The 114,863-nt window shown below is 72.9% G+C and carries 103 protein-coding genes, 1 tRNA gene and 1 pseudogene (1 of these 105 running past the window's edge); 64 read left to right on the top strand and 41 right to left on the bottom strand.

Features of this window, described 5'->3' with window-relative positions:
- Positions 1–979: the 5' portion of a glycosyltransferase family 39 protein gene (locus GA0070215_RS00520; RefSeq protein ID WP_091040867.1), read on the bottom strand. It extends 848 nt beyond the left edge of the window; the window shows 979 of its 1,827 coding nt (coding positions 1–979); its start codon is at positions 977–979; its stop codon lies beyond the left edge, outside the window.
- A gap of 454 nt (positions 980–1,433) precedes the next feature.
- Between GA0070215_RS00520 and GA0070215_RS00515 the strand changes: the two genes are divergently transcribed.
- The 4 genes from GA0070215_RS00515 (at position 1,434) to GA0070215_RS00505 (ending at position 4,852) form a co-directional block, all read left to right on the top strand.
- Positions 1,434–3,143, top strand: a complete 1,710-nt coding sequence (locus GA0070215_RS00515) for a nitrite/sulfite reductase (RefSeq protein WP_091041320.1) — start codon at positions 1,434–1,436, stop codon at positions 3,141–3,143.
- 76 nt (positions 3,144–3,219) lie between these two features.
- Positions 3,220–3,375, top strand: a complete 156-nt coding sequence (locus tag GA0070215_RS28315; protein ID WP_018784782.1) for a hypothetical protein — start codon at positions 3,220–3,222, stop codon at positions 3,373–3,375.
- The gene (locus tag GA0070215_RS00510; protein WP_091040864.1) at positions 3,372–4,121 is read left to right on the top strand and encodes a phosphoadenylyl-sulfate reductase; all 750 of its coding nucleotides are present in this window, start codon (positions 3,372–3,374) and stop codon (positions 4,119–4,121) included. Before GA0070215_RS28315 ends, GA0070215_RS00510 begins: the two co-directional genes overlap by 4 nt.
- On the top strand, positions 4,103–4,852 hold the full coding sequence (locus tag GA0070215_RS00505) for a sirohydrochlorin chelatase (protein ID WP_026267733.1): 750 nt from the start codon (positions 4,103–4,105) through the stop codon (positions 4,850–4,852). Before GA0070215_RS00510 ends, GA0070215_RS00505 begins: the two co-directional genes overlap by 19 nt.
- Positions 4,853–4,915: 63 nt before the next feature.
- On the opposite strand, the gene GA0070215_RS00500 is transcribed toward GA0070215_RS00505, so the two are convergent.
- Entirely contained in the window at positions 4,916–5,173 is a 258-nt protein-coding gene (locus GA0070215_RS00500) for a WhiB family transcriptional regulator (RefSeq protein ID WP_013288358.1), read from the bottom strand.
- A gap of 447 nt (positions 5,174–5,620) precedes the next feature.
- Positions 5,621–6,571, bottom strand: a complete 951-nt coding sequence (locus GA0070215_RS00495) for a diacylglycerol/lipid kinase family protein (RefSeq protein ID WP_091040860.1) — start codon at positions 6,569–6,571, stop codon at positions 5,621–5,623.
- A gap of 43 nt (positions 6,572–6,614) precedes the next feature.
- Between GA0070215_RS00495 and GA0070215_RS00490 the strand changes: the two genes are divergently transcribed.
- Positions 6,615–7,022, top strand: a complete 408-nt coding sequence (locus tag GA0070215_RS00490) for a hypothetical protein (RefSeq protein WP_091041317.1) — start codon at positions 6,615–6,617, stop codon at positions 7,020–7,022.
- Between the two features lie 76 nt (positions 7,023–7,098).
- Here GA0070215_RS00490 and GA0070215_RS00485 read toward each other — a convergent pair whose 3' ends face one another.
- The 3 genes from GA0070215_RS00485 to sodN are packed head-to-tail and all read right to left on the bottom strand — an operon-like array spanning position 7,099 to position 8,464.
- Positions 7,099–7,506 carry an ATP-binding protein gene (locus GA0070215_RS00485; protein ID WP_018784787.1) on the bottom strand — a complete coding sequence of 136 codons (408 nt, stop codon included), beginning with the start codon at positions 7,504–7,506 and terminating at the stop codon, positions 7,099–7,101.
- 32 nt (positions 7,507–7,538) lie between these two features.
- Positions 7,539–8,063 carry a GNAT family N-acetyltransferase gene (locus GA0070215_RS00480; protein WP_091040858.1) on the bottom strand — a complete coding sequence of 175 codons (525 nt, stop codon included), beginning with the start codon at positions 8,061–8,063 and terminating at the stop codon, positions 7,539–7,541.
- Complete coding sequence (gene sodN / locus GA0070215_RS00475) at positions 8,060–8,464, bottom strand: superoxide dismutase, Ni (RefSeq protein WP_013288353.1); 405 nt, start codon at positions 8,462–8,464, stop codon at positions 8,060–8,062. Before sodN ends, GA0070215_RS00480 begins: the two co-directional genes overlap by 4 nt.
- 78 nt (positions 8,465–8,542) lie before the next feature.
- On the opposite strand from sodN, the gene GA0070215_RS00470 reads away from it, so the two are divergent.
- From GA0070215_RS00470 to GA0070215_RS00460, 3 genes are all read left to right on the top strand, one after another.
- Complete coding sequence (locus GA0070215_RS00470; protein WP_018784789.1) at positions 8,543–8,881, top strand: S24/S26 family peptidase; 339 nt, start codon at positions 8,543–8,545, stop codon at positions 8,879–8,881.
- Positions 8,882–9,038: 157 nt separating this feature from the next.
- Positions 9,039–10,214, top strand: a complete 1,176-nt coding sequence (locus tag GA0070215_RS00465; RefSeq protein WP_091040855.1) for an NAD(P)-dependent malic enzyme — start codon at positions 9,039–9,041, stop codon at positions 10,212–10,214.
- Between the two features lie 76 nt (positions 10,215–10,290).
- Complete coding sequence (locus GA0070215_RS00460; RefSeq protein WP_018784791.1) at positions 10,291–11,253, top strand: zinc-binding dehydrogenase; 963 nt, start codon at positions 10,291–10,293, stop codon at positions 11,251–11,253.
- A 177-nt stretch (positions 11,254–11,430) separates the two neighbouring features.
- On the opposite strand, the gene GA0070215_RS00450 is transcribed toward GA0070215_RS00460, so the two are convergent.
- The 4 genes from GA0070215_RS00450 to GA0070215_RS29765 all read right to left on the bottom strand — a co-directional run bounded on the left by GA0070215_RS00450 (position 11,431) and on the right by GA0070215_RS29765 (position 14,184).
- The gene (locus GA0070215_RS00450) at positions 11,431–12,396 is read right to left on the bottom strand and encodes an alpha/beta hydrolase family protein (protein WP_091040848.1); all 966 of its coding nucleotides are present in this window, start codon (positions 12,394–12,396) and stop codon (positions 11,431–11,433) included.
- A 40-nt stretch (positions 12,397–12,436) separates the two neighbouring features.
- On the bottom strand, positions 12,437–12,571 hold the full coding sequence (locus GA0070215_RS29450; protein WP_279616526.1) for a hypothetical protein: 135 nt from the start codon (positions 12,569–12,571) through the stop codon (positions 12,437–12,439).
- Positions 12,568–12,750: a hypothetical protein gene (locus GA0070215_RS28775; protein WP_244166820.1), complete on the bottom strand. Its 183-nt coding sequence runs from the start codon at positions 12,748–12,750 to the stop codon at positions 12,568–12,570. Before GA0070215_RS28775 ends, GA0070215_RS29450 begins: the two co-directional genes overlap by 4 nt.
- Before the next feature lie 183 nt (positions 12,751–12,933).
- Positions 12,934–14,184 carry an alpha/beta hydrolase family protein gene (locus GA0070215_RS29765; RefSeq protein WP_091040846.1) on the bottom strand — a complete coding sequence of 417 codons (1,251 nt, stop codon included), beginning with the start codon at positions 14,182–14,184 and terminating at the stop codon, positions 12,934–12,936.
- Positions 14,185–14,365: 181 nt separating this feature from the next.
- On the opposite strand from GA0070215_RS29765, the gene GA0070215_RS28310 reads away from it, so the two are divergent.
- Positions 14,366–14,539, top strand: coding sequence for a hypothetical protein (locus GA0070215_RS28310; protein WP_018784795.1), 174 nt, complete (start codon positions 14,366–14,368; stop codon positions 14,537–14,539).
- A 51-nt stretch (positions 14,540–14,590) separates the two neighbouring features.
- Here GA0070215_RS28310 and GA0070215_RS00435 read toward each other — a convergent pair whose 3' ends face one another.
- The 7 genes from GA0070215_RS00435 to GA0070215_RS00405 all read right to left on the bottom strand — a co-directional run bounded on the left by GA0070215_RS00435 (position 14,591) and on the right by GA0070215_RS00405 (position 24,695).
- On the bottom strand, positions 14,591–15,703 hold the full coding sequence (locus GA0070215_RS00435) for an acetate/propionate family kinase (protein ID WP_018784796.1): 1,113 nt from the start codon (positions 15,701–15,703) through the stop codon (positions 14,591–14,593).
- Positions 15,700–17,766 (bottom strand): phosphate acetyltransferase, encoded by a 2,067-nt coding sequence (gene pta, locus GA0070215_RS00430; RefSeq protein WP_091040844.1) that lies wholly within the window; start codon positions 17,764–17,766, stop codon positions 15,700–15,702. Before pta ends, GA0070215_RS00435 begins: the two co-directional genes overlap by 4 nt.
- 87 nt (positions 17,767–17,853) lie before the next feature.
- Positions 17,854–18,033, bottom strand: a complete 180-nt coding sequence (locus tag GA0070215_RS00425) for a DUF6104 family protein (RefSeq protein ID WP_013288341.1) — start codon at positions 18,031–18,033, stop codon at positions 17,854–17,856.
- Positions 18,034–18,102: 69 nt separating this feature from the next.
- Positions 18,103–21,879 (bottom strand): multifunctional oxoglutarate decarboxylase/oxoglutarate dehydrogenase thiamine pyrophosphate-binding subunit/dihydrolipoyllysine-residue succinyltransferase subunit, encoded by a 3,777-nt coding sequence (locus GA0070215_RS00420; RefSeq protein ID WP_091040842.1) that lies wholly within the window; start codon positions 21,877–21,879, stop codon positions 18,103–18,105.
- A 255-nt stretch (positions 21,880–22,134) separates the two neighbouring features.
- Positions 22,135–22,962, bottom strand: a complete 828-nt coding sequence (locus GA0070215_RS00415; RefSeq protein WP_018784799.1) for an ABC transporter permease — start codon at positions 22,960–22,962, stop codon at positions 22,135–22,137.
- Positions 22,959–23,900 carry an ABC transporter ATP-binding protein gene (locus GA0070215_RS00410; protein WP_018784800.1) on the bottom strand — a complete coding sequence of 314 codons (942 nt, stop codon included), beginning with the start codon at positions 23,898–23,900 and terminating at the stop codon, positions 22,959–22,961. Before GA0070215_RS00410 ends, GA0070215_RS00415 begins: the two co-directional genes overlap by 4 nt.
- A 138-nt stretch (positions 23,901–24,038) precedes the next feature.
- Complete coding sequence (locus tag GA0070215_RS00405) at positions 24,039–24,695, bottom strand: hotdog family protein (RefSeq protein WP_026267736.1); 657 nt, start codon at positions 24,693–24,695, stop codon at positions 24,039–24,041.
- 173 nt (positions 24,696–24,868) lie between these two features.
- On the opposite strand from GA0070215_RS00405, the gene GA0070215_RS00400 reads away from it, so the two are divergent.
- From GA0070215_RS00400 to GA0070215_RS00360, 9 genes are all read left to right on the top strand, one after another.
- Positions 24,869–25,645, top strand: coding sequence for a GNAT family N-acetyltransferase (locus GA0070215_RS00400; RefSeq protein WP_091040840.1), 777 nt, complete (start codon positions 24,869–24,871; stop codon positions 25,643–25,645).
- Complete coding sequence (locus GA0070215_RS00395) at positions 25,642–26,529, top strand: lysophospholipid acyltransferase family protein (protein WP_018784803.1); 888 nt, start codon at positions 25,642–25,644, stop codon at positions 26,527–26,529. The genes GA0070215_RS00400 and GA0070215_RS00395 overlap by 4 nt, the downstream gene beginning before the upstream one ends.
- Before the next feature lie 124 nt (positions 26,530–26,653).
- Positions 26,654–27,484, top strand: coding sequence for a DUF4097 family beta strand repeat-containing protein (locus GA0070215_RS00390; protein WP_091040838.1), 831 nt, complete (start codon positions 26,654–26,656; stop codon positions 27,482–27,484).
- Positions 27,481–28,101 (top strand): PadR family transcriptional regulator, encoded by a 621-nt coding sequence (locus GA0070215_RS00385; protein ID WP_091040835.1) that lies wholly within the window; start codon positions 27,481–27,483, stop codon positions 28,099–28,101. The genes GA0070215_RS00390 and GA0070215_RS00385 overlap by 4 nt, the downstream gene beginning before the upstream one ends.
- A 64-nt stretch (positions 28,102–28,165) precedes the next feature.
- Complete coding sequence (locus GA0070215_RS00380; protein ID WP_018784806.1) at positions 28,166–28,867, top strand: response regulator transcription factor; 702 nt, start codon at positions 28,166–28,168, stop codon at positions 28,865–28,867.
- Positions 28,864–30,420 carry a sensor histidine kinase gene (locus GA0070215_RS00375; protein ID WP_091040832.1) on the top strand — a complete coding sequence of 519 codons (1,557 nt, stop codon included), beginning with the start codon at positions 28,864–28,866 and terminating at the stop codon, positions 30,418–30,420. Before GA0070215_RS00380 ends, GA0070215_RS00375 begins: the two co-directional genes overlap by 4 nt.
- Before the next feature lie 62 nt (positions 30,421–30,482).
- A complete protein-coding gene (locus tag GA0070215_RS00370; RefSeq protein ID WP_091040829.1) occupies positions 30,483–32,000 on the top strand; it encodes a S1C family serine protease in 1,518 nt (505 codons plus the stop codon).
- Between the two features lie 136 nt (positions 32,001–32,136).
- Entirely contained in the window at positions 32,137–32,808 is a 672-nt protein-coding gene (locus GA0070215_RS00365; protein WP_018784809.1) for a BON domain-containing protein, read from the top strand.
- Between the two features lie 77 nt (positions 32,809–32,885).
- Complete coding sequence (locus tag GA0070215_RS00360) at positions 32,886–34,004, top strand: glycosyltransferase family 4 protein (RefSeq protein ID WP_018784810.1); 1,119 nt, start codon at positions 32,886–32,888, stop codon at positions 34,002–34,004.
- 4 nt (positions 34,005–34,008) lie between these two features.
- Here the strand turns inward: GA0070215_RS00360 and GA0070215_RS00355 are convergent, their stop codons facing one another.
- Complete coding sequence (locus GA0070215_RS00355; RefSeq protein ID WP_018784811.1) at positions 34,009–35,478, bottom strand: serine/threonine-protein kinase; 1,470 nt, start codon at positions 35,476–35,478, stop codon at positions 34,009–34,011.
- A gap of 180 nt (positions 35,479–35,658) precedes the next feature.
- Here GA0070215_RS00355 and GA0070215_RS00350 point away from each other — a divergent pair, with 180 nt between their 5' ends.
- From GA0070215_RS00350 to GA0070215_RS00335, 4 genes are read left to right on the top strand one after another with little or no spacing between them, the layout of a single operon-like run.
- Complete coding sequence (locus GA0070215_RS00350; protein WP_018784812.1) at positions 35,659–36,492, top strand: patatin-like phospholipase family protein; 834 nt, start codon at positions 35,659–35,661, stop codon at positions 36,490–36,492.
- Positions 36,493–37,518 carry a 1-acyl-sn-glycerol-3-phosphate acyltransferase gene (locus GA0070215_RS00345; RefSeq protein ID WP_091040826.1) on the top strand — a complete coding sequence of 342 codons (1,026 nt, stop codon included), beginning with the start codon at positions 36,493–36,495 and terminating at the stop codon, positions 37,516–37,518. It abuts the gene before it with no gap.
- A 55-nt stretch (positions 37,519–37,573) separates the two neighbouring features.
- Entirely contained in the window at positions 37,574–37,894 is a 321-nt protein-coding gene (cutA, locus tag GA0070215_RS00340) for a divalent-cation tolerance protein CutA (protein WP_013288324.1), read from the top strand.
- Positions 37,895–37,941: 47 nt separating this feature from the next.
- Positions 37,942–41,331, top strand: a complete 3,390-nt coding sequence (locus GA0070215_RS00335; RefSeq protein WP_091040823.1) for an SCO7613 C-terminal domain-containing membrane protein — start codon at positions 37,942–37,944, stop codon at positions 41,329–41,331.
- Positions 41,332–41,573: 242 nt separating this feature from the next.
- On the opposite strand, the gene GA0070215_RS00330 is transcribed toward GA0070215_RS00335, so the two are convergent.
- A complete protein-coding gene (locus GA0070215_RS00330; protein WP_279616525.1) occupies positions 41,574–42,389 on the bottom strand; it encodes an SDR family NAD(P)-dependent oxidoreductase in 816 nt (271 codons plus the stop codon).
- Between the two features lie 248 nt (positions 42,390–42,637).
- Here GA0070215_RS00330 and GA0070215_RS00325 point away from each other — a divergent pair, with 248 nt between their 5' ends.
- Complete coding sequence (locus tag GA0070215_RS00325; protein ID WP_091040820.1) at positions 42,638–43,690, top strand: fatty acid desaturase family protein; 1,053 nt, start codon at positions 42,638–42,640, stop codon at positions 43,688–43,690.
- Positions 43,691–43,739: 49 nt separating this feature from the next.
- Here the strand turns inward: GA0070215_RS00325 and GA0070215_RS00320 are convergent, their stop codons facing one another.
- Positions 43,740–44,504 carry a hypothetical protein gene (locus GA0070215_RS00320; RefSeq protein WP_091040818.1) on the bottom strand — a complete coding sequence of 255 codons (765 nt, stop codon included), beginning with the start codon at positions 44,502–44,504 and terminating at the stop codon, positions 43,740–43,742.
- A gap of 219 nt (positions 44,505–44,723) precedes the next feature.
- Here GA0070215_RS00320 and GA0070215_RS00315 point away from each other — a divergent pair, with 219 nt between their 5' ends.
- A complete protein-coding gene (locus GA0070215_RS00315) occupies positions 44,724–45,872 on the top strand; it encodes an FHA domain-containing protein (protein WP_091041315.1) in 1,149 nt (382 codons plus the stop codon).
- 79 nt (positions 45,873–45,951) lie between these two features.
- Here GA0070215_RS00315 and rocD read toward each other — a convergent pair whose 3' ends face one another.
- From rocD to GA0070215_RS00300, 3 genes are all read right to left on the bottom strand, one after another.
- Positions 45,952–47,166 (bottom strand): ornithine--oxo-acid transaminase, encoded by a 1,215-nt coding sequence (rocD, locus tag GA0070215_RS00310; RefSeq protein WP_208600265.1) that lies wholly within the window; start codon positions 47,164–47,166, stop codon positions 45,952–45,954.
- Positions 47,166–47,981 (bottom strand): dimethylargininase, encoded by an 816-nt coding sequence (gene ddaH, locus GA0070215_RS00305; RefSeq protein ID WP_026267741.1) that lies wholly within the window; start codon positions 47,979–47,981, stop codon positions 47,166–47,168. Before ddaH ends, rocD begins: the two co-directional genes overlap by 1 nt.
- A 284-nt stretch (positions 47,982–48,265) precedes the next feature.
- A complete protein-coding gene (locus tag GA0070215_RS00300) occupies positions 48,266–49,168 on the bottom strand; it encodes a DUF4190 domain-containing protein (RefSeq protein WP_091040817.1) in 903 nt (300 codons plus the stop codon).
- A 439-nt stretch (positions 49,169–49,607) separates the two neighbouring features.
- On the opposite strand from GA0070215_RS00300, the gene GA0070215_RS00290 reads away from it, so the two are divergent.
- Positions 49,608–50,417, top strand: a complete 810-nt coding sequence (locus GA0070215_RS00290) for an Fpg/Nei family DNA glycosylase (RefSeq protein ID WP_091041309.1) — start codon at positions 49,608–49,610, stop codon at positions 50,415–50,417.
- A 1-nt stretch (position 50,418) separates the two neighbouring features.
- On the opposite strand, the gene GA0070215_RS00285 is transcribed toward GA0070215_RS00290, so the two are convergent.
- The 4 genes from GA0070215_RS00285 to GA0070215_RS00270 form a co-directional block, all read right to left on the bottom strand.
- On the bottom strand, positions 50,419–51,291 hold the full coding sequence (locus GA0070215_RS00285) for an aminoglycoside phosphotransferase family protein (RefSeq protein WP_091040814.1): 873 nt from the start codon (positions 51,289–51,291) through the stop codon (positions 50,419–50,421).
- Positions 51,292–51,343: 52 nt separating this feature from the next.
- A complete protein-coding gene (locus GA0070215_RS00280; RefSeq protein WP_091040811.1) occupies positions 51,344–52,765 on the bottom strand; it encodes a WGR domain-containing protein in 1,422 nt (473 codons plus the stop codon).
- 78 nt (positions 52,766–52,843) lie between these two features.
- Positions 52,844–54,226, bottom strand: a complete 1,383-nt coding sequence (locus GA0070215_RS00275) for an FAD-dependent oxidoreductase (protein ID WP_091041306.1) — start codon at positions 54,224–54,226, stop codon at positions 52,844–52,846.
- A gap of 41 nt (positions 54,227–54,267) precedes the next feature.
- On the bottom strand, positions 54,268–55,416 hold the full coding sequence (locus GA0070215_RS00270; protein WP_091040808.1) for a carboxylate-amine ligase: 1,149 nt from the start codon (positions 55,414–55,416) through the stop codon (positions 54,268–54,270).
- Between the two features lie 226 nt (positions 55,417–55,642).
- Here GA0070215_RS00270 and GA0070215_RS00265 point away from each other — a divergent pair, with 226 nt between their 5' ends.
- The 3 genes from GA0070215_RS00265 (at position 55,643) to GA0070215_RS00255 (ending at position 58,271) form a co-directional block, all read left to right on the top strand.
- Positions 55,643–55,891 carry a DUF6412 domain-containing protein gene (locus tag GA0070215_RS00265; RefSeq protein WP_244166818.1) on the top strand — a complete coding sequence of 83 codons (249 nt, stop codon included), beginning with the start codon at positions 55,643–55,645 and terminating at the stop codon, positions 55,889–55,891.
- A gap of 132 nt (positions 55,892–56,023) precedes the next feature.
- On the top strand, positions 56,024–56,770 hold the full coding sequence (locus GA0070215_RS00260) for a YidC/Oxa1 family membrane protein insertase (RefSeq protein ID WP_091040806.1): 747 nt from the start codon (positions 56,024–56,026) through the stop codon (positions 56,768–56,770).
- Positions 56,771–56,846: 76 nt separating this feature from the next.
- Complete coding sequence (locus tag GA0070215_RS00255) at positions 56,847–58,271, top strand: carbohydrate-binding protein (protein WP_091040803.1); 1,425 nt, start codon at positions 56,847–56,849, stop codon at positions 58,269–58,271.
- A 54-nt stretch (positions 58,272–58,325) separates the two neighbouring features.
- Here GA0070215_RS00255 and GA0070215_RS00250 read toward each other — a convergent pair whose 3' ends face one another.
- Positions 58,326–58,988 (bottom strand): DedA family protein, encoded by a 663-nt coding sequence (locus GA0070215_RS00250; protein ID WP_018784829.1) that lies wholly within the window; start codon positions 58,986–58,988, stop codon positions 58,326–58,328.
- Between the two features lie 177 nt (positions 58,989–59,165).
- Between GA0070215_RS00250 and GA0070215_RS00245 the strand changes: the two genes are divergently transcribed.
- Both GA0070215_RS00245 and fabG read left to right on the top strand, forming a co-directional pair.
- Positions 59,166–60,818 carry an alpha-amylase family protein gene (locus GA0070215_RS00245; RefSeq protein ID WP_091040802.1) on the top strand — a complete coding sequence of 551 codons (1,653 nt, stop codon included), beginning with the start codon at positions 59,166–59,168 and terminating at the stop codon, positions 60,816–60,818.
- Positions 60,819–60,878: 60 nt separating this feature from the next.
- Positions 60,879–61,637, top strand: coding sequence for a 3-oxoacyl-ACP reductase FabG (gene fabG, locus GA0070215_RS00240; RefSeq protein ID WP_018784831.1), 759 nt, complete (start codon positions 60,879–60,881; stop codon positions 61,635–61,637).
- Here fabG and GA0070215_RS00235 read toward each other — a convergent pair.
- Both GA0070215_RS00235 and GA0070215_RS00230 read right to left on the bottom strand, forming a co-directional pair.
- A pseudogene (locus GA0070215_RS00235) lies at positions 61,610–62,085 on the bottom strand (hypothetical protein). The gene fabG and the pseudogene GA0070215_RS00235 overlap by 28 nt on opposite strands.
- Positions 62,078–62,488 (bottom strand): hypothetical protein, encoded by a 411-nt coding sequence (locus tag GA0070215_RS00230; RefSeq protein WP_091041303.1) that lies wholly within the window; start codon positions 62,486–62,488, stop codon positions 62,078–62,080. The pseudogene GA0070215_RS00235 and the gene GA0070215_RS00230 overlap by 8 nt, the downstream one beginning before the upstream one ends.
- A gap of 131 nt (positions 62,489–62,619) precedes the next feature.
- Between GA0070215_RS00230 and GA0070215_RS00225 the strand changes: the two genes are divergently transcribed.
- Positions 62,620–63,516, top strand: a complete 897-nt coding sequence (locus GA0070215_RS00225; protein ID WP_091040800.1) for a Gfo/Idh/MocA family protein — start codon at positions 62,620–62,622, stop codon at positions 63,514–63,516.
- Between the two features lie 58 nt (positions 63,517–63,574).
- Here the strand turns inward: GA0070215_RS00225 and GA0070215_RS00220 are convergent, their stop codons facing one another.
- Positions 63,575–63,772: a DUF2795 domain-containing protein gene (locus tag GA0070215_RS00220; protein WP_018784835.1), complete on the bottom strand. Its 198-nt coding sequence runs from the start codon at positions 63,770–63,772 to the stop codon at positions 63,575–63,577.
- A gap of 132 nt (positions 63,773–63,904) precedes the next feature.
- On the opposite strand from GA0070215_RS00220, the gene GA0070215_RS00215 reads away from it, so the two are divergent.
- Positions 63,905–65,161 (top strand): erythromycin esterase family protein, encoded by a 1,257-nt coding sequence (locus GA0070215_RS00215; RefSeq protein ID WP_091040798.1) that lies wholly within the window; start codon positions 63,905–63,907, stop codon positions 65,159–65,161.
- A 34-nt stretch (positions 65,162–65,195) separates the two neighbouring features.
- Here the strand turns inward: GA0070215_RS00215 and GA0070215_RS00210 are convergent, their stop codons facing one another.
- The 3 genes from GA0070215_RS00210 to GA0070215_RS00200 form a co-directional block, all read right to left on the bottom strand.
- Positions 65,196–67,376, bottom strand: a complete 2,181-nt coding sequence (locus tag GA0070215_RS00210; RefSeq protein ID WP_091040796.1) for an MMPL family transporter — start codon at positions 67,374–67,376, stop codon at positions 65,196–65,198.
- Positions 67,377–67,404: 28 nt separating this feature from the next.
- On the bottom strand, positions 67,405–67,950 hold the full coding sequence (locus GA0070215_RS00205; RefSeq protein WP_091041300.1) for a TetR/AcrR family transcriptional regulator: 546 nt from the start codon (positions 67,948–67,950) through the stop codon (positions 67,405–67,407).
- A 142-nt stretch (positions 67,951–68,092) separates the two neighbouring features.
- Entirely contained in the window at positions 68,093–68,326 is a 234-nt protein-coding gene (locus tag GA0070215_RS00200; protein ID WP_091040793.1) for a winged helix-turn-helix transcriptional regulator, read from the bottom strand.
- Between the two features lie 72 nt (positions 68,327–68,398).
- Between GA0070215_RS00200 and ligD the strand changes: the two genes are divergently transcribed.
- The 3 genes from ligD to GA0070215_RS00185 all read left to right on the top strand — a co-directional run bounded on the left by ligD (position 68,399) and on the right by GA0070215_RS00185 (position 71,618).
- Positions 68,399–69,358, top strand: a complete 960-nt coding sequence (gene ligD / locus GA0070215_RS00195) for a non-homologous end-joining DNA ligase (protein ID WP_091040790.1) — start codon at positions 68,399–68,401, stop codon at positions 69,356–69,358.
- Positions 69,359–69,495: 137 nt separating this feature from the next.
- On the top strand, positions 69,496–70,692 hold the full coding sequence (locus GA0070215_RS00190) for an NAD(P)/FAD-dependent oxidoreductase (RefSeq protein WP_091040788.1): 1,197 nt from the start codon (positions 69,496–69,498) through the stop codon (positions 70,690–70,692).
- A 26-nt stretch (positions 70,693–70,718) separates the two neighbouring features.
- Positions 70,719–71,618, top strand: coding sequence for an RNA polymerase sigma-70 factor (locus GA0070215_RS00185; protein ID WP_091040785.1), 900 nt, complete (start codon positions 70,719–70,721; stop codon positions 71,616–71,618).
- Between the two features lie 229 nt (positions 71,619–71,847).
- On the opposite strand, the gene GA0070215_RS00180 is transcribed toward GA0070215_RS00185, so the two are convergent.
- The 4 genes from GA0070215_RS00180 to GA0070215_RS00165 all read right to left on the bottom strand — a co-directional run bounded on the left by GA0070215_RS00180 (position 71,848) and on the right by GA0070215_RS00165 (position 74,571).
- Positions 71,848–71,919 (bottom strand) — tRNA-Arg (locus GA0070215_RS00180).
- 76 nt (positions 71,920–71,995) lie between these two features.
- The gene (locus GA0070215_RS00175; RefSeq protein ID WP_026267749.1) at positions 71,996–72,691 is read right to left on the bottom strand and encodes a winged helix-turn-helix domain-containing protein; all 696 of its coding nucleotides are present in this window, start codon (positions 72,689–72,691) and stop codon (positions 71,996–71,998) included.
- A gap of 358 nt (positions 72,692–73,049) precedes the next feature.
- Positions 73,050–73,724 (bottom strand): DUF305 domain-containing protein, encoded by a 675-nt coding sequence (locus GA0070215_RS00170; protein WP_018784842.1) that lies wholly within the window; start codon positions 73,722–73,724, stop codon positions 73,050–73,052.
- A 10-nt stretch (positions 73,725–73,734) separates the two neighbouring features.
- Positions 73,735–74,571, bottom strand: coding sequence for a DUF3105 domain-containing protein (locus GA0070215_RS00165; protein ID WP_091040782.1), 837 nt, complete (start codon positions 74,569–74,571; stop codon positions 73,735–73,737).
- Positions 74,572–74,671: 100 nt separating this feature from the next.
- On the opposite strand from GA0070215_RS00165, the gene argS reads away from it, so the two are divergent.
- The 11 genes from argS (at position 74,672) to prfA (ending at position 94,052) form a co-directional block, all read left to right on the top strand.
- Complete coding sequence (gene argS / locus GA0070215_RS00160) at positions 74,672–76,339, top strand: arginine--tRNA ligase (RefSeq protein WP_018784844.1); 1,668 nt, start codon at positions 74,672–74,674, stop codon at positions 76,337–76,339.
- 60 nt (positions 76,340–76,399) lie between these two features.
- Positions 76,400–77,809: a diaminopimelate decarboxylase gene (gene lysA, locus GA0070215_RS00155; RefSeq protein ID WP_018784845.1), complete on the top strand. Its 1,410-nt coding sequence runs from the start codon at positions 76,400–76,402 to the stop codon at positions 77,807–77,809.
- Complete coding sequence (locus GA0070215_RS00150; protein ID WP_026267750.1) at positions 77,806–79,110, top strand: homoserine dehydrogenase; 1,305 nt, start codon at positions 77,806–77,808, stop codon at positions 79,108–79,110. The genes lysA and GA0070215_RS00150 overlap by 4 nt, the downstream gene beginning before the upstream one ends.
- Before the next feature lie 111 nt (positions 79,111–79,221).
- Complete coding sequence (gene thrC / locus GA0070215_RS00145) at positions 79,222–80,271, top strand: threonine synthase (protein ID WP_026267751.1); 1,050 nt, start codon at positions 79,222–79,224, stop codon at positions 80,269–80,271.
- 225 nt (positions 80,272–80,496) lie between these two features.
- Positions 80,497–83,751 (top strand): efflux RND transporter permease subunit, encoded by a 3,255-nt coding sequence (locus GA0070215_RS00140; RefSeq protein WP_091040779.1) that lies wholly within the window; start codon positions 80,497–80,499, stop codon positions 83,749–83,751.
- A 152-nt stretch (positions 83,752–83,903) separates the two neighbouring features.
- A complete protein-coding gene (locus tag GA0070215_RS00135; protein ID WP_018784849.1) occupies positions 83,904–85,148 on the top strand; it encodes an MFS transporter in 1,245 nt (414 codons plus the stop codon).
- Between the two features lie 64 nt (positions 85,149–85,212).
- Complete coding sequence (thrB, locus tag GA0070215_RS00130; protein WP_018784850.1) at positions 85,213–86,115, top strand: homoserine kinase; 903 nt, start codon at positions 85,213–85,215, stop codon at positions 86,113–86,115.
- A gap of 336 nt (positions 86,116–86,451) precedes the next feature.
- Positions 86,452–88,533, top strand: coding sequence for a transcription termination factor Rho (gene rho, locus GA0070215_RS00125; protein ID WP_091040776.1), 2,082 nt, complete (start codon positions 86,452–86,454; stop codon positions 88,531–88,533).
- A 141-nt stretch (positions 88,534–88,674) separates the two neighbouring features.
- Positions 88,675–92,109: a phosphodiester glycosidase family protein gene (locus GA0070215_RS29445; RefSeq protein ID WP_091040774.1), complete on the top strand. Its 3,435-nt coding sequence runs from the start codon at positions 88,675–88,677 to the stop codon at positions 92,107–92,109.
- A gap of 541 nt (positions 92,110–92,650) precedes the next feature.
- A complete protein-coding gene (gene rpmE, locus GA0070215_RS00115; protein ID WP_018784854.1) occupies positions 92,651–92,875 on the top strand; it encodes a 50S ribosomal protein L31 in 225 nt (74 codons plus the stop codon).
- 88 nt (positions 92,876–92,963) lie between these two features.
- Entirely contained in the window at positions 92,964–94,052 is a 1,089-nt protein-coding gene (prfA, locus tag GA0070215_RS00110) for a peptide chain release factor 1 (RefSeq protein WP_091040771.1), read from the top strand.
- 67 nt (positions 94,053–94,119) lie between these two features.
- Here the strand turns inward: prfA and GA0070215_RS00105 are convergent, their stop codons facing one another.
- The gene (locus GA0070215_RS00105) at positions 94,120–95,673 is read right to left on the bottom strand and encodes a GGDEF domain-containing protein (RefSeq protein ID WP_091040769.1); all 1,554 of its coding nucleotides are present in this window, start codon (positions 95,671–95,673) and stop codon (positions 94,120–94,122) included.
- Positions 95,674–95,803: 130 nt separating this feature from the next.
- Here GA0070215_RS00105 and prmC point away from each other — a divergent pair, with 130 nt between their 5' ends.
- From prmC to GA0070215_RS00085, 4 genes are all read left to right on the top strand, one after another.
- Positions 95,804–96,694, top strand: a complete 891-nt coding sequence (gene prmC / locus GA0070215_RS00100) for a peptide chain release factor N(5)-glutamine methyltransferase (RefSeq protein ID WP_091040766.1) — start codon at positions 95,804–95,806, stop codon at positions 96,692–96,694.
- Complete coding sequence (locus GA0070215_RS00095) at positions 96,694–97,338, top strand: L-threonylcarbamoyladenylate synthase (protein WP_018789151.1); 645 nt, start codon at positions 96,694–96,696, stop codon at positions 97,336–97,338. The genes prmC and GA0070215_RS00095 overlap by 1 nt, the downstream gene beginning before the upstream one ends.
- On the top strand, positions 97,339–97,950 hold the full coding sequence (locus tag GA0070215_RS00090; protein ID WP_018789150.1) for an arsenate reductase/protein-tyrosine-phosphatase family protein: 612 nt from the start codon (positions 97,339–97,341) through the stop codon (positions 97,948–97,950).
- Positions 97,951–98,066: 116 nt separating this feature from the next.
- A complete protein-coding gene (locus GA0070215_RS00085) occupies positions 98,067–100,175 on the top strand; it encodes a transglycosylase domain-containing protein (RefSeq protein WP_018789149.1) in 2,109 nt (702 codons plus the stop codon).
- A gap of 3 nt (positions 100,176–100,178) precedes the next feature.
- On the opposite strand, the gene GA0070215_RS00080 is transcribed toward GA0070215_RS00085, so the two are convergent.
- Positions 100,179–100,805, bottom strand: a complete 627-nt coding sequence (locus GA0070215_RS00080; protein ID WP_026268777.1) for a TetR/AcrR family transcriptional regulator — start codon at positions 100,803–100,805, stop codon at positions 100,179–100,181.
- Between the two features lie 110 nt (positions 100,806–100,915).
- Here GA0070215_RS00080 and GA0070215_RS00075 point away from each other — a divergent pair, with 110 nt between their 5' ends.
- Entirely contained in the window at positions 100,916–101,698 is a 783-nt protein-coding gene (locus tag GA0070215_RS00075) for an SDR family NAD(P)-dependent oxidoreductase (RefSeq protein ID WP_091040764.1), read from the top strand.
- Here the strand turns inward: GA0070215_RS00075 and GA0070215_RS00070 are convergent.
- On the bottom strand, positions 101,695–103,161 hold the full coding sequence (locus tag GA0070215_RS00070) for an SDR family oxidoreductase (protein WP_018789146.1): 1,467 nt from the start codon (positions 103,159–103,161) through the stop codon (positions 101,695–101,697). The genes GA0070215_RS00075 and GA0070215_RS00070 overlap by 4 nt on opposite strands.
- 35 nt (positions 103,162–103,196) lie before the next feature.
- Here GA0070215_RS00070 and GA0070215_RS00065 point away from each other — a divergent pair, with 35 nt between their 5' ends.
- The 13 genes from GA0070215_RS00065 to GA0070215_RS00005 all read left to right on the top strand — a co-directional run bounded on the left by GA0070215_RS00065 (position 103,197) and on the right by GA0070215_RS00005 (position 114,134).
- A complete protein-coding gene (locus GA0070215_RS00065) occupies positions 103,197–104,483 on the top strand; it encodes a serine hydroxymethyltransferase (RefSeq protein ID WP_208600254.1) in 1,287 nt (428 codons plus the stop codon).
- Entirely contained in the window at positions 104,480–104,917 is a 438-nt protein-coding gene (locus GA0070215_RS00060; protein ID WP_091040760.1) for a Cg1360 family ATP-synthase-associated protein, read from the top strand. The genes GA0070215_RS00065 and GA0070215_RS00060 overlap by 4 nt, the downstream gene beginning before the upstream one ends.
- A 159-nt stretch (positions 104,918–105,076) precedes the next feature.
- Positions 105,077–105,298 carry a hypothetical protein gene (locus GA0070215_RS00055; protein WP_018789143.1) on the top strand — a complete coding sequence of 74 codons (222 nt, stop codon included), beginning with the start codon at positions 105,077–105,079 and terminating at the stop codon, positions 105,296–105,298.
- A 42-nt stretch (positions 105,299–105,340) separates the two neighbouring features.
- On the top strand, positions 105,341–106,120 hold the full coding sequence (gene atpB, locus GA0070215_RS00050; protein WP_091040757.1) for a F0F1 ATP synthase subunit A: 780 nt from the start codon (positions 105,341–105,343) through the stop codon (positions 106,118–106,120).
- 93 nt (positions 106,121–106,213) lie between these two features.
- Positions 106,214–106,438 (top strand): ATP synthase F0 subunit C, encoded by a 225-nt coding sequence (gene atpE / locus GA0070215_RS00045; protein ID WP_018789141.1) that lies wholly within the window; start codon positions 106,214–106,216, stop codon positions 106,436–106,438.
- Between the two features lie 29 nt (positions 106,439–106,467).
- A complete protein-coding gene (locus GA0070215_RS00040; protein ID WP_018789140.1) occupies positions 106,468–106,995 on the top strand; it encodes a F0F1 ATP synthase subunit B in 528 nt (175 codons plus the stop codon).
- Entirely contained in the window at positions 106,995–107,816 is an 822-nt protein-coding gene (locus GA0070215_RS00035; protein WP_091040755.1) for a F0F1 ATP synthase subunit delta, read from the top strand. Before GA0070215_RS00040 ends, GA0070215_RS00035 begins: the two co-directional genes overlap by 1 nt.
- A gap of 72 nt (positions 107,817–107,888) precedes the next feature.
- Entirely contained in the window at positions 107,889–109,538 is a 1,650-nt protein-coding gene (gene atpA / locus GA0070215_RS00030; protein WP_018789138.1) for a F0F1 ATP synthase subunit alpha, read from the top strand.
- A gap of 4 nt (positions 109,539–109,542) precedes the next feature.
- A complete protein-coding gene (locus GA0070215_RS00025; protein ID WP_018789137.1) occupies positions 109,543–110,472 on the top strand; it encodes a F0F1 ATP synthase subunit gamma in 930 nt (309 codons plus the stop codon).
- Positions 110,472–111,917 (top strand): F0F1 ATP synthase subunit beta, encoded by a 1,446-nt coding sequence (atpD, locus tag GA0070215_RS00020; protein WP_026268776.1) that lies wholly within the window; start codon positions 110,472–110,474, stop codon positions 111,915–111,917. Before GA0070215_RS00025 ends, atpD begins: the two co-directional genes overlap by 1 nt.
- 214 nt (positions 111,918–112,131) lie before the next feature.
- A complete protein-coding gene (locus GA0070215_RS00015) occupies positions 112,132–113,277 on the top strand; it encodes an LCP family protein (protein WP_091040753.1) in 1,146 nt (381 codons plus the stop codon).
- A gap of 110 nt (positions 113,278–113,387) precedes the next feature.
- Entirely contained in the window at positions 113,388–113,666 is a 279-nt protein-coding gene (locus tag GA0070215_RS00010) for a F0F1 ATP synthase subunit epsilon (protein WP_018789134.1), read from the top strand.
- A gap of 12 nt (positions 113,667–113,678) precedes the next feature.
- The gene (locus GA0070215_RS00005; RefSeq protein WP_018789133.1) at positions 113,679–114,134 is read left to right on the top strand and encodes a DUF2550 domain-containing protein; all 456 of its coding nucleotides are present in this window, start codon (positions 113,679–113,681) and stop codon (positions 114,132–114,134) included.
- Positions 114,135–114,863: the final 729 nt, after the last annotated feature.

The following is a 114,863-nucleotide window of genomic DNA, read 5'->3' as shown; positions in this document are numbered from 1 at the left end:
CGGGCAGGCGCGCCGGGTCCACCCAGTCGAGCTGTCGACCGCGCTGTCCCCGGGCGACGAGCGCCAGGGGGATGACGAGCACGACGGCCGGCACCAGCGCCAGCAGCCACCCGGTCAGCACCCGTCGGCCGGACGTCGACGCCTCGCGAGCCTCGCCGGTCAGATCCTGTGGTTCCGCTTCCGGCGCGTCCGCGCCGTGCTCCCTGCTCCCGGGGTGCGGTGACACCCGTGGCGTTCCACTCGCGCTCGATCTCGCGGCTGGGTGGAACGCCGTGGGTGTCTGCGGTGCGCCGTGCCACCCGTGGCGTTCCACTCGCGCTCGATCTCGCGGCTGGGTGGAACGCCGTGAGTGTCTGCGGCGTGACCGGCTCGCGTCGGACATCTCGGGTCGGTACCGGCCGGGCGGATCGACGGCCGCCGCGGGGCCACGAGCGGCGGTCAGCAGCACCACCACGGCGTGCGCGGCGAGCAGGGTGAGCGCGATCAGGTGGAGCAGGGCGAGCGCGGCGACGGCGAGGGCGTACCCGGCCCAGCGTCGCCAGGTCGGCCGGCGCAGCGCCTCGACCAGCAGCAGCGTGGCCAGCACGGCGAGCAGCGTCGCGAGGGCGTACGGGCGGGCCTCCTGGCCGTACCGCGAGGTGACCGGCAGCACCGCGAACAGCAGTCCGGCGAGCAGCCCGGCGCGGCGGCCGGCCAGCGCCGCGCCGAGGCGGGCGGTGAGTGCCGCAGCCACCGCCATGGCCAGTGCCGAGGGCAGCCGCAGTGCCGTCGGCGACGTGCCGGCCACCGCGGTCCAGCCGTGCACGAGCAGGTAGTACGGCCCGGTCGCGGCGTCGATCGTGCGCGTCATCCGGGTCAGGTCCGCGACCGGCCGGGTGGCGGCGCTCCAGGTGGCCAGCTCGTCCCGCCACGGCTGGGCGTGCCCGAGGCCGGCCAGCGTCACAGCGAGCGTGAGCAGTCCCGGCACCGCCCACACCATCGGGCCCGACCGGGCACTGACGGACGCGGACACGATCCTCCTCACCTCCGCAGCGTCACACGCCCGCGTGCCTCCACCCGCCCGCTCCACCGATTCCCACCCACCCGCCTCCGCCACTGTCGGGGAGGGGACGGGGCGGGGGTGGACGGGAGTCGATCTCGGTGGGGGCCCGTGATGTGGGATCACCGGGCGGAGCTGTGGTCGGGCGGGGCGGGGTGTGGCAGCATGAGGCACATGACCGCCGCTGTCGTCCGCCGCTTCGTGGCTCGTCGCCACGTCGACTACGGCCGCGTGCGCAGCGCGATCTGTCCGGCCCACTGACGACGCCCGACCCTTCCGTCTCGGGCGCGTACTCGCGCCGGCCGTCATCGACATCGCCGACCACGGCCCTCCCCAGGGCCGGCCGCCGCGTCCGCGCTCGCAGGCACCGCAGCAGACCATGGAGGACGCCGCGATGGCGGTCAGCAGCACCCCGACCCGTCCCGACACCCCGGCGCCTGCCGCCCGTGCGCCCCGCCGGCCACGCGGCGAGGGGCAGTGGGCGCTCGGACACCGTGAGCCGCTCAACCCCAACGAGCGGATCAAGAAGGACGACGACCCGCTGAACGTGCGGGACCGGATCGAGAACATCTACGCCCACCGCGGTTTCGCCTCGATCGACCCGCAGGACCTGCGTGGCCGGTTCCGCTGGTGGGGCCTCTACACCCAGCGCAAGGCCGGCATCGACGGCGGGCGTACGGCAGTGCTGGAGCCGCACGAGCTGGAGGACGAGTTCTTCATGCTCCGGGTCCGGGTGGACGGCGGCCAGCTCAACCTGGCCCAGCTCCGCGTGATCGCGGACATCTCCCGGGAGTTCGCGCGGGACACCGCCGACATCACCGACCGGCAGAACATCCAGTACCACTGGATCCGGGTCGAGGACATGCCGGAGATCTGGCGCCGGCTGGAGGCGGTCGGCCTGCAGACCACCGAGGCGTGCGGCGACTGCCCCCGGATCGTGCTGGGCAGCCCGGTCGCCGGGGTGGCCCGGGACGAGGTGCTCGACCCGACCCCGGCGATCGACGAGATCGTCCGCCGGTACGTCGGCGACAAGGCGTACTCGAACCTGCCCCGGAAGTTCAAGACCTCGATCTCCTGGCTGGTCGACACGCCGTACGAGGCGAACGACATCGCGTTCCTCGGCGTGGAGCACCCCGAGCACGGGCCCGGGTTCGACGTCTGGGTCGGCGGCGGGCTCTCCACCAACCCGATGCTAGCCAAGCGGCTCGGCGTCTGGGTGCCGCTGAGCGAGGTGCCGGACGTGTGGGCCGGTGTGGTGGGCATCTTCCGTGACTACGGCTACCGCCGGCTGCGCAACCGGGCCCGGCTGAAGTTCCTGGTCGCCGACTGGGGCGTGGAGCGCTTCCGCGAGGTGCTGGAGAAGGAATACCTCGGCCGGACGCTGCTCGACGGCCCGGCCGCGGACCTGCCGGCGAAGCCGGTCGACCACATCGGTGTGCACACCCAGCGCGACGGCGCGAACTACGTGGGCGCGGCCCCGGTGGTGGGCCGGGTGTCCGGCACCCAGCTGGCGCAGCTCGCCGACGTGGTCGAGGCGCACGGCAGCGACCGGGTGCGGCTCACCCCGTACCAGAAGCTGCTCGTGCTGGACGTGGCGCCGGAGCGGACCGAGGAGCTGGTCTCGGCGCTGCGCGGGATCGGCCTGGAGGCCCGGCCGTCGGCCTGGCGGCGCGGCACGATGGCCTGCACCGGCATCGAGTTCTGCAAGCTCGCGATCGTGGAGACCAAGCGGCGCGGCGAGGAACTGGTCGCGCGCCTGGAGGAGCGGCTGCGCGACTTCGACGCGGACATCTCCATCCACCTCAACGGCTGCCCGAACGCCTGCGCCCGCACCCAGGTCGCCGACATCGGGCTCAAGGGCCAGCTCGTGGTCGGCCCGGACGGCCGGCAGGTCGAGGGCTTCCAGGTGCACCTCGGCGGCGGCCTCGGCATGGCGCAGGGGCAGTCCGCCGGTTTCGGCCGCAAGCTGCGCGGTCTGAAGACCACCGCCGAGGAGCTTCCGGAGTACGTGGAACGGCTCGCCCGCCGCTACCTGGCCGGCCGGACCGAGGGCGAGACGTTCGCCAACTGGGTGATCAGAGTCGACGAGGAGGAGTTGCGATGAGCGAGCGGAGTGAGCGAATCATTCGGCTCAGTGTGGCGGTGCCTCATCGTGCTGGCGAGCGAAGCGAGGCGGCGCGATGAGCGAGCGGTCCGCGCCTCTCTACTGCCCGTACTGCGGGGAGGAGGACCTGCGACCGCACGAGGCCGGGCACGGTGCCTGGGAGTGCCACGCCTGCGCGCGGGTCTTCGCGGTGAAGTTCACCGGCCTGTTGAGCCGGGTGGTGAACCGGTGACCGGCCTCGTCTCCGCCGCCGGGCTCGGCCTGGTCGGCGCGGCCGAACCGGCCCGCCGCGACCCGGAGGAGCTGCGCGCGCTGGCCGAGGAGGCCGGCCGGGAGCTGGCGGACGCGCCCGCGCTGGAGATCGTGCGGTGGGCGGTGCGGACGTTCGGCGAGCGGTTCTGCGTGACCAGCTCGATGGCCGACGGCGTGCTGGCGCACCTGGTCTCGCGGGTCGCGCCCGGCGTCGACGTGGTGTTCCTGGACACCGGGCTGCACTTCCCGGAGACGTTGAAGGTCCGCGACGAGGTGGCCCGGCGCATGCCGGTGCGGGTGCGCTCGATCCGGCCCCGGATGACCGTGGGCCAGCAGGACGGCCAGTACGGTCCGCGCCTGTTCAACAGGTCCCCGGACGACTGCTGCCAGTTGCGGAAGGTGGAGCCGCTGGAGCGGGCGCTGTCCGGGTACGACGCCTGGGCGGCCGGGCTGCGCCGGGACGAGTCGCCGACCCGGGCGAACACGCCGGTGGTGGGTTTCGACGCGCGGCGGGGCAGGGTCAAGGTGAACCCGATCGCGGCGTGGACCCAGCGGGAGGTGGACGCCTACGTGGCCCGGTACGACATCCCGGTCAACGAGCTGTTCGCCCGCGGCTACGGGTCGATCGGCTGCTGGCCGTGCACGCGGCGGACCCGGGCGGGAGAGGACTCGCGCGCCGGGCGCTGGGCGATGTTCGAGAAGACCGAGTGCGGCCTGCACACCTGAGTGCCGGGCCACCGGTGGTGCTGGTGGCCCACGGCAGCCGTGATCCGCGTGCGGCGCAGGCGACCCGGGCGCTGGCCCGGGCCGTGGCGCACACCTGCCCCGGTCGTCAGGTGCTGCCGAGCTGGCTCGACCACACCGATCCCGGGCCGGCCGAGGTGCTGCGCGGGCTGGCCGGCGCCGGCCACTCCCGGGCGGTCCTGGTGCCGCTGCTGCTGACCGCCGCGTACCACCGGAAGGTGGACATCCCGGCGGCGGTCGCGGCGGCCGGCGCGGACATCGAGGTACGGGTGACGGACGTGCTGGGGCCGACCGGCGGCGGGGTGGACGGCGGGCTGCTGGACGGGCTGCGCCGCCGCCTGGCGGAGGCGACCGGTGACGGGCCGGGCGGGCTGGACGCGGTGGTGCTGGCGGCGGCCGGTACCCGGGATCCGGCGGCGCGCGCCTCGGTGGGGCGGGTCGCGGCGGCGTTCGGCGCGGGGCTGGGCGTGCCCTGCCGTGTCTCGTACGCCTCGGCGGCGCCTCCGGAGGTGGGCGGCGCGGTGACGCGACTGCGCGCCGCTGGTGCCCGCCGCGTCGCCGTGGCCGCCTATTTCCTGGCCCCGGGCCGGTTCCACGACGGGGTACGCACGTCGGCCCGGTCGGCCGGCGCGGTGGCGGTGGCCGACCCGCTGACCGACCTGCCGGAGCTGGCGGACCTGGTCCGGCGGCGGGTGGAGGCGGTGGCGGGCTGACCCGGTCCGGGACAGCAGAACGCCCCGGCCGGAATCCCGGCCGGGGCGTTCAGCGTGTACGGGTCAGGCGGAGTGAGCGCGCAGCACCCGGAGGCCGCCGCGGCGCTTCACCGCGCGACGCTCCTCTTCGCTCATCCCACCCCAGACGCCGGCGTCCTGACCGGACTCCAGCGCCCACTGCAGGCACTGGTCGGTCACGGGGCAGCGCCGGCAGACGGCCTTCGCCTGCTCCACCTGCAGGAGGGCCGGGCCGGACGTCCCGATGGGGAAGAACAGCTCCGGGTCCTCGTCGCGGCAGACCGAATCGTGGCGCCAGTCCATGGCGGCAACACTCCTCATTCTTAGTGGGTGGCCAGATAACGCTTCGTTGCTGTTTCTTTATGCGTCCGCATTGCCGAATGGTGACGGTCAGCATCCATCAATTCGGCGCAGCGTGAGCAGGCTGTGGGGTGCCTGGACCTGCTGGAACAGCTCAACCGAACGAGCCTATCCAGGCAATGTCCCGGCAACACGAGTTCGCTTGTGAATACTTTCACGAACTACAGCGATGTCAAGGGTGACGCTCGGAAAAACTCCGAACAGTGAGCGGGCTCACCACCCATTTGTCCGGGTTTACCAGGGCTCTGGTTACCCGGCGTGCCACAGTCGATAATCAATGTAGTACGGTCCGCGTGACGCTGCTGACATTTCCGGCACCCTTCCTCGGCGTGGCGGCCACCGCACCCGCGTGGCGGGGGGTCCGCGTCAACCGAGTGGGATACCCGAGACCTAGCAGATTACTCTCAGTGCGGCCGGTACGGATGTGAATCGGACTTTCTCCCGCTCGCCGAGGTAGTCCCCGTCCAGCTGGAACGGCAGCGGCCGGTCCGAGACCAGCGTGAACTCGGCCACGTCGTGCAGCCGCAACACCTGCTTGCCGTGCGGATCCGGTCGCTTCGAGAAGAACTGCGCCGCCGTACGGGCCGTGCTCGCCACCCGCAGCCGCCGCAACGCCAGCACGTCCAGACCGCTGTCGAACGACGCCTCCGGGTTCGGGTTGATCTCCCGGTCACCCAGGTACGTCCACGGCGCGGTGTTCTGGATGATCGCCGTAGCCAACTCCGTCGCGGGCGCCTCACCCGGCCGCTCCAGCGTGATCGACGGGTGGCGGCGGTCCGAGCCGACGAAGTACTGACTCGCCGTGGAACGGAAGTAGAGCGCCGGGGTGGAGACGCGCCCCTTCCTGCGGGCCTGCTCCACCCGGCGGATGACCGCCGCGTCCAGCCCGAAGCCCGCGCAGAACGTGAAGTAGCGGTCGTCCGCCCGGCCCAGCCCGATCGTGCGGGACCGGCCCAGCCGCAGCCCCTCCAGGATCATGCTGGTGCCGTCCGGCCACTCCCGCGGCAGCCCGAGCGCGCGGGCGAAGACGTTCGTCGAACCGCCCGGCACCGTGGCCAGCGCGGGCAGCCGCTCGGCCGAGGACCGTCCGGTGCGGAACGTCGGCGGCTCCGCCGCCATCAGACCGTTCACCACCTCGTTGACGGTGCCGTCGCCGCCGAGCGTGACCACCAGGTCGACGCCCTCCTGGGCGGCCTCCCGGGCCAGGTCCATGGCATGGCCCCGCCGGCGGGTGTAGCGCACCGACAGGTCGACTTCACTGCGCAACGCCCGGACCAGCACGTCCCGGCTGCGCTCGCTGGTGGTGGTGGCCTTCGGATTGACCATCAGGACGGCCCGCATGGGCGGCACTGTACCGCTACTACCCACCGGTATCGTGGCGCCCGTGACGATCGACTCCGACCCGCTCCCCGGCACGCTGCGCGCCGCGGTGCTCCTGCTACGTGCCCAGGCGGTGGCGCTGGGGCTGATCGCGGTGTGGCTCATCTGGTCCGACCTCACCGCCGAAACGACGGATCTGACCTCGGCGCTGCTGGTGACCGCCTTCGCCGTCGGTGGCGCGGTGGCGCTCTGGGCGCTGGGTGGCGCGCTGTCCCGCCGCCGGGCCGGGGCCCGCGCGCCGGCCATCGTGCTCCAGCTCATGCTGCTGCCGGTCGGCTGGTTCATGATCGAGGGCGGCATGGGCTGGCTCGGGGTGCCGCTGATGGCTCTCGGGCTCGGCATGGTCGGCCTGCTGGTGAGCGGTCCGACCAACCGCGCGCTGGGCTTCGGCGAGCGGCCCGCCGAGCGCTGAGCCGGGCCGGGAAGCGTGGGGCCGCTGAGCCCGAACCGGCCCGGACACCGCCGGGGCCGGTGGCCGCGACGACCGGTCAGAAGCCGCCGGCGCGGCGGGTCAGCAGCGAGATGGTGGCCCGGCCACCGGACGCCTGGGCGTTCGCCCCGGTGGTGAGCGCGGTGAGCACCTTCCACGCGAACGACGACTCGGACGGGAGCGTGGCACCCCGGACCGTCGGCACCGTCACCTCGACGGTGAGCGCGTCCTCGGTGACCGCGAAGCGGCACTCCAGCTCGGCGTCACGGGTGGCGATGGCGAGCAGCATGGCGCACGCCTCGTCGACGGCGATGCGCAGATCCTCGATCTCGTCGAGGGCGAACTGGAGCCGGGCCGCGAGCCCGGCCGTGGCGGTGCGGAGCACGCCGAGGTAACCACCGTCGGCGGGCACGGTGAGATGGACGACGTCGTCGTCGGTCGTCGGGTGCCCGGTCAGTTGAGTCACGGCTCCTCCCCCCGGTGCGGGACTCTACCCGGTCAGGGGGCGGACCGCGTGGGCGCGGCCGTCGCGTGCGTGGCGAGCTTGCGCAACGCGGCCCCGGCCAGGCGGTACGGGGTCCACTCGTCCATCGGCGTCGCGCCGATCGCGGCGTAGAAGCGGGCCGCCGGGTTCCAGTGGATCATCCACCACTCCAGCCGCTGGTAGCCGCGCTCCACGCAGATCGCGGCGAGCGTGGCGAGCAGCATCCGGCCCGCGCCGGTGCCCCGGGCGTCCGGGCGGACGTAGAGGTCCTCCAGGTAGATGCCGTGCACGCCGGCCCAGGTGGAGAAGTTGAGGAACCAGAGCGCGAAACCGACCGGCCGGTCCGACGCGTCGACCGCGACGTGGCCGTACAGCGCCGGCGACGGGCCGAACAGGGCCGTGTCGAGCTGCTTCGTGGTGAGGTGGCACTGCTCGGGCGCGCGCTCGTACTCGGCGAGTTCGTGCACCATGGCGACGACGGCCGGTACGTCCTCGGGACGTACCGGCCGGATCGTCGGAGCGCCGTCGGGCGACGTCACGCCTGCTTGGTCTCCCAGAAGATCTTCGAGATCTCGTCGATCTTCGCCAGCAGCTCGTCGGCCTTGGCCGGGTCGGTGCCGCCCTTGGCGCCGGCCGCGCCGGCCAGCTTGGTGGCCTCGTTGAACAGCTGGTGCAGGTGCGGGTACTTCTCGAAGTGCGGCGCCTTGAAGTAGTCGGTCCAGAGCACCCACAGGTGGTGCTTGACCAGCTCGGCCCGCTGCTCCTTGATCAGGATGGCGCGGGTGCGGAACTCCGGGTCGGTGTTGGCCTGGTACTTCTCGCAGATCATTTTGACCGACTCGGCCTCGATCCGGGCCTGGGCCGGGTCGTATACGCCGCAGGGCAGGTCGCAGTGAGCGCTGGCCGTCACCCGGGGCGTGAGGATGCGGGGAAGGCGCATCAGGATCCTCCATGGGTTGTTTGCGATGATCCAGGACGACATTACTCCTGGAGACGCCCTCGGGGGCTGTGAGGTGACATGGCGCCCACCGGTGAATCTCCGGCTCTGCGCGGCCCGCTGGTGCCGGTGCTGGTGACCGGCCCGTCCATGTCCCCGACGCTGCGTCACGGCGACGCGGTGCTGGTCCGCACCGGAGGTCGGCCGGTACGCCCCGGGGACGTGGTCGTCGCGGTGTTCCGCAGCCGCCCCGGCCTGCTCGTCGTGAAGCGGGCGGTGGAACCCCGCGACGGCGGATGGTGGTTACGCGGCGACAACGGTTTCGTCACCGACGACTCCCGGGCGTACGGGGTGGCCGACGTCCGCGGCCGGGTGGTGGCCCGCTGGTGGCCGCGTCCGGGACGGGTCAGGAGCAGGTGACGACCGGACCGGATATGACCCCGCTCACATACCGGGTGCCGAAGCGTGACTATGCTCGAAAAGTGCCCGGGTGACCCCCGCACCGCCGCGCCGCCGGTCGCTGACCACCGCTGACCACGCCGGCCGGTCCGTCTGCTCGACAGATCCTGGAGTCACCATGTCTTCGTCCACCCCGGACCCCGCCGATCCCGTCTTCCGCCTGCACGTCGGCGGCAAGATGACAGTCGCCTCCACGGTGCCGCTGACCAGCCGCGAGGACCTCTCCCTCGCGTACACCCCGGGGGTTGCCCGGGTGTGTGAGGCGATCGCCGCCGACCCCGCGCTCGCCGACACCTACACCTGGGTGTCGCACACCGTCGCCGTGGTCACCGACGGTTCCGCCGTACTCGGTCTGGGCAACATCGGCCCGCGCGCCGCGCTGCCCGTGATGGAGGGCAAGGCGGTGCTGTTCAAGCAGTTCGCCGGCGTGGACGCGGTACCGGTCTGCCTGGACACCCAGGACGTGGACGAGATCGTCGCGACGGTCAAGGCGCTCGCACCGTCGTTCGGCGGGATCAACCTGGAGGACATCAGCGCCCCGCGTTGCTTCGAGGTGGAGCGCCGGCTCGACGAGGCGCTGGACATCCCGGTCTTCCACGACGACCAGCACGGCACCGCGATCGTGGTGCTCGCCGCGCTGCGCAACGCCGCCGCGCTGCTCAACCGCAAACTCGGTGACCTGCGGGTGGCGGTCAGCGGCGCGGGCGCGGCCGGGGTGGCGGTCACCAAGATGCTGATCGCCGGCGGGGTCGACCCGGACCGGGTGGTGGTGTGCGACTCGCGCGGCATCATCGGCCGGCACCGGGAGCTGACCGGCACCAAGGCCGAGCTGGCCCAGCTCACCAACGCCGAGGGCCGGCAGGGCGACATCACCGAGGCGCTGCGCGACGCGGACGTGCTCATCGGCGTCTCCGGCGGGCAGATCCCGGAGGCGGCGGTCGCCGGCATGGCCCCCGGCGGCATCGTGTTCGCGCTGGCCAACCCCACCCCTGAAGTGCACCCCGAGGTGGCCGCCCGGCACGTGGCGGTGGTCGCCACCGGGCGCAGCGACTACCCGAACCAGATCAACAACGTGCTGGCGTTCCCGGGTGTGTTCCGGGGCGCGCTGGACGCCGGCGCCACCCGGATCACCGACTCGATGAAGGTGGCCGCCGCCGACGCCATCGCCGGCGTGGTGGCCGGGTCGCTGACCGCCGACGCGATCGTGCCCTCGCCGCTGGACCCGCGAGTCGCCCCGGCGGTGGCCGCGGCGGTCGCCGAGGCCGCCCGCCGCGACGGCGTCGCCCGCCGCTGAGATGTAAGGAAGGGGCCCTTCTTAACGCCTCCGGTAGAGGAAGGGCCCCTTCTTAACTCCTGTTCAGCTTGTTACCGTGCCGATCATGCGTGCTGCCTATGCCTCGGCCTTCGACGCCGACAACCCGCTCGCCGCGCTCGCCGTCGGCGACCGTCCCGAGCCGACCCACCCGCAGGACGACTGGGTCACCGTGCAGGTACGGGCCAGCTCGCTCAACCACCACGACCTCTGGTCGCTGCGCGGCGTGGGCCTGACCGCCGACCAGCTTCCGATGATCCTGGGCTGCGACGCGGTCGGCACCGACCCGGACGGCAACGAGGTGGTCATCTACCCGGTGGTGCCCACCCCTGGCGACCCGCGCGGGGTCTCCATCCTCTCCGAGCACTACCAGGGCACGTTCGCCGAGCTTGTCGCCGTACCCCGGATGAATTTGCTGCCGCTGCCCGACGGCCTGTCGGCGACCGACGCGGCGTGCCTGCCCACGGCCTGGCTCACCGCCTGGCGGATGCTGACCACCAAGGGCCGGGTCGCCGACGGCGAGTCGGTGCTGGTCCAGGGCGCCGGCGGCGGCGTGGCCACCGCGGCTGTCGCGCTCGGCGTCGCGCTGGGCAAGCGGGTGTACGCGACGAGCCGCGACGCCGCCAAGCGGGAGCGGATCACCGAGCTGGGGGCGACCGCGCTGGAGCCCGGCGCACGGCTGCCGGAACGGGTCGACGTGGTGATCGAGACGGTCGGTGCGGCCACCTTCGACCACTCGCTGAAGTCCGCCGCCCCGATGGCCCGGATCGTCGTCTCGGGCGCCACCGCCGGCCACGAGCCGAAGGTCAACCTGCGCCGGGTCTTCGCCATGCAGCTGGAGATCCTCGGCACCTCGATGGGTACCCCGGACGAGCTGACCGAACTGCTCGCGTTCTGCGCCGAGCACGAGGTGCGCCCGGTGGTCGACCGGGTGGTGCCGTTCAGTGCGATCTCCGAGGCGTTCGCCCGGCTGCACTCCGGTGAGGTCTTCGGCAAGCTGGTCGTCGACCACACCGCCTGACGCCGACCCCGCCGGCACCGCGGACGCCGCGTGCGGCGCGGACGGCGCGTGCGGCGCGGACGGCGCGTGCGGCGCGGACGGCGCGTGCGGCGCGGACGGCGCGTGCGGCGCGTGCGGCGTGCGGCGCGTTAAGAAGGGGCCCCTTCTCTACCGGAGACGTTAAGAAGGGGCCCTTCCTTACAGGCGGTCGTCGAGGGTGGCCAGGCCGCCCTTGGCCGCGTCGGCGGGCAGGCGCTTCTTCGCCGCCGGGTCGCCGTAGAGCGTCCAGCGCAGGAACTCGACAGTGGTGTCGGCGACCACGCCCAGCGCCTTGCCGTCGCCCAGCAGCGCCCGGCCGTGGTCGCCCTTCGGCAGGCTGAGCATCGCCTTCGGCCACGGCACCGCGTCGAACACGGCCTTGCCCGCCGCGTACGACACCACCTCGTCGGCCTCGCCGTGCACGAACAACTGGGGCGCGGCGGCTCCCGCGAACGCGGTGCCCACACCGAGCGCGGTTCCGGCGAAGACGATGCCCGCGTCCAGCCGCTCGTCCCGCCCCGCGGTGAACAGCCCGATCGTGGTCACGCCACCGGCGCTGTGCCCGGTCGCCGCCACCCGCTCCGGGTCCAGCCGGCCGCGCAGCGGATCGCCCGCCTTCTCGCCGAGCGCGAGCACCCGCGTCAGCACGTACGACACGTCGGCCGGCTGGTTGAGCACGTCCAGCGGGTTGCCGTCGGTGCCCCGGGAGGTGTGCGGGAAACGCGGCGCGGCGACGACGAAACCGGCCGCCGCCCACCGGGCCAGCAGCGTCTGGTAGTCCTCCGGCCGGGCGCTCAGCCCGTGGCTGAACAGCACCACCGGGAACCGCCCGTCCGCGGCCGGGGCGGAACGCTCGGCCCCGCCACCGGCGGCGCCCGCCGCCGGGTACCAGAGCGTCACCGGCAGGGGCCGATCGCCGTCGCGGTTCAGCTCCACCTGGCGTACGCCGACCGCGAAGCTGTCCGTGGGAGCCTTGCCGGCGGGTACGCGCGGAGCCGGTGTGGTGGTCGTCGGTGGGGTGTCGGGTGCGGGCGGCCCGGCCGGGGCGGTGGGCTGCTCCGAGCAGCCGGTGAGGGCGGCGCCGAGCAGGGCGGCGGTGAGCAGGGCGACGGGTCGACGGCGCATGAACTCGATTGTGCCTCGCGATTCCGGCCATCAGGCCCGGTCAGCGCTGCGGGTGACCACGAGCTGACGCCCGGAGACGGGCCAGGTCGGCCGCGTCCTTGGCCCGGCGGGGGCGATCCGGCATCCAGACCGGGAACATCTCCTTCAGCTCGATCTGCGCCTCGACGCTGATCACCGGCGCGGCGAGCGCGCCGATCCGGCCGGGCGGCGCGTGGCCAGCATGCCGTCCGGAAGGAGCGTTTCCGCCCAGGGCCCGGCGCCGACGACGACCCGGCCGTCCGCGTTGCGGTCGAGGTACGCGAAGCTCAGCTCGACGTCGCCCCGGAGCAGGTCGAGTTGGAGCGTTGCCGGCATCCCGGGGGTCGGGGCGCCAGCCGAGCGTGCCGAGCCGCTCGGCCAGCGTTGCGGCGTCGTCCCGCCAGCAGTACCAGTCGACGTCCACGTGCGGTCGGGTGACGTCGCCGAGGTGGAGCCCCCGCCCTGGTGCGTCGATCATGAAGTTGGCGGCGACAAACCGGACGGCGACCGCCGTCAACTTCATGATCGACGGGTTACGGGTACGGGTACGGGTACGGGCAGGGCGCGGGTGGTGAAGGTGGTCAGGCCGGGGGCTGTGGCGTCGGCGGGGAGGCGGTGCAGGGCGGCGCGGTCGGCGTAGAGCGTCCAGCGCAGGAAGTCGGTGGTGGTGGCGAGCACCTGGGCGAAGCCGGGCCGTCCCGGCGTCAGGTACTCGCCGTGGCCCTGACCGGTGAGGCTCAGGAAGGCGGCCGGCCCGAGACAGCGGGCGTACGCGGCCCGGCCGATCGGTTCCGGCACGATCCGGTCGGCGCTTCCGTGCACGAACAGCATCGGCGCGAGCGGCCGGGAGAGGCCGGCGACGGTCCGGCCACCGGCGATCACAATTCCGGCCCGTACCGGCCACGGCTGTCCGGAGGCGAACATGCCGAGCGTGGTGTGCCCGCCGGCCGAGTGCCCGGCGGCGGCGAGCCGGTCCACGTCCATGTGCGCGCCGAGCGGATCCCCGGGGCGGGCGCCCAGCCGGACCAGGTGGCGGATCAGTCGCCACGCGTCGGCGGGCTGGTTGCGGACGTCGTCGCGGGTGTAGCTGCGGGCGCGCTGGTTCGTCCGCGGGTAGGCGGGCGCGACCACCACGAATCCGGCGGCGGCCCAGCGGCTGGTCAGCGCCGCGTGCAGGGCGGGCAGGCTGCGCAGCCCGTGGCTGTAGAGCACCACCGGGAACCGTCCGGCGGCGAACGGCGCACCGGGCCGCACGCGCGGTCCGTGCTTCGGGCCGGGACTCGCCGGTGCGGCCGGGCCGGACCCGGAGGGGGTGGCGAGGACGGACGGGCGAGACGCAAGGGCCGTGGCCTCACCGGATCCGCCCGAGCCGGACACGGCCGCGAGATCCGCCCCGGACGTGCCAGAGCCGGACGTGCCAGGGCCGGACGTGCCAGGGCCGGACGTGCCAGGGCCGGACGTGCCAGGGCCGGACGTGCCAGGGCCGGACGTGCCGGAGCCGGACGTGCCGGAGCCTGCCGAGCCAGAGCCTGCCGAACCGGGGCCGGCCGCGTGCGGCGGTGCGGGGGAGGGTTGCGCCGGGTACCAGACGGTTACCGGCAGCGGCCGCCTGCCGTCCGGGTCGAGCGTGAACTGCCGCAGCCCCACCGCGTACTGGTCCTCCGGCGCGGACCCGACGGCGGCCGGAACCGGGTCGGGCGTGGCCACGGCCGGCCCGCAACCGGCCAGCAGCGCCGTCGTCAGCGCGGCGACCAGCCGCTGCCCCCTCACCCCTGCACGGTAGGCAGCCGAGCGGTCGGCGCGCGCCCGCCGTCCGGGCCGGTCGGCACCGCCACCCGGGCGGCTCCCGCCTCCACCGGGTGGCCGGGTTTGCCCGATTCCGCCACCCGGATCCGCAGGTGGCGGCACGGCGGGACGTTCCGGTCCGGTCGGCTTCGCTAGGGTCGGCCGCATGGCTGAGAACTACACCGACCCGAGTGGCAACACCGCGCAGTTCCGCGCGTTCGTCGATTCTCCCGAGCCGGCCGCGTCGGCGCCGGCGCCGTCCCGCCTGCCGTTGATCGCCGGCGTGGCAGTCGCCGCCGTCGTGGTGGTCGCCCTGGTCGCCTGGATCGCCCTGGGCTGATCGCGGCTGCCCCGGCCCGGATCAGCCGCGGGGAGGGCCGGGCGCACGCGGTCAGACGCCGATCACCTCGCGGGTCTCGCGGGCGATCTCCCGCTCCTCGTCGGTGCCGACCACGAGCACCGCCACCTCCGCACCGTCGGGGGAGACGAGCCGGTCGCCGTGACCGTCGTTGCGCGCCGGGTCGACCGCGACGCCCAGCCGCTCCAGCCCGGCCAGCGAGGCTGCCCGGACCGGTGCGGCGTGCTCGCCGACCCCGGCGGTGAACGCGATCGCGTCGACCCGGCCGAGCAGAGCGTAGTACGCACCCACGTATCCGGTGATCCGCCGGCAGTAGACGTCGAACGCCAGCGTCGCGTCCGGGTCACCGGAGTCGCGGCGGGCCAGCACCTCGCGCATGTCGTTCACACCGGTCAGCCCGAGCAGGCCGCTGCGGTGGTTGAGCAGATCGTCGATGTCGTCCACGACCATGCCGCCCTCGCGGCGCAGGTGGAAGATGACCGTCGGGTCGAGGTCGCCGCTGCGGGTGCCCATCACCAGGCCCTCCAGCGGGGACATGCCCATCGAGGTGGCCACGCTGCGCCCGCCCTGTACGGCACACGCGCTCGCCCCGTTGCCCAGGTGCAGGGTGATCGTGTTGATCCGGTCGTACGGGCGGTCGAGCAGGTCGGCGACGCGACGCGAGACGTACGCGTGCGAGGTGCCGTGGAAGCCGTAGCGGCGCACGTCGTACCGCTCGGCGGTGGCCTTGTCGATCGCGTACGTGGCGGCGGCCTCGGGCAGCGTGTGGTGGAACGCGGTGTCGAACACCGCCACCTGCGGGGTGTCCGGCAGCGCCTCCCGGGCCACCCGGATGCCGGCCAGGTTGGCCGGGTTGTGCAGCGGGGCCAGCGGCACCAGATCCTCGATCGCGGTGACGACCGCGTCGTCGATGCGTACCGGCGCGCTGAACTTCCGCCCGCCGTGCACCACCCGGTGGCCGACGCCGGACAGCCCGGTCAGGTCGAGCCGGCCGATGATCTCCCGGACCGCGCTCTCGTGGTCGGCCGGCCCGCCGCCGGGTTCGCCGATCCGCTCGACGGTGCCCTTGTCCAGGACGTCGTCGCCGTCGTACAGCCGGTACTTGACCGACGAGGATCCGCTGTTGAGGACCAGGATGCGGCTCATTCCGACGCCTCCGCGGCGGCCTGGATGGCGGTGATCGCCACCGTGTTGACGATGTCCGGCACTCCCGCGCCCCGGGACAGGTCGTTCACCGGCCGCCGCAGGCCCTGCATGACCGGCCCGACCGCCACCGCTCCGGCCGACCGCTGCACCGCCTTGTACGTGTTGTTGCCGGTGTTCAGGTCCGGGAAGATGAACACGGTGGCCCGTCCCGCCACCGGGCTGTCCGGCAGCTTGGTGGCCGCCACCTGCGGGTCGATCGCCGCGTCGTACTGGATCGGGCCCTCGACCAGCAGGTCCGGCCGGCGTTCCCGGACCAGCTTGGTGGCCGCCGCGACCTTCTCCACGTCGGCGCCGGCGCCGGAGCTGCCGGTGGAGTACGACAGCATCGCCACCCGCGGCTCGATGCCGAACCGGGCCGCCGTGTCGGCCGACGAGATGGCGATGTCGGCGAGCTGGTCGGCGTCCGGGTCGGGGTTGACCGCGCAGTCGCCGTACACCAGCACCCGGTCGGCGAGCAGCATGAAGAAGACGCTGGACGCGACGGAGACGCCGGGCACGGTCCGGATGATCTCGAACGCGGGCCGGATGGTGGCGGCTGTGGTGTGGGTGGCGCCGGAGACCATGCCGTCGGCGTGGCCGGTCTGCACCATCATCGTGCCGAAGTAGTTGGGCTGCGCGACGATGTCGTGCGCCAGCTCCGCGGTGACGCCGCGGTGGGCGCGCAACTGCGCGTACGCCTGCGCGAACTCGTCCCGCCACGGGCTGGTCACCGGGTCGACGACTTGGGCGTCACCGAGGTCGACGCCCAGTTCCCGGGTGCGCCGGGCGATCTCGTCCGGGCGGCCGAGCAGGGTCAGCTCGGCGACGCCCCGGCGCAGCAGCACCTCGGTCGCGCGCAGGATCCGCTCGTCGGTGCCCTCGGGCAGCACGAGCCGGCGGCACCGGGCTCGGGCGCGGTCGATCAGGTCGTTCTCGAACATCAGCGGGGTGACCCGCGCGGACCGGCTGACCCGCAGCCGGCGGGCCAGGTCGTCGGTGTCCACGCAGCGCTCGAACGCGCCGAGCGCGGCCTCGACCTTGCGCGGGTTGGCGGTGCTGGGGCGGCCCTCGATCCGGCTGGACGCGGCCACCGTGTCGTAACTGTCGCTCGGTACCGACAGCACGGCCAGTCCGCTGTTCATCCGCTCGACCAGGCGCATGGCGCGCGGGTCGGGCTGCTCGCCGAGCGTGAGCACCAGGCCGGCCAGCGACACCTGCCCGGCCACGTGCGCGGCGGCGGCGGCGACCAGCAGGTCCGCCCGGTCGCCCGGGGTGATCACCAGCGCCCCGTCGGTGAGGTGGTCGAGCAGTGTCGGCACGTGGGCCGCGCCGACCACGTAGTCGAGCACGTCGCGGTCGAGCGCGCTCTCGTCGCCGGTGAGCACGGTGCCGCGCAGCGCCGCCGCCACCTCGGCCACCGTCGGCGCCGACACGGTCGGCACCTCCGGGATCGCGTACGCGGGCACCGGCAGATCGGGCAGCGTCATCGGCTCGGGCACGCGGTTGGCCAGCACCGCGATCACCGTCGCGCCGAGGTCGGCCAGATCGTGGTACGCGCCGCGCAGCGCCGCCGCGATCGCGTCCGGCTCCTGCCCGAACCCGTCCACCACCGGCACCACGACGCTGCCGAACTCGGTCGCCAGGCGGGCGTTGAAGGCCAGCTCGCGGGGGCCGGTGCCGTCGCCGTAGGCGAAGTCGCTGCCGACCACCACCATGGCCGGGCAGCGCCGTTCCACCTCCCGGTAGCGGGTGACGATCCGGGAGATCAGCTCCTCCCGGCGGCCGTCCGCGACGAGCGCGCTCGCCTCGGCGTACGTGGCGCCGTACAGCTGGTCGACCGGCAGGTCCATCCGGTAGCGCTCGGTGAGCAGGGCCAGGATCGGGTCGGCTCCGTCACCGCTGACGAGCGGCCGGAACGCGCCTATCCGTTCCACCTGGCGGGACAACAGCTCGGCCAGCCCGAGCGCCACCGTCGACTTCCCACCGCCCGAGCCAACGCCGGTCAGGTACACGCTGCGCGCCACGACCTCACGCTACAAGATCGCTGTAACCGCCGCCCAGGTCCTTCGACCCTCGCCACCACCGACCTCGTACGGGGATGGTAGCGGGCGTCAGTCGTCGTCGGGGTCGTCGAGGCGGGCCAGCCAGGTGGCGAACCGCTCGATCGGGGTCTCGAACTCCGGGTTCAGATCGATGAAGTCACGCAGCCGCTCGCCCAGCCACTCCATGCTGACCTGCTCGTCGCCACGGCGCTCGACCAGCTCCTCGATGCCACGGTCGGTGAAGTACACGGTGTTCCTCTCGTCGTCGTACGGCAGCGGCCCGCCCCGGGTCGGGACGGGCCGCTGCCGGTGGTGTCGTCACGGGCGGGGGAGAGCCGCCTCGATCAGCGCGTTCTGCTCGACCTCGTGCATCTTCGCCGAGCCGACCGCCGGGGCGGCGGCGGCCGGCCGGGAGATGCGGCGCAGCCGGACCTCGGGCAGGTGCTCCAGCAGGTTGAGCGCGACGAACGACCAGGCCCCCTGGTTGGCGGGCTCCTCCTGGACCCAGGCGAAGTCCTCGGCGTTCGGGTACTGCGCCAGCGCGGCCCGGACCTCCTCGACGGGCAGCGGGTAGAGCTGCTCCATCCGGATGATCGCGGTGTCGGTGACGCCCCGTTCCTGCCGGGCCTGGAACAGGTCGTAGTAGACCTTGCCCGAGCAGAGCAGCACCCGCTTGACCTGCTCCGGCGCCGGACCCGCGGTGTCGGCCAGCACCGGGGAGAACGTCCCGGTGGTGAAGTCCTCCACCGGCGACACGCAGAGCTTGTGCCGCAGCAGCGACTTCGGCGTGAACACCACCAGCGGCTTGCGCTTGGGCGACAGGGCCTGGCGGCGCAGCAGGTGGAAGTAGTTCGCCGGGGTGGTCGGGACGGCCACCCGCATGTTGTCCTCGGCGCAGAGCTGGAGGAACCGCTCCGGGCGGCCGGAGGTGTGGTCCGGGCCCTGGCCCTCGTGGCCGTGCGGGAGCAGCAGGGTCACCGCGGAGCGCTGACCCCACTTCACCTCGCCGGAGGAGATGAACTCGTCGATCACCGACTGGGCGCCGTTGACGAAGTCACCGAACTGGGCCTCCCAGGCCACCAGCGCGTTGATGTTCTCCACCGAGTAGCCGTACTCGAAGCCCATGGCCGCGTACTCGGAGAGCAGCGAGTCGTGGACGAAGAAGCGCGACCGCTCGCCGTCGGCGGTGAACGACTTCAGCGGCAGGTAGTCCTCGCCGGTCTTGGCGTCCACCACCGAGGCGTGCCGCTGGACGAACGTGCCGCGGCGCGAGTCCTGCCCGGCGAGCCGGACCGTGACGCCGTCGTGCAGCAGCGTGCCGAACGCGATGATCTCGGCGAAGCCCCAGTCGATGCCGCCCTCGACGGACATCTTGCGACGCCGTTCCAGCAGCTGCTGGATCCGCTTGTGCGGGGTGAAGCCCTCGGGCAGGTTGACGTGCGCCTCGCCGATCGCCTTGACGACCGCGGCGTCGGTGGCGGTGTCGACCTGCGGCTCCGGCTCGTCCTCGCGCGCCGGGCGGCTGAGCTGACGTGGGGTGGTCGCGGCGTCCCGGGTGGCCTTGAAGACCCGCTCGAGCTGCCCCTGGTAGTCGCGCAGCAGCTCCTCCGCGTCCTCCACGGTGATGTCGCCGCGCCCGATCAGCTCCTCGGTGTAGAGCTTGCGGACCGACCGCTTCGAGTCGATGATCTTGTACATGGCCGGGTTGGACATCGACGGGTCGTCGCCCTCGTTGTGCCCGCGCCGGCGGTAGCAGACCATGTCGATCACGACGTCCTTGTTGAACGCCTGCCGGTACTCGAACGCGAGCCGGGCCACCCGGACCACGGCCTCCGGGTCGTCGCCGTTCACGTGGAAGATCGGCGCCTGGATCATCCGGGCCACGTCCGTGCTGTAGAGGCTGGACCGGCTGTACTCCGGGGCGGTGGTGAAGCCGACCTGGTTGTTGACCACCACGTGCACCGTGCCGCCGGTGCGGTAGCCGCGTAGCTGGGAGAGGTTGAGCGTCTCGGCGACCACGCCCTGGCCGGCGAAGGCGGCGTCACCGTGCACCGCCAGCGGCAGCACGGTGTAGCCCTCCAGCTTGAGGTCGATGCGGTCCTGCTTGGCCCGGACGATGCCCTCCAGCACCGGGTCCACGGCCTCCAGGTGCGACGGGTTCGCCACCACCGACACCTTGACCGCGTGCTCGCCGTCCGGGGTGGAGAACTTGCCGTTCTGGCCGAGGTGGTACTTCACGTCGCCCGAGCCCTGCGTGGACCGCGGGTCGAGGTGCCCCTCGAACTCGGAGAAGATCTTCTCGTACGGCTTGCCGACGATGTTCGCCAGCACGTTGAGCCGGCCGCGGTGGGCCATGCCGATGACGACCTCGTCCAGCCCGGCCTCGGCGGAGCACTCCAGCACCTCGCCGAGCAGCGGGATCAGCGACTCGCCGCCCTCCAGCGAGAAGCGCTTCTGGCCGACGTACTTGGTCTGCAGGAACGTCTCGAACGCCTCGGCGGCGTTGAGCCGGTTCAGCACGTGCTTCTGCTCGTCGGAGCTGGGCTTCTCGTACTTGCGCTCGACCCGCTCCTGGATCCAGCGCCGCTCCTCCGGGTCCTGGATGTGCATGTACTCGATGCCGACCCGGCGGCAGTACGAGTCGCGCAGCGCACCGAGGATCGAGCGCAGCTTCATCCGCTGCTGGCCGGCGAAGCCGTTGACCGGGAAGACGCGGTCGAGATCCCAGAGCGTGAGCCCGTGCTGGAGCACGTCCAGGTCCGGGTGCTTACGGATCTTGAACTCCAGCGGGTCGGTGTCGGCCATCAGGTGGCCGCGCACCCGGTACGCGTGGATCAGCTCGTGGACCCGCGCGGTCTTGTTGATCTGGCCCTCGCTGTCGACGGCCACGTCGCGCATCCAGCGCACCGGCTCGTACGGGATCCGCAGCGAGGTGAAGATGCCGTCGTAGAAGCCCCGCTCGCCGAGCAGCAGCTCGTGCATGACCTTCAGGAACTCGCCGGACTGCGCGCCCTGGATGATCCGGTGGTCGTACGTGCTGGTCAGCGTGAGGACCTTGCTGACCGCGTTCTCGGCCAGGGTGGCCTCGCTCATGCCCTGGTAGGGGGCCGGGTATTCCATCGCGCCGACGCCGATGATGGCGCTCTGCCCCTGCATCAGGCGCGGGATCGAGTGCACGGTGCCGATGCCGCCCGGGTTGGTCAGCGAGATCGTGGTGCCGGAGTAGTCCTCCATGGTCAGTTCGTTACGGCGGGCGCGCCGGACCACGTCCTCGTACGCCTGCCAGAACTGCCGGAAGTCCATCTGCTCGCAGCCCTTGATGGACGGCACCACCAGGTTGCGCGAGCCGTCCGGCTTGACCAGGTCGATCGCGATGCCCAGGTTGACGTGCTCCGGGCGGACCATCGCCGGCTTGCCGTCGACCTCGGCGAAGGAGTTGTTCATCTCCGGGTGCTCGACGACCGCGCGGACGAGCGCGTACCCGATCAGGTGGGTGAAGCTGACCTTGCCACCGCGCCCGCGGGCCAGGTGGTTGTTGATCACGATGCGGTTGTCGACGAGCAGCTTGGCCGGGACGGCGCGCACGCTCGTGGCGGTCGGGACGGCGAGCGACGCGTCCATGTTCTGCACGATCTTGGCGGCGACGCCGCGCAGCGGCGTGGTGCCCGCGGCGCTCGCGGTCGGCGCCTTGGCGGCCGGCTTGGCCGGGACGGACTTCTTGGCCGGTTCGGGCGCCTTCGCCGCCGGCTTGGCGGCGGGCTTGGCCGGGGCCGGCTTGGCCGCGGTGGGCTCGGTCTTGGCGGCCTTCGGCTCGGTCCTGGTGGCCTTCGGCTCGGCCTTGGCGGGCTGCTCGGTGACGGTGGCCACGGCCTCCTGCTGTTCGGCCGGCTCCGGCTTCGCGGCCGGCTCGGCCTGCCCGTCCGGGTGCGGTGTGGCGGCGCCCGGGGCCGGCCGGTAGTCGGCGAAGAAGTCGTGCCAGGCCGAATCGACGCTCGAGGGGTCGGCGAGGTAACGCTGGTACATCTCCTCGACGATCCACTCGTTCGGGCCGAAACCCGCCAGTGGGTTCTCCTGCGAAGTCTGCTGGGTCGACACGGCCGCTAATCGCCTCTTTCACGCGGTTGTGAATGTCACGGTGGCCCCCGGTGACCCCCGGTTGCCGACGCTGGGTAAACCGATGCCAAGGCTACGCCGTGCGCTGCGCGCAGGCATTCTCGCCTCCGGCTGGTGGTCCGTTTCACAGAAGATGCCAGAAGTTCGGCAGACGCTGCGTGATCCGCCGACTCCTGCTACGGCGCGACCCCGGCCGATGACGTCCGTCACCGACCGGGGTCCGTCCCCGACCCGAGGTCAGGAGATGTCGCGCTTGCGGATCGTGGCCACGCCGATCGCGCCGGCCACCACCGCGTACCCGATCAGCACCAGGGCGCCGGCCCACTGCGGCGGGTTGCCCGGGATGTCGGTGTCGCCGCCCACCATCAGGCCGGAGGCCAGCGACGGGACCAGCAACTGCAGCTTGTTGATCCAGTCGCCGTACCGCGAAGCGAGCAGGCTGAGGACGATGACCGCGCCGATCGCGCCGCCCAGATAGAACAGGATGCCGGTCACCGTGGCGCCGATCTGGCTGCGGATCAGCACGCCGAGCCCGACGCCGAGCACCGACCACAGCAGGTAGGCCAGGCCGTTGAGCGCGATCGCCCGCCAGATCGCCCCGCTGCCGAGCTGCGAGCCGACGTCCACCGAGTTGAGGATCAGCGGCGCGGTGACCAGGTTCAGCACTGTGGTGACGAGCCAGAACAGCAGCGCCAGCACGCCGGCCGCGACCAGCTTGGCCAGCATCACCGCGCTGCGGTGCGGCGCGGTGAGGAACGTGGTGGTCACCGTCTGGTGGAAGAACTCGCTGGTCACCACCACGATGCCGAGCAGCAGCACGATGAGCAGGCCGAAGAACTGGCCGTTGGTGTAGAGGTTGGCCGCCAGATTGTCGGCGGCCGAGACGGCCTGCAACTGGTCGGACTGGTCGGCCGGCACCTCGCCGAAGTCCCCACCGGCCAGCGCCTCGGTCTGCAACCAGTTGAAGAACAGCGTGAGCGCCCACAGCGCCAGGCTGATCAGCCCGAAGATCCACCAGGTGCTGGTGGTACGGATCTTGAGCAGTTCGGATCGGACAAGCGTCATCGGATCTCCGCCTTTCCGGCCGTCAGCTCCAGGAAGACCCCTTCGAGGTCGGGGCGCTCGGTGGTCAGCTCGTGCAGCTCGACCTTGGCGGCCAGCGCGACCCGGCCCACGGTCGGCGCGTCCACGCCGCTGACCAGCAGCGCGCCGTTCGGGTCGGCGTCGACGGTGGCGGCCTGCTCGCGCAGCACCGCGGCCAGGTCGTCGGCCTGCGGGGTGCGCACCCGCACCCGGACGCCGTGCGTCATCGAGGCCATCACCTGGTCGACCGGGCCCTGCCGGATCAGCTTGCCGGCCGCGATGATGACCACGTCGTCGGCGAGCAGCTGCATCTCGGAGAGCAGGTGGCTGGAGACCAGCACCGTCCGTCCCTCGGCGGCCAGCCCTTTGAGGAAGCCGCGCATCCAGCGGATGCCCTCCGGGTCCAGGCCGTTGGCCGGCTCGTCCAGGATCAGCACCTGCGGGTTGCCGAGCATCGCGGCGGCGATGCCGAGTCGCTGCTTCATGCCCAGCGAGTAGCCCTTGAACTTGCGCTTCGCCGCGGGCGAGAGCCCGACCAGGGCGAGTGCCTCGTCGGCGCGCTCCTTCGGCAGGCCCGCCGCCGCGCAGATCACCCGCAGGTGGTTGATGCCGGTGCGGCCCTTGTGCGCGCTGGACGCCTCCAGCACCGCGCCCACCGTACGCAGCGGGTCGGGCAGGTCGGCGTAGCGGCTGCCGCCGACGGTGGCCGTGCCGGCGCTCGGCGTCACCAGGTTGAGCAGCATGCGCAGCGTGGTCGTCTTACCGGCGCCGTTCGGGCCGAGGAAGCCGGTGACCCGGCCCGGCTCGACGGTGAACGACAGGTTGTCCACCGCGCGGACGTTCTTGTATTGCTTGGTCAGGCCGGACACGGTGATCTGGCCGGTCCCGGCACTGGGGCGTGGCTGCCCGTCGGACATCATTCTCCTCTCCTGCCCCGGCGGGCTCGACGCGCGCCGGCGGGGGCGCCGTTGCGGGGGCGTCCCGCAACAGCCTTCCAACCCGGCGCAAGGGGGTCAATCAGGCGGGACGCGTACGCGCCGTCCTCCTCAGGGAGGAGATCAAGCGGTCGGCAACGCCACCCAGGTGGCCCGGGCGCGGCCGAGCAACGCGCCGTCCGCACCGTACAGGCTGGTGTGCACCTCGGCCCTGCGTCCTTCGGAACCGACCGCGATGCCCGTCACCACGCACTCGTCGCCGGGCCGCGGCAGCGCCGTGACCTGCGCGGCGATCCTTCCCAGCACGTACGGCCGGCCGGGCGCGAGCACCGCCCAGCCACCCGGGCAGTCCAGCGCCGCCCACACCGTCGCGGGCACCACGGCGGCCGGCGCGCGGAACGGCGCGGCGGTCCGCCCGTCCGGCAGCCGCCCGGGGAAGATCCGCAGCCCGTCCGGGTTCGCCGGGCCGCAGACGTAGCAGCGGGGGAACGGGTGGTCGACCAGGCCCGGGTACGCCCGCGCGGCCTCCGCCGCCGTCGCCGGGTCCACCGGTGGCACCACCGCGTCGACCGGCTCGACCCGGCGTACCTGGGCGACCAGGTGTCCGTCCGGGTCGCGTACCTCGCCGTCGGCGGCGGCCAGCGGGGTGTCCAGCGGCGGCGGCCGGCGCAACGTGACCTCCACCGGGCCCCGGTCGTCGATCAGCGCGGCGAAGATCCCGGCGCTCCAGCCGCCGTTGCCGGAGCCGTCCGGCCCCTGGAAGCGGGCCTCGACCAGCATGTGCACCTCCGGGTTCCCGCCGCCGGCGCCGTCGCGGGCGGTCCGCCCGGCAGCCTCGCACACGCCGGTCCCGTCCCGGCCGTCCCGGTTCGCACGCCGCCGCCGACCGGCGTTCACCGGATCGACACCCCTCATCCCGTCCGGTGGCAACCCGCGGCACCTACACAGGAGTCATGGCCGTTCTGCACGCCGCTGGCGCACCGCTTACGACCAGCGGTTACACCCTGCTGATCGCCGACGACCCGACACTGGTCGCGGCCGCGCAACGCCTGCGCCACGAGGTGTTCGCCGGCGAACTCGGCGCCACCCTGCCGACCGCCGCCACCGGGCTCGACACCGACGGATTCGACGCGCACTGCGACCACCTGGTGGTGCTCCACGAGGGGACCGGGGATGTCGTCGGCACGTACCGGCTGCTGCCGCCCGGTCGCACCGACCGCCGGTACGCCGACACCGAGTTCGACCTGGGCCCGCTGGCCCCGCTGCGCGACGACCTGGTCGAGGCGGGCCGCTCCTGCGTCCACCCGGACCACCGCACCGGCGCCGTGATCAACCTGATGTGGGCCGGGATCTGCCGCTACCTACACCTGCGCGGCGCCCGCTGGCTCGGTGGCTGCGCCTCGGTGCCGGTCACCGACGGCGGGACGGCCGCCGCGCAGGTGTGGGCCGAGGTCACCGCCCGGCACCTCGCCCCGCCGCTGCTGCGGGTCACCCCGCGTCGGCCCTGGTTCGCCGAGGCGCCCGCCGCCGACCTCGCCGCGCTCACCCCGGCGCAGCGCCGGGCGCTCGTGCCGCCGCTGCTGCGCGGCTACCTGCGGCTGGGCGCGTGGGTGGCCGGCGAGCCCGCGTACGATCCGGACTTCGGCTGCGCCGACTTCTACGTGCTGTTCTCCCTGGACCGGATGAACCCGCGCTACCTGCGGCACTTCCTCGGCGGGGCCGGGTCGTGACCATCGCCACCGCCGGGCTGTGGGCGGCCGGTCCGGATGCCGGGGAGGGCCTGTGGCGGCCCACCTCGGGTTGCGGGCCGGACTGTCTTCCGGCGCCGGCCGCCCCGGACGTGTCGTGGCTGCGCCGGGCGGGCCGGCTGCTCGGCGTACTCGGCATGCTCCTGGCCGGGACGGGCCTGGCCGCGCTGCTGCCGGTGCTGCCCGCCGCCCGGGGTCGGGCCGCGTTGGGCGGCTGGGCGCTGTGGACGCTGCGAGCCCTCGGGGTGCGGCTGCTGGTCCGCGGCCGGGTGCCGCGCGGGCGGGCGCTGCTGGTCGCGAACCACGTGTCCTGGCTGGACGTCCTGGCGGTGCTCGCCGTGTCGCCGGCCCGGATGCTGGCGAAGCGTGAGGTCCGGAGCTGGCCGCTGGTGGGCGCTCTGGCCGCCGCGGCGGGCACCGTCTTCGTGGACCGGTCCCGGCCGCGTGACCTGCCGGGCACCGTCGCGTCGGTGGCCGGCGTGCTGCGGTCCGGGCGGTCGGTGGCGGTGTTCCCGGAGGGGACGACCTGGTGCGGGGCCGCGACTGACTGCCGCCCGGCCCGCGGCTTCCGCCCGGCGATGTTCGAGGCCGCCGTGGCGGCGGGCGCGCCGGTGGTGCCGTTGCGCCTCCGCTACCGGTACGCGGGCGACCCGAGCACGTTGCCCGCCTTCCTCGGCGAGGAGACGCTGTGGGCGTCGGTACGCCGGGTGCTCGCTGCCCGGGAGCTGACCGTGACGGTGGGGGTGAGCGCCGCGCTGCACCCGGCGCCCGGTGCGGACCGCAGGGCGCTGGCCCGGGTCGCCGAGGCCGCGATCCACCCGTCCGCTCGACCCCTGCTCGCGACCCAGCTCGACCTGATGGCCTGACCCGCGGGCCGTCGGGGACGCGACATAGTCGCGATAGTGTCTTGTTGAGTCGCGATGTATCGCGTTATGCTCCTCGCAACACCTGGCGGGCCGGCGATCGGCACGCCGACGAGGGGAGCGCGCCATGGTCAGTTGGACGGTGGAGAGCCCGCAGCGGATCACGCTGGACGAGCCGATCACGCGGCTCGACGCCGAGCTGATCAGCGGCCGGCTCAACGTGGTCGGCGCGGACGGTCCGGCCCGGGTCGACGTGACCCGGATCAGCGACCGGCCGCTCCTCGTCGAGGTGCGGGACGGGCGGCTGACGATCCGGCACAAGCGCAAGCCCGGCTGGCTCGGCCTCTTCTCCTGGTTCGGCAACCGGATCCGGGCCGAGGTGTCGGTCGCGGTCCCGCCGGACGTGCTCGCCACCCTGTCGGTGGTCAGCGGCGCGCTCGTCGCCTCCGGGCTGCGCCGGGAGACCCGGGTCGACGTCACCTCCGGGCAGGTCACGCTGCGCGGGCTGCGGGGGCGCACCAGCGCGAAGGTCGCCTCCGGGCCGGTCGAGGCGCTCGGCATCGGCGGCGACCTGGAGCTGGAGACGGTCTCCGGTGAGCTGGTCCTCGCCGACAGCGCGCCCGACCGGGTCCGCGCCCACGCCGTCTCCGGCTCGATCACCTGCGACCTGGACAACCCGAGCGACAGCGACATCCGGCTCAGCGCCATCTCCGGCAGCATCACCGTGCGGGTCCGCGAGGACAGTGACCTCACCGTGCACCTGCACAGCACGGCGGGCCGGATCACCAGCGGCTTCCCGCAGGTGGGCGGCGCTCAGCGCGGGCTGGGCTCGATCAGGGACAGTCACGGCGTGCTCGGCGGGGGTACGGGTAGGCTCTGGGCCTCCGCGACCTCCGGCAGCATCGCGCTGCTCGCCCGCCCGGTCGCGCCCGCCGACCATGTGGAGGACGTGCCGTGACCGCCGTGTTCAGCCACGGCCGGCTCCGGCTCTACCTCCTGAAGCTGCTCGACGACGGTCCGAAGCACGGCTACGAGCTGATCCGTCTGCTGGAGGAGCGCTTCCTCGGCCTGTACGCGCCCAGCGCCGGCACCATCTACCCGCGGCTGCAACGGCTGGAGGCGGAAGGGCTGGTCACGCACACCGCCGCGGGCGGGCGCAAGGTCTACGAGATCACCGAGGCGGGCCGCGCCGAACTGCGGCAGCGCGCCGACGAGCTGTCGACGCTGGAGAACGACATCGGCGCCGCCGTCGAGGATCTCTCCGCGCTGGCCGGGGAGATCCGCACCGAGGTACGCGGATCGGTGCGCGACCTGAAGCGCGAGCTGCGCGAGGTGGCCCGGCAGACCCGGCAGAGCGGCTGGACGGCGTCCGCCACCACCCGGCCGGCCCACGGCGGGGGACCGGCCCGACCGGACGAGTCGCCGCTGCTCGCCGACTTCGACCAGCGGCTCGCCGCGTTCACCGTCGAGGTCGGGGCGCTGGTCCGGGCCCGGCGGCTCAGCGACAACCAGCTCCGTACCGCGATCCGGCTGCTCGACGGCGCGCTGGAGGGGCTGCGGCGGCTGCTCCGCTGATCTCACAGGTTGTTTCCAGGCGGCACCCAGCGCGGTGGCAGCCGGAGCACGGATGATGGGTGCCATGGCGGCTACCCAGACCGAGGCCCGGCTTCTCGTCGTCGAGGACGATCCCAACATCCTCGAACTGCTCTCCGCGAGCCTGCGCTTCGCGGGCTTCGACGTGGCCACCGCGACCAGCGGCAGCGCCGCCCTCAACGCCGCCAAGGACCACCGGCCCGACCTGGTGGTGCTCGACGTGATGCTGCCCGACCTGGACGGCTTCGAGGTCATCCGGATGCTGCGCGAGGGCGGTACGCGTACCCCGGTGGTGTTCCTGACCGCGCGCGACGCCACCGACGACAAGATCCGTGGGCTCACCCTGGGCGGCGACGACTACGTCACCAAGCCGTTCAGCCTGGAGGAGCTGACCGCCCGGATCCGGGCCGTGCTGCGGCGTACCGCGACCGGCGAGCAGACCCCGTCCCGCCTCACCTTCGCCGACCTGGAGCTGGACGAGGAGACGCACGAGGTGCACCGGGCCGGTCAGCGGGTGCAGCTGTCGCCGACCGAGTTCAAGCTGCTGCGCTACCTGATGCTCAACGCCAACCGGGTGCTCAGCAAGGCACAGATCCTCGACCACGTCTGGAACTACGACTTCCGCGGTGACGACAACATCGTCGAGTCGTACATCTCCTATCTGCGGCGCAAGGTCGACAACACCCAGCCCCGGCTGATCCACACGCTCCGGGGAGTCGGCTACGTGCTCCGCAAGCCGGCGGCGTGAACGTCGTCCACGACGCGAAGGGCAGGCTGCGCAGCGTCCCGCTCCGGCTGAAGCTGGTCGCCGCGGTCCTCGCGCTCGTGGCCGTGGCACTGGTGGTGATCAGCGGCCTGACGGCGTTCCTGCTGCGTAACTATCTGATCGGGCAGGCCGACGACCAGCTCCGCGGCGGCGCGCTCACGGTGGCCAACACGCTCGACAAGGCCGACGGCGGACCGATCAAGATCACCATTCCGTCGGACTACGTGGCGTCGACGATCGCGCCGGGCAAGCTGCCGGAGGGGCCGTTCCGCTACGAGGGGCTGCGCGACGAGGAGCTGCCCCGGTTCCCCGTCGACTACGCCGGCTACCGGGACCGGGTGGGCGACCCGTTCACCGTGCGCTCCGAGGACGGCCGCAGCCGGTGGCGGATGCTCTACACCGACCTGCCCGACGGGCGGATCATCGCGTTCGCGCAGCACCTCACCGGCGTCGACTCCGCCGTCCGGCAGCTGGTCTGGATAGACCTGCTGGTCGGTGGCGCGGTGCTGATCTCGCTGGCGTCGGTGGGCGCCGGGATCGTCCGTACCAGCCTGAAGCCGCTCGTGGAGATAGAGCGTACGGCGGCGGCCATCGCCGGCGGTGACCTGACCCGGCGGGTGCCCGACCCGGAGATGGGGCGGCCGTGCCCCACCTCGGAGCTGGGCCGCCTGTCCCGGGCGCTGAACGCCATGCTCGCGCAGATCGAGGCCGCGTTCACCGCACGGGCGGCCTCCGAGGCGGCGGCGCGCAGCGCGGAGATGGGCGCCCGGGACGCCGCCGTGTACGCGCAGGCGTCGGAGGCGCGGGCCCGCCGGTCCGAGGAGCGGATGCGGCAGTTCATCGCCGACGCCTCGCACGAGCTGCGCACGCCGCTGACCACGATCCGGGGCTTCGCCGAGCTGTACCGGCAGGGCGCGGCGCGGGCGCCGGAGCAGACCGCCGACCTGCTGCGCCGCATCGAGGAGGAGGCGTCCCGGATGGGGCTGCTGGTGGAGGACCTGCTGCTGCTGGCACGGATGGACCGGGAACGGCCGATCGCGTTGAGCCCGGTCGAGCTGCCGGTGCTGGCCTCCGACGCGGTCGAGGCGGCCCGGGTGGTCGACCCGGACCGGCGGATCGAGCTGGAGCGGGAGCCGGACGCCGGCCCGCTGGTCGTGCTCGGCGACGACGCCCGGCTGCGCCAGGTGATCGGCAACCTGATGACGAACGCGCTCACCCACACCCCGCCGGACGCGGCGGTGCGGCTGCGGCTGCGGGCGGAGCAGGGCGACATCGCGGTGGTGGAGGTGGCGGACACCGGCCCCGGGCTGACGCCGGAGCAGGCCGAGCGGGTCTTCGAGCGGTTCTACCGGGTGGACGCCGCGCGTACCCGACGGGCCGGTGGACCGATCAGCACCGGCCTCGGCCTGGCCATCGTGGCCGCGCTCGTCGCCGCGCACCACGGCACCGTCGAGGTGGCGGAGACGCCGGGTGGCGGGGCGACGTTCCGGGTGAAGCTGCCGTTGTTGCCCGAGGCGCCCGAGCCGGGCGAGTGACGTTCAGAAAACTTCCAGGCGGATTCCAGGCTGGTGACAGTGCCACGGGGAAAGCTGGTGACATGACCGACCACGAGACCGATCCGCAGCGGTCGCCGGCCCCCGCCGACGCCGAGCCGTCGCACCACACCGCCGAGCTGCCCCGCGTCGCGAGCGGGACGTCGGACTCCTCCAGCACCCTGGCCGCGGCGTCGGTTCCGGCCGACTCCCCGGCCGCCGGAACCAGCACGCCCGCCGGGAACACGAACCCGGCGGCGAGCGCCGGGGACACCGCACCCGCCGGGCCGTACCCGCCGCAGCCGGCGACGCCGTCCGCGCCGCCGTACCCGGCCTCGGGGCAGCCGCAGCAGCCCCACCCCTGGTACGGGCAGCAGCACCAGCAGGGCGGCTGGAACCAGCAGGCCGCCGGCTACCCGACCACACAGCACGGCGCAACGCAGCACGGTGGACCGGTGCCGTCGTACCAGACGCAGCAGGGCTACCAGTCGTACCAGCCCGGGCAGCCGATGCCGCAGTGGGGCCCGCAGCAGCCGCCGCGCCCCAGCCGGGCCGGGAAGTTCGTCGGTGCGGGCGCGCTGGCACTGGCGCTGATGTTCGGCTCCGGCGTCGCCGGTGGTGCGCTCGCCCTCGCGCTCGACGGGGACGGTCCCACCCGCACCTACTCGGCCGCCCCGGTGATCAACAGCGCGGACCTGCCCAAGATCGCGGCATCCGTCCAGGACAGCATCGTCACGATCATGACGGGCAGCGGTGAGGGCTCCGGGGTGATCCTCAGTGCCGACGGGTTCGTGCTGACCAACAACCACGTGGTCGCCGGCGCCGGCGGCGACACCGTCCGGGTGGTCTTCGCCGACGGCACGAGCGCGTCCGCCAAGATCGTCGGAACCGACCCGAAGACCGACCTCGCGGTCGTCCAGGCCAGCGGCGTGAGCGGCCTCAAGGCGGCGAAGTTCGGCGACAGTGACGCCATGCAGGTCGGAGACCAGGTGCTCGCCCTGGGCAGCCCGCTCGGCCTCCAGGGCTCGGTCACCGCCGGCATCCTCAGCGCCCGGGACCGCACCATCCAGGCGGGCAGCGGCCAGCAGAACCCGCAGGAGGGCGCCAGCTCGATCTCCGGCCTGCTCCAGACCGACGCACCGATCAACCCGGGCAACTCCGGCGGCGCGCTCGTCAACACCCGCGGCGAGGTGATCGGCATCAACACCGCCATCGCGACCGCCGGGCAGGGCAGCACCGGGAACATCGGCGTCGGCTTCGCCATCCCGAGCAACAAGGCCAAGGACGTGGCCGAGAAGCTCCAGCGCGGCGAGAAGGTCAGCCACCCCTCCCTCGGGGTGAGCGTGAACGGCGCCGAGGACGGCGGAGCGCTCGTCGCCGCCGTCACGCCCGGCAGCCCCGCCGAGAAGGCCGGGCTCCAGCGCGGCGACGTGATCACCAAGTTCGGCGACAAGGTGATCAACGACTCGAACGACCTGGTCGGCGCCGTGCAGGCCGGCAAGGTCGGTGACCGGGTCGAGGTGCAGTACAAGCGGAACGGATCCACCGAGAACGCAACGGTGACGCTCGCCGAGACGTCATAGTCCCGAGGACCTGCCTCCCTCCTGGGCGGCGGGTGACGGAGCCAAGGGGGTTGGCTCCGTCACCCGCCGCCCCTCCTCGTTTCTCACCCGGTGCGGGTGAGCGCGCCTCACCCGCACCGGCGGCAGGCTCGGGTGCATGACCACCACGTCCGCCGTGCGCACCGACCAGGAGATCCAGCGTGACGTCCTCGCCGAACTCGACTGGGACGCGCAGACCCGGGCCACCGAGGTCGGCGTGACCGTCGCGCGGGGTGTCGTCACGCTCACCGGCCAGGTGGACAGCTACGCCCGGCGGTGGGCCGTCGAGCGCTGCGCCCATCGGGTACGCGGCGTCCAAGCGGTCGCCAGTGACCTGGCGGTCGACCTGCCCGCCACGGACCTGCGTACCGACGCCGACATCGCGATCGCGGCGAGCCGGGCGCTGGAGTGGGACAGCTTCGTGCCCGCCGAGCGGCTGGACGTGACCGTCGCCGACGGCTGGGTGATGCTCCGGGGCGAGGTCGAGTTCGGCTTCCAGCGCCGTACCGCCGAGCGGGAACTGCGCCGGCTGCGCGGCGTACGCGGTGTGACGAACCTGGTCGAGGTGCGGCCCCCGGCCCCGCCGAGCGACGAGCAGAAGCGGCTCGACCTGCGCCGCCTGCTGCTGCGGCGTACCGGCACCGAGCGGATCGACGCCCGGGTCGACGGCGACACAGTGGTCCTCGACGGCGTCGTGGGTGCCTGGTGGCAGCGGGAGGACGCGGAACGGGCCGCCTGGGCGCTGCCCGGCGTACGGGAGGTGCACGTCGGGATCGTGGTGTCCGGCTGACCGGGCTGTCGTTTACCGCGGGCCGGGCCGGGAACCCGCGCGCAGCGGGATACGCCGGGGACCGACGGGGAGGACTCGTGGCCGTGAACCAGCAGTCCTCGGAACGTGCGTGGTCCGCGCCGTTGCGGATCGCCATGGTGGTGCCACCGTGGCTGTCGGTGCCGCCACCCGGCTACGGCGGGCTGGAGACGGTGGTGGCGGGGCTCGTTGACGCGCTCGCCGACCGTGGGCACCGCGTCACGCTCTTCGGCGCCGGCACCGAGCACGGCACCGCCGCCGACTTCGTCTCCACCTGTGACGACCTCCAGTACGAGCGGATGGGCGAGTCGCTGCCCGAACTGGCGCACCTGGCCCACGTGGACCGCCTGGTCGACCCGGCCGGCTTCGACCTGATCCACGACCACACCACGATCGGCCCGATGGTGGCCGGCCGGCGCCGGGTGCCCACGGTGGCCACCGTGCACGGCAACCCGGTCGGCGAGTACGGCACGGTGCTCGGCAACACCGACCGGGGCGTGGGGCTGGTGGCGATCTCACACGCCCAGCGCCGCGCGAACCCGGGGCTGTCCTGGACCGGCACCGTGCACAACGCGATGCCGCTGCGGGACATCCCGCGCAAGCGCAGCCCGGGTGCGGGCCCGGTGCTCTGGCTGGCCCGGTTCAGTCCGGACAAGGGCCCGGACGTGGCGATCGCGGCCTGCCGGGCGGCCGGGCTGCCACTGACGCTCGCGGGCAAGTGCAACGAGCCGGCCGAGCGCCGCTACCTGGAGCAGGTGGTCCGGCCGCTGCTCGGCGACGACGTCACGCCGGTGGTGAACGGGGACCGGGCGACCGCGCTGCGGCTGCTGCTGGACGCCCGCTGCCTGATCATGCCGATCCAGTGGGCGGAGCCGTTCGGCATGGTGATGGTGGAGGCGATGGCGACCGGTACGCCGGTGGTGGCGCTGGGCCGGGGCGCGGTGCCGGAGCTGGTCCGCGACGGGATCACCGGATTCGTCTGCGACCACCCGGGCGAGCTGCCGGCGGCGTTGCGGGCGGCGGCGGACCTGAACCCGGCGGACTGCGTCGCGCACGTGGCGGAGAACTTCTCGGTGGAGCGGATGGCCGCCGACTACGAGGCCGTCTACCGAGGCTTCCTCGCCGCGCGGGCGCCTGCACGAGCACCCCTGGCGGCGGCGCGCGCCGTCGCCGGCTGACCCGTCAGGTCTGCCCGGCCACGAGTTCCGCCGCGGCGGCGTCGAGTTGCCGCGCGTACCCGGGGCTGATGCTGCCCTCGCGGCGACGCTCGTCGATCTTGCCGCGGAGCCGGTCCACGGCGGCCGTCACCTCGTCCTCACCGGTCGCGGCGACCGCGTTGCGCAGCAGGTTGCGCAGGTCCACCCCGACGTCCTCGCGGATCTGGCCCTCGGTCAGCCCGGCGTCGATCAGCCCGTCCACCCGTTCGGCGGCGTCGGCCTGACCGGCTGCGGGCGGGCGGGCGCCGCCGGTCGGCGGCGGAGCCGTCGGCCCGGCGGGCGGCGTGGTGGCCGGCTGTCCGGTCACCTGTGGTTCGGCGGGCGACGGCTGCGCCGGCCCGGCGGTCGGCAGCCCCTGGGGACCGGCCGGCCGCTCGGGCGTCAGCGCGGGCGCCAGCAGCGCCGCCGCGGCGACCACAGTCACGCCGACGGCCGCCAGCGTGACTGTCCGGCGCCGTCCCGGCGCGGCAGCGGGGGTGCGCGCCGCCTCCGGAGCCGGGTTCGCAGCCGGACCGGCCGGCGGAGCCGGGTCGGCCGGGGGCGGGGAGGTCAGCGCGGGCAGCGTCATGGTCGGCGCCAGCATGGTGGCCGCCTGCGGGTCGGCGGGCAGCAGTTGGTCGCGCAGCACCGCGGCCACCCGGTGCGCGGTGGGTCGCCGGCGTGGGTCGCGGGCCAGGCAGCGCAGGCAGATGTCCGCGACCGGTGCGGGCAGTCCCGGCACGCCGTCCAGTGTGGGCTCCGGACAGTCCGCCAGCGCCGCGCCCAGTTGCTCCCAGGTCTCCGCCGGGTACGGCGGCTGCCCGGTCAGCGTCTCGAACAGCAGCACGCCGAGCGAGTACACGTCGGTGGCCGGCTGGGCGGGCGCGCCGTCGAGCCGTTCCGGGGCCACGTACGCGGGGGTGCCGAACGTGCCGCCGTCCTCGTCGTCGTCCGGCGTGCCGACCCGGGTGGCGATGCCGAAGTCGAGCACCTTCGCGCCGGTGCCGGTCATCATCACGTTGGCCGGAGTCACGTCGCGGTGCACGATGCCGAGCCGGTGTGCCGCGGCCAGCGCCTCGGCCACCTGCGCGCCGGTCTCCACCGCCGCCGGCCACGGCAGCGGCCCCTGGGTCAGCAGGTGTTCCAGCTCCTCGCCGCTGAGCAGTTCCATCACCACGAACGAGGTGATCGAGCCGTCCGGGGCCACCGTCTCGCCGTAGTCGTGCACGGCGGTGACGTGCGGATGGTCGAGCTGGGCGGCCGAGCGGGCCTCCTCGCGCACCATGTCGCGGAACCGCGCGTCGGCGGCGAGCGAGGGGGCGAGCACCTTCACCGCCACCACCCGGTCGAGCACCTCGTCGCGGGCACGCCAGATCACCGACATGCCACCGGCGCCGATCCGGTCGATGAGCCGGTACCGCCGGGCCAGCAGACGGCCGGTTTGGAATGTCGCCATCAGCTCGCACCTGCCTGGGCTCGGGAGCGCTATCAGGTTGCGGGAATGTGTCTGACATGTCAACGGTCGTCCCGTTGACGATCGCGCGGGGTCAGAACCAGGGTGGCGTCGCGTGACGCCCTCCGTCCCGGTCGGGGCGGCCACCGGGTCGGGTGTGGACCACGTGCCAGGATGAACGGCATGGCAGCGGGTCCGGTGGCGTTCGTGCTCGGCGGCGGGGGAGTGCTCGGCGCGGTCGAGGTGGGCATGCTGCGTGCCCTGTTCCGCGCCCGGATCACACCCGACATGGTGCTGGGCACGTCGATCGGCGCGGTCAACGGCGCCCTGGTCGCCGCCGACCCGACCGAGGCGGTCACCGACCGGCTGGTCCGGCTCTGGGCGTCGCCCGAGGCCAGCGAGGTGTACGGCGACTCGGTCGCCCGGCAGTTGCGCCGGTTCGCCGCCCGTACCCACCTGCACTCGCCCCGCCCGCTGTACCGCCTGCTGGAGAGCGCGCTGGGCGAGGACACCACGTTCGCCGACCTGGCCGTGCCGTTCCGGTGCTGCGCCGCGAACATCGAGCGTGCCGCCGAGCACTGGTTCCACACCGGACCGCTGGTGCCGGCGGTGCTCGCGTCCGCCTCGGTGCCGGGGCTGCTGCCGCCGACGAAGATCGACGGCCAGCACTACATCGACGGCGGGGTGGTCAACTCGATCCCGGTCGGCGAGGCGGTGCTGCTCGGCGCGAAGCAGATCTTCGTGCTCCAGGTAGGCCGGATCGAACGCGAGCTGAGCCCGCCGCGCCGCCCCTGGGAGATCGCCCAGGTGGCGTTCGAGATCGCGCGCCGGCACCGGTTCGCGCGGGAGATGGCGGCACTGCCCGAGGACGTCGAGGTGCACGTGCTGCCCACCGGCGGGCTGGAGCCGCGTGACGACAGCCCGTGGGCGTACCGGGACACGGCGGCGGTGGGACGGCGGATCAGCCGGGCGTACACTGCCTCCCGCCGATACCTGGACACCGCGCTGGAGCGCTGAATGCCGCTGCCGCCCCGCTGGCTACGCCGGCTGGTGCTCGCCCCTGGCGTGGTGCTGCTCGCCTTCTTCGTGGTGGCCACGCTGCCGGCCTGGGCACTGCTGGCGCTCGCCGCGTCCCCGCTGGTGCCGGGACGGCTGCGCCCGCTGCGGCTGCTCTGGATCGGCGCCGTCTACCTGGTGTGGGACGCCGCCGCGCTGCTCGCCCTGTTCCTGCTCTGGCTCGGCTCGGGCTTCGGCGCGTACAAACGCGCGCCGGCCTTCCAGCGGGCCCACTACGTCCTGGCCGGCTGGTTCCTGCGGATCATGTTCTGGCAGGCCCGGTGGACGCTGCGGCTGAGCATCGACGTGGTCGGCACCGACCCGGACACCGCCCTGCCGGGCCGTCCCGAACTCGTGGTCTGCCGGCACGCCGGGCCCGGCGACTCGTTCATCCTGATCCACGCGCTGGTGAACTGGTTCAAGCGGGAACCCCGGATCGTGCTGAAGGAGACCCTCCAGTGGGATCCGGCCATCGACGTGCTGCTCAACCGGTTGCCCAACCGGTTCATCGCGGCCGGTCCGGACGGCCGGGATTCGGTGGTGCGGCAGATCGGGCACCTGGCCGCCGGCCTGGACGACGACGACGCCTTCGTGATCTTCCCGGAGGGCGGCAACTTCACCCCGTCGCGGCGGCTGCGTGCGATCGACCGGCTGCGGTCGCTCGGCCTGGAACGGATGGCCCGGCGCGCCGAACGGATGCGGCACGTGCTCGCCCCGCAGCCGGGCGGGCTGCTCGCCGCGCTCGACGCCGCGCCGGACGCCGGGGTGATCTTCGTGGCCCACACCGGCCTGGACCAGATGCTCACCGTCGCTGACGTGTGGCGCGAGCTGCCGATGGACAAGCGGATCGCGATGCGGTTCTGGTCGGTGCCGCCGGAGGAGATCCCGGCCGGCGAACAGGAACGCATCGACTGGTTGTTCGACTGGTGGGCCCGCATCGACACCTGGATCGCGGCCAACCGCAACGGCGCGGCCGACGACGCCTGAGCGAATCGCCGCGTGTGTTCAGCGCGGCTTCAGGTCCGCCGCGTAGGGTGCGCTGGTGGACCAGATCTGCGTGGTGACGACTGTGGTGGACGCCCGCGGGGTCGCGGACGTGCTGGCGGCCGCGGCCGTCGCCGGCCGGCTCGCGGCCTGCGCCCAGGTCGGTGGCCCGGTGGACAGCACCTACTGGTGGCAGTCGGCGATCCAGACCACCGCCGAGTGGCAGGTGCGGTTCAAGACCGCGCCGGACCGGGTGGACGCCCTGGTCGACCAGCTCCGCGCCAACCACCCGTACGAGGTGCCGGAGATCCTGGTCAGCCGGGAGGACAGCGGGAACCCCGGCTACACCGCCTGGGTACACGAGCAGACCCGGCCCTAGGTACTCCTACTCTGTCCGGCCGCCCCGCCGCTGACGAAGCTGGCGGGGTGGAGAACACCGGCTACCCCTGCCCCGGTTGCGGCACCCCGGCCGACCTCGTCGCCGGATGCCGCGCCTGCGGCCGTCCGCCCTACCCGCCCGCCGCCGAGGTGGTCCGGCTGGACCGGGAGATCACCGAGCTGGTGCCGCGCGTCGAGGCGGCGCGGCTCGCGTACCAGGATCTGTCCGGCCGGCTGGTCACGGCCCGGCAGCGGCGGGCGGCGCTGGCCGCCCGGATCCGACAGGAGATCCCCGCGCCGAGCGCCGCCGGTCCCGCGCCGCTCCCGGCGCCGATGCCGCCGCGGCCGGTGCCGGTTCCACCCACCCCCGCGGTACGCCCCGGTGGCGCGGAGGCCTCCACCCGCGCGGTCCAGGGTCTGCTGTTCGTCCTCGGTGGAGTGCTGCTCGGCACCGCAGCCGTGGTGTTCACCGCCGTCGCGTGGGCCACGTTCGGGGTGGCCGGCCGGGCGCTGATCCTGCTCGCCGTCACCGCACTGGCCCTGGTCGCGCCGCTCGTCGCCCGGGCTCGCGGCCTGCGCGGCACCGCCGAGACGCTCGCCTCGGTGGCGCTGCTCCTGGTGGTCCTGGACGGGTACGCCGCCTGGTCGGTGGACCTGGCCGGGGTGACCGGCCTGCCCGGCAGCCGGTACGCGGCGCTGGTGACGGCGATCGGTGCCGCGGTGGCGGCCGGGTACGGCCTGGTCAGCCGCCTCACCGCACCCTGGTTCGCGGCGTGGCTGCTCGCGCAGCCGGTGCTGCCGCTGGCTGCCGCCGCGTTCCGGCCCACCGCCGCCGGCTGGGCGCTGGTGCTGACCGCCGTGGCGCTCGGCGACCTCGCGTTGGTGATCGCGTTGCGCCGCCGTACCTCCGGCACGCGCACGGTGCTGGTGACCGGGCAGGTGCTGGGCTGGACCGGGCACGGCGTGGCGCTGGTCCTGGCGGCCGGCTGCGCGCTGGTGCCGCTGGCGCTCGGCCGCGCGGCGGGCACGCCGCTGCTGGCCGGCGGCCCGCTGCTGGTGGTGGCGCTGGCGCTGGTCGCCGGCGCGCTCGCCGCCGGTGGCCGCCTCTGGCGCGCGACGGCCGCCGGTCTGCTGGTGCCGGTGCTCGCGGTCGCGCTGGTCCGGCCGGTCGGCGAGCTGCGCCCGGGTCTGCTGCTGCTCGCCGCGGGCCTGGTGGTGGCGGCGCTCGCCGGTGCGGTCCGGGCGTTGCCGGCGTCGATCCGGACCGGCCCGCTCGTGGGCGCGCTCGCCGTGGCCGCCGCGCTGGGCCAGGTCGCGGTCGTGCTCACCGTCCTGGTCGGCGCGGCCACCGCGAGTGCCGGATTCCCGGCCTGGCAGGGCGGCCGGGACGTGCCGGTGCCGTCCTGGGGCTGGCAGCTTCCGGCGGCCCTGCTGCTGACCGCCGGGGCGGTCGCGCTGCTGACGCCCCGGGCCGTCCGGCCGCTCACCGGTGTGGCGGCGGCCGGGCTGGTCGCCCTCGCCGCGCCGGCCGTGACGGCGACGCCGTGGCCGCTGGTGCTGGTCGTGGACCTCGCGACGGCCGCCGCGCTGCTGCTGGCGGCGGTGGCCCGGCCACGCGGGGGGCGGGTCGTCGTGCCGGTCACCGCGTCGGCCGGGGCGGTGCTGCTCGGGCACGCGCTGCTGGTCGGCTGCGCCGCCCCGGCCGGCGCCGTCGCCGTGCTCGCCGTCACCGCGGTGCTCGGCGCGACGCTCGCCACGCTGGGCCGGCGTGGACAGGGCGCGCAGCCGGTCGTCGGGGGCGTGGCGCTCGCGGTGGCGCTGCTCGCCGTACCGGCGGGCGTGGCGGTCACGCTGCTCGGCCTCGGCGCGCCGGCCTGGTGGCAGCTGCGCGGCGCGACCGCCGCAGTCGTGGTGCCGGTCGTCGTCGTCCGCACCGTCCGTCGCCTGTGGGCCGAGCTGACCGGGTACGCCTCGACGGGGTTCGCCGTGGCGCTCGCCGGTGTCGGTCTCGGTCCGCTCGCCGTGCCGGGCGGGGAACCGGTGGCGCTGTACGCCGCGGTGGGGGTGCTGCTGGCGCTCGCCGCCGGGGCCGGCTCCCGGCCGCCGGTCGCGCTGCGCGCAGCCGGTGCCGCGCTGGCCGTCCTGGCGTTGCTCGCAGTCGCGCCGGTGGTGCTGACGGTGCTCGTGGACCTGCCGGTGCAGCCGTGGTCCGGGGTGCCGGCTGCCGGGGAAGCCTCCGCCGAGACCGCCCGCGCCGGGCTTGTGCTGCTGCTCCTGAGCGCCGCCGCCGGCGCGTACGCCGCGACGGATCGCCGCATGGCGTGGTGGCTCGCCGCGCTGCCGTTCGGCGCGGTCGCGCTGCCGGTGCTGGCGGCTGCGGCCGGTGCTCCGTGGCCGGTGGTGCCGGCGGCGGCGTTCGGCGTCGGGCTGGCCGCACTGCTGGCCGCCGCGCTCACCCGTGCACGCCCGGTGGTACTCGTGCCGCTGGGGGCGGTGCTGGCCGGACCGGGGTTCGGTGGCCTGCTCGCCACCCGGGCGGGGACGCTCGCCGCGCTCGGGGCGCTGGTGGTGGCCGGTGCCGTCACCGGGGCGGCCGGGCGGCCGGCGGTGGTCCGGATCGCGGGGTGGCTGGGTGCCGTCACAGCGGCGACCGGGTTCGCGGTCACCGCCCCGCTCGCGGCCGGGCTGCCGCTGCGTACCGCGGCGTTCGCCGCCCTGGCCGTGGCGGCGGTGACGCTGCACGCGGCGCCGCTGCTGCGCGTCGCCCGGCCCGCCGGATCCACGTGGGCGCTGGAGGCGGCGGCGCAGGCGGTGGCGCTGCTCGCGCTGCTGCTCACCGGCGGCTCGCTGCGGTACGCGGCGGCGGTCTGCGTGCTGTGGGGCGTGGCCGTCGCGGTCCGGGTGCCGCGCCGGGGTGAGTCGCCGGCCGGGCGTCGTGTGCTCGCCGCGGTAGCCGCGGGCAGCGAGCTGGTCGGTGGTTGGCTGCTGCTCGCGGCGGGCGGGGTGGTGGTGCTGGAGGCGTACACGCTGCCGGCGGCGGCGCTCGCCCTGGGCGCCGGGCTGCTGGCGCTGCGGCGGCGGTCCGGGCTTACCAGTTGGCCGGCGCTCGGCCCGGGACTCGCCGCGGCGTTCCTGCCGAGCCTCGTGTCGGTGCTGGTCTCCGGTGAGCCGCAGCCGTGGCGGCGGCTGGCGCTCGGCGCGGCGGCGCTCGCCGTCGTGCTCGGCGGGGCGGCCCGACGCTGGCGGGCGCCGGTGGTGCTGGGTGCGGCCACGCTGGTGCCGCTGGCGCTGCACGAGCTGGCCCGGGGCTGGGACCTGCTGCCCCGCTGGGTTTTCCTGGGTCTCGGCGGGCTGCTGCTGATCGGGCTGGCCGCCACCTACGAGCGGCGCCGGCGCGACCTGGTCCGGCTGCGCGAGGCGGTCGCCCGGCTCGGCTGAAACGGCGAAAAAGGCCCGCCCCTGTTCAATTCAGGCAACGAGCGCCAAGACCTTCAGTTGGGACGAAGCTATCCGGAAAGCGGCCATGTGCCAGAAGGCGACGTGGGAGCGGGCAGCTCGACGTTGCGCCCCTCATCATGTCCACCGAATCTGAGGGCGGACGGAGCGGTCAGCTCCGTCCGCCCTGGAGCCTGGGGCACCTGAGCGGGCACGCCACCCTGCTTCGGTACCGCTCTCGTGCCTCACCTGATCGGCGAACCGCCGTCGACCGGGATGGTGTGGCCGTGGATGAAGGACGCGTCGTCGCTGGCGAGGAAGCAGACCGCGCGGGCGATCTCGTGCGGCTCGCCGTACCGGCCGGCGGGTGCCTGCATGGTCAGGTCGTAGAACGGGAAGTCGCTGGTGATCTCCGCGCCCTCGAAGGCGGCGGTCTTGATCACGCCAGGGCCGATGCCGACCGCGCGGATGCCCTGGTGGCCGTAGTCGTAGGCGATCTGCTTGGTGAGCCCGATGACGCCGTGCTTGGCGGTGGTGTACTCCGCGCCGACCTCGCTGGCGACCACGCCGGACGCCGACGACACGTTGATGACCACACCCTTGCCGCGCTCCAGCATGTGCGGCAGCGTGGCCTTGGTCGCGAGGAAGACCCCCTTCAGGTCGACCTCCATGACGCGGTCCCACTGCTTGTTCTCGATCTCCAGCAGCGGCACGTACGCGCCGAACACACCCGCGTTGTTCACCAGCACGTCGATGCGCCCGTACGCGTCGAGGGCGGCGCTCACCATGGCGCGTACCGAGTCCTCGTCGGTGACGTCGGCCGCCACCGCCACCGCGTCGCCGCCGGCTTCCTTGACGCGCGTGACCGTCGCCTCGGCGCGTTCCAGGGAGAGGTCGGAGACGACCACCTTCGCGCCCTCGGCGGCCAGCTCGACGCACATGAACATGCCGAGTCCGGAGCCGACCTGGTCGGGGCTGAAGCCGCCCCCCGTCACCAGTACCACCTTGTCTGTCAATCCACGCACCGTGCTGTCTCCCGTCTGTCGACGACCGTGCGACATGCACCCTGGTCGTTCGGATGAATGGCACTCATCTTTACGTACAGACTAGCTGGTCAAAGGGGGTGCGCCCACTGGCGACATGGCCCGCTGCGGTGCGACGAGGATCGTTTGTGCCGCTTCCGCCCGGAGGGGTAGGGGCAGCACCACCCCGAGCCGGGGGTTTGCGGGATTACCCAGGGCGACGATCACCGCCATAATCGGTGACGGAGAGTCGCGTACGGAGCGTGGCTCGCGGCATCGGGGGCGACATGACTTCTTCCACGTCGACGGAACCCGCGGCACGGCGGGGCAGCGACTACGCGCGGCTGTCCCGCCGGATCGCCCAGGCGGGGCTGTTCGAGCGGCGGCCCGGCCGGTACGCGCTCCGGATCGTGCTCACGCTCGGCGCGTTCCTGGCCGGCTGGGTCGTGGTGGCGCTCGTCGGCGATTCGTGGTGGCAGGTGCCGCTGGCGGTGGTGATGGCGGTGGCGACCACGCAGGTGGCGTTCCTCGGCCACGACGGCGGCCACCGGCAGATGTTCCGCCGGCGTGGCCCGAGCGAGGCGGCCGGACTGGTCGCCGGCAACCTGGCGGTCGGGCTCAGCTACGGCTGGTGGGTGGACAAGCACAACCGGCACCACGCCAACCCGAACCACACCGACGAGGACCCGGACGTCGGCGCGGGCGCGCTGGTGTGGACGTACGAGCAGGCGACTGCCACGCGCGGCCTGAGCCGGTGGATGGCCCGCCGCCAGGCGTGGCTGTTCTTCCCGCTGCTCCTGCTGGAAGGGCTGGCGCTGCACGTGGCGAGCGTGCGGGCGCTCGTCGGCCGGGAACCGGACGGGCGGTGGCGGGTGCCGATGCGGCACCGCGCCGTGGAGGCGCTGCTGCTCACCGCGCACGCCGCCGGCTACCTCGGTCTGCTGTTCACGGTCATGTCCCCGACCAAGGCGCTGCTGTTCGTCGCCGTGCACCAGGGCTTGTGGGGGCTCTACATGGGCTGCTCGTTCGCCCCGAACCACAAGGGCATGCCGATGCCGAGCGCCGACCACGAGCTGGACTACCTGCGCAAGCAGGTGCTGACCTCGCGCAACGTACGCGGCGGCCGGTTCGTCGACCTGGCGCTGGGCGGGCTCAACTATCAGATCGAGCACCACCTGTTCCCGAACATGCCGCGCGCCAACCTGCGTCGGGCCCGGCCGCTGGTCATGGCGTACTGCGCCGAGCAGGGCGTCCCGTACGCGGAGACCGGGCTGTTCGAGTCGTACCGGCAGGCACTGGCGCACCTGCACGACGTGGGCCGCCCGCTGCGCGCGGCCTGAGCGGGGCGAGCCGGGCGGGGGGCCCGTGGGCCCCCCGCCCGCCGTCGGGTCAGATCCGGGTGCCCGAGAAGGCCGCGGCGACCTCCGCGGGTGCCTCCTCCACCGCGCCGGGCGCGGGCGGGCTCAGCCGCACCGGCGTGCCGAACTCGGAGTAGGTGACAGACATCTGCTCGAGCGACGCGTCGATGGGCGTCATGTCCAGCTTGAAGGTGCGCAGGCGCCCCTGCTCGTCCAGCGTCGCGGTGAAAGGCAGGGCCTTCGCCTTGTCGCCCGCCGCCATGAGCGCCTTCCCGTTGGCGCCGCTGCGCGTGTAGTCGAGCGTCCCGGCGTACGCCCGGTCACCCGAGCTGCGGACGTCGACCACTGCCGCGAGCAACTTCTTGACCCCGCCCGGGTCGTCCACCGGCATCACGCCGTCACCGGTGTCCATGCGCAGCCACTTCCGGGAACCGCCGAGCTGCTCGCCCAGCGCGCCGTCGAACTTGACCCAGGTGTCGGTGCCGATGACCAGCATGCGCACCTCACCGAAGGCGGCCATCGTCAGGGTGGTCTGCATGGTGCGGGCCCGCGGGTCGGTCACGCCGTACGCGGTGAGCATGGCCGAGTCCAGCTTGACCCGCAGCGTCTGCTCGTTGAGCTTCTCGATGGCGGCGGTCAGTTCGTCACGCGGCGTCGTCGCCGGGCTCGTGGAGCCCGCAGCGGCGGCCCGTTCGGCTGGCGCGTCCGTGCCGGGACGGTCCCCGCATCCGGTCAGACCGAGGCCGAGCACCGCGACGAGCGCGACCCCCGTGGTCGCCAGCCGTCGTTTCGTCATCAATGATGGTCCTCCGCGAGAAGGGCCCCCACCGGGGCCGGACGGTCAATGTAGCGGCGCCGGCCCGGTGGCGTGCGCCCTTTCCGCAGTCCGCGGCGACGCCGCCGGCAGGGGTGGCCGGTAGGGTCGTCGCATGGTGGAGGACGCGCCCCGATGGTGGCGCGCGGCGCGGCGGGTCCATCGGCCGCGTCACGGGACGACATCGTGCGGAGCTGCGGCATGAGATTCGAGATCAGCAAGGTGCTCGACGCCATCGAGGGTCGGGTCTGCACCGATCCGTCGCTGGCCCGGGCCGTGGTCGACCTGGCCGAGGTGATCCGCTGGCAGAACCTGGACGGCGGGCGTCCGGCCAGCCTGCTGCGGCTCGGCATGGTGATCGACGCGCTGTCCCGGCAGATCGGCGAGGACAGCGTCCCGGTCTACGCGATCGTGCACCGGGCGCTGCTGTCCGACGCCGACCTGACCTCGAACGAGCGGATGGTGGTGCGCCGGTGGGCCGACGACGGCCTGGTGGAGGTGCTCGACCAGCCCGGTGACCGGATGCTGGAGGTGGCCGACCTGCTCGGCCTGCCGGTGCTCACCCGGGCGCGGCTGGACGGGCTCGTCGGGCGGTACCCGTGGATCGGGCAGGCGGGCCGGGTGCTCGCCCCGGTGCCCGGCGCCGGCGGGCCGGTCTTCATCGCGCACGTCGGCGGCGGCCAGGACCCGGCCACCGGCAGCCGATCGCCGGCCGGGGTCAAGGTGCTCTCCCGGAAGTGGCGCTGCCCCGAGCCGGGCTGCGCGCTGTTCGGCGGCGGTGGGGGCGGCGGCGCCTTCGCCGACCTGGCCGCCGTGGACCGGGTACCGGCCGAGCAGCCGCCGCCCACGCTGCGTACCAGCGCGCCGACCTGCCCCCGGCACGGCGCACGGCTCTCCGACGCCGGCCCGCGCCCGCGTACCGCGGTGCTCGCCGTGCGCATCGGCGGCCTGGTCCGCAAGCGGTTCGTGCTCACCGAGACCGAACCGGTGGCGATCGGCCGGGCGCCGGACGGCCCGGGCGCGGTGACGCTCGGCCAGTGGCTCAACGACGAGGCCCGGCGCTGGATCAGCCGCAGCCACATCATGCTGGAGCTGCGGGCGGGCGAGGTGGTGGCCACCGACACCAGCACCAACGGCTCCGGCGTGCGCCCCGGCGGCTCGATGGCCGAGCACGAGCGGATCGCGCTGGCGCCGCAGCAGTCCCGGGTGCTCGCCGGGAGCGATCTGATCGAGCTGTACCCGGGCGTGCAGGTGGGCCGCGCCGACGACATGAGCAGCGACACGAAGTACGCCCCGAACTCGGTGATGGCCGAGGCGCCGACCATGGCGATGCGACTGCCGCGTCAGTGACGGGCACGTGCGAAGGCGCCGGGACCGTCGCGGTCCCGGCGCCTTCCTCGCGTACGGCCTCAGCCGCGTCGCGTACGCCTCAGTCGGCCAGCACGGCGGCGAGCTGCGCCACCGCGTGGTCGATCTCCTCCTCGGTGATCACCAGCGGCGGGGCGAGCCGGATGGTCGAGCCGTGCGTGTCCTTGGCGAGCACACCCCGCTCCATCAGCCGCTCGCACGCCTGCCGGCCGGTCATCAGCTCCGGGTCGATGTCCAGCCCGGCCCACAGCCCGCGCCCGCGTACCGCCACCAGGCCCTTGCCGATCAGGCCGCGCAGCCCGGCGTGCAGCCGCTCGCCCAGCTCGGCCGAGCGGCGCTGGAACTCGCCGGTGGCGAGCAGCCGGACCACCTCGGTCGCGACCGCGCAGGCCAGCGGGTTGCCGCCGAACGTCGAGCCGTGCTGGCCCGGCTGGAGCACACCCAGCACGTCCCGGTTCGCGGCCACCGCCGACACCGGCACGATGCCGCCGCCGAGCGCCTTGCCCAGCAGGTACATGTCCGGCTCGACGCCCTCGTGCTCGCAGGCGAACGTCGCGCCGGTACGCCCCAGGCCCGACTGGATCTCGTCGGCGACGAACAGCACGTTGCGCTCGGTGCAGACCCGGCGCACGCCCGGCAGGTAGCCCTCCGGCGGCACCACGACGCCCTGCTCACCCTGGATCGGCTCCAGCAGCACCGCGACCGTGTTCTCGTCGATCGCCTCGGTCAGCGCGTCCAGGTCGCCGTAGGGGACCACGGTGAAACCCGGTGTGTACGGCCCGAAGTCGGCGCGCGCGTCGGAGTCGGTGGAGAAGCTGACGATCGTGGTCGTACGGCCGTGGAAGTTGCCTTCCGCCACCACGATGTTGGCCTGGCCCGGGGCGACGCCCTTGACCTGGTAGCCCCACTTGCGGGCGACCTTGATGCCGGTCTCCACCGCCTCGGCGCCGGTGTTCATCGGCAGCACGAGGTCCTTTCCGCAGAGCGCGGCCAGCTCGCGGCAGAAGTCGGCGAACTGGTCGTGCACGAACGCGCGGCTGGTCAGCGTGAGCCGGTCGAGCTGCGCGTGCGCGGCCTCGATCAGCTTCGGGTGCCGGTGGCCGAAGTTCAGCGCCGAGTATCCCGCCAGGCAGTCCAGGTAGCGGCGGCCGTCCACGTCGGTCAGCCAGGCGCCCTCGGCCGACGAGATCACCACGGGCAGCGGGTGGTAGTTGTGCGCCGTGTGACGCTCCGCGTCCCGGACCGCGGACGGAGTCCGGAGCATGTCGTCGATGATCACTTGCTCGCCTTTCCCTGACGGAGTCGCAACGTGCAGCACTTCGGTCCGCCGCCGGCCTTGCGCAGCTCGGACAGGTCGATCCCGATGGTCTCGTAGCCCCGGTCGCGCAGCTTCGCGGCCAGGTCGGTGGCCTGCGCGGGCAGCACCACGTGCCGGCCGTCGCCGACCGCGTTCAGGCCCAGCACCTCGGCGTCGGCCATGGTGGCGTGGATCGCGTCCGGGAACAGCCGGCGCAGCACCGCCCGGCTGCCGGGGGAGAACGCCTCCGGCAGGTACGCCACGGTGCGCTCGTCGAGCACCGTCAGCGCGGTGTCCAGGTGGTAGAAGCGGGGGTCCACCAGCTGCATGGTGATCACCGGGTAGCCGAAGACCTCCTGGAGCTGGGCGTGGGAGGCGTGCGCGGTGCGGAACCCGGTGCCGGCGAGCAGGTGGTCACCGGCCAGCAGGACGTCGCCCTCGCCCTCGTTGACGTGCTTCGGGTCGTACAGCTCGAAGCCGGCGCCCTCGAACCAGGCCCGGTACGCGGGCGCCTCGTCGGCGCGCTGCGGGTCGCGGAACTGCACCGCCATGGCCTTGCCGTCGATCACGGTGCCGCCGTTCGCGGCGAAGACCATGTCCGGCAGGCCGGCGACCGGCTCGATCAGGTCGACCTCGTGGCCCAGGTCGAGGTACGTGCGCCGAAGCTGCTCCCACTGCCGGATCGCCAGGTCGGCGTCGACCGGGGCGGTCGGGTCCATCCACGGGTTGATCGCGTAGTCGACGGCGAAGTACGTCGGCCGGCACATCAGAAAGCGCTGGCGGATGGCGTCCATCGTCATGTCGTGCTCCCAGGGTCGGGCGCGCCCGGCCACGGTCGGCCCACGGGCTGGCGCCGTGCTCCAACGTTATGCGGCCCGGGTAGACGACATCCACCACCGGAAGTTGCGTTCGGCAGCTAATCGTTGCGTTGAATCGGTCAGCGGCGAGTGATCATTGCGCCGACGCCGGACACACTTCGGGGGCGGCGAACCGCCGCCCCCGAAAGAGGTGTCGCCCGGCCGGTGAACCACCAGAACTGATCGGGCCCCGGAGCTGCCGGCGATCGGGACAGTGCCCGTCAGAACCAGCTGCCAAACTGTGAGTCGAGCCACTCGCGGAACCGGCCCACCCAGTCGCCGTCGGTGGTCGGCCAGTCGAACTGGCCGGTCATCGCCACGATGCCGAGCACCACGGCGGCCAGACCGACCGCGATACCGATCAGCGCGTCGGTCTTGCCCGCCACGTGCCGCCGACGGGTCGCGATCAGGCCCAGCACCGCCAGCACGGCACCGGCCGCGCCGACGCCGATGCCGTACCCGGCGAGCGTGCCGGATAGCACGAACAGCGCCCCGACCACCGAGACGATCAGGCCGAGCGTGGCGAGCAGGCTGGCCCGGGGACGCTTTGTGGTGTACGGCTCCGGCCGGTCCACCCGGCCGTCGCGGTCGGCGTCCGTACCGTCGGGCCGGCCGTCCCGGTCGAGGTCGGTGTGGTCCGGACGGCCGTCGCGGTCCAGGTCCACGGTGCGCTCGGCAGCGGGCGCCGCGCCCACGGTGCGGGCGTCGGTCACCGGAGCGGTCCGCGTGTCGGCGTCGACCCGGCGGCCGGTGACCGCGCGCGCCGCCGCGCCGCGGTCCGCCGCCCGTCGCCGGGCCTCCGCGTCCCGCTCGTCGTCGGCCGCAACGAGGCCGTCGGTCGTCGTGGCGGCGGTCCGGCCGTCGGGGGCGGTGGCCGCCGTCCGGCCGTCGGTCGCCACCGCCGCGCCGCTGTCGCGGGCGTCCCGGTCGGCCGCCGCTTCCCGGGCGCGCTCGTCGTCGGTGGCGGTGGCGGCGCTGCGGTACGTGGTCCGCTCCTCGTCGCGGTCGGTGACCACGGGCCGGCCGGCCGGCTGCTCGGCGGTCCGGTCGCGCTCGTCGACCACGCCGTCGCCGTTGGTATCGGTACTGGTCGCCGGGGTGTTCCGGCGGGACAGGATCTTCACGATGGCACCTCCTGATCCAGGCGCGGAGGCCGCGCATGACATCCAGGAAGTACCCAGGTGCCCCTGAATCGACACCCCAGGACCGACTGGATGCGCTCGTCAGCGGACCACCGCCACGCGCGGTGCCCGGGGTCAGACCGTCGACGGACACGGTGCGCGAGCGTTGCGGCCCGGTGACCGCCTCGGCCACCGGGTCGCGCCACCCGGTGGCGTCCTCGCGGCTGGCGAAGAGGCTGGCGACCAGCGGCGGGTCGTAGCCGCAGGAGACGACTGCCCGGCACCGGGATGGCCCATCACCCCGCGCGTGTCCCTCCGGCGAGCGGCTCGCACTGGCTCCCGAGCGCTACCACCGCCAGTCTCAGTCGACGGGCATCGATCAAACGGCGTCCCGTGGCTCGAAGTCGCCGGCGGTGCGATCCGCTGGCTACGCTTGGCGGTCGTGCCAGAGGGACACTCCATCCACCGCCTCGCCGCCCGGCACGCCGAGCTGTTCGCGGGCGACAAGGTGCACGCCGACAGCCCGCAGGGGCGCTTCGCCGAGGGCGCGGCCCGCCTGAGCGGCACCGTCCTGGACGGCACCGAGGCGTACGGCAAGCACCTGCTGCACCACTATGCGGGCGACCTGACGCTGCACGTACACCTCGGCCTGTACGGGAAGTTCGCCGACGGGCCGGGGGAGCCGCCGGCCCCGGTCGGGCAGGTGCGGCTGCGGCTGCACAGCGACCGGCACTGGCTGGAGCTGCGCGGCCCGACCGCCTGCGAGCTGCTGACCCCGCCCGAGGTGGCGGCGCTGCGCGACCGGCTCGGGCCGGACCCGCTGCGCGCCGACGCCGACCCGGACCGGGCGTGGGCGCGGATCCGCCGCAGCCCCACCCCGCTGGCCGCGCTGCTGCTCGACCAGTCGGTGGTGGCCGGCACCGGTCTGATCTTCGTGACCGAGGCGCTGTTCCGGGCCGGTCTGCCGCCGCTGCTGCCGGGGCGGGAGCTGACGGCGCCCGGCTGGGCCGAACTCTGGGCGGACCTGGTGGCGCTGATGACCCGCGCTGTCGAACGGGGCCGGATCGACACCGTGCGCGACGCCGACCTGCCGGAGGCGACCGGCCGCGCGCCCCGGGTGGACCGGCACGGCGGTGAGGTGTACGTCTACCGCCGCCCCGGCGCGCCCTGCCACGTCTGCGGCACCGCGGTCAGCCGGGGCGGGCTCGCCGGGCGCAACCTTTACTGGTGCCCCACCTGCCAGGCGGGCTGAGTCACATCTCGTCGAGCAGCCAGCGGGCCACCTCGACGTTGCCCGGGAAGACCTGGTCGCCGCCGATGCTCCAGGCCACCGCCTGACCGATCGCCCAGCCGCGTACCCGCTCCCGGTCCAGGCCCAGCTCGGTGCTGAGCCGGTCGAGCCGGTGCCGGACCGCCGCCGGACAGTGGCCCAGCTCCGCGCCGCGCACGAGCGGCACCACAGCGAACTCCTGTTCGCCGACCAGCGGCTTCGGGTCGATCACCAGCCACGGCTCGCGCCCTGCCGCCAGGATGTTGCCGGCGTGCAGATCCTGGTTGACGAGCACCTGTTCGCCCTGGCTCGGCGCCAGATCGGCGAGCAGCCCGAGCGCGGTGTCGAGCAGGCGCCGCTCGTACGGGCGGCCGGTCCGCCGCCAGTTGCCAGGCATCCGGTCCGCCCACCCGGCGGCCTCCTCGGCGAGCGGCGTGAACGGCGCGCCGGCCGGCACCGCGAGCCCCGGCAACAGGCCGGTCGCCATGTCGAGCGCCGCGTCGGCCGCCAGCGAGTGCAGCGGCGTGCCGGGGTCGCAGCGCTCGACGAGCAGCGCGCGCCGGTCGGCGTCGTGCCCGAGCAGCCGGATCGCGCCGCGCCCGTCCCAGTGCGCCAGCGCGGTGGCCTCGTGGACGCTGTCGTCGTCCGGGTACTGGAGTTTCAGCACCGCCCGGGTGCCGTCCGGAAGCGTCGCGGGCAACGCCAGCGAGGCGAACGCGTACGCGAACGGCGGGCCGGGCGTCAGCTCCCACCGCGCGACGCAGTCGGCCAGCCGGCCGGGCAGCTCCGCGAGCCACGCCCGGCCGGCCTCGGTCCGCTCGACCCAGCGCAGCCCTTCGGGAATGTCGCACCGCATCAGGTCATCCTGACCGGTGCGGCGACGATCCGCTGTCCCGGGCGGGCTCTCGTCAGCGCAGCCGGCGGATGTCCCCGTACGCCCGGTAGAAGCCGCCCCGGCCGGACTCGCGGACCTCGGTGACCAGGTAACGCGCACCCGGCTCGCGGATGCCCTTGGGGAACTGCACCGACCAGTCCCGCCGGTAGCCGTCGGCGAGGACGTGCACGCGCAGCCGGCCGCCGTGCTCGACGCACTGCACCAGCACGCCGTCCCGGTCGTCCGTCGTCACCTCGACCGACGTCCACGCGGCCGTCTCGGGCATCCGGGCGGGCGCCTTGACGTCCACCACGTCGGGCACGCTGCCCGCCTCGGCCGCCCGGATCGCCGCCTCGCTCGCGTCGATGCAGGCCAGGTGACCGCTCGTGGTGACCACGTAGAGCCGGTTGTCGTGGTACTGCATCGAATACGCCGAGCCGCAGCCGGTGCCGAGCTTCCACAGCCGGTTGCCGGCCCGGTCGAAGCAGTAGATCGAGGACGCGCTGTCGCCGGCGAACACGTACCGGCCGCCCTCGGCGGTGGCGCAGGAGAAGACCGCCGAGTCGCAGCGGTAGACCTGCTCGGCCCGGCCGTCCTTGCGCAGGCGCACCACCTCGCGGGTGCCGGTGCCGGCGAACACGGCGTCGCGCTCCTGCCAGCCGAACAGGACCGCCCCGGTGCCGGTGTGCCACAGCTCGCGCCCGGTGCGCCAGTCGTAGCCGGTTACCCCCCGCGAGTGGCCGTGGTAGAGCGCGTCGGCGTCGCAGCGCACCATCCACGCCGACCGCCCCCGGCCCGGCCGGCGCCAGAGGAACTCGTCCTCGTGGTCGATCGCCGAGATGCCGCCGTCACGGTCGGACACGCCCAGCACGCCGTCGTGGATGTCCAGCCAGTAGATGTCGATCTCGGGTGCGATCGCGTACGCCGCGCGGGGCACCTTGCCGGACAGGTCGTAGACGTTGCCGTCGTCGCAGCCGGCGTAGACCCAGGCGTCGTCGGCGACGATGCACTTCACCCCGTCGGGGAGCCGGACCTGGTTGACCAGCCGGGCGTCGTGGTCGAGCGTGGTGATCACGCCGTGCTCGTTGCCGACCATGCAGTGCCGGTCGTCGACGAAGATGCCGAAGGCGGGCGCACCCGAGGCGTACCGCCAGAGGACCGGGGCGGTGCGGGCGGTCGACCGGGTGCTGACGATCTGCCGGCGCGACACGGTCCGCTTCTGGCGTACGCCGGGCACCGCCGGGGCGTACCCCTTGCGGACCTTCTCGCCGATCTTCTTCGCGGCGGCGGCGCGGGCGCGGGTGTTGTCCGGGTAGGTGCTGGTCTTCACCTGGCCCTGGTCGCCGATCCGCCCGTAGCGCACGGTCATCGCGGTGTCGTCGACCACCACCTCGTAGAACTTGTGCGCTCCACCGTCCACTTCGGACAGTTCGAGGTAGGTCGTCTCCTGCGACATGGGGGGTTACCTCCGAGGGGAAGTGCCGGACCGGCAACGCGACAGCGCGCACACGCTAACGCCGGCCACCGACACTTCTCATCGGCCGTCGGCGGCCAGCGCGTCGACGGCCTTGCGGGCGGCGATCAGCACCGGATCCCACACCGGGGCGTACGGCGGCGCGTAGCCCAGGTCGAGGGCTGTCATCTCGTCCACGGTCATGCCGTTCCACAGCGCCACGGCGAGCACGTCGATCCGCTTGGCCGCCTCGGACCAGCCGACGATCTGCGCCCCGAGCAACCGCCCGCTGAGCCGTTCGGCGATCAGCTTGACCGTCATCGGCCGCGAGCCCGGGTAGTAGCCGGCCCGGTTCGTCGACTGGGCCAGCACCGTGACGAACTCGAAGCCGGCCTCGCGCGCGTCCCGCTCACGCAGCCCGGTGCGGCCCACCTCCAGCTCGCAGACCTTGGTGACGGCGGTGCCGATGACGCCGGGGAAGGTGGCGTACCCGCCGCCGATGTTGATGCCCGCGACCCGGCCCTGCTTGTTGGCGTGCGTGCCGAGCGGGATGTGCACCGGCATGCCGCTGACCCGGTGCAGAGACTCCACGCAGTCGCCCGCCGCCCAGACGCCGGGCACGCCCGGCACCCGCATCCGGCGGTCGGTGCGGACCGCGCCGGAGGGACCGATCGGCAGGCCGGCGGCCTCGGCGAGCGCGGTGTTGGGGCGTACGCCGAGACCCAGCACCACGACGTCGGCCGGGATCGGCCCCTCGTCGGTGACCACCGCGGAGATCCGGCCGTCCCGCTCCTGGAGACCGGTGACGGTGAGGCCGGTGCGGACGCCGATCCCGGTCGCGCGCAACGCGTCGGCCACCAGCTCGCCCATGTCCGGATCCACCGTCGACATCGGCTGGTCGGCCTGCTCGACCAGCTGGACCTTCAGCCCGCGCTGCACGAGCGCCTCGCTCATCTCGACGCCGACGTAGCCGCCGCCGACCACCACCGCGTGCCGGGGCCGGGGTTCGCGTTCCAGCCAGTCGATCAGCGCCGCGCCGTCGCCGAGCGTCTGCACGCCGTACACGCCCGACACCTCGTCGCGCGCCCACTCCGGTTGCACCGGGGACGCTCCGGTGGCGTACACCAGGGTGTCGAAACCGGCGCGGACCTCGCCGCCGCCGTCCAGGCCGCGCGCGGTCACCTCGCGGCGGTCCAGGTCGATGGCGGTGACCTCGTGCCGGGTACGGACCTCGATGCCGAATTCGTCGCGGAAGGTCTGCGGATCGCGGGAGATCAGCTCGTCCCGCTCCGCCACCAGGCCGCTGACCCAGTAAGGGATGCCACAGGCCGAGTAGGAGGTGAAGTGACCGCGCTCGAACGCGACGATCTCCAGGTCGGAGCGGTCACGGCGGCGTCGCCGCGCCTGCGACGCCGCCGACATGCCGGCGGCGTCGCCGCCGATGACGATCATGCGTTCGGCCACGTCGCCCATCCTGTCATGCCGGCCCACGGCCGCGCGGCCGCTCAGCCACGGGTCTGCCGCGCCACGTCCGCGACCACGTCGACGAGCCGCCCGGTACGCGCGAACACCGACCGCTGCCGCGCCGCGCCGCTGCCGTGCCGGCGCAGCCCGGCCAGCAGGTCGGTCACCCGGTCCAGGTCACCGTGCCGTTCCAGTTCCGGGCGCAGCCGGTCCACCAGGCGGTCCAGCAGCTCCCAGGCCGGGCGCAGCTCACCGTCGGTGAGGTCGACGCCCTCGCCCTCCAGCCCGTCGTGGGCGGCCCGCCAGTGCGCCGCCACCAGCAGGTGGTGGTCGGTGTTGACGGCCGGACGGCCGGCGGCGACGTCGGTGAGCGCGGTGGCGACGAGCGCGCGGACCAGTGCCGCCACCAGCACCGCGTCGTCCACCGACGGGCAGACGTCGCCGATGCGGATCTCCACCGTGGGGTACTTCGCGGAGAGCCGGGCGTACCAGTAGAGCATCCCCTCGTCCAGCATCACGCCGCTGGCGATGAGCTGCCGGATCAGCCGCTCGTAGTGCTCGTGCGACTCCAGGAACGGGGTGGGCGCGACCGACGGCCAGCGTTCCCACTCCACCGAGCGCCAGCTCGCGTACCCGGTGTCCTCGCCACGGGAGAACGGGGAGTTGGCGGTGACCGCGTGCAGGATCGGCAGCCACGGCCGGACTTGGTTGAGCACCTGCACGCCGGTGCCCGGGTCGGGGATGCCGACGTGCACGTGCATGCCGTTGTTGCCGGGCCCGGGCACCAGCAGCCGGAACCGCTCGATCATCCGGTCGAAGCGCGGCTTGTCCACCACCGGCGGCACCGGCCCGTCGACCGGCCCGGTGCCGATCGCGAGCAGCCGTACGCCCGCCCGCTCGGCGGCGTCGGCCAGCTCGGTGCGCAGCATCGACAGCGAGTGCCGGATCGAGGACAGGTCCAGCCCGGGTGGGCTGCCGATCTCGATCTGGCTGGTCTGGAACTCGCGTTCCACCTGACCCCGCAGCTCGGCCGGCACCTGATCCATGACCAGGTCGACGGCGGGTACGGCGGCCCCGGTGTGCGGGTCGGCGAGCAGGAACTCCTCCTCGACGCCGACTGTCAGCAGGTCGGTTCCGCCGGGTGCGGCGGACCGCTCCCGCTCCGCCACTGAGCCACTCATCGTCACCACCGTCTCTCCGGACCGCTCGCGGCACCGTGCCACGTGGTCGAGGCCCTGTTACCCACCGTGTCCGTTTCCGGAAACGTGCCGGTGGCGTGTCGGCGCCGGTTCGCCCGTTCGGGTCGTCCGGCCGCAGTGGCGGCGTACCGGTCCGCCGTGCGCGCGGGGCGCCCGCGGCGTGACAGGGGGGCTAGTGTGGTCGCGTGGCCGGGATGCTGGCGGTGCTGACGGGGGCGTGGGCCTACGCCCTCACGCTGTTCGCCGACCGGCCGGCCTGGTCGCCGGTGCGGCCGTCGTCGCCGCGCTGCTGCTCGCCACCCTGCTCGCGCTGCGGGTCCGCGCGCTGCCCACGCCGCCCGGCACCCGGTTCACCGCCTCGCTGCGGGCGCGCGCCCGTCGTCGGGGGGTGCCCCGGCAGGTCGACCCGGACGCAGCGGGGCGTCCGCGTCCCCGCGCACCCGGCCTGCGCCCCTCGGCCGCGTAGCCGTCCGCCGGTTCGCTCCGGCGGTCGCCGGTTGCTCCGTCCCGGCTTTCGCGGCCGATTCCGTCGTCATCCGTCCCGCCGTGCGGCATGTCGCCGCCCGGGACACCGGAATCGCCATCGAGGGGTCCACCCATGCTCGCCTTCGCTCCGTTGCACTCCGCGGCCTCGGCCGCGGCCACCGTCGTCACCTGGCTCGCCGAGGTGCTCGCCCCGCTCACCGGCGGCGCCGCGACGGCCGCCGCCATCGTCCTGTTCACAGTCGCCGTCCGGCTCCTGATCTCGCCGCTGACGGTGGCCCAGGTTCGCGGGGAGCGGCGCCGCGCCGCGCTCGCCCCCGAGGTACGGGAGCTCCAGCGCCGGTACGCCGACGATCCGGCCCGCCTCAAGAGCGAGTTGTTCGCGCTCTACCGCAACGCCGGGGCCAGCCCGGTCGCGGGCTGCCTGCCGGCGCTGTTGCAGGCGCCGTTCTTCCTGGTCATGTACCGCGTGTTCGCCACCGGTGACGGGGCGCCGGAGCTGCTGGGGGAGCGGCTCGCCGGCGTACCGCTGGGGTGGCACCTCGGCGACGGGCTCGCCGGCCCGGTGCCGCTGGTGTTCGGGGTGCTGCTGGCCGCGCTGCTCGCGCTGGCCTGGTGGTCCTCGCGGCGGATGCGCCGGGCGGCGGCCGCCACCGGCACCGTGGCCGGTGCCCCGGCCGAGGGGCCGGGCGCGGCGGTGCTCGGGCGGCTGCTGCCGCTGCTGCCGTACGGCACGGTGCTGGTGGCGCTCGTAGTGCCGCTGGCGGCGGTGCTCTATCTGGTCACCACCACTGCGTGGACGGCGCTGGAGCAGGTGGTGCTGCGCCGGCCGCAGCCGGCGGAAGCCATCGACAAGCGTTGACAAGTGCGGGGCGGGCGCGTAGAAATCGCTCTCAGAGAGCGCTCTCCGGACCCGTCCCCGCAGAGAGGCACCCCGAATGAACCCGATCCCGGCGGCCCCGGCCGCCTCCGCAACCGAGCCCCGAACACGCCGCCGGCTCGCCCTGGCCGCCGGCGTCCTCGCGCTCACCACAGCGCTCGCGGGCGTCTCGATGACCGCCCAGGCCGCCGTGCCCCCGACGCCGTCCGGCTGGAACCTGGTGTGGAGCGACGACTTCACCGGCTCCGCCGGCACGCTGCCCTCGTCCGCCAACTGGATCATCGACACCGGCACCGGCTACCCGGGCGGCCCGGCCAACTGGGGCACCGGCGAGATCCAGACCTACACCTCCAGCACCGCCAACCTGGCCCACGACGGCTCGGGCAACCTGCGCATCACGCCACTGCGGGACTCGGCCGGCCGCTGGACCTCGGCCCGGATCGAGACGGTGCGTTCGAACTTCAAGGCGCCGTCGGGCGGCGTGCTGGCCCTGGAGGGCCGCATCCAGATGCCGAACGTGACAGGCGCGGCGGCGTCCGGGTACTGGCCGGCGTTCTGGGCGCTCGGCTCGCCGTACCGGGGCAACTACCAGAACTGGCCGGGCATCGGCGAGTTCGACGTGATGGAGAACGTCAACGGGATCAACTCGGTCTGGGGCGTGCTGCACTGCGGTGTCGCGCCGGGCGGCCCGTGCGGGGAGTTCAACGGCATCGGCGCGTCCCGGGCCTGCCCGGGCAGCACCTGCCAGGCGGCGTTCCACACCTACCGGTTCGAGTGGGACGCCTCGACCAGCCCACAGCAACTGCGCTGGTACGTCGACGGCCAGCTCTTCCACACCGTCCGGCAGAACCAGATCGGTGAGCCGTACTGGAGTCAGATGACCAACCACGCCGGCTACTTCCTGCTGCTCAACGTGGCGATGGGCGGCGGCTTCCCGGACGGCGTGGCCGGCTCGGCGACGCCCACCGCCGCCACGGTGCCCGGCCGGTCGATGCTCGTCGACTACGTGGCCGTCTACACCCGGGGCGGTGGCGGCAACCCGTCGCCGACCCCGACCACGCCGCCGCCGGGCGGGGTGCGCGACGCGTACGCCACGATCCAGGCCGAGTCGTTCAACGCGCAGAACGGCGTGCAGGTGGAGACGTGCGCCGAGGGCGGCCAGGACATCGGCTGGCTCGCCAACGGCGACTGGGCCCGCTACGACAACGTCGACTTCGGCTCGACGCCGCCGCGCGACTTCGTGGCCCGGGTCGCCTCCGGCGCGGCGTCCGGAGTGAGCGGGCTGGTCGAGGTCCGGGTGGACAGCCCGACCGCGCCGCCGATCGGCAGTTTCGCGGTCGGCAACACCGGCGGCTGGCAGACCTGGCGCTCGGTGCCCGGCAACGTCGGCGCGGTGACCGGCCGGCGCACTGTCTACCTGACGTTCAGCAGCGGCCAGCCGTCCGACTTCGTCAACGTCAACTGGTTCACCTTCCGCCGCTGAACGCGGCCGCAACGCGGCCCGGACCCCTCGGGGTTCGGGCCGCCCGCGCGGCGGTCAGCGCCCGGTGGCCACCGACTGCCGGGCGCGCCGCCGGCGCACCTTCTTCACCGCCCAGCTCACGATCATGAAACCGAAGACGGCGAAGATCGCGTAGTTGAACCACTGGCCGTACCTGTCGACGTCCCTCCACCGCGAACCGAGGGCGAAACCCGCGCCGACGATCAGCGCGTTCCACACCCCGCTGCCGAGCGTCGTCAGCAGGATGAACTCGCCCAGCGGCATCCGGTTCGCACCGGCCGGGATCGAGACCAGGCTGCGCACCACCGGCACCACCCGGCCGATCAGCACCGCCCACCGGCCGTGCCGCTCGAACCAGCGGTCGGCCTTCTCCAGATCCTCCAGGTCGACCAGGGGGATGTGGTCCAGCCAGCGCTTGAGCCGGTCCTCGCCCAGCGCCGCGCCGAGCCAGTAGAGCACCAGCGCGCCGAGCAGAGAGCCGACGGTCGCGGCGACCACGATGAGCACCACGTTGAACCGGCCCTCGGCGGACAGGTAGCCGGCCATCGCCAGCACGATCTCGCTCGGGATCGGCGGGACGATGCTCTCCAGCGCCACCAGCAGCGCCACCCCGACCGCGCCGAGCGAGTCGATCACGCTCGCCACCCAGCCGGTCAGCCCGGTGAACTGGTTCGGGTCGACGTCCTGGGCCAGGGCCATGGCGGTCCTTCCACGCGAGAGCCGGAGATCCGACGTGATACCCGGACGACCCGCCGTCACACCTGTGCCTCAGCCTCCGGGTGCAGCGCGGCGTCCGCCGGACCCCGCAGCCAGCCGATGAAGCGGACCAGTCGTACCGGGTTTGCCGCCGGGCGCGATCGGAGAACTAGTCCCCGCATGGGTGACAGGTGGTATCAGGAGGCGGTCGTCTACTGCCTCGACGTCGACACGTACGCGGACTCCGACGGCGACGGGGTGGGTGACTTCCAGGGCCTCATCGGCCGGCTGGACTATCTGGCCCGGCTCGGCGTGACCTGCCTGTGGCTGAACCCGATCCACCCCTCGCCGAACAAGGACGACGGGTACGACGCGACCGACTTCTACAACGTCGACCCGCGCCTGGGTACGCTCGGTGACTTCGCCGAACTGCTGCACCAGGCGGGCAACCGGGGCATCCGGGTGATCATCGACCTGGTGGTCAACCACACCTCGGACCAGCACCCGTGGTTCCAGTCGGCCCGGTCCTCGCCCGACTCGCCGTACCGGGACTGGTACGTCTGGGCCGACCACGAGCCGGACGACCGCCACCAGGGCATGGTCTTCCCGGGCGAGCAGCACGAGACGTGGACCTACGACCGGACCGCCAAGGCGTGGTACTACCACCGCTTCTACAAGTTCCAGCCGGACCTGAACGTCGAGAACCCGAAGGTCCGGGCGGAGATCAAGAAGATCACCTCGTTCTGGCTGCAACTCGGCGTCTCCGGCTTCCGGATGGACGCGGTGCCGTTCATCATCGAACGTACCGAGCCGGGCAACCCGAACTCACCCAAGGACTTCGACTTCCTCACCGACCTGCGCCAGCACGTGCAGTGGCGGCGCGGCGACGCGGCCCTGCTGGCCGAGGCGAACGTCGAGCCGGACGAGCTGCCCGTCTACTTCGGCGACGGCAGCGGGTCGGGCAACCGGATCCACATGCTGTTCGACTTCATGCTCAACGGCCGGCTGATGCTCGCCCTGGCCCGGGAGGACCCGGAGGCGATCATCGACGCGTTGCGCGACACCCCGAAGCTGCCCACCGGCGGCCAGTGGGCGACGTTCCTGCGCAACCACGACGAGATCGACCTGTCCCGGCTCACCGCCGACCAGCGCAAGGACGTGCTGGCGACGTTCGGGCCGGACGAGAACATGCAGCTCTACGGCCGGGGCATCCGCCGGCGTCTCGCACCCATGCTCGGCAACGACCGCCGGCGCATCGAGCTGGCGTACGCGTTGCAGTTCTCGCTGCGCGGCACGCCGGTGCTGCGCTACGGCGAGGAGATCGGCATGGGGGAGAACCTGGCGCTGGACGGACGCGACGCGATCCGTACCCCGATGCAGTGGTCATACAAGGACAACGCGGGCTTCTCCACCGCCGAGCCGGAGAAGCTGATCCGCCCGGTGATCGACAAGGGTGAGTACAGCTACCAGAACGTCAACGTCACCGCCCAGCGCAAGGATCCCCGGTCGCTGCTCGCCTGGTTCGAGCGGATGATCCGGACGCTGCGGGAGGCGCCGGAGATCGGCTCGGGCAGCACCACCCACATCGACGTGCCGATGCCGCCGGGTGTGCTCGCGCACCGCGCCGACGGGCGTACCGGGACGATGGTCTTCCTGCACAACCTCGGCACCGGCGACGCCGAGGTCGACCTGAGCACGCTGGCGCCGGAGGCGGACCTGCCGATCGACGTGCTGAGCGACCGCAACTACGAGGACGTGGGCAAGCTCGACCGGCTCAAGCTCGGCGGGTACGGCTACCGGTGGATCCGGCTCTGCCGGGGCGACGGCCGGTAGGCACGGCGTACCGGCGGGTTAAGCTCCTGCGATCGAGCCATAAGTTACCGGGAGGTAATCATGTCGGAGGAGCCCCGCGTCGCCATCGTCACCGGAGCCGCACGCGGCATCGGGGCGGCGACCGCCCGCCGTCTGGCGGCCGACGGCATGGCCGTCGCCGTGGTCGACATCGACGAGTCCGCCACCAAGGAGGCAGTGGACGCCATCGGCTCGGCCGGCGGCAGGGCTCTCGGCGTCGGCGCCGACGTGTCCGACCGGGCCCAGGTCGAGGCCGCCGTGGAACGGATCGCCGCCGAACTGGGCGCACCGACAGTGCTCGTCAACAACGCCGGCGTGCTGCGTGACAACCTGCTGTTCAAGATGACCGAGGGCGACTGGGACACGGTCATGGGCGTGCACCTGCGCGGGGCGTTCCTGTTCAGCCAGGCCGCGCAGAAGCACATGGTCGAGGCGAAGTGGGGCCGGATCGTCAACCTGTCCAGCACGTCCGCGCTCGGCAACCGGGGCCAGGCGAACTACTCGGCCGCCAAGGCCGGCCTCCAGGGCTTCACCAAGACGCTGGCGATCGAGCTGGGCCCGTTCGGGGTGACAGTGAACGCGGTCGCGCCGGGCTTCATCGTCACCGACATGACCGCGGCGACCGCGGCCCGGATGAAGGTCGACTTCGACGACCTGCAGAAGCACGCCGCCGCCGAGATCCCGGTACGCCGTCCCGGCCGCCCCGAGGACGTCGCGCACACCATCTCGTTCCTGGCCAGCGAGGGCGCGTCCTTTGTCTCCGGCCAGGTCATCTACGTAGCCGGCGGTCCCAAGGACTGACCCGCCCCACCCGGCGCGGGCCCGCTCAGGCGGGGTCGCGCCGGGTGCGCCAGAGCCAGAACAGGCCGAGCACCGGAAGCACCAGCGGCACGTAGCCGTAGCCGCTGCCGAAGTCAGACCAGACCGTCTCGTCCGGAAACAGCTCCCGGTCGGCGATGCTCAGCACGCCCACCCCGAGCACCCCGGCCAGTTCGACTGTGCAGCAGGCGAGCGCGACCCGGCGGCCGGTGTGCCCGGCCCGGGCCAGCCCGACCGCCGCCACGATGTAGATCAGCGCTGCGAGCGCGGAGAGCAGGTACGCCACCGGCGCCTCGTCGAACCTCGTGGCGATCTGCAAGCCGGCCCGCGAGGTCGCGGCGATGGCGAAGAGGATGTAGACGGCGATCAACAACCGCCCCGGCCCACGGTTGGTGGCGCGCTGCTCGTGTCCGGAAGTGGTGTCAGCCACCGAGGATGTCCCAGGTCTGCTGGAGGCGTACCGCCACCACCGGCGTGACCAGGCAGATCGCGCAGACGATGCCCGAGCCCCAGCGGGTCGGCTCCATCCGGGCCAGCACCCAGGCCAGCGGCGGCAGGCAGACGAGCGTCACCAGGTAGCCGAAGAACGCGCCCGGCTCGCCCGGCCGGTCCCCGCCGCCGAGCGCGACGAGCGCCGTCACGGTGAGCGCGAGCAGCGCCACCTCCAGCACGGCCAGGCCGACGAACTGGATCCGGTCCGGCGGCCGGTGGCGTACCGCCGCCACCAGGGCCCAGACCGCGACCGCCAGCGAGATCACGATCGCGACAGTGGCGAGCGGCCCGTCCACCGGAGAGGCGCCCGCCGCGCTGGTCGTCGACACGGTGTCGTTCACCGGCACAGCCTACTAATCCGTGTAGTAGCGGCTCGCCCGCCGGGTCGGGGCGCGCCGGACGGGTCCGGGGACTAGCGTGGATCACGGTCCCGGCGCACGCCGGTGGCGGACGTCGACGGCAGGGGGCCGGGGTGCGGTTCGGGTTGTTCGGCACGGGTTACTGGGCGGCGGAGACGCACGCCGCGGCCATCGAGGCGCACCCGCGGGCCCGGCTCGCCGGCGTCTGGGGGCGCAACCCGGCGAAAGCGGAGGAACTGGCCACCCGGCACGGCGTACCGGCCTTCACCGACGTCGACGCCCTCATCGACGCCTGCGACGCGGTCGCCGTGGCGCTCCCGCCGGACGTGCAGGCCGACATCGCCGTGCGGGCCGCCACCGCCGGACGGCACCTGCTGCTGGACAAGCCGTTGGCGCTCGACCTCGCCGACGCCGACCGGGTGGTCTCGGCGGCCCAGGCGTCCGGGGTCGCCTCGGTGGTCTTCTTCACCCAGCGCTTCCACCCGAACGTCACCGGGTTCCTCGCCTCGACCGCGGCGGCCGGTGGCTGGCAGCACGCCCGCGCCACCATGTTCGCGTCGATCTTCCAGCCTCAGAACCCGTACGGCGACTCGACCTGGCGGCGGGAGCGCGGCGCGCTCTGGGACATCGGCCCGCACGCGCTGTCGCTGATCCTGCCGGTGCTCGGCCGGGTCACCCGGGTCGCCGCGATGGACGGCCCGAGCGGCCTGGTGCACCTGCTGCTCACCCACGACGGCGGTGCGACAAGCTCACTCTCGCTCACCCTCGACGCGCCGTCCGAGGCGGTCACCCGGGACTTCGTCTTCTTCGGCGAGAACGGCACCGAGACGGTCCCGCCCGGCGACGGCAGCGCGCTCCAGGCGTTCGGCGCCGCGCTCGACCAGTTGCTGGAGGAGGTCGACGCCGGCACCCGTGACCACCGCTGCGACGTGCGGTTCGGCCGCGAGGTGGTGGCGGTGCTGGACGCCGCGCAGACCGCCCGGACGCAGGCCCGCACCGTCGAGCTGTAAGGAAGGGCCCCTTCTTAACGTCTCCGGTAGAGGAGGGGCCCCCGCTTAACACCGCCGGTCAGGCGCCGGCCAGCGTGACGATCGCCTCGCCCAGTTCGGTGGAGGAGTGGAACTCCTCGGCCGGCAGGGACCGCAGCGCCTGGAGCGCCTCGGTGCTCGCGCCGTTCTCCTGGCCCCAGCGGACCAGATCCTCCCGGGAGACCGGGTAGTCCAGCCCGGCCAGGAACTCCTGCAACTGCGCGCCGGTGACGGTCATGCCGCCCGGCTACCCGCTGAGCCCGGCGCCATGCCCATCTGCGGGTTCCGGACCTCGTCCGCCGCGTGCCCGCCGCCGCCCGGGCTCAGCGGGTAGCCGGTTTGTCCCGACGGGCCCCGGGTAGCCGCTGACATGCTGGTACAGCGGCTCGGCGCGCCGAGCGACTTCGACCCCTTGCTGGACCGCGTGCGGGACGCCCGGGTGGTGATGATCGGCGAGGCGACGCACGGCAGCTACGACTACTACCGGCTGCGGGAACAGCTCACCCGGCGGCTGATCGCCGAGCAGGGGTTCGACTTCGTGGCGGTGGAGGGCGACTGGCCGGACTGCGACCGGGTGCACCGGTCGGTGGTCGGCGCCCCGGACGGGGCGGCCGATCCGCTCGTCGCGCTGGAGCGCTTCGAGCGCTGGCCCACCTGGATGTGGGCGAACGCCGAGGTGGCCCGCTTCTGCCGCTGGCTGCGGGCGTGGAACCTGGATCGCCACGAGGGGGAGCGGGCCGGCTTCCACGGGCTGGACGTGTACTCCCTCTGGGAGTCGATGCAGGCCATCTTCGACTACCTCGGCGAGGAGGACCCGGCCTCGCTGGAGGCGGCCCAGGAGGCGTACCGCTGCTTCGAGCCGTACGGCAAGCGGGTCGAGGAGTACGGGATGGCCAGCCGGTTCGTCTCCGCCCGGTGCGAGGAGGAGGTGGTCCGGCTGCTGGCGCGTACCCGGGAACAGGCCGCCGCGGACGGCCCGGACCGCTTCTCGGCCTGGCAGAACGCGGAGGTGGTGGCCGGCGCGGAGCGGTACTACCGGGCCATGGTCGGCGGCGGGCCCGAGTCGTGGAACGTCCGCGACGTCCACATGGCCGACACGCTCGACCGGCTGCTCGACCGGTACGGAGCGGGCTCGCGGGGCATCGTGTGGGCGCACAACACGCACGTCGGCGACGCCCGGGCCACCGACATGGCGGCGGACGGCATGGTCAACATCGGGCAGCTCGGCCGGGAACGGCACGGCCGGGACGCGGTGGCGTTGATCGGCTTCGGCAGCTTCCGCGGCAGCGTGGTCGCCGCGCCGCGCTGGGGCTCACCGGCCGAGACGATGGTGGTCCCGCCGGCTCGGGAGGGCTCGGTGGAGCATCGGCTGCACGAGCTGATGCCGGATCGGGCGGTGCTGGTCTTCGGCGGCGACGACCAGCCGGAGTGGGTGACCGGTGAGGCGGACCACCGGGCCGTCGGGGTGGTGTACGACCCGAGCTTCGAGTCCTGGGGCAACTACGTGCCGACCCGGCTGGGTGAGCGCTACGACGCGTTCATCTGGTGCGACGAGACGACAGCGCTGCACCCGCTGCCGACGCTCGTGGTGCCCGGTGAGATGGAGACGTATCCGGCCGGCGTGTGACGGGTGGGGCCCGGACGGACCCCACCCGTACGGATCACACGTTCGCGTGCTGCTTCTCGGCGAGGTGGGCGCGCAGGCCCTCACCCTCGACGTCCACGTTGGGCAGGATCTTGTTCAGCCAGCGCGGCAGCCACCAGGCTGCGTTGTTCAGCAGCGACATCACCGCCGGCACGATCGTCATCCGGACCACGAACGCGTCGATGGCGACACCGATCGCGAGCGCGAAGCCCATCGACTTGATGATCGGGTCCTCCAGGAAGACGAAGCCGCCGAACACCGAGATCATGATGAGCGCGGCGGCGGTGACCACCCGGGCGCCGTGTCCCATGCCGTTGATGGTGGCCTGCTGGGCGGTGTCGCCGTGCACGAAGTCCTCGCGCATCCGGGAGACCAGGAAGACCTCGTAGTCCATGGCCAGGCCGAACAGGATGCCGATGAGCAGGATCGGCAGGAAGCTGACCAGCGGCGCCGGGGTGTCCAGGCCGACCAGGTCGGCCAGGTGGCCCTGCTGGAACACCGCCACCGTGATGCCGAAGGTGGCGGCCACGGTGAGCAGGAAGCCCAGGGCCGCCTTCACCGGCACCAGGATCGACCGGAACACCAGCATCAGCAGCAGGATCGACAGGCCCACCACCAGCAGCAGGTAGACCGGCAGCGCGTCGGAGAGCTTCTCCGACACGTCGATGCCGACCGCGGTGACGCCGGTGAGCAGCACGTCGGCGTTCTGGATGCCGGCGACCTGCGCACGGATGTCCTGCACGACCGTCTCGGTCGCCTCGTCGGTCGGCCCGGTCTCGGGGATCACGCCGAGCAGCGCGGTACGCCCCGACGGGTCGACCTGCGGCGGGGCCACCGCCAGCACCCCTTCGGTCTTCTGGACCAGCGCGGTGACCTGCGGGATGGCGGCCTGGGTGTCCTGCGGCGAGTCGGCGGTCACCACGACCGCGAGTCGGCCGGTGAAGCCGGGGCCGAAGCCCTCCCGGATCAGGTCGCTGCTGACCCGGGCCGGGGTGCCCTCGGCGGCGGCGGAGGCGTCCGGCAGCGCCAGGCGCATGTCCTGGGCCGGGACCGCGAGCAGGCCGAGGCCGAGCAGCCCGACCAGGATGACCGGGATGCGGAACCGGGTCACCCACCGCGCCCAGCGGAAGCCGAAGCCGGAGCGGTCCTCCGACCCGGTGGTCGGGTTCTCGACCGCCTTGCGGTCACGCAGCTTGCGCGGCAGCACCTTGTGGCCGGCGAAGCCGAGCAGGGCCGGGGCCAGCGTGATCGCCACCAGCACGGCCACCGTCACGGTGCCGGCGGCGGCCAGGCCCATCACGGTGAGGAACGGGATGCCCACCACGGCCAGGCCGGCGAGCGCCACCACCACCGTCGCGCCGGCGAAGACCACTGCCGAGCCGGCGGTGCCGACCGCCCGGCCGACCGACTCCTCCGGGGAGAGCCCGTCGAGCAGGTTCTGGCGGTGCCGGGAGGTGATGAACAGCGAGTAGTCGATGCCGACCGCGAGGCCGAGCATCAGCGCCAGGATCGGCGCGGTGCTGGTCAGCTCGACCGCGCCGCTGAGCGCGAACAGGCCGGCCATGCCGACGCCGACGCCGATCAGCGCGTTCAGCATGGTCATCCCGGCCGCCACGAGCGAACCGAAGGTGATCATCAGGACGATCGCCGCGACCAGCACGCCGATCGCCTCGGTCGAACCGACCTCCGGCTCACCGTTGAGCACCTCGCCGCCGGGCGCGATCTGCCAGCCCTGCGCCTCGGCCTGCGCGCCGACCTTCTCGTACGCGTCGCGCTGCTCGTCGGTGACCTCGTCGGCCCCGCCGGCGAACTGCACCTGGATCAGCGCGTACCGGCCGTCCGGGGTGAGCGCCTGCGCCTGGTACGGGTCGACCGCGCCGACCACGCCGGGCAGCGTGGCTGCCTCCTGGGTGACCTGCTTGACCACCGCCTGTCCGGCGGGTGAGGTCAGCGCGCCGTCCTGCGGCGCCTTGACGGCGATCGTGCCGGTGGCGCCGCTGGCCGCCGGGAAGCGGTCGGCGAGCAGGTCGATCGCCTTCTGCGACTCGGTGCCCGGCATGGTGAAGTTGCTCGCCGTCGGGCCCCGCAGCGTGGCCGCGGCCAGGCCGAGGCCGACGAGTACGACGAGCCAGACGACGGCGACGAGTCGTCGCCGGCGCAGGGATGCCCGGCCGAGCCGGTACAGCAGGGTCGCCATGGACCTTCCTTGTCCTCGCAGGAACGGATCAGGTGGATACTTCGAGCGCGCGGTACGCCACCGCGCGCAGCGCGGTGCGCAGCTGGTCGTCGGGGATGTCCAGGAACTCGCCGCAGGTCTCGGCGATGCCGGCGAGCACGACGAGCGCCGCGACGCGTGCCTCCGGACGGTCGGAGAAGCCGGAGAAGGCGGCGATGAGATGTTCGGAGATCTCCTGGATGTGGGCGAACGCGGGCTGCTGGAGCAGGTCGGGGAACTCTCCCCGCAGCAGTGCGATCTCCCGGCGGAAGCGGACCGCCAGATCGACGAAGCCGTCCGCGGCGACGCGCTGGGCCTGGGCGCCGGTGTGCGTGGCGATCCGGGCGTCCAGTTCCTCCAGCATGGTGATGGCCGGGGCCATCAGCTCACAGAGCAGGGCGTCCTTGCTGGCGAAGTGGTAGAGCACAGTCGCCTTGGAGCAGCCCACCTCGCGGGCGATGTCCTGCAGCGAGGTGCCCTTGTACCCGGTGACGGCGAACCGGCGAGCGGCCGCGGTCAGCAGCTCGTGGTGGGTGGCGGGGGCCGGTCGCGCCATGTCGTCCAGCATGCCTGACCGATCGGTCAGCGTCTGACCGATCGGTCAGATCTACCGCGTGGCGTTCACCACAATGCGTCGTTTCCGCAGCTCAGGACTGTTCGGCACCAAGTCGACTGGGCGCAGCGGGTCGAGGGCTGGGTCAGGCTGACGGGTGGCCGTGCCTGCTGTCGTACTCGGCCCGGGCCGCGCTGATCGCCTCGCGATGCCGCTCCGCCCAGCTCGTCAGCGCCACCAGCGACTCGTACAGCTCCCCGGCCATCGGCGTGGCCGTGTACTCCACCTTGGGCGGCACCGTGGGATGAACGTACCGGTGCAGCAGCCCGTCCCGCTCCGCCGCGCCGGACCCGCACCGGTCCGCCTCTGCCTCACCCACGCACCGATCGTCCCAGGTGCCGGGCACCGTGTCGGGGTTGCCGAGCCGGGCCCGGCCCGGGATGGTGGTCCGATGGGTGCCGCCGACGACAGCCGGGCCGGAGTGTCGCTGACCAACCTCGACCAGCCGCTGTTCGACGGCGCCGGGGCGACCAAACGCGACCTGGTCGACTACCTCGACGCCGTGTGCGACCGGATCCTGCCGGAACTGCGGGACCGACCGCTGTCGGTGCTGCGGGTGCGGCCCGGCCAGGAGCCGTTCATGCAGAAGAACCTGCCGAAGTACACGCCCGACTGGGTCCGCCGGACCGAGGTGTGGGCGGAGGCGTCGCACCGGCGGATCTCGTACGCCCTCTGCGACGACCGGCGGACGCTGCTCTGGTTCGCCAACCAGCGGGCGGTGGAATACCACCCGACGCTCGCTCCGGCCGGGCAGGCCGAGCGCCCGAACCACCTGGTGCTCGACCTCGATCCCCCGGAGGGAGACGCGTTCGACGCCGTGGTGCGGGTCGCGCTGCTGGTGCGGCAGGCGCTCGCCGACGCCGGGCTGACCGGCGCGGTGAAGACGAGCGGCGCCAAGGGGGTGCACGTGGTCGTGCCGGTGGACCCGGCCACCACCGCGGAGGAGGCCGCCGCCGCGACCCGGGCGCTCGCCGCCCGTACCGAACGGCTCGATCCGGCGGCCGCTACCACCGCGTTCATCGTCGCCGACCGCGGCGGCCGCGTCTTCGTCGACTCCACCCGGGCGTACGGGGCGACGGTGGTGTCCGCCTACAGCCCTCGGATCCGGCCCGGCGCCACCGTGTCGTACCCGGTGGGCTGGACCGACCTGGAGAGCGCGAGCCCGGCCGACTTCACCGTACGGACCGTGCCCGCGCTGCTGGGTGACCGGGATCCCTGGGCGGAGGCGCTGCCCGCGCCGCAGCGGCTGCCGGCGGACCTGGTCGAGCAGGGGCGGACCATCCCGGTGGCCCGGGTGCAGGCGATGCACGAGGGCAAACGGCGAGCCCGGGCCCGCCGCGAGGCCGGGTGATCCCTGGGCGGATCAACGACGCCGCATCGCGGCGGGTCGACTCTTTCCACGTCTGGCAGGTGAGCTCGGTCACTCCGGTCACACGGTGCGCCCGGCCGGTGTCCTGAGTGCGAACCGTCAACGGAAGGAGTCCAGGCATGAGCGGGTACACCAGGGTGGTAGTGGTCGGCGGCGGTTTCGCCGGTGTCATGGCGGCCAACCGGCTGATGCAGCGCGACGACGTCAGCGTCACAGTGGTGAATCCACGGCCGGACTTCGTCATCCGGTTGCGCCTGCACCATCTGGTCGCCGGCTCGCACGAGGCGGTGGTGGGCTACCGGGAGGTCCTGCACGAGCGTGTTCAGCTGGTCCAGGACACGGCCACGGTGATCGACTCCGCTGAGCACAGCGTGGTTCTGGCGAAGACCGGCGAACTCGGCTACGACTATCTCGTTTACGCGGTGGGCAGCGCGAGTGCCGAGCCACCCGTTCCCGGAGCGGCCGAATTCGCTCATCCGATGGCCACCATTGAGGCGGCGCAGCGGCTGCGCTCAGTGCTCGGCAAGAGCCCGGCGGAGGCCGCGGTCACGGTTGTCGGAGCGGGGCCGACCGGCATCGAGACCGCTGCCGAGCTCGCGGGCCGCGGCCACCGGGTGAGTCTGGTCTGCGGCGGTGCGCTCGGCGCGTACCTGCATCCACGCGCGCGGCGCGCGGCCGCCAGGTCGCTCGCGAGGCTCGGTGTGACCGTTCTCGACGGACCGGGCACCGAGGTCACCGAGGTCACACGTGATGCCGTGCGGCTGCGTGACGATCGTGTCCTGCCGAGTGCGATCACCGTCTGGACAGCAGGCTTCGGCGTGCCGGATCTGGCCACGCGCAGCGGTCTGCGGACCGACAGCATCGGGCGTCTACTCACCGACGAGACACTGACCAGCATCGACGACGAACATATCGTCGCGGCCGGAGACTCGACGGCACCCTCCGGCCTGCCCTATCGGATGAGTGCGTACACCGCGGGTTGCCTCGGCGCGCACGCCGCCGACACCCTGCTGCGGCGTATGGCGGGCGTCGACCCTGAACCGGCCAGTGTCTTCTTCAACGCCATGTGCGTCGGCCTCGGCCCGCAGGCCGGCATCTACCAGCTCGCCGGCCGGGACGACACCGCGATCGGGCTGTTCGTCGGCGGCCGCCTCGGCGCGAGACTCAAGGCACTCACCTACACGTTCGCCGTCGCCCACCTCACGAACGAGGCCCGCAAGCCCGGCTCGCACCGGTGGCTGCCCAACAACAAGCGACGGCAACTGGTGCAGGCACATGCAAACCGGGAGCTGGGCGCGGCCCGGCGGTCGGCGTGATCCGAGCGGCGGAGAGGACAGAAGTCTTGAGCGAGCAGGCCGTCGATCCGGCCACCCGAACCTTCCTCACCTACCGCAATCTGTTGTTCACAGTCGCCTACGAGATGCTCGGGTCGGCCGCCGACGCGGAGGACGTCCTGCAGGAGACCTGGCTGAGATGGGTCAACGTAGATCTTGCGCCGATCCGCGACCAGCGTGCCTACCTGATCCGTATCGCCACCCGGCAAGCCCTCAATCGGATGCGCGACATGAGACGCCGCCGGGAGAAGTATGTCGGCCCCTGGCTGCCGGAGCCGTTGCTGACCACGCCCGATGTGGCCGAAGACGTCGAACTCGCCGAGAGCATGTCGATCGCCCTCATGCTCGTTCTGGAGACCCTGTCGCCGAATGAACGTGCCGTCTTCGTGCTGCGGGAGGCATTCGCGGTCGGCTACGACGAGATTGCCGCGGCGGTCGGCAGGAGCCCGGCCGCCGTCCGTCAGATCGCCCACCGGGCCCGTCGGCATGTCGACGCCCGCCGTCCCCGCTATCCGGTTTCGGCGGCCCAGACCCGGGCGGCCCTGCAGTCACTGCAGCACGCGATCGAGACCGGGGACCCGCAACGCCTGCTCGATGTGCTCTCTCCCGGAGTCGTGCTGGTCGGCGACGGCGGCGGCGTCAAACATGCCACGCTCCGGCCGGTGGTCGGCGCCGACAAGGTGGCCCGCATGTTCCTCGGCGGTCTCGGCAAGGTCCCCGGCAGGATTACGGTGCGACCGGCGGTCGTCAATGGCGGCCCCGCACTCGTCGTCCACCTGGATGGTGAAATCGACGGTGTCCTCACGATCCGGGTCGACGACGCGCTGATCGCCGGCCTCTACTACGTCCGCAACCCCTGCAAACTGACCCGGGTGCGTACCCAGACCCCGCTGACCCTCGGCCGTTGACAAGGTGCCCCACACGAGGGCCTCGCGTTCCCGCACGCCGCCGACTACACCATGAGCCTGCCCGCCAGCCTGGCCCAACCAGTCGACCTGGGCGCGTTCGCCCGCAACGCCACGCCATGGCCCTGCGTTGACGGACGAGACAGCTCGACGATCAGGAGGTGAGCCGTACTCACACGCGAAAGACCCTCGACCATGCCGGTCGAGGGTCTTTGATGATTGTTCTGTGAGGTGCCCCCGGCAGGATTCGAACCTGCGCCCCCGCCTCCGGAGGGCGGTGCTCTATCCCCTGAGCTACGGGGGCTCAGCGACCCGAGAAGAGTAGCAAACCCCCTCCCGGATCACCGAATCGGTACCCCCGCGAGTCGATCTTCGTCGGGTCAGGCCGCGGCGACGGCGCGACCGCAGCTCGGCAGCGGGTGCAGCACGACCCGGCGGGGCAGCCGGCGGGGCCACTCGTTGCGTGGCCACGAGCCGTCCACGATCAGGTGCACGGTGCGCTCCTCGGCGCCGCTGAGCCGCAGCACGAAGTCCCGGGGCAGCGGCGGGTCCACCGACGGTGTGGTGACCATGAACCGCACCCGTCCCCGCGAGGAGACCGCCGAGACCACGTCGGCGGCGGGCATGGTGCCGCGCAGGCGTACCCGGCCGATCCAGTAGACCTCCGCGGCGTGCTCCTGCGCCGCCCGCGTGATCGCCGGGTACTCGCTGCGTACCCAGCGCTCGACCGCGCCGACGCACAGGCCGCAGGCCCGCTCGCGCGGCTCGCGCGGCCCCAGACCCCAGGCCCGGAGGTACGCCCCGACGGTGCCGGCGTCCATCGCCAGCCCGAACCGGCGCTCGATGAGGGCGGTCAGGCTCTGCCGTGTCCAGAGCTCCTCGTCGAGGCCGAACTCGTCGGGGTGGACCCCCCGGAGCACGTCGATGAGTTCGAGTTCCTGTTCGCGGCTGAGCGTTCCCGGCTCGCCCTGCCGCAGTCCGCGACGGACGGCTGCCACCGCTCCGTCACCGCCGATGGTGTGGCGTCGGCACCAGCTGGTCACCGACCGCCCTGCGTCTCTGAGTGCAACCCCCACGTCTTGGGCAACGAGCCCGAATCGCAACTGGTCACGATATGTGGGTAGAAAAGTCTCTAACCCCCACAATGACCCGTTAGCCCCAAACCGTTACAAACGCTCAAACCGGAACATCTACCCCATATCGCGCGGCGCTTGGCGTGGCCACCCCGCCCCACGCCGTCCCTCCTCGACCGGCCCACCCGCTCCGACCCGATCTTGATCGACTCCACTTCGCCGAAGTGGTTGCATTCCACCCGTCCCGACCCCGCCACCTCCCCGAACTGGTGTCGATCAAGTACCGACGGGGGCGGGGACGGTGAGGCCCGGTGCCCCTGGGAGGGGACCGGGCCTCGGGGATGGTGCGGGGCGGCGGGTGTTATGCGGTGCCGCCCAGGCGCTTCAGCGCCGCGCTCAGGTTGGTCAGGTCGTTCTGCTGGGTGTTCTTCATCGTCTGGGCGACCGCCAGCACGTCGTCGTCGCTGCCCTCGTCGAGGATGCCGTCGATCATGTGCACCCCGCCGATGTGGTGGCGGATCATCATCTGGAGGAAGAGCACGTCGAACTCCCGACCGCTCGCCGCGCGCAGCTTCGCCATCTCCTCCGGCGTCGCCATGCCCGGCATCAGGCCGTCCTTGACCAAGCCGGCGCCGTCCGGCATCCACGCCATCGGGGCCTGCTCGCCGGTCGGGTCCAGCTTCCAGGAGCGCAGCCAGGTCTGCATGGTGCCGATCTCACCCTGCTGGCCGGTGGCGATGTCCACGCCGACCTGGCGTACCTCGGGATCCTGACCCTGGTCGAACGCCAGCAGGCCCATTGCGACGGCCTGGTTGTGGTGGGCGGTCATGTCCCGGGCGAACCCCGCCTCTGCCGAGTTCTCACCCGGGCGGGTGAGCGTCGGGGTGAGCAGGCCACCCGCGTACCCGAGAACCAGCCCGACCACGAGGGCGGCGGCCACCGCCAGCAAGCCGTAGCGGGGCACCGCATCCCGGCCGCCCTGGTCGGCCGGCGGAGCCTCGTCCAGGTCGCTGTCGGTGGTCACCGGAGCGGTCATCGCGGCGTCCTCACTGGGTGGGCTGCTGGGGCATGGTGTTCTGCAGGTTGTCGCGCGGGGTGGTGCCGGTGGCGGTGACGCCCTGGTCGCAGAGGGCGTTGGGGCCCTCGATGGAGGCGTTCACCCGCAGGGTCTTGATGAAGTCGTCGATCCGGCCGTCGTCGGCGTTGTCGACCTTGAGCTGGTAGCCCCAGGCCTGGAGCGAGATCGGCTTGTCCAGCCCCTCGAAGGGGCTGAGCATCATCTTCTCCTTGCCCTGCACCTTGCTGCGGAGCTTCTCCACCTGGTCGGCGGGCAGGTCCGGGCGGTAGGTGATCCAGACCGTGCCGTGCTCCAGGCTGTGCACCGCGTGCTCGTTGGCGATCGGTGCGTCGTAGACGTCACCCATGCAGTTCTGCCACGCCTGGTTGTGCGGGCCGCCGACCGGCGGGGTGATGTCGTACTTGATCGCGCCGGCCTGGTGGTTGCCGCCCTTGACCAGGTCCTTGTCCTTGGCGCGGTAGTCGACGATGCCGTCGATCGCCTCGGCGCGCTTCTGCCACGGCTGGCCGCCCTGGTAGACCGCCCAGGCGCCGACGCCGATGATGCCCACGGCCAGGACGCCGACCGCGACGAAGAGGGCGATCGGGCCCCAGGAACGGCCCTGGCTCACCTTGACCGGGGCGACCGGCTTGCGGCCCTTGCCCCCGGCGCCCGGCCGTGGCGTGCCCTTGCCGCCCCCGGCCTTGCCCGAGCCGGCCTTCGCGGCGGGCTTGTCGGCAGCCGCGGGCCGGCCGGCGGCCGGCTTCTTGCCGGTGCTGACCACGGTCGGGCGGCGCTCCGGGCCGCCCGGGGTGCTGATGCTCATCGTGCCTCGTCAGGTCGGTCGGTCAGGGGGGAGCGCGGGGCCGGTTCACATGCTGGGTCGCCTCCGCGGTGCCCGAGTCTACCCCCGATAACATGGTTCGGTGACTCCCGCAGAACTCGCCGAGGTCGTCCTCGCCGCAGCCCACGCCGTCTTCGACGAGCGGGGACTGGACCGTGCCGCGCTGCCCGCGCAGACCACCGTCGAGCGACCCCGTAACCCCGATCACGGTGACTACGCCTCGACGCTGGCGCTCCAGCTCAGCAAGAAGGTGGGCGTACCGCCGCGGGAGCTGGCGACAGCGCTGGCCGACGAGCTGGCCAAGGCGCCCGGGATCAAGTCGGTGGAGATCGCCGGGCCCGGCTTCCTGAACGTCCGCCTGGACGCGGCCGCCGCCGGTCAGCTCGCCAAGGTCATCGTCGAGGCCGGTCCGGCGTACGGGCGCAGCGACACGCTCGCCGGCCAGCGGATCAACCTGGAGTTCGTCTCGGCGAACCCGACCGGCCCGGTGCACATCGGCGGGGTCCGCTGGGCGGCCGTCGGCGACGCGCTCAGCCGCCTGCTCCGCGCCACCGGCGCCGACGTGGGTACGGAGTACTACTTCAACGACGCCGGCTCCCAGATCGACCGGTTCGCCCGCTCGCTGCTGGCCGCCGCCACGGGCGAGCCCGCGCCGGAGGACGGCTACGGCGGCGCGTACATCGCGGAGATCGCCGCCGCTGTGGTCCGGTTGCGGCCGGACGTGCTGGACCTTCCCGAGGACGCCGCCCAGGAGGTGTTCCGCAACGAGGGCGTCCAGCTGATGTTCGCCGAGATCAAGTCCTCGCTGCGCGACTTCGGGGTCGAGTTCGACACCTACTTCAACGAGAAGGACCTGCACGACGGCGGCGCGCTGGACGCGGCGCTGGACCGGCTGCGGGAGCAGGGGCACGTCGTCGAGTCCGAGGGCGCGACCTGGTTGCGCACCACCGAGTTCGGCGACGACAAGGACCGGGTGCTGCGCAAGTCCAACGGGGAGTGGACCTACTTCGCCGCCGACTGCGCCTACTACCTGAACAAGCGGGAGCGCGGCTTCGACCGGGTCGTGATCATGCTGGGCGCCGACCACCACGGCTACATCGGCCGGATGAAGGCGATGTCCGCGTGCTTCGGCGACGACCCGGCGCGCAACCTGGAGATCCTCATCGGCCAGCTGGTCAACCTGGTCCGCGACGGCGCCCCGGTGCGGATGAGCAAGCGGGCCGGCACCGTGGTCACGCTGGAGGACCTGGTCGACGCGATCGGCGTGGACGCCGCCCGGTACGCGCTGGCCCGCTACTCGGCCGACTCGCCCATCGACATCGACGTGGAGCTGTGGACCCGGGCCAAGAACGACAACCCGGTCTACTACGTGCAGTACGTCGCGGCCCGTACCGCAGGTGTGGCCCGCAACGCGGCCGAGATCGGGCTGACCCGTGGTGACGCCGCCGCGTTCCAGCCGGAGCTGCTCGGGCACGACAAGGAGAACGAGCTGCTCAAGGCACTCGCGGAGTTCCCGGCCGTGGTGGCCACCGCCGCCGAGCTGCGCGAACCGCACCGGGTGGCCCGCTACCTGGAGGAGAGCGTGGCGCAGGCGTACCACCGGTTCTACGACAACTGCCGGATCGCCCCGCAGGGCGACGAGAAGATCACCGACACCCACCGGGCGCGGCTCTGGCTCAACGACGCCACCCGGGTGGTCATCGCCAACGGCCTGCACCTGCTCGGGGTGTCCGCGCCGGAGCGGATGTAGCGTGCGAGCGCGAGGAGTGAGCTTGCGAGCCCAGCAGTCGCGAAGCGGAGACGAGTAGACATGCGGGCTCACGAGGCAGGTGCACTGCACGGTGAGATCGGCGGGCGGGGGCCGGCCTGGCTGCGTACCCCGGTCGACGTCAACGCCCTGGTGCCGCAACTGTGGCCGCGCAACGTGGCGCGCGGCCCCGGCGGCGCGCTCACCGTCGCGGGCCTGGACGTCCGCGACCTGGCCGCGGAGTACGGCACACCGGCGTACGTGCTGGACGAGGGCGATCTGCGCGAGCGCTGCCGCGAGTTCCGCGCGGCCTTTCCGGACGCGGACGTCTACTACGCCGGCAAGGCGTTCCTGTGCCGCGCCGTGGTCCGGATGATCGCCGAGGAGGGCTTGTTCCTCGACGTCTGCACCGGCGGCGAGCTGGCCACCGCGCTGTCGGCCGGGATGGAGCCGGCGCGGATCGGCTTCCACGGCAACAACAAGTCGGTGGCGGAGCTGACCCGCGCGCTCGACGCCGGTGTGGGCCGGATCATCGTCGACTCGTTCACCGAGATCGACCGGCTCTCCGCGCTGGCCCGAGAGCGCGGGGTACGCCCGAAGGTGCTGGTCCGGGTCACCGTCGGCGTGGAGGCGCACACCCACGAGTTCATCGCGACCGCGCACGAGGACCAGAAGTTCGGGTTCTCGCTGGCGGGCGGGGCCGCCGCGGCGGCCGCGTTCAAGATCCTCGACGAGGACGTGCTGGAGCTGCGCGGGCTGCACTCCCACATCGGGTCGCAGATCTTCGACGCCGGCGGCTTCGAGGTGTCCGCCCGCCGGGTGCTCGCCCTCCAGTCGCAGATCCGTGACGCCCGCGGTGTGCAGCTGCCCGAGCTGGACCTGGGCGGCGGCTTCGGCATCGCGTACACCACGCAGGACGACCCGGCGTCGCCGCACGACCTGGCGAAGCGGCTGCGCAAGATCGTGGACGGGGAGTGCGCGGCGGAGAACCTCGCGGTGCCGCACCTGTCGATCGAGCCGGGCCGGGCGATCGTCGGCCCGGCCGTGTTCACGCTCTACGAGGTCGGGACCGTCAAGTCCGTGCCCCTGGGCACTGGCGGTGACGCAGCCGACGGTCGTGCTTATGTCAGCGTGGACGGGGGGATGAGCGACAACATCCGTACCGCGCTCTACGACGCCTCGTACTCGGCCACGCTGGCGAACCGCACCTCGGCCGCACGGCCGATGCTCGCCCGCGTGGTGGGAAAGCACTGTGAGTCCGGGGACATCGTGGTGAAGGATGAATTCCTGCCCGCCGACGTGCAGCCCGGAGATCTTGTCGCGGTGCCCGGCACCGGGGCCTACTGCCGGAGCATGGCGAGCAACTACAACCATGTCCCGCGGCCCCCGGTCGTCGCCGTCCGCGAAGGTCGGGCGCGGCTGATCGTCCGCCGGGAGACCGAAGACGACCTGCTGGCATTGGATGTGGGATGACCTCACCGGTTCGCTTGGCGTTGCTCGGCTGCGGCACTGTCGGCAGCGACGTGGTCCGGCTGCTGCACGAGCAGTCGGAAGACCTCGCCGCCCGGATCGGCGCCCCGCTGGAGATCGCCGGGATCGCCGTACGCCGGATCGGCCGTGACCGCGGTGACCTGCCGGTCGACCCGGCGCTGTTCACCACCGACGCGCTCGGGCTGATCAAGCGCGACGACGTGGACGTGGTGGTCGAGGTGGTCGGCGGCATCGAGCCGGCCCGGGGCTGGCTGGTCGAGGCGCTGCGCGCGGGCAAGAGCGTGGTCACCGCCAACAAGGCGCTGCTCGCCGAGGACGGCGCGACACTGCACGACGCCGCCGCCGAGGGTGGCGCCGACCTCTACTACGAGGCCAGCGTCGCCGGGGCGATCCCGCTGCTGCGCCCGCTGCGCGATTCGCTGCACGGGGACCGGATCACCCGGGTCACCGGCATCGTGAACGGCACCACGAACTTCATCCTCTCCGCGATGGACGCCACCGGCGCCGGGTTCACCGAGGCGCTGGAGGAGGCCACCGAGCTGGGGTACGCCGAGGCCGACCCGACGGCCGACGTGGAGGGCTTCGACGCCGCCGCCAAGGCCGCCATCCTCGCCTCGCTGGCGTTCCACACCCGGGTGACCGCCGCCGACGTGCACCGCGAGGGCATCACCGAGGTGACCGCCGCCGACGTGGCCAGCGCCAAGGCCATGGGCTGCACGATCAAGCTGCTCTGCATCGCGGCCCGGGGCGCGGACGCGGCGGGCCGGGAGACAGTCAACGTCCGGGTGCACCCGGCGATGATCCCGTTGACGCACCCGCTCGCGAGCGTCGGCGACGCGTTCAACGCGGTCTTCGTCGAGGCCGACGCCGCCGGGCAGCTCATGTTCTACGGCCGGGGCGCCGGTGGTGCGCCCACCGCCAGCGCGGTGCTCGGCGACGTGGTGGCGGTGGCCCGCAACCGCCTCGCCGGGGTGCACGCGGCGAGCGAGTCGGCGTACGCGGACCTGCCGGTACGGCCGATGGGCGAGGCGCTCACCCGCTACCACATCAGCCTCGACGTGGCCGACCGGCCGGGCGTGCTGGCCGGGGTGGCGGGCGTCTTCGCCCGGCACGAGGTCTCCATCGCCACCGTGCGGCAGGGACCGGCCGGCGGGGACGCCGAACTGGTCATCGTCACCCACGTCGCGCCCGACGCGGCGCTCGCGGCGACAGTCGGTGAGCTGCGCGGGCTCGACATCGTCCGCTCGGTGACGAGCGTGCTGCGGGTGGAGGGTGGCGCGTAACCGACGCGTCCCGCCTGATGGTTAGAGCAGGGTGTGCCGGTGGCCGGCCGGGCCGGCTGGTCCACGCTGGTGGCAGGCCCCGGATCGGGGCGACGAGGCGAGGAGCACGAGATGTGGCGCGGACTGATCGAGGCGTACCGGGATCGGCTGCCGGTCACCGGGGCGACTCCCGTCGTCACGCTGCACGAGGGCGACACGCCGCTGCTGCCGGCGCCGGTGCTCTCCGCCCGGGTCGGCGCGGACGTGTGGCTGAAGGTCGAGGGCGCCAACCCGACCGGCTCGTTCAAGGACCGCGGCATGACGGTCGCGGTCTCGAAGGCCGTCGAGGCGGGTGACAAGGCGATCATCTGCGCCTCCACCGGCAACACCAGCGCCTCCGCCGCCGCGTACGCGGCCCGGGCCGGGATCACCTGCGCGGTGCTGGTGCCGCAGGGCAAGATCGCGTTGGGCAAGCTGGCCCAGGCGCTCGTGCACGGCGCGAAGCTGCTCCAGGTGCAGGGCAACTTCGACGACTGTCTCGGGCTCGCCGGCAAGCTCGCCCAGGACTACCCGGTCGCGCTTGTCAACTCCGTCAACATCGACCGGCTGCACGGCCAGAAGACCGCCGCGTTCGAGATCGTCGAGGCGCTCGGCGACGCGCCCGACATCCACTGCCTGCCGGTCGGCAACGCCGGCAACATCACCGCGTACTGGATGGGCTACTCCGAGGACCGGCGTGACGGCAACGCCACGAAGGCACCCCGGATGTACGGCTTCCAGGCGGCCGGCGCGGCTCCGATCGTCACCGGTCAGGTGGTGCCGGAGCCGTCGACGATCGCCACCGCCATCCGGATCGGCAACCCGGCGAGCTGGACGAAGGCCATCGATGCGCGGGACGCCTCCGACGGGCTGATCTCGGCGGTCAGCGACCGGGAGATCCTGTCGGCGTACCGGCTGCTGGCCCGCGAGGTGGGCGTCTTCGTCGAGCTGGGCAGCGCGGCGAGCGTCGCCGGTCTGCTCCAGCAGGCAGCGGCGGGCCGGGTGCCGGCCGGATCGCGGGTGGTGTGCACGGTCACCGGGCACGGCCTGAAGGACCCGGAGTGGGCCATCTCCACCGCCCCGGCGCCGGTGACCATCGCCAACGACGCGCTGGCCGCCGCCCGCTCTCTCGACCTCGTCTGAACCTCTTACCGACTCCAGTTCGGGGAGGTGGCGGGGTGCGGGTGGGAGTGATGCAGCAACTTCGGCGAAGCGGAGTCGATCAAGAGCGGGGTGGTGTGCTCAGGCGGGCACGGGCGACCTCGAAGCACGGCGGTGCGATCGGCTGGGGCGGATGCCGGGAGTGTCGGGGCGTGCGGCAGACTCAAGACGCCCCCGCAGACACCTCTCCAGGAGTGAATAACGCCGATGTCGCTGCTCGCCAGATTCAGTCTCGCCAACCGAGGTCTGATCGCCCTCGTCGCGTTGGTGACCACGGCGTTCGGCCTGTTCGCCGTGCCGTCGCTGAAGCAGCAGCTCCTGCCGTCGCTGGAGTTCCCCGCCGCGTTCATCGTGGCGACGTACCCGGGCGCCGCGCCGGAGATCGTGGAATCCCAGGTCGCCGAGCCGATCGAGAACAGCCTCAAAGGCATCCCGGGCCTGGACGAGGTCACCTCGACCTCGCGCGAGGGCTCGGCGACGGTCCAGGTGCAGTACGAGTTCGGCACCGACCTGGACGACGTGGTCAACAAGATGGAGACCGCGCTCAACCGGATCGACTCCCAGCTGCCCGAGGGCGTCGACCCGCAGGTGATCGCCGGTAGCACCGACGACCTGCCCGCGGTGGTGGTCGCCGCGACCGGTGACGGCGACGAGCGGGCGCTGGCGGAGAAGCTGCGCAGCGCCGTCGTGCCGGAGCTGGAGGCGCTGGACGGGGTCCGCTCGGTGGACGTCACCGGTGCCCGGAACCAGGTCGTGACGATCACGCCGGACCCGGTGAAGCTGGCCGCCGCCAAGGTGGCGCCGACCGCCATCGCGTCGGCGCTCAAGAGCAACGGCGTGGCGGTGCCGGCGGGCGCGCTCGCCGACGGCGACCGGTCGCTGCCGGTGCAGGTGGGCACGCCGATCCGTACGATCGACGACCTGCGCGGCATCGTGCTGACCACGGCACCCGCCGCCCCGGTACGCCTCGGCGACGTCGCCGCCGTGGAGCAGCAGCTCGCCCCGGCCACCTCGTTCACCCGGACCAACGGCAAGCCGAGCCTCGGCATCGCGGTGACCGCCGCTCCGGACGGCAACGCGGTGGACATCTCGCACGAGATCCGGGACCGGCTGGACGAGCTGTCGGCGGCCTCCGGGGCCGAGCTGACAGTGGTCTTCGACCAGGCCCCGTTCGTCGAGAAGTCCATCGAGAGCCTGACCACCGAGGGCCTGCTGGGCCTGGTCATGGCCGTCGTGGTGATCCTGGTGTTCCTGCTGTCGGTGCGCTCGACGGTGGTCACCGCGGTGTCCATCCCGCTGTCGGTGCTGGTCGCGCTGATCGTGCTCTGGTCCGGCGACTACTCGCTGAACCTGCTCACCCTCGGCGCGCTGACCATCGCCGTCGGGCGGGTGGTGGACGACTCCATCGTGGTGCTGGAGAACATCAAACGTCATCTGGAGTACGGCGAACCGAAGCGGGACGCGATCCTCACCGCGGTCCGTGAGGTGGCCGGCGCGGTGACCGCGTCCACGCTCACCACGGTCGCCGTGTTCGCGCCGATCGCTCTGGTGGGCGGCTTCGTCGGGCAGCTGTTCGCCCCGTTCGCGATCACCGTGACGGTGGCGCTGCTCGCCTCGCTGCTGGTGTCGCTGACCGTCATCCCGGTGCTGGCGTACTGGTTCCTGCGGCCGCGCGGCGGTGCCGACGACGCCGCCGCCCGGCGGGCCGCCGAGGAGAAGGAACTGCGCAACCCGTTGCAGCGGGCGTACCTACCGGTGATCGACTTCGCCACCCGCTCCCGGCAGACCCGCTGGGCGACAGTGGGTGTCGGCCTGCTCGTGCTGCTGGGCACGTTCGGCCTGGCGCAGAAGCTCGAGACCAACTTCCTGGACGACTCCGGCCAGGACACGCTCGCCATCCGGCAGGAGATGCCGCCCGGCACCTCGCTCGCCGGCACCGACCGGGCCGCCGCGCGCGTCGAGGAGGTGCTGCGGCGTACGCCGGGGGTGGAGACCTACCAGGTCAGCGCCGGCGGCGGCGACAACCCGTTCGCCGGTGGCGGCAGCGACCGGGCCACCTGGTCGCTGTCGCTCTCCGACGACACCGACGCCGCGACGGTACGGCAGGGCCTGCGGAAGGAGCTCGACGCGCTCGGCGCGGACGTCGGCGAGGTCACGTTCGGCGGCGGGCAGAACGCCTCCGCCAACCAGGTCGAGGTGGTCGTGCAGGCCGCCGACCAGGAGACGCTGACCCGGGCGGCCGAGGCGGTACGGGGCGCGATGTCCGGCACGCCGGGCGTGGAGGACGTCACCAGCAGCCTGGCCACCCAGGTGCCGCGCGTCGAGGTCACAGTGGACCGGGTGGCCGCGGCCCGCGCGGGTCTCACCGAGGCGGCCGTCGGGCAGCTCGTCGCGCAGACGTACCGGGGAGCGCCGCTCGGGCAGGTGACGCTCGACGGTACGGCGCAGAACGTGGTGCTGAGCAGCGGCGCCCGTCCGCCGCTGACCGTCGAGGAGCTGCGGGCGCTGCGGGTCGGCGCGGTGCCGCTGGACGCGATCGCGGACGTCGAGCAGGTCGACGGCCCGCAGCAGGTGACCCGGATCGACGGGGAGCGCAGCGTCTCGGTCACCGGCACGGCGACCGGCTCGAACCTCGGCGCCACCACCCAGGAGCTGCAGAAGCGGCTGGACGCGCTGGACGTGCCGGGTGCCACGTACGTGATCGGCGGCGTGAGCGCCGACCAGGCGGACGCGTTCGCGGACCTCGGTCTGGCGGTGCTGGCGGCCATCGCGATCGTCTTCCTGATCATGGTGGCGACGTTCCGCAGCCTGACCCAGGCGCTGATCCTGCTGATCTCGGTGCCGTTCGCCGCGACCGGCGCGATCGGGCTGCTGCTGGTCACCGGTACGCCGCTGGGCGTGCCGGCGTTGATCGGCGTGCTCATGCTGGTCGGCATCGTGGTGACGAACGCGATCGTGCTGCTGGACCTGATCAACCAGTACCGGGCCCAGGGCATGGACGTGACCGAGGCGGTGGTCGAGGGCGGCCGGCGCCGCCTGCGGCCGATCCTGATGACCGCCGTCGCCACCATCTTCGCGTTGCTGCCGATGGCGCTCGGCCTGACCGGTGAGGGCGGATTCATCTCCAAGCCGCTCGCGGTCGTGGTGATCGGCGGCCTGCTCAGCTCGACGCTGCTGACGCTGGTGCTGGTGCCGACGCTCTACACCATGGTCGAGCACACCAAGGGCTCGTTCCGGAACCGGCGGCGGGGCGGCGCTCCCGAGCCGGTCGAGCCGCAGCCGGACCCGGTGCCGGTGGCGGTCGGCGGCGGCGGGGAGCGGGCCGAGGAGCGGGCCGAGGAGCGGGCCGAGGTCGCGCCGCCGCCCGCTCGTCCGTCCGGCGCGCTCGTCGACGGCACCGACCAGTTCGAGGTGCTGCGCCTGCCCAAGAGCCGCCAGTCGCCGCTCCCGCCCACCGAATGACGGACCGGGAGGGGCCCCGCGCGGGCCCCTCCCGCCGCCTCGCGCGGCACAGAGCGAGCTTCGACGACGGCACCCGCCCGCCAGCGGACCCTGTGGTGCTCCACACGGTCGGAGCCGCTGCCGTGCCCGGGGCGGCCCGGTAGGGTGCCCGCGTGTCACCCACCCTCTCGGTCCTCGTCCGCAACCGCGACTTCCGCCATCTGTTCCTCGCCGAGCTGGTGGTCTTCGGCGCGGACTGGTTCGTCATGGTGCCGCTGCTGGTGCTGCTGCCCGACCTGACCGGCAGCGGCGTCTGGGGTGCGCTGGTGCTGGCGGTGGACACCGGCACGACCGCGTTGCTGCTCCCGTACGCCGGGACCGTCGCCGACCGGTTCGACCGCCGCAAGGTGATGATGGTGGCGAACGTGGGTGCGCTGGCCGGGGTGTCGCTGCTGCTCGGCGTGCGAAGCGCCGGCACGGCCTGGCTGGCGCTGGCGGCGATCGCGCTGGTGGCGGTGGCGAAGGCGTTCTACTCGCCCGCCGCCCAGGCCGCGCTGCCGAACGTGGTCGACCCGGAGGACCTGGCCGCCGGTAACGCGGTGGCCGGCTCGGCCTGGGGCACGATGACAGTGGTCGGCGCCTCGCTCGGCGGGATCCTGAGCGCCGCCGCCGGCCCGTACGCCAGTTTCTGGGTGGCCGCCGTCGGCCTGGTCGCCGCCGCGGGCCTGGCCGCGTTGATCCGTCGGCCGCTGCAGGCGCCGCGCGACCCGGCGGCGACGGTGCCGCGCACCTGGGCGGCGATCCGCGAGGCACTGCGCTACATCGCCCACCGCCCGCGCGTGCTGGCGTTGGTCACTGTCAAGTCGGCGGTCGGGCTGGGCAACGGCGTGCTCACCGTCTTCCCGCTGCTCGCCGGGGTGTACGGAGTGGGCGCGGTCGGCGCCGGACTGCTCTTCGCCGCCCGCGGTGCCGGCGCCCTGGTCGGCCCGATCATGATGCGCCGGGTGCTGAGCAACCGGGCCTGGCTGCTCACCGGCCTGGCGCTGTCCATGTCGATGTACGGCCTGGCCTATCTGGGCGCCTCGGTGGTGACCTGGTTCCCGCTGGTGCTGGTCCTGGTGTTCCTGGCCCACCTGGGCGGCGGCAGCAACTGGGTGCTGTCCAACTACGCGTTGCAGGGCGAGGTGCCGGACCGGCTGCGCGGCCGGGTCTTCGCCACCGACATGATGCTGGCGACGCTCGCCATCGCGGTGAGCCAGCTGGTGGTGGCGCTCGTGGTGGACCGGGTGGACGAGCGCACCGTGCTGGCCGGATGTGGCCTGGTCACCGTCGTGTACGCGATCGGCTGGCGGTTCGCCACCCGGCGGCTCTCGCTCACCGACCCGATCGACGCGCCGGCCCCGGAGCGGGCCGGCTGACGCGCCGGTCCCACGCTCCGGGCGGTCCGGCCGGGCTGTCGGGGTGACGTCCTAGCATGAGCCGGTGCCGACCACATTCACCCCCGGCCCGGTGCGGGTCCGGGTGCCCGCGACCAGCGCCAACCTGGGCCCCGGCTTCGACGCGCTCGGGCTGGCCCTGGGCCGCCACGACGACGTCGCGGCCGAGGTGACGGACGGCGGCGTACGGGTGTCGGTCACCGGCGAGGGCGCGGGGGAGCTGCCGTCGGACGAGCGGCACCTGATCGTCACCGCGATGCGGGCCGCTTTCGACGCGCTCGGCGCGCAGCCGGCCGGCCTGGCGCTGGAGTGCGTCAACCGCATCCCGCAGGCCCGCGGGCTCGGCTCGTCGTCGGCGGCCATCGTGGCCGGGGTGCTGGCGGCCCGCGCGCTGGTGGCCGACGGCGACCGGCGGATGGACGACGACGCCGCGCTGCGACTGGCGGCCGAGCTGGAGGGGCACCCGGACAATGTCGCCCCCTGCCTGCTCGGTGGCTTCACGATCGCCTGGACCGAGCCGGGCGGCGCGCGGGCGGTTTCGCTGCCGGTGGCGACGGCCGTGCGGCCGACCGTCTTCGTGCCCGCCGAGCGGGGCCTGACCTCGGTGGCCCGGGCGGCGTTGCCGGCCACCGTGCCGCACGCCGACGCGGCGTCGAACGCGGGCCGGGCGGCCCTGCTGGTACACGCGTTGACGGCCGATCCCGCGCTGCTGCTGCCCGCCACCGTCGACCGGCTGCACCAGGACCAGCGGGCCCCGGGGATGCCGGGCACGGCGGCACTCGTCGCCGCGCTTCGTGTGGCGGATGTGGCGGCTGTGGTCAGTGGGGCGGGTCCGACCGTGCTGGCCCTGTCCGAGGTTCCGGCGGGGTTCCAGGCGGGAACAGATTGGCGGCGGTGGGAGTTGCCGATAGATGTCAGCGGTGCCCGGGTCATCCGGGGTAGAGTTTGACACGCCGAGCGGGGCCCTGTTGCCGCAGGTCGGACGAGGCGATTACGCTCTAGACCTAGCACAGCCGCGAAGCATGCGATCTTCCTGCGGTTCGGCGCACCCCGAAGCTCTCGGCGGTAGCCCGTCACCCCTGCTCAAGGCCCACGCCGCACCGCAGTTTCCACAGGTCGCCGCAGACGGCGAGACCTGCTCACCGATGGTGGTGAGTCGGGAAACCACCGGCTGCTGTGTCACAGACTCCCGCGACGCGTCCATGCGAGGCGGGTGCACCGAGGCCGCCCGGCCACCTGGTTCCACGACTCCGGGCAGCCCCGGCCTATCGAGGGAAGGAATCCATTGAGCGACACCACCGACATGACGTCGGATGTTTCCAACGTCGCTGGCGATGCCACCACCGCCGCCCCCACGCGCCGCCGGCGGAGCGGCACCGGTCTGTCGGCGATGCTGCTGCCGGAGCTCCAGAGCCTGGCCGCTTCGCTCGGCATCTCGGGCACCGCTCGCATGCGCAAGGGCGAGCTGATCAGTGCCATCACCGAGCGGCAGCAGGGCGGCGCCGCGGCCGGAACCCCTCGACCGCGAGCCGAGGTGGCGGCTGCGTCCGCTCCCGCCCGGGAGGAGGTGCACGCGGAGGTCCGTGAGGAGCGGGCCGAGGCACGCCCCGCCGAGCAGGCGCCGGCCGCCGAGGTGACCGAGGGGCGCACCCGCGGTCGCCGCAGCCGGGCCGCCGCCACGACCACCGAGGCGCGACCGGCCGAGGCGCCGGCGACCGAGGCGCGGCCGGCCGAGACGACGCGCGCCGAGGAGGCGCCCGCCGAGACCGGCGAGCGTGGCGACCGGGCCGAGCGCGGTGAGCGCAACGAGGGCCGGGGTCGTGAGCGCGGCGCTGACCGGGCCGACCGCGGCGGCGAGCGGGCCGACCGTGGTGGTGACCGGGGCGAGCGCAACGAGCGCGGTGAGCGCGCCGACCGGGGTGACCGCAACGACCGGGGTGACCGCAACGACCGGGGTGACCGCAACGAGCGGGGCGAGCGCAACGACCGGGGTGACCGCAACGAGCGGGGCGAGCGCGCCGAGCGCAACGACCGGAACGAGCGCGGCGACCGGGGCGGCGACCGCAACGACCGCAACGACCGTGGTCAGCGCGCCGAGCGGGACAACGACGGCGACGACGACGAGGGCGGCGGCCGGCGGGGCCGGCGCAGCCGGTTCCGGGACCGTCGTCGCGGTCGCGGCGAGCGGGGCGAGGGCGACGGCGGTGGCGGCCGCGAGCCGCAGGTCGGCGAGGACGACGTGCTCGTCCCGGTGGCCGGCATCATCGACGTGCTCGACAACTACGCCTTCGTCCGGACCACCGGCTACCTGGCCGGCCCGAACGACGTGTACGTCTCGATGTCCCAGATCAAGAAGTACGGCCTGCGCCGGGGTGACGCGATCACCGGTGCCGTGCGGGCCGCGCGGGACGGCGAGCAGCGGCGCGACAAGTACAACCCGCTGGTCCGGCTGGACACCATCAACGGGATGGAGCCGGACGAGGCGAAGCGCCGGCCGGAGTTCTACAAGCTCACGCCGCTCTACCCGCAGGAGCGCCTGCGGCTGGAGACCGAGCCGCACATCCTCACCACCCGGGTGATCGACCTGGTCATGCCGATCGGCAAGGGCCAGCGGGCGCTCATCGTGTCGCCGCCGAAGGCCGGTAAGACGATGGTGCTGCAGGCGATCGCGAACGCGATCACCCGCAACAACCCGGAGTGCCACCTGATGGTGGTGCTGGTCGACGAGCGGCCGGAAGAGGTCACCGACATGCAGCGGTCGGTGAAGGGCGAGGTCATCGCGGCCACGTTCGACCGTCCGCCGCAGGACCACACCACAGTCGCCGAGCTGGCGATCGAGCGGGCGAAGCGCCTGGTCGAGCTGGGGCACGACGTGGTCGTGCTGCTCGACTCGGTGACCCGGCTCGGGCGGTCGTACAACCTGGCGGCGCCGGCCAGCGGCCGGATCATGTCGGGTGGTATCGACTCCACCGCGCTCTACCCGCCCAAGCGCTTCCTCGGTGCGGCGCGCAACATCGAGAACGGCGGCTCGCTTACCATTCTCGCCACCGCGCTGGTGGAGACCGGGTCCATGGCGGACACGGTCATCTTCGAGGAGTTCAAGGGCACGGGTAACGCCGAGCTGAAGCTGGACCGGAAGATCGCCGACAAGCGGGTCTTCCCGGCGATCGACATCAACCCCTCCGGCACCCGCAAGGAGGAGGTCCTGCTCGCGCCGGAGGAGCTGGCGATCATCCACAAGCTCCGCAAGGTGCTGCACTCGCTGGACTCGCAGGCGGCGCTCGACCTCCTGCTGGACCGGCTCAAGCAGTCCCGCACCAACATCGAGTTCCTGATGCAGATCGCGAAGTCCACTCCGGGCGAGTGAGCTGACGGATCCGGCGAACGAGGGGCGCGGCCGTATCGGCCGTGCCCCTCGTCGCGTACCGGTTCGGCGACCGTGAAGTTTTTCTACGGTTAAGCCGGTGGGTATTGAAACTTCTGTTCACCGTCGGGTTGACTGTCGTCCATGCGAACCCGCAGTCGACCCGCCCAGCTCGCCGGCGTCCTGCTGCTGACGCCGTTGCTGACCCTCACCGGGCCGCCGCCGTCCGCCGCCACGGCAGCGCCGCCGGCCGCCACCGCCGCCGAGGACGCGCCACGCGCCTCGTCCCGCCCCGACTCCGCCGTCGCGCTCGCCGGTGTCGAACCGGCCGGCGGCCTGGAAACCGCCAAGACCACCCGGCCGGTCGCGCCCGGCCTCGACCTGACCTCCTTCGACAGGTACGACGCGGCCGGCTGGCTGCGCGCCGACGCCCTCACCGCCGACCTGGCCGGCGGGCTCACAGTGGACTACGTGAACTCCGGCGAGGTCACCAAGGACGAGCCGCTGCGCGCCGCGGTGGACCGGTCCCGTGCCGTCGCGGCGGTGAACGGCGACTTCTTCGACATCAACAACTCCGGCGCCGCCCAGGGCGTCGGCGTCCGCTCCGGCGAGCTGGTGCAGTCGCCGGTCGCCGGGCACCCCAACGCCGTCGGGATCAGCGCCCAGGGCATCGGCCGGATCGTCCAGGTCGGCTTCGAGGGCACCGCGGCGCTGCCCGCCGGGCCGGTGGCGCTCACCCAGTTCAACAACATGGTGCAGCGCGACGGCGTGGGCGTGTTCACGCCGCTCTGGGGGTCGTACACCCGGCAGCGGGCGGTGGAGGGGGCGGCCCGGACGGTCGAGGTGACGCTGACCGGCGGCCGGGTGGCGAGCGTCGCCACCACGGCGGGCGAGGGGCCGATCCCGGCCGGGAGCACCGTGCTGCTCGGCCGCGAGGCCGGTGCCGACGCGCTCGCCGCGCTGCGACCCGGCGACGCGGTGGACCTGACCTGGCGGCCACGGGCCTCCGACGGCGGTGACCTGCGCGCCGCGGTGGGCGGCGGCAACGTCCTGGTCCGCGACGGCGTCGTGCAGAGCATCGCCGACCAGTCGCTCGCTCCGCGTACGGCAGTCGGCTTCTCCGCCGACGGCCGCAAGATGATCATGCTGACGGTGGACGGGCGGCAGGTGGACAGCCGGGGCGTCACGCAGACCGAGATGGGCCGCATGATGGCCGAGCTGGGCGCCGCGAACGCGCTCAACCTCGACGGTGGCGGCTCCTCCACGCTGCTCGCCCGGGAGCCGGGCGCGGCCACGGTCCAGGTGGAGAACAGCCCCTCCGACGGCAGCGAGCGGCCGGTGCCCAACGGGCTCGCCGTCTACGCCCCGAAGGGCAGCGGCCGGCTCACCGGCTACTGGCTGGAGACCGCCAGCGATCCGACCGCCGCACCCGGTGTCGCGCCGGTGCGCGGCGGCCGGCCGGACCGGGTCTTCCCCGGCCTCACCCGCCGGCTCACCGCCGCCGGATACGACGAGACGTACGGCCCGGCCGCCGGCGAGCCGCGCTGGCACGCCACCCACGGCCGGGTCGACGGCGACGGCGTGTTCCGGGCCGTCGTCCCCGGCCGCAGCACGGTCACCGCCGCCCGCGGCCGGGCCCGGGGCACCATCGAGCTGACGGTGCTCGGCCCGCTGGCGCGTATCGACGGCACCGTCGACCGGGTCGGCCTGGACCGGGCCGGTGACAGCGGCCTGTTCGGCGTCGTCGGCTACGACGCCGAGGGCAACACCGCGCCGATCGAGCCGGCCGACCTGAAGCTGGAGTACGACAGCGACCTGCTCGCCGTCACCCCCACCGTCGACGGCAACCTGTCCGTCAAGGCGCTCGCCGCGACCGGCTCGGCGCTGATCACCGCGCGGGTCGGCAACCGCAGCACGGTCCTGCCGGTGACGGTCGGGCTCACCGACGTTCCGGTGGCCGGATTCGACGACGCCGCGTCCTGGCGGTTCAGCCAGGCCCGCGCCTCCGGGTCGGTCGCCCCGGCCGAGGGGCGCACCGGCGGCGGGCTGCGGATGTCGTACGACTTCAGCCAGTCCACCGGCACCCGGGCCGCGTACGCCGACCCGCCCGCCTGGATCGACGTGCCCGGCCAGCCGCAGGCGTTCGGTATGTGGATCAAGGCGAACGGCACCGGTGAGTGGCCCAGCCTGCACCTGCACGACGCGCAGGACACCCAGTTCGTGCTGCGCGGCCCGTACCTGGACTGGACCGGCTGGAAGTACGTCGAGTTCGCCGTGCCGCCGGGCGTGCAGTACCCGGTGCGGGTGCGCCGGTTCTACGTGGCCGAGACCGACCCGGCGGAGCAGTACCGCAGCGAGGTGGTGATCGACGACCTGGTGGCCCGGGTGCCGCCGGACGTGCAGGCGCCGCCGGAGCCAAACCGCACCGACCGGGTGGTGGTGCGAGACGGCACAGTGGACGGGGCACCCTGGCGCTTCGCGGTGCTCTCCGACGCCCAGTTCGTCGCCGCTGATCCGGACAGCGACCTGGTCGCCCAGGCCCGCCGTACGCTGCGCGAGGTCCGCGCCGCCCGGCCGGACTTCTTGATCATCAACGGTGACTTCGTGGACACCGCCTACCCGGCGGACTTCGCGCTGGCCAAGCGCCTCCTGGACGAGGAGCTGGGCGGCGAGGTGCCGTACCACTACGTGCCGGGCAACCACGAGATCATGGGTGCGCCGATCGACAACTTCCGCAGCGTCTTCGGGGACACCTCGCGCGTCTTCGATCACCGGGGCACCCGGTTCCTGACGCTGAGCACCGCCACCGGCTCGCTGCGGGGAGGCGGGTTCGACCAGGTGGAGCTGCTGCGCCGGACGCTCGACGAGGCCGCCGCCGACCGCTCGGTCGGTTCGTTGGCGGTGTTCTTCCACCACCCGCCGCGCGACCCGAGCCCGGCCAGGGCCAGCCAGCTCGGCGACCGTAAGGAGGCGGCACTGGTCGAGCAGTGGCTGGCGGACTTCCAGCACCGCACCGGCAAGGGCGCGCTGATGGTCAACGGCCACGTCGGCACGTTCCACGCCGACCGGGTGGACGGCGTGCCGTACGTGATCAACGGCAACTCGGGCAAGGACCCGTCCACGCCGGCCTCACTCGGCGGGTTCACCGGCTGGACCGAGTTCGGCGTGGACCCGGTGACGCCGGGGGAGGCCGAGCGGGCCCGCCGTGACCCGCTGGCCGAGGGGCCGAAGTGGGTGGCCGCGGAGATGCACGCCCACGTCGACCGGCTCGCCCTGACCGCGCCCGCGCAGGTGCGCCGGGGAGCGCCGGCGGGCGTCACGGCCACGCTGACCCAGCCCAGCGGCCGGCAGGTGCCGGTGGCGGCACCGGTCAGCGCCGACTGGTCCGGCTCGCCGAACCTGCACATCGGCGGTCTGGCGGGCGTACGACCGTGGCACGCCGCCCGGTTCGACCCGGCCACGGGCAAGCTCACCGCGTTGCGCCCCGGCGTGCAGATCCTGCTCACGGTGACCGTGAACGGCGTCAAGGCCGAGGCGACCGTGACCACCGCCGCGGCGGTCCTCGCTCCGGCGGCCTGATCCGGGGCCGGGGCTCCTCATCCTGGGGGAGGAGCCCCGGCCCACCCCAGCGGGCCCGTCACCTCAGCGGGCCGTCCGGCTCAGTCCGGTAAGTCTGACCAGCTCTCATCAGCCCCGAGCGCCCCAGCGGCCCCATCGGGTGTCCCCGGCGTCATCGCCCTCCCGGCTCCCCGCCCGAGTGGAGCGCCATGGGTGTGAAAACGGCCCGATGGCACCCACTGCGTTCCACTCGCCCGCGACCTGGGCACACCCTTCGCCCAGTCGGGCAGAACGTACCGCTCACCTCATGATCGCGCCGAGCGTGAGCCAGCTCCAGGGCCGGGGCCGAAGGAGGGGGTGGGCGTGGGGAGTGGGTGGGGTGGGGGCGGGAATGCTGACGGGTGGGCCGGCGTTGGGGGTGGCGGACCTCCTGTGCCGGGTGGAAGACGCCCGTGGCAGACTGGTCAATCGGCCACCGGTTCCGGTTCACGCCCGAGCCCGTCGTGACGACGGGGCGCACCGACGGCGACCCGGCGACCACCGACGAAAGGACCGAGGCGACATGAAGCCCAACATCCACCCGGAGTACGTGACCACCGAGGTCCGCTGCTCCTGCGGTAACACCTTCGCGACCCGCAGCACCGCCAAGGGCGGCGCCATCAGCGTCGAGACCTGCAGCGCCTGCCACCCGTTCTACACCGGTAAGCAGCGCGTGCTGGACACCGCCGGCCGGGTCGCGAAGTTCCAGCAGAAGTACGCCAAGGTTCAGGCCAAGAAGGCCAAGTAGCTCCGTCGACGACGCCCGTGTCCGGCTTCTGCCGGACGCGGGCGTTCGTCCGTTTGTGCCGGTTCCATCTCCAAGGAGCATCCGCAGCATGAGCAGTGAGCGCCTGGCCGCCCTCCTCGACGAGTACGCCGAGCTGGAGCGGCGGCTGGCCGACCCGGCCATCCACGCCGACCAGGGCACCGCCCGGCGGGTCGGTCGTCGGTACGCCGAACTGGTCCCGCTGCACAAGGCGGCCGGTGAACTGGAGCAGGCCCGCGCCGACCTGGCCGCCGCCCGGGAGCTGGGCGCCGAGGACGCGTCCTTCGCCGCCGAGGCGGACACCATCGCCGACTCCCTGCCGGCGCTGGAGGAGCGGCTCGCGGAGCTACTCATCCCGCGCGACCCGCACGACGCCAAGGACGTGATCGTGGAGATCAAGGCCGGCGAGGGCGGCGAGGAGTCGGCGCTGTTCGCCGGTGACCTGCTGCGGATGTACACCCGGTACGCCGAGCGGCACGGCTGGGTCACCGAGGTGATCGACGCGCAGGACTCCGATCTCGGCGGCGTCAAGGACGTCTCGCTGGCGATCAAGAGCAAGGGCGTGCCGGAGGGCGGCAACGGCGTCTGGTCCCGGCTCAAGTGGGAGGGCGGCGTGCACCGGGTGCAGCGCGTCCCGGTCACCGAGTCGCAGGGCCGGATCCACACCAGCGCCGCCGGTGTGCTGGTGCTGCCCGAGGCGGAGGACGTGGACGTCACCATCGACCCGAACGAGCTGCGCATCGACGTGTTCCGCTCGTCCGGCCCCGGTGGGCAGTCGGTCAACACCACCGACTCGGCGGTACGGATCACCCACGTGCCGACCGGCATCGTGGTCTCCTGCCAGAACGAGAAGTCGCAGTTGCAGAACCGGGAGCAGGCCATGCGTATCCTGCGCGCCCGGCTGCTGGCCGCTGCCCAGGAGCAGGCGGACGCGGCGGCGTCGGACGCCCGCAAGGCGCAGGTCCGTACCGTGGACCGGTCCGAGCGGATCCGCACCTACAACTTCCCGCAGAACCGGATCACCGACCACCGCATCGGTTACACCGCGTACAACCTCGACCTGGCGCTGGCCGGCGAGCTGGACGGGGTGCTCGACGCGCTGGCCGAGGCGGACCGCGCGGCCCGGCTGGCCGGCGAGACCGAGCTGTCCCGCCGCTGACCGCTGAGGTGTTAACAGGGGGCCCCTCCTCTACCGGAGGCGTTAACAGGGGGCCCCTCCTTACCCCTCAACTCGCCCGCAACCGCGCCTTGGCGCGCAGCATCTCCCGGTCGGCCAGCTCGAACGCGGCGCCCAGCGCCTCCCGCACGCTCACAGTGGTGCTGCCGTCGACCTCGGCGAAGCCGATCGTCACCCCGACCGGAGTGCCCGGCACCAGGGACTCCCAGTCCTCGGTGCGGACGGCCGCCCCGATCCGGCGGGCCACCTCGACCGCCTCCGGCATGCCGGTGTCGGGCAGCACCACGACGAACTCGTCGCCGCCGTAGCGGGCCACGAAGTCGCCCCGCCGCATCACCCGGTTGATCACCCCGGCGACCCGTTGCAGCACGAGGTCGCCGGAGTGGTGGCCGTGACGGGTGTTCACCGCCTTGAACCCGTCGAGGTCGCAGACGCCGATCACCACCCGCTCACCCCGGGAAACCACAGCCCCCAGGTAGCGCTCCAACCGGCGCCGGTTGGGCAGGCCGGTGAGCGGATCGGTGAGCGCCTCGCCCTCGTACCGGGCCGCCTCGCGGCGCATCTCCTCGTGGTCGATCCGGGCGGCGATGCCGTCGATGTAGACGTCCCGCAGCCGGTCGCTGCGCCGCGCCGCCAGCCGGAACGCGTGCCGGTCGGCCCGGTGCGCGCCCGCGTGGTCACCGGCGCGCGCCAACGCCACGCTGCGCAGCCGGGGCGCCTCGGCCGCGCCGAGCGTCTCGTCGGACACCCGCAGCGAGTCCAGCCGGGTGACCGCCTCGATCGGCCGGCCGGCGGCCACCGCGAGGCAGACCTGACCGAGCTGGCGCAGGTCGCGGGCACGGGCGCTGTCGCCGCCGTGGCCGAGCAGCCGGTTCGGGTCGGCGTCCCCGGCGGACTCCACCCGGTCGCCGAGCGCGGCCCGCCGGGCGGCGGCGTAGCCGTACGCGGCCAGGCTGCTCGGGCGCAGGTTGCCGGCGCCCCCGCCCCGCAGGAACCGGGCCAGGTCACCGGCGACGTCGCGCAGCACCCGCAGGCAGCCGTCGCTGTCGCCGTGGTGGTCGAGCGCGACCGCGTTGCGCAGCCGGATCCCGGGGGCGGCGAACGTCTCCTCGGGGATGCCGACGCTGAGCCCGACCTCCCGGGCCCGCTCGATCGCGCCGAGCGCGTGGCCGTGGAAGCTCAGGTACGAGTACGCCATCGCCAGGTCGTGCCAGCCCCAGGCGGTGTCCCGGTCGGGGGTGTCGTCGGCACTGAGCGCGCGGGCGGCCCGGACCAGGTGCATCACGCACCTGTCCAGCGCCCCCTGGTGGTGGGCGGCGAGCGCGGCCAGCGCGTTGAGGTGCCCGTGCAGGTAGGGCTCGGTCAGGTCGCGCACGGCGGCGGAGGCGTCCTCGACGGCCCGGGTGAACTCGGCGGTCCGGCCGAGATTGATCAGCGCGGACAGGCGTTGCACGAGCGCGTCGGCGCGGGCGTACGGGTCGTCGGTGGTGCGGATGACACGGTCGAGCAGGGCGCACGCCTCCGCGGACCGGCTGGCCTCCTGGAGCGACCGGGCGCGTCGGAGAGCGTCAACCTGGTCCTCGACCTGGTCGAGCCAGCCCACTCGCGACCTCCCTGCGGTGTGCGTCCGGACGCACCCGCTCGTGAGGTGGGCCGCGACGCCTCATGATTATTGCGTGACCGCACTCCCGCAACACCCGTCCGAAGGGACAGAACGCGAACGTCCCTCGCTGGTGATCGCCCGGACGGCGCGCGCGCTCGCCGCGGCGGGCGTCGAGGCGCCGCGCGCCGAGGCCGAGCAGCTCGCCGCGTACGTCCTGGAAGTGCCGCGTGGCCGGCTGGCGCTCGCCGACGGCTTCACCCCGGCGCAGCGCGACCGTCTGGCCGCGCTCGTCGGGCGGCGGGTGACCCGCGAGCCGTTGCAGCACCTGCTCGGCTCGGCCGGTTTCCGGCATCTGGAGCTGGCCGTCGGGCCGGGTGTGTTCGTGCCCCGGCCGGAGACCGAACTGCTGGCCGGTTGGGGGATCGAGCGGGCCCGGGAGCACGCCGCGCCGCTCGTGGTCGACCTGTGCAGCGGTTCCGGCGCGATCGCCCTCGCGGTGGCGCAGGAGGTGCCCGCGGCCCGGGTGGTGGCGGTGGAGCGGTCCCCGGCCGCGCTGACCTGGCTGCGGCGCAACGCGGCCGGCCGGGCCGCCGCCGGGGACCGGCCGATCGAGGTGGTGGCCGCCGACGTGACCGATCCGGACCTGCTGGCCGACCTGGCCGGACGGGTCGACGTGCTGCTCTGCAACCCGCCGTACGTGCCGAGGTCCGTCACCGTGCCGCCGGAGGTGGCCGGGCACGACCCGGACGAGGCGGTGTTCGGCGGCGCGGACGGACTGGACGTGATCCGGCCGGTGGTCGGCCGGGCCGCCGCGTTGCTGTGTCCGGGCGGCGCGATCGGCATCGAGCACGACGACACGCACGCCGCGACGGTGCCGGCGCTGCTGCGCGGCGACGGTCGCTACGACCGGGTGCAGGCGCACCGGGACCTCGCCGGGCGGCCCCGCTGGGCGAGCGCGTCCCGGCGGGCGGACGGCACCCACGCCGGGCCCGCCCGGGCGTGGCAGACTGACTCCTCGTGATGCTCTACGACTGTCGGTCGCCCGCCGACCGGGACCGCGGCATCGCCGCTGCCATCGAGGCGGTCAAGAACGGTGAACTCGTCGTCCTGCCGACCGACACGGTCTACGGCATCGGGGCGGACGCCTTCACCCCGTACGCGGTGAAGGCCCTGGCGGACACCAAGGGTGGCGCCCGGCAGGCGCCCCCGGTGCTCATCGGTTCCCGGCACACGCTCGACGGCCTGGTCTTCTCGCTGCCCGGCGCGGCCCGTGACCTGGTCGAGGCGTTCTGGCCCGGTGCGCTGACCATCGTGGTGGAGCACTCGCCGAGCCTGGCCTGGGATCTGGGCGACAACCGCGGCACGGTGGCGGTGCGGATGCCGCTGCACCCGGTCGCGCTGGAGGTGCTGCGGGAGACCGGGCCGATGGCCGTCGCCTCGGCCAACAAGATCGGCCAGCCCGCCGCGCTCACCGCCGAGGAGGCGCGCGACCAGCTCGGCTACGGAGTCCGGGCGTACCTGGAGGCCGGGCCGGCGGTCGACCCGGTGCCGAGCACCATCGTCGACCTGACCGGCGACGTGCCGCGGGTGCTGCGCGAGGGCGCGGTGACGCTGGCGAAGCTGCGCGAGGTCGTGCCGGACATGCTCGACGAGCGGGGGGTCTGAGTGCCGCCCTTCACCGTCCTGCACGTCTGCATGGGCAACATCTGCCGGTCGCCGATGGCCGAGCGGCTGCTGCTGCTCGCGGTCCGGGAGCGGCTGGCCCGCCTCGACGTCGACCCGGCCGGGTCGGACGCGCTCGTGCACAGCCACAGCGCCGGCACCGGCGGGTGGCACGCGGGGGAGGAGATGAACCCGCCGGCCGCCCGGCAGGTGATCTCGCGCGGCGGTGACACCGAGGGGTTCGCCGCCCGGCGGCTGCGTTCCGACCTGATCGATGCCGCCGACCTGGTGCTCACCGCCACCGCCGACCAGCAGGAGTACGTGGTGGCGTTGCGGCCCGACGCCGCCGCGCGCACGTTCGTCCTCGGTGAGTTCGGCCGCCTGCTCGGCGGGCTGGACCGGTCCGCACTGCCGGCGGCCGAGCCGACGCCGGACGCCGTGTACGCGCGCGGCGTCGCTCTCGTCGCGGCCGCCGACGCGGCCCGGCAGAACGCCTCCGCGCTGCCCACCGACGACCTGGACGACCCGTGGGGCCGGGGCGACCAGTGCTTCAGCCGGGTCGCCGACGAGATCGAGGAGACGGTGCAGCCGTTGGCTGCCGTCCTGATCCCCTGATCGTGGTTCATCCTTTCTCGCGAACTTCCTGCGCATTTCGCGGAAGGTGGCGGCGAAAGCGGCAGTTCCGGTCATTCTGAACGGGTCCGTACGGCCGGCTCCTGCGGGGAGAGCTGATGAACCGGGCCTATCTCGACAAGATGTTCACCGTTGTGCTCGCCGGCGTGCTCGCCGGACTGGCCCTGGCCGCAGCCGCGCTGCCGGCCGCGCTGGTCTTCGGGCTCGGCGTGAAGAACCTGATGCCCTACACGGTGCTGCCGGAGGCGCTCAAGACGCCGCAGCCGGCGCAGCGCTCCAACCTGTACGCGAACGACGGGCGGACGCTGATCACCTCGTTCTACGTCGAGGACCGGGTGGACGTGCCGGTCGGCGAGGTGGCGCCGGTGATGCGCGACGCCATCGTGGCCGCCGAGGACGTGCGCTTCTACGAGCACCACGGCGTCGACGTGCGCGGCGTGGCGCGGGCGTTCACGGCCAACCGCCGCGAGGGCACCCGCCAGGGCGCGTCCACGCTGACCATGCAGTACGTGCGCAACGCGCTGGCCGGTGATCCCCGGCTGACCGAGGAGCAGCGGGCCGCCGCCACCGAGATCACCGTCGGGCGCAAGATCCGCGAGATGCGGTATGCGCTGACGCTGGAACGGCAGGTCGGCAAGGACGAGATCCTCGGGCGCTACCTGAACATCGCGTACTTCGGCGCCGGGGCGTACGGCATCGCCGCCGCCAGCACGCGTTACTTCTCCACCACGCCGGACCGCCTCACGCTGGCCCAGGCGGCGCTGCTCGCCGGGCTGGTCCGGTCCCCGGCCGACGACCCGATCAACGGCGACGCCGACGCGGCCCGGCAACGGCGGGCGTACGTGCTGGACCGGATGGTGGAGACCGGACGGGCGAGCGCCGCCGACGCCGAGGCGGCGAAGGCCACGGAACTGGCCCTCAAGCCCAACACCACACCGAACGACTGCGCCGCGGTGCCCGCCGACCACAACGACTGGGGCTTCTTCTGCGACTGGTTCACCCAGTGGTGGAACGCCCAGCCGGCGTTCGGCGAGAACGTCGACGAGCGGCAGCGGACGTTGCGCCGTGGCGGTTGGAAGATCGTGTCCTCGCTCGACCCGGACGTGCAGGCCAAGGCGAGCGAGCAGGTACGGGAGATCTACCCGGAGACGATCGCGCGGGCGGCGCCGACCGCCGTGGTGCAACCGGGCACCGGCCGGGTGCTGGCCATGGCGGTCAACCGCACCTACGGCACGGCCGCCAACCCGGCCGGGCAGCAGAACTACCCGAACACGGTCAACCAGCTGGTGGCCGGCGGTGGCGGCATCACCGGCTACCAGGCGGGCTCCACGTTCAAGCTGTTCACGCTGCTGGCCGCGCTGGAGGCCGGGCTGCCGCTGGACACCGAGTTCGACGCCCCGCGCGTCTACGTGACGCAGTACCCGGTCGGCGCCGGCCCGGCGAGCTGCGGTGGCCGGTGGTGCCCGGAGAACGCCAACACCCACTGGATGGACGGCGACCGGGACATGTGGGACGCGTTCGGCCGGTCGGTGAACACGTACTTCGCGTGGTTGACCGAGCGCGTCGGCGCGGACCGGGTGGTCGAGATGGCCCAGCGGCTGGGCATCGTGTTCCGCGCCCCGGCGGACGCCCGGATGGCCCGCGAGGGCGCCGAGAGCTGGGGACCGTTCACGCTCGGCGTCTCCGCCACCACGCCGCTGGACCTGGCCGGCGCGTACGCCGCCGTGGCCGCCGAGGGCACCTGGTGCCGGCCCACGCCGGTCGTCTCGATCATCGACCCGGCCGGCCGGAAGGTGGCCGCCGGCGACACCGACTGCCGGCAGGTGCTCGACACCGAGGTTGCCCGCGCGGCGGCCGACGCCAGCCGCTGCCCGGTCGGCGACCAGTCGATGTACCGGCGTTGCGACGGCGGCACGGCCGAGGAGCTGGCCCCGGGCCTGCGCCGGCCGGTGGCGGGCAAGACCGGAAGCTCGGAGCGGAACGCCACCGAGACGGTCGTCGCGTTCACGCCGCAGCTGTCGGTGGCGACGATCGCCGCGAACCCGGACGACCCCCGGGACGCGGTCGGCGGGGGCGTGCAGAAACGGCAGATCGCCGCCGTGGGCCGCATCCTCGCGTGGTCGCTGCGCGACGAGCCGGTACGCGATTTCGTCCCGCCCGGCCAGGCCGTGGCCTTCCAGCGCACCAGCCCGCGTACCGGCAACTGAGCGTCAGCTCGGCGACCTGCCGTACCGCGCGACCACGGTTCGGACGGCCTCGTCGACGACCGCTGTCGTGCGGTCCGGGGTGACCGTCCAGTCCGGGAGGACCAGGCGCGGCCAGAGCAGGTAGTTGGAGATCATTCCGAGGAACTGCGTGGCGGCCAGCTCCGGGTCGGCGATGTCTGCGGCTCCCGCCTCGTGCTCGGCCACGAGGTAGGCCCGGACGGACTCGAAGTACGGCAGTTTGCCCTGCGCGAAGTGCGCTCGGGCGAGTTCGGGAAAGCGTGGCAGTTCGGCGATCACGATGCGGAACAGGTCGGTCATCTCCGGCCGGCTCACCAGCGTGGCGTAGTCCCGCCCGAGAACCGTCAGGCCGGCCGTCAGGTCACCGGTTGGCGGCACGTCGGCGACGTCGTTGCGGGCCCACGAGTCGACGACGATGGCGTCGAACAGGGCCGCCTTTGTGGGGAACTGCTTGAACAGCGTCGCCTTCGACACGCCGGCGTCGGCAGCGACCCGCGCCAGTGAGGCCCGGTCGTAGCCCAACTCCAGGAAGAGCTCGGTGGCGGCCTGCACGATCAGCGCGCGCTTCTCCTCCGCCACGCGCTGGTGATAGGCCGACGGCGCTGGGGTCATGCGGCAATCATAGCGAGGTGAGTGGGTTGACTCACCACTTGCGGCGGCGTAGTTTCGGAATGGTGAGTCGATCGACTCACCATTCCGTCTCGCGCTTACCGGAGGACCCGATGTCCAGCTTCAGCCAGCAGACCGTTCTCGTCACCGGCGGCGCCGGTGGGCAGGGGGCCAGCCACGTCCGCGCCCTGCACGCCGAAGGCGCCAACGTCGTCATCGGTGGCATCAATGCCGAGCGGGGCGCCGCCCTCGCCGCCGAGCTCGGACACCGGGCTCTCTCCGTCCGCCTGGACGTCTCCCGGGAGGAGTCGTGGGCCGCCGCCGTCGCGGCGACCGAGACGGCATTCGGTGCGCTCACGACCCTGGTCAACAACGCCGGGGTGCAGAACCCGCCGGCCCTCATCGAGTCCACCGACCGGGCCACGTGGGCGCGCATCCTCGACGTCAACCTCACCGGCACGTTCCTGGGTATCAAGGCAGCCGCTCCGGCGCTGCGGCGCGCGGGGGGAGGAACGATAGTCAACATCGGCTCCACCATGGGCATGGGCGGTACCGCCTTCTACGCGCCCTACGTCGCCGGCAAGTGGGCGGTTCGAGGGCTCACCCGCACCGCCGCCCTCGAACTGGGCCGCGACAACATCCGCGTCAACGCGATCCACCCCGGCGTGGTCGACACTGCGTTCATCACCGAGCCGGCGGCCGGCAGTGACGCCCCGATCGCCGACTTCTACTCGCCCGAGCCGTTCGCCGTCCCGCGACTCGGGCAGCCCGCCGACATCACCGCGCTGCTGATGTTCCTTGTGTCGCCGGAGGCGGCCTTCATCACCGGCGCCGGGTACGTCATCGACGGGGGACTGCTCCTCGGCCCGGCACTGCAGAGCGACTCGCCGTCCTAACCGGCCGGGTGTTCGGCGCCCTTGGCGATGTTGCGGGCCATGCCGCCGAAGACGACGGCGTGGAACGGGGCGACCGAGGCCCAGTAGAGGTGGCCGGGCAGCCCCCGCGGGAGGAACACGGCACGCTGCACGTACCTGCTGCCGCCGTTACCGTCGGGCTCGGCGCGCATCTCCAGCCAGGCCCGCCCGGGCAGCCGCATCTCGGCGCGCAGCCGCAGCAGCTCGCCCGGGACGATCTCCTCGACCCGCCAGAAGTCCAGCGCCTCACCGACCTGGAGGCGGTGCGGGTCACGCCGCCCCCGGCGCAGCCCGACGCCGCCGACCAGCCGGTCCATCCAGCCGCGCACCGACCAGGCCAGCGGGAGCGAGTACCAGCCGTGCTCGCCGCCGACGCCCTCGATGACCCGCCACAGCGCCGACGGCGGCGCGTCCACCGTCCGTTCCCGCAGATCGGTGTACGCGGTGCCGCCGGACCAGTGCGGGTCCGACGGCAGCGGCTCGGCGGGCGCGTCCGGCCCGCTCGCGTTCGACCAGCGCGTCTCCACCTGCGCGTCGCGCACCTTGTTCAGTGCCAGCGCGACCGCCTGGTCGAAGCCGATCAGACCGTCCGGGGGGTCCGGCACGTACGCGGCGATGTCGTGCTCGTGTGCCACCGCCTCGTGCACCAGGCTCTCCACCAGCGGCCGGGCGATCGCGTTCGGCACCGGCGTGATCAGGCCGACCCAGTGCGAGGAGAGCGACGGGGTGAGCGGGCGTACCGGCAGGATGACCCGGCGGCGCAGCCCGGCGACCCGGGCGTAGCGCTGCATCATCTGCGCGAAGGTCAGTACGTCCGGACCGCCGATGTCGAAGGCCCGGTTGACGCCGGCCGGCAGGTGCGCGCAGCCGGCCAGGTAGCGCAGCACGTCCCGGACCGCGATCGGCTGGATCCGGTTGCGCACCCAGCGGGGGGTGACCATCGCGGGCAGCCGCTCGGTCAGGTAGCGCAGCATCTCGAACGAGGCCGAACCCGACCCGATGATCACGGCGGCGCGCAGCACCGCCGTCGGCACGCCGCTGTCCAGCAGGATCCGTGCCACCTCCGCCCGGGAGCGCAGGTGCGCCGAGGGCAGGCCGTCGCGTTCCGGCGGCTCCGGCCCGCCGAGATACACGATCCGGCGTACGCCCGCGGCGCGCGCCGCCTCGGCGAAGTTCGCCGCCGCCTCCCGGTCGGCCGCCTCGAAGCCGCGCTGGCCGAGCGAGTGGACCAGGTAGTACGCGACCTCCACGCCCTCGAACGCGGCCGGCAGCGTCTCCGGGCGGCGCAGGTCACCCTCGACGATCTCCGCGTCGGCCGCCCACGGCACGTCCCGCAGCCGCCCGGCGGTGCGGGCCAGGCAGCGTACGGTGTGCCCCTCGGTCAGCAGCCGGGGCGCGAGGCGCCCGCCGATGTAGCCGGTCGCACCGGTGACGAGGCATCTCACGGCATCCAGTGTGCGGCTCCGTAGACTCCTTCGCTGTGGAGAACGCGAGGGACACCTTCTGGGGGCCGGACTTCCAGCAGCTCAGTACCGCCGACCCGGAGATCGCCGAGGTGCTGCTGGGCGAGCTGGACCGGCTGCGCGGCGGCCTGCAACTGATCGCCAGCGAGAACCTCACCTCACCGGCGGTGCTGGCCGCGCTCGGCTCCACGCTCACCAACAAGTACGCCGAGGGCTACCCGGGGCGGCGCTACTACGGCGGCTGCGCCGAGGTGGACCGGGCCGAGATGCTGGCCGTTACCCGGGCGAAGGATCTGTTCGGCGCCGAGCACGCGAACGTCCAGCCGCACTCCGGGGCGAGCGCCAACCTGGCCGCGTACGCGGCCCTGGTGCAGCCGGGCGACACGGTGCTGGCCATGGACCTGCCGCACGGCGGGCACCTGACCCACGGCAGCCGGGTGAACTTCTCCGGCAAGTGGTTCCACCCGGTCGGCTACACGGTCCGGCCGGACACCGAGACGATCGACTACGACGAGGTGCGCGACCTGGCCCGGGCGCACCGGCCCAAGCTGGTCATCTGTGGCGCGACCGCGTACTCCAGGCTCATCGACTTCGCCCGGTTCCGGGAGATCGCCGACGAGGTCGGCGCGTACCTGATGGTGGACGCCGCCCACTTCGTCGGCCTGGTGGCCGGCGGTGCGATCCCGTCCCCGGTGCCGTACGCCGACGTGGTCACCGCGACCACCCACAAGGTGCTGCGCGGTCCGCGCGGCGGCATGATCCTCTGCCGGGAGCCGCTGGCGGCCCGGATCGACAAGGCGGTCTTCCCGTTCACCCAGGGCGGCCCGCTGATGCACGCCGTCGCGGCCAAGGCGGTCGCGCTGCGCGAGGCCGCGCAGCCGGAGTTCCGCACGTACGCCGCCCAGGTGGTCGCGAACGCCCGCGCGCTCGCCGACGGCCTGGCCGCCGACGGCCTGCGGCCGGTCTCCGGCGGCACCGACACCCATCTGGCGCTGCTGGACCTGCGGGAGGCGGGCGTGACCGGCGCTGAGGCCGAGGCCCGCTGCGAGGCCGCCGGCATCACCCTGAACAAGAACGCCATCCCGTACGACCCGCAGCCGCCACTGGTCGCCTCCGGCATCCGGGTGGGCACGCCGAGCGTGACCACCCAGGGCATGCGTGAGGGGGAGATGGGCCGGATCGCGGGGCTGATCGCGCGCGCGGTACGCACCGATCCGGGCGCCCCCGGTGGCGTCGACACGCTGGCCGCAGTTGCCCGTGAGGTCGCCGAGCTGGCCGCCGCCTTCCCGGCGTACCCCCGATGACCGCGCCACGGGCGGGCGAGCTTGGGGCGATCCGGGCCCGGCTGACCCACCTGCGGCTGCCGCTGCTGGCGTGCGCGGCGCTCGCGGTGGTGGGGGTGCCGGTGGCGGCGCTGCTGCGCGGGCCGACCGGTGCGGCCGGGTTCGCGGCCGGCGTGGCGCTGGTGATCGTCAGCTACCTGATCTCCAGCCTCTCGGTGGCCTGGGCGGACGCCGTCCACCCCCGGATGATCATGTCGGTCGGGCTGGTCACCTACGCCACCAAGATCGTGATTCTGGGCGTGGTGATGGCCGCCGTGGCGGCCACCGGCTGGCCCGGTCTGCCGGCCATGGGCGTGGCCATCATCGCGGCCGTCGTGGTGTGGACCGGCGCCCACCTGACCTGGGCGATGAGGTCTCCGCTGCCCACCTTCACGCGTCGCGACGACATCGAGTGACGTCGCCGAATCGTGTCCGGTCCGGCGGGTGCCCTGACGGGCGCGACAGGAGTAACGTGGCGCGAGGTTGACGCGCCCGCAGCACGGCCCGCACGCTGTCCGCAGTGTGGGGGGTGCCGCACATCCCCGCGCGCCCCTGCTGATATTGTTCGCCACGTCATGGCCGATGACCCCCACTCCCACAAGTCCGACGAGCACTCGTCGGACGGCGTGGCGGGCGCCGTCGTGGGTTACCTTCTCGCCGGCATTCTGGTGTGGGGTGGCCTCGGCTGGTTGGCGGAGCGGTTCCTCGGTCTGCCGGCCGGCATCGGGGTCGCCGTCGGCATGATGCTCGGCGCGGCCGGGGCGATCTACCTGATCATGAAGAGGCTCAGTGCCTGAGTTCCGGCACGCGCGGGTCTGTTGAGTGCGGAGGATGACACGGTGAGCGGACAGCTGGTCGTCGCCCAGGACCTTCCCTGGCCCCCCAGCGTCGGGGATTTCTACCCGCCGAACGTGGCCGGCCCCTGGGTCACCAAGTTCAGCATCATGATCTGGATCGCCGTCGCGCTGCTGATCATCTTCTTCGTGGCCGCGTACCGGAAGCCGAAGCTGGTGCCGGGCAAGGGCCAGTGGGCGGCCGAGGCGGTCTACGGGCTGGTCCGGGACAACATCGCCCGGGAGCAGATGGGCAACGCGGGCATCCGCTTCGCGCCCTACCTCACTGTGCTGTTCAGCTTCATCCTGCTGACCAACATCTTCAGCATCGTGCCCGGCCTGCAGATCTCGCCGAACTCGCACATCGCGTTCCCGATCGTGCTCGCCGCCATCTCGTACGTCATGTACAACTACGTCGGCGTCCGCAAGCACGGCCTCGGCAAGTACCTCAAGCAGAGCCTCATCCTGCCCGGCGTGCCGTGGCCGATGCACTTCCTGCTGATTCCGATCGAGTTCCTGCAGAACTTCGTCGTCCGGCCGGTCACCCTGGCACTGCGGCTCTTCGCCAACATGTTCGCCGGCCACCTGCTCCTGCTGGTCTTCACCGTCGGCGGCTTCGTGATGCTCGGGTCGAGCAGCATCTTCGTCCAGGTCACCTCGGTCTTCTCCTTCGCGATGGCGATCGTGATGGCCTTCTTCGAGGCACTGGTGGCGGTGCTGCAGGCATACGTCTTCGTCACGCTGAGCGCCAACTACATCGGCACGTCGCTGGCCGACGAGCACTGAGATCCGGCTCGGCGGGCAACCGGCCCGGCCAAGCATCTGGTACCGACCGCGTACACGTGAGCCCTCACGTGTGAACTAGGAGGAATACCCGCAATGAACGTTCTTGCCGAGATCGGTGGCAACGTCAACACCATCGGCTACGGCCTCGCCGCCATCGGCCCCGGTATCGGTGTGGCTCTGGTCTTCGCGGCCTACATCCAGTCGAGCGCCCGCCAGCCCGAGTCGGCCGGCTACAACCGCACCTGGCTGGTGCTGGGCTTCGCCCTGGTCGAGGCGCTGGCGCTGTTCGGCCTGGTGCTCGCCTTCGCCGTTAGCTGACGCGAGCTCTCCCGATCCGGAGGTCTGACATGTATCTCGCCGCCGAAGGCGCGCACAATCCGATCCTGCCCATCTGGCAGGAGATGGTCGTCGGAACGATCTCCTTCGCCCTGCTCGTCTTCGTCCTGCTGAAGTTCGTCATGCCCCGCATGGAGGCGATGTACCAGGCGCGGGTCGACGCGATCGAGGGTGGCATCAAGCGCGCCGAGGCGGCCCAGGCCGAGGCGAACCAGCTGCTCGAGCAGTACCGGGCCCAGCTCGCGGAGGCGCGTACCGACGCCGCCAAGATCCGCGACGACGCGCGGGCCGACGCCGACGGCATCCGCCAGGACATCCTCGCCAAGGCGCGCGAGGAGTCCGACCGGATCATCGCCGCCGGCAAGGAGCAGCTCGCCGCCGAGCGGGCCACCATCGTGCGCGAGCTGCGCACCGAGGTGGGAACCATCGCGGTGGACCTGGCCAGCAAGATCGTCGGTGAGTCGCTCGCCGACGAGGCGCGTCGCAAGGGCACCGTCGACCGGTTCCTGAGCGATCTCGAGAGCACGGGGGCCCGCTGATGCAGGCCGCCAGCCGGGAGTCGTACCGGGCCGGGGCCGAGCGCCTCGACGCGTACGTCCGCGGCGCGGAGCCGTCGGCGGTGGCCTCCACCGCCGACGACATCCTCTCCGTCGCCGCCCTGCTGCGGCGCGAGCCGCGGCTGCGCCGGGCGCTCTCCGACCCGGCCCGGGCCGGTGCCGATCGTGCCGGCCTGCTCGGCGACATGCTGGGCGGGCGGATCGGCGCGGAAGCGCTCGACCTGCTCACGTCGATGGTGTCCGGCCGTTGGTCGGTTCCGTCCGAGCTGCTCGACGGCGTCGAGCGCCTCGGCGTGGAGGCGCTGCTCGCCAGCGCCGACCTGGCCGGTGACCTGGGCGAGGTCGAGGACGAGCTGTTCCGCTTCGGGCAGGTCGTCTCCGGCTCCGCCGAGCTGTCCAACACGCTCTCCGACCCGATGGCCCCGGTGCAGCGGCGGGCCGAACTGGCCCAGCAGCTGCTCGCCGGCAAGGCCCAGCCGGTCACCATCCGCCTCGTCGAGACCGCGCTCGCCGGTTTCGGGGGACGCTCCTTCACCGGTGCGCTCACCCGGCTGGTCGAGCTGGCCGCCGACCGGCGGGACCGTCAGGTCGCGTACGTGACCGTGGCGGCCCCGCTGACCGAGGAGGAGGAGCGACGCCTCGGTGTCCGCCTCTCCCAGATGTACGGTCGGGAGGTGTCCGTCAAGCAGACGGTCGACCCCGACGTGCTCGGCGGAGTGCGCGTACGAGTCGGATCCGACCTGTACGACGGGACCGTCCTGCGCCGCCTCAACGAGACCCGCAACGCGCTCGCCAAGCGCTGAGCCCTGATTCGTCGCCATCGGACCGGTCGGTACCAGGTATCCCGGGCCCTGAGATACTTAAGGAAGCAGAGGATGGCCGAGCTGACCATCTCGACGGAGGAGATCCGCGGCGCCCTGGAGCGCTACGTCTCCTCCTACACGGCCGACGTCTCCCGCGAGGAGGTCGGCACCGTCGCCGACGCCGGTGACGGCATCGCCCACGTCGAGGGTCTCCCCTCGACCATGACCAACGAACTCCTGGAGTTCGAGGACGGCACGCTCGGCGTGGCGCTGAACCTCGACGTCCGGGAGATCGGTGTCGTCGTCCTCGGTGACTTCGGCGGGATCGAAGAGGGGCAGCGCGTCAAGCGCACCGGCCGGGTGCTCTCGGTGCCGGTCGGCGACGCGTTCCTCGGCCGCGTGGTCAACGCGCTCGGCGAGCCGATCGACGGCCTGGGCGACATCGCCAACGAGGGCTTCCGCGAGCTGGAGCTCCAGGCTCCGAACGTGATGTCCCGCAAGTCGGTCGACGAGCCGCTGCAGACCGGCATCAAGGCCGTCGACGCGATGACCCCGATCGGCCGCGGCCAGCGCCAGCTGATCATCGGTGACCGCAAGACCGGCAAGACCACCGTCGCTCTGGACACGATCCTCAACCAGCGCGAGAACTGGCGCTCCGGCGACCCGAAGAAGCAGGTCCGCTGCATCTACGTCGCCATCGGCCAGAAGGCCTCCACCATCGCCTCCATCAAGGGGACGCTGGAGGAGGCGGGCGCGATGGAGTACACCACCATCGTCGCCTCCCCGGCCTCCGACCCGGCCGGCTTCAAGTACCTGGCGCCCTACACCGGCTCGTCCATCGGGCAGCACTGGATGTACGGCGGCAAGCACGTCCTGATCGTCTTCGACGACCTGAGCAAGCAGGCCGAGGCGTACCGCGCCGTGTCGCTGCTGCTGCGCCGCCCGCCGGGCCGTGAGGCCTACCCGGGTGACGTCTTCTACCTGCACTCGCGTCTGCTGGAGCGCTGCGCGAAGCTCTCCGACGAGCTGGGTGGCGGCTCGATGACCGGTCTGCCGATCATCGAGACCAAGGCGAACGACATCTCGGCGTTCATCCCGACCAACGTCATCTCCATCACCGACGGCCAGATCTTCCTCGAGACCGACCTGTTCAACCAGGGCGTGCGGCCGGCCATCAACGTCGGCACCTCGGTCTCCCGAGTCGGTGGCGCCGCCCAGGTGAAGCCGATGAAGAAGGTCGCCGGCTCGCTGCGGCTCAACCTGGCCCAGTACCGCGAGCTGGAGGCGTTCGCCGCCTTCGCCTCCGACCTGGACCGGGCCTCCCGGGCCCAGCTGGACCGCGGTTCCCGCCTGGTCGAGCTGCTCAAGCAGCCGAACTACTCGCCGTACCCGGTGCAGGAGCAGGTCGTCTCCGTCTGGGCCGGCACCGAGGGCAAGCTGGACGACGTCCCGGTCGGCGAGGTCCGCCGTTTCGAGTCGGAGTTCCTCCAGTACCTCCGGCACAAGCACGAGGGCATCCTCGCCGCGATCGCGGACAACAAGTGGGGCGACGACATCATCGCCTCGCTCGACTCGGCGATCGGCGAGTTCAAGCACCTCTTCCTGGGCAAGGAGGACGAGGTCCGGATCAACGAGGCGCCGGCCAAGCCGCTGGAGGGTGAGCAGTCCCGCGAGACGGTGACCCGCCTGCGCGACGGCGCCGACCGCCCGGACGAGAGCTGATCCGATGGCCGCCCAGGTACGCGTTCTCCGGCAGCGGATCCGTTCCGCCAAGGGGATGAAGAAGATCACCAAGGCGATGGAGCTCGTCGCGACGAGCCGCATCGCCAAGGCCCAGGCCAAGGTGGCGGCCTCGCTGCCGTACGCCGAGGCGATCACCGGCGTGCTGACGGCGCTGGCCTCGAACGCGCGGATCGACCACCCGCTGCTCACCCCGCGCGAGCGGGTGCGGCGGGCGGGCGTCCTGCTGGTCACGGCCGACCGAGGGCTGGCCGGTGGGTACAGCTCGAACGCGATCCGGACCGCCGAGTCGCTGATCGCCCGGCTGCGCGCCGACGGCAAGGAGCCGGTGCTCTACGTCATCGGCCGCAAGGGCGTGGCGTACTACCGGTTCCGCAGCCGGCAGATCGCCGGTAGCTGGACGGGCTTCTCGGAGCAGCCGACGTTCGCCGACGCCCGCGAGGTCGGTGACACGCTGATCAAGGCGTTCACCGCCGGCGCGGACGACACCGACGGTGACGCCGGTGCCGACGGGATCCTCGGCGTGGACGAGCTGCACATCGTCTACACCGAGTTCAAGTCCCTGATGACGCAGAACCCGGTGACCCGGATCATCGGCCCGATGCAGGTCGAGGACCGGCCGCGGACCGAGGGCGCACTTCCGGCGTACGAGTTCGAGCCGGAGCCGGAGTCGCTGCTCGACGCCCTGCTGCCGAAGTACATCAACACGCGGATCTTCGCGGCGTTGCTGGAGTCGGCGGCGAGCGAGTCGGCCGCCCGCCGGCGGGCGATGAAGAGCGCCACCGACAACGCCGAAGAGATGATCGAGAAGTACACGCGCGAGATGAACTCGGCCCGTCAGGCCGGGATCACCCAGGAGATCAGTGAGATCGTCGGCGGCGCGAACGCGCTGGCCGCGTCGGGAAGTGAAGTGTGATGACTGTTACCGCAGTTGAGACCAAGACGGCCACGGGTCGCGTGGTCCGGGTCATCGGCCCGGTCGTCGACGCCGAGTTCCCGCGCGACGCCATGCCGGAGCTGTTCAACGCCCTGCACGTCGACGTGACTCTCTCCGGCGGTGAGAAGACGCTGACCCTGGAGGTCGCCCAGCACCTGGGTGACAACCTGGTCCGCGCCATCTCGATGCAGCCGACCGACGGCCTGGTGCGCGGCACCGAGGTGCGCGACACCGGTGCGCCGATCAGCGTGCCGGTGGGCGACGCGGTCAAGGGCCACGTGTTCAACGCGATCGGCGAGTGCCTCAACCTCACCGAGGGCGAGACCATCGACGCCGACGACCGGTGGGGCATCCACCGCAAGGCCCCGGCCTTCGCGGACCTGGAGCCGAAGACCGAGATGCTGGAGACCGGCATCAAGGTCATCGACCTGCTCGCCCCGTACGTCAAGGGCGGCAAGATCGGCCTGTTCGGCGGTGCCGGCGTGGGCAAGACGGTGCTCATCCAGGAGATGATCACCCGGGTGGCCCGGAACTTCGGTGGTACCTCGGTCTTCGCCGGCGTGGGTGAGCGCACCCGCGAGGGCAACGACCTCATCGCCGAGATGACCGAGTCGGGCGTCATCGACAAGACCGCGCTGGTCTACGGCCAGATGGACGAGCCGCCGGGCACCCGCCTGCGGGTCGCGCTGTCCGCGCTGACCATGGCGGAGTACTTCCGCGACGTGAAGAAGCAGGAGGTGCTGCTCTTCATCGACAACATCTTCCGCTTCACCCAGGCCGGTTCCGAGGTGTCCACGCTGCTCGGCCGCATGCCGAGCGCCGTGGGTTACCAGCCGACCCTGGCCGACGAGATGGGCGAGCTGCAGGAGCGGATCACCTCCGTCCGTGGCCAGGCCATCACCTCGATGCAGGCGATCTACGTGCCCGCCGACGACTACACCGACCCGGCGCCGGCCACCACGTTCGCCCACCTCGACGCGACCACCAACCTGGAGCGGTCGATCTCCGACAAGGGCATCTACCCGGCCGTGGACCCGCTGGCGTCCTCGTCCCGGATCCTCGCCCCGGAGTTCGTCGGCGAGGAGCACTTCGCCGTCGCCACCGAGGTGAAGCGGATCCTGCAGCGCTACAAGGACCTGCAGGACATCATCGCCATCCTCGGCATCGAGGAGCTCTCCGAGGAGGACAAGCTCACCGTCGGCCGTGCCCGCCGGATCGAGCGGTTCCTCTCGCAGAACACGTACGCGGCCGAGCAGTTCACCGGCGTCCCCGGCTCGACGGTCCCGATCGACGAGACCATCGACGCCTTCCGCCGGATCAGCGAGGGGGAGTTCGACCACTTCCCGGAGCAGGCGTTCTTCATGTGCGGCGGCCTGGAGGACCTCAAGGCCAAGGCCAAGGAGCTGATGGGCGAGGAGGGCTGAGAGCCCGCTCACACACACGGGGGGCCGTCCCGGCGAAAGCCGGGGCGGCCTTCGCCTGTCCGGGGCACTGCACTATCAGATGCCCGGTTCGCCGGCAAGCGGGTCGCCGGATCCCGCGGTACCGTTCGTGACACGACTTCACATCCCGGCCGTTGATCTCTGCAACCAGACGGACCCCGCGCCCGTATCCCTACCGTGGGCGCGACGATTGGAGATGCTCGTGGGCGGTAAGGGCGGCGCGGATCGCGGAAAGCGGTCCATCTGGCGCGGCGTGCCCCGGTGGGCCCGGGTCTGCACGATCCTGGGCATCGTCATGGTGGTGCTCAGCGGTTCCGTGCTGGTCGGCTCCCGCGTCCTGGTCGCCCGTTACGAGGGGTCGATCGGCAAGGCGGACCTCTTCGGTGACCAGGCCGCCGGCGCCAACGAGAAGAAGAGCGACATCAAGGGCCCGCTCAACATCCTGCTGGTCGGCGTGGACCCGCGTACGTCGACGGCCCGGCCACTGGCCGACTCGATCATGGTGCTGCACGTGCCCGCCAGCATGGACCGGGGCTATCTCTTCTCGCTCCCGCGCGACCTGCGGGTGGACATCCCGGCCTTCCCCAAGGCCGACTACCCGGGTGCCAACGACCGGCTCAACGCGGCCATGGCGCACGGCAGCAACGTCCCGGGGCAGAACCCCAGCACCGCACAGGGCTTCGAGCTGCTCGCCATGACCGTGCAGGAGGTCACCGGCATCGAGCGCTTCGACGCCGGCGCGATCATCAACTTCAGCGGCTTCAAGAAGATCGTCGACGCCATGGGCGGCGTCGACATGTACATCGAGCGCGAGGTGCGGTCCGAACACCTCCAGCCGGACGGCACGCCCCGCCAGCTCAGGCCCGGTGGCGGCGGTTATCTCGGGCCCCAGGCGGTGTACGAGAAGGGCAACGCCCACCTCGAGGGCTGGCAGGCACTCGACTACGTCCGGCAGCGCTACCCGAAGAACGGCGTGCCGGACGGCGACTACGGCCGGCAGCGGCACCAGCAGCAGTTCGTCAAGGCGATGGCGAGCCAGGCGTTCAGCGCCGACGTGGTGACCAACCCGGTCAAGCTGGATCGGGTCCTGCGCGCGGCCGGCAAGTCGCTGGTCTTCAACGGGCGCGGCAACAGCGTGGTGGACTTCGGGCTGGCGCTGAAGGACATCCGTCCCGACGCGATCGAGACGATCAAGCTACCGGGTGGGGGGATCGGCACCGGCAGCAACTACCGGGGCGAGCAACTGCTCGAACCGGCCGAGGACTTCTTCACCGCGCTGCATGCCGAACAGCTCGACGCCTTCCTGCTGGAGCACCCCGACTTCATCCAGAAGGCCAAGTAGCCTGAGCGGGTGCGGGGCCGTGGTGGCCCGGCTCTCACCACCCGCGTTGGGTGGGCCGCGGGGCCGCGACTAGACTTTCGGCAACCCCGCCGCCGCAGCAAGGAGACAGCGTGGCACAGCAGCTTCACGTCGAGCTCGTAGCCGTCGAGGAGAAGGTCTGGACCGGCGAGGCCGAGATGGTCGTCGCGCGGACGACCGAGGGTGAGCTCGGTGTGCTGCCGGGGCACGCACCGCTGCTCGGCCAGCTCGCGGAGCCCAGCCAGGTACGCATCAAGCAGGCCGGTGGCCAGCAGGTCGCATTCGACGTACCCGGCGGCTTCCTGTCGGTGACCGCCGAGGGCGTCACGGTGCTCGCCGAGAGCGCAACCCCCGCCACCCCGGCCCGCTGAGCCGACCCGCCGATGGAGATCGTCGAAGGGTTCGGAATCGGCGTCGCGGTAGTCGTCGTCGCCATTCTGATCCTCTTCATCCGGCGGGCCCTGTTCACGCGTAGCGGTGGCATCATCCGGCTGAGCGTCCGGGTCAACACGATCCTCGACGGTCGCGGCTGGTCACCCGGGTTCGGTCGCTTCGTCGGCGACGAGCTCCGCTGGTATCGCATGTTCAGCTTCGCGCTGCGCCCCAAGCGAATCCTCTCGCGCAAGGGGCTGGCGGTCGAGCGTCGCCGGCTGCCCGAGGGCCAGGAGCGCATGTCCATGCCGGCCGAGTGGGTCATCCTTCGCTGTACCAGCCACCACGCGCCGATCGAGATCGCCATGGCGCGATCCACGGTCACCGGATTCCTGTCCTGGCTCGAGGCCGCCCCTCCGGGGGCGGTCTCGCCGCGTCTGGCGCCCCAGGACTGGCCCGCCGCCTGAGTCGCGCCCCGCACTCCCGCCCTACCCGTCGGTCGCGAGAGCCCCTGCTCGTGCCGATCTTGGAGTTGTGGCGCCCACGATGCCGGGTTCGCGGCGTCCGCGAGGCACCACAACTCCAAGATCGCGGACTTCCCGAGGTCCTCGTCAGCCCCGACCGGGAACCGTCCATGATCCCGCCGGTGACGCGCGATCTTGCAATTGGGTGCCCCGCATGGCGGTGTTTGGTGTCCGTTTTGTCGCCGTCAACCTCATGATCGACGCCTTGAGGGGTGCCCGGGAGGGCCCCTCTGGCAGGTGATCAAAGGCTTGTGTCCTCGTCGGCGCCGGGAACTGCCGCAACCCGGGGGCCGGTCGGGGGTCGGGTGTAAGGGCTTGTGGGCGCGGGTGTCGGGTTCGGGGTGGTGGGCGGCACCCCGGGGGGTGGAATCGCTGGCGGGTGGGTGGCGTTGTAACCGGGTGAACGACCGAGCACCCGCGGCGCCCCCAAGCGGGCGGCATCCGGGAGGCCCCGGGAATCATCCCGGTCGGCTGGTCGTTGAACACGGTTCCGACGACGTGAACCGCGCCGCCCCTACCGTGGCGCGAGCCGGCCCGGGAATGATGCCGGGTGGCGGGTCGTTGGACATGCTTCCGGCGCCGCGATGTGGCACCCCCTGCCCCGCGTGCGGCCGGATCCCCTCGAAGACTTTCTTGAGCGCACCCGCGCCGACCCCCGTCGGTACGGGCGTC

Source organism: Micromonospora marina (genome assembly GCF_900091565.1).
GTDB lineage: Bacteria > Actinomycetota > Actinomycetes > Mycobacteriales > Micromonosporaceae > Micromonospora > Micromonospora marina.
This window is presented reverse-complemented; position numbering and strand designations above follow the sequence as displayed.

Bases quoted from the DNA above. Each gene is read 5' to 3' on its own strand.
- GA0070215_RS00515 (WP_091041320.1), top strand. From the start codon at position 1,434: ATGGCGGTCAGCAGCACCCCGACCCGTCCCGACACCCCGGCGCCTGCC.
- GA0070215_RS28315 (WP_018784782.1), top strand. From the start codon at position 3,220: ATGAGCGAGCGGTCCGCGCCTCTCTACTGCCCGTACTGCGGGGAGGAG.
- GA0070215_RS00500 (WP_013288358.1), bottom strand. From the start codon at position 5,173: ATGGACTGGCGCCACGATTCGGTCTGCCGCGACGAGGACCCGGAGCTG.
- GA0070215_RS00495 (WP_091040860.1), bottom strand. From the start codon at position 6,571: ATGCGGGCCGTCCTGATGGTCAATCCGAAGGCCACCACCACCAGCGAG.
- sodN (WP_013288353.1), bottom strand. From the start codon at position 8,464: ATGCGCCTTCCCCGCATCCTCACGCCCCGGGTGACGGCCAGCGCTCAC.
- GA0070215_RS00470 (WP_018784789.1), top strand. From the start codon at position 8,543: ATGGCGCCCACCGGTGAATCTCCGGCTCTGCGCGGCCCGCTGGTGCCG.
- GA0070215_RS00465 (WP_091040855.1), top strand. From the start codon at position 9,039: ATGTCTTCGTCCACCCCGGACCCCGCCGATCCCGTCTTCCGCCTGCAC.
- GA0070215_RS00450 (WP_091040848.1), bottom strand. From the start codon at position 12,396: ATGCGCCGTCGACCCGTCGCCCTGCTCACCGCCGCCCTGCTCGGCGCC.
- GA0070215_RS28775 (WP_244166820.1), bottom strand. From the start codon at position 12,750: ATGCCGGCAACGCTCCAACTCGACCTGCTCCGGGGCGACGTCGAGCTG.
- GA0070215_RS28310 (WP_018784795.1), top strand. From the start codon at position 14,366: ATGGCTGAGAACTACACCGACCCGAGTGGCAACACCGCGCAGTTCCGC.
- GA0070215_RS00435 (WP_018784796.1), bottom strand. From the start codon at position 15,703: ATGAGCCGCATCCTGGTCCTCAACAGCGGATCCTCGTCGGTCAAGTAC.
- GA0070215_RS00415 (WP_018784799.1), bottom strand. From the start codon at position 22,962: ATGACGCTTGTCCGATCCGAACTGCTCAAGATCCGTACCACCAGCACC.
- GA0070215_RS00410 (WP_018784800.1), bottom strand. From the start codon at position 23,900: ATGATGTCCGACGGGCAGCCACGCCCCAGTGCCGGGACCGGCCAGATC.
- GA0070215_RS00405 (WP_026267736.1), bottom strand. From the start codon at position 24,695: ATGCTGGTCGAGGCCCGCTTCCAGGGGCCGGACGGCTCCGGCAACGGC.
- GA0070215_RS00400 (WP_091040840.1), top strand. From the start codon at position 24,869: ATGGCCGTTCTGCACGCCGCTGGCGCACCGCTTACGACCAGCGGTTAC.
- GA0070215_RS00390 (WP_091040838.1), top strand. From the start codon at position 26,654: ATGGTCAGTTGGACGGTGGAGAGCCCGCAGCGGATCACGCTGGACGAG.
- GA0070215_RS00380 (WP_018784806.1), top strand. From the start codon at position 28,166: ATGGCGGCTACCCAGACCGAGGCCCGGCTTCTCGTCGTCGAGGACGAT.
- GA0070215_RS00370 (WP_091040829.1), top strand. From the start codon at position 30,483: ATGACCGACCACGAGACCGATCCGCAGCGGTCGCCGGCCCCCGCCGAC.
- GA0070215_RS00365 (WP_018784809.1), top strand. From the start codon at position 32,137: ATGACCACCACGTCCGCCGTGCGCACCGACCAGGAGATCCAGCGTGAC.
- GA0070215_RS00355 (WP_018784811.1), bottom strand. From the start codon at position 35,478: ATGGCGACATTCCAAACCGGCCGTCTGCTGGCCCGGCGGTACCGGCTC.
- GA0070215_RS00350 (WP_018784812.1), top strand. From the start codon at position 35,659: ATGGCAGCGGGTCCGGTGGCGTTCGTGCTCGGCGGCGGGGGAGTGCTC.
- GA0070215_RS00345 (WP_091040826.1), top strand. From the start codon at position 36,493: ATGCCGCTGCCGCCCCGCTGGCTACGCCGGCTGGTGCTCGCCCCTGGC.
- GA0070215_RS00330 (WP_279616525.1), bottom strand. From the start codon at position 42,389: ATGTCGCACGGTCGTCGACAGACGGGAGACAGCACGGTGCGTGGATTG.
- GA0070215_RS00325 (WP_091040820.1), top strand. From the start codon at position 42,638: ATGACTTCTTCCACGTCGACGGAACCCGCGGCACGGCGGGGCAGCGAC.
- GA0070215_RS00320 (WP_091040818.1), bottom strand. From the start codon at position 44,504: ATGACGAAACGACGGCTGGCGACCACGGGGGTCGCGCTCGTCGCGGTG.
- GA0070215_RS00315 (WP_091041315.1), top strand. From the start codon at position 44,724: ATGAGATTCGAGATCAGCAAGGTGCTCGACGCCATCGAGGGTCGGGTC.
- ddaH (WP_026267741.1), bottom strand. From the start codon at position 47,981: ATGGACGCCATCCGCCAGCGCTTTCTGATGTGCCGGCCGACGTACTTC.
- GA0070215_RS00285 (WP_091040814.1), bottom strand. From the start codon at position 51,291: ATGCGGTGCGACATTCCCGAAGGGCTGCGCTGGGTCGAGCGGACCGAG.
- GA0070215_RS00280 (WP_091040811.1), bottom strand. From the start codon at position 52,765: ATGTCGCAGGAGACGACCTACCTCGAACTGTCCGAAGTGGACGGTGGA.
- GA0070215_RS00260 (WP_091040806.1), top strand. From the start codon at position 56,024: ATGCTCGCCTTCGCTCCGTTGCACTCCGCGGCCTCGGCCGCGGCCACC.
- GA0070215_RS00255 (WP_091040803.1), top strand. From the start codon at position 56,847: ATGAACCCGATCCCGGCGGCCCCGGCCGCCTCCGCAACCGAGCCCCGA.
- GA0070215_RS00250 (WP_018784829.1), bottom strand. From the start codon at position 58,988: ATGGCCCTGGCCCAGGACGTCGACCCGAACCAGTTCACCGGGCTGACC.
- GA0070215_RS00245 (WP_091040802.1), top strand. From the start codon at position 59,166: ATGGGTGACAGGTGGTATCAGGAGGCGGTCGTCTACTGCCTCGACGTC.
- fabG (WP_018784831.1), top strand. From the start codon at position 60,879: ATGTCGGAGGAGCCCCGCGTCGCCATCGTCACCGGAGCCGCACGCGGC.
- GA0070215_RS00220 (WP_018784835.1), bottom strand. From the start codon at position 63,772: ATGACCGTCACCGGCGCGCAGTTGCAGGAGTTCCTGGCCGGGCTGGAC.
- GA0070215_RS00215 (WP_091040798.1), top strand. From the start codon at position 63,905: ATGCTGGTACAGCGGCTCGGCGCGCCGAGCGACTTCGACCCCTTGCTG.
- GA0070215_RS00210 (WP_091040796.1), bottom strand. From the start codon at position 67,376: ATGGCGACCCTGCTGTACCGGCTCGGCCGGGCATCCCTGCGCCGGCGA.
- GA0070215_RS00205 (WP_091041300.1), bottom strand. From the start codon at position 67,950: ATGGCGCGACCGGCCCCCGCCACCCACCACGAGCTGCTGACCGCGGCC.
- ligD (WP_091040790.1), top strand. From the start codon at position 68,399: ATGGGTGCCGCCGACGACAGCCGGGCCGGAGTGTCGCTGACCAACCTC.
- GA0070215_RS00190 (WP_091040788.1), top strand. From the start codon at position 69,496: ATGAGCGGGTACACCAGGGTGGTAGTGGTCGGCGGCGGTTTCGCCGGT.
- GA0070215_RS00170 (WP_018784842.1), bottom strand. From the start codon at position 73,724: ATGACCGCTCCGGTGACCACCGACAGCGACCTGGACGAGGCTCCGCCG.
- GA0070215_RS00165 (WP_091040782.1), bottom strand. From the start codon at position 74,571: ATGAGCATCAGCACCCCGGGCGGCCCGGAGCGCCGCCCGACCGTGGTC.
- lysA (WP_018784845.1), top strand. From the start codon at position 76,400: ATGCGGGCTCACGAGGCAGGTGCACTGCACGGTGAGATCGGCGGGCGG.
- GA0070215_RS00150 (WP_026267750.1), top strand. From the start codon at position 77,806: ATGACCTCACCGGTTCGCTTGGCGTTGCTCGGCTGCGGCACTGTCGGC.
- thrC (WP_026267751.1), top strand. From the start codon at position 79,222: ATGTGGCGCGGACTGATCGAGGCGTACCGGGATCGGCTGCCGGTCACC.
- GA0070215_RS00140 (WP_091040779.1), top strand. From the start codon at position 80,497: ATGTCGCTGCTCGCCAGATTCAGTCTCGCCAACCGAGGTCTGATCGCC.
- GA0070215_RS29445 (WP_091040774.1), top strand. From the start codon at position 88,675: ATGCGAACCCGCAGTCGACCCGCCCAGCTCGCCGGCGTCCTGCTGCTG.
- rpmE (WP_018784854.1), top strand. From the start codon at position 92,651: ATGAAGCCCAACATCCACCCGGAGTACGTGACCACCGAGGTCCGCTGC.
- prfA (WP_091040771.1), top strand. From the start codon at position 92,964: ATGAGCAGTGAGCGCCTGGCCGCCCTCCTCGACGAGTACGCCGAGCTG.
- GA0070215_RS00095 (WP_018789151.1), top strand. From the start codon at position 96,694: ATGCTCTACGACTGTCGGTCGCCCGCCGACCGGGACCGCGGCATCGCC.
- GA0070215_RS00085 (WP_018789149.1), top strand. From the start codon at position 98,067: ATGAACCGGGCCTATCTCGACAAGATGTTCACCGTTGTGCTCGCCGGC.
- GA0070215_RS00080 (WP_026268777.1), bottom strand. From the start codon at position 100,805: ATGACCCCAGCGCCGTCGGCCTATCACCAGCGCGTGGCGGAGGAGAAG.
- GA0070215_RS00075 (WP_091040764.1), top strand. From the start codon at position 100,916: ATGTCCAGCTTCAGCCAGCAGACCGTTCTCGTCACCGGCGGCGCCGGT.
- GA0070215_RS00060 (WP_091040760.1), top strand. From the start codon at position 104,480: ATGACCGCGCCACGGGCGGGCGAGCTTGGGGCGATCCGGGCCCGGCTG.
- GA0070215_RS00055 (WP_018789143.1), top strand. From the start codon at position 105,077: ATGGCCGATGACCCCCACTCCCACAAGTCCGACGAGCACTCGTCGGAC.
- atpE (WP_018789141.1), top strand. From the start codon at position 106,214: ATGAACGTTCTTGCCGAGATCGGTGGCAACGTCAACACCATCGGCTAC.
- GA0070215_RS00040 (WP_018789140.1), top strand. From the start codon at position 106,468: ATGTATCTCGCCGCCGAAGGCGCGCACAATCCGATCCTGCCCATCTGG.
- GA0070215_RS00035 (WP_091040755.1), top strand. From the start codon at position 106,995: ATGCAGGCCGCCAGCCGGGAGTCGTACCGGGCCGGGGCCGAGCGCCTC.
- atpA (WP_018789138.1), top strand. From the start codon at position 107,889: ATGGCCGAGCTGACCATCTCGACGGAGGAGATCCGCGGCGCCCTGGAG.
- GA0070215_RS00025 (WP_018789137.1), top strand. From the start codon at position 109,543: ATGGCCGCCCAGGTACGCGTTCTCCGGCAGCGGATCCGTTCCGCCAAG.
- atpD (WP_026268776.1), top strand. From the start codon at position 110,472: ATGACTGTTACCGCAGTTGAGACCAAGACGGCCACGGGTCGCGTGGTC.
- GA0070215_RS00015 (WP_091040753.1), top strand. From the start codon at position 112,132: ATGCTCGTGGGCGGTAAGGGCGGCGCGGATCGCGGAAAGCGGTCCATC.
- GA0070215_RS00005 (WP_018789133.1), top strand. From the start codon at position 113,679: ATGGAGATCGTCGAAGGGTTCGGAATCGGCGTCGCGGTAGTCGTCGTC.